The organism is Paenibacillus graminis (assembly GCF_000758705.1).
Lineage (GTDB): Bacteria > Bacillota > Bacilli > Paenibacillales > Paenibacillaceae > Paenibacillus_AQ > Paenibacillus_AQ graminis.
Genome location: NZ_CP009287.1, coordinates 5,528,070 through 5,643,412 on the forward strand (window position 1 = coordinate 5,528,070; position 115,343 = coordinate 5,643,412).

Below are 115,343 nucleotides of genomic sequence, written 5' to 3' on the forward strand. Positions count from 1 at the left end.
TCAGTCCGTTGCACATCGCCGCATTCCCCCGATGAAGATAACAATCAATCTGGGAATCGGTACACCTGAAGTGTGATCTCCCCACGCCTTCAACCGGCGGAGTTGTGCTCCAACTCCGCCATTTAGAGTCTGATGCTCTACTAGATACAGCTTTCAATCTGTATCACCCATATTATTTTCCAAATATTTCACATCCCTAATTAATGTCACCTTTTATGACTTAAGTCGCAATTAATTTGTGATATTTTGCTTTTTCCGCCCCCAAAATGTCCTATATAGTATTTATATGTCATATTTTGCTTCATAAAAAAGAGCACTTTCTAAAAACTTTATAAATTTAATGTAGATTTTACATTTTACCGGTGGTAAAATCTTCTTAATATTTTTCCTAGTATATTAGGCGGAAATAAAACTGGATTAATAGAAAAGGAGAATCCGAACTGCTGTCTGATCCAGGAGAGATGTAGCCAGAACCAACAACATAACATGGAGGGGATTACATTTGGAGTGGACAAAACTACCTCGTAAGCTGTCCGTATTGGCGTTGTCACTAGGTGTGACAGCCGGTATGATTCCTGGAGCGGCATTCGCTGCCAGCAGCTTGCAGACACCATCATCCAGCAATCATCTTACATCTTTGAATCAGTCAAACCAGACTTTTATTTCTCCACAGATCAACACCAAATCCTCAAGTAATGTACGTGTCATTGTCCAATTAAGCAGCCAGCCTGCAGCTGTGGGCAAATATGCCGCCAAGCAGGGAATCTCGGCTCTGGCCAAAACAGCTACTGAAGCCGAAGTGAAGAGCCAACAGGCCGATGTGCTTGACCAGGCAGAAGCCAAAGGCATTGACCTGACCGTCAACTACAAGTATGACACCATATTGAACGGTTTCGAAGTCACTGTTCCGGCGGACAAGATTCCGGAGCTGGCTAAGATTCCCGGTGTTACTTCCATTTATCCAAACAGCACCTGGTATGCACTCCCTGATCAGACAGTAACGGAAACCACTTACAGAAACGACAACGCTCCACTGAAACAGATTCATGCCGACTGGGCTGCAGCTAAGGGATTTAACGGTGCCGGGCTGAAGGTCGGTGTTATCGATACCGGTGTAGACTATAAGCATCCGGATATCGCAGCGGCATACAAAGGCGGCTATGACTCCTTCTATCAGGACAATGATCCTTATGAAGAGGTTCCGCTGACCCCTGAGCAGGATGAATACGGCGTAGGTTATGCCGGTACCTATCACGGCACGCATGTATCCGGTACAATTATCGGACAATATGCAGCCAAAGGCGATGTTGCCCAAAAAGGTGTGGCTCCAGGAGCCGAACTTTATGTGTACAAGGTATTGGGACGAAATCTTGAGAAACCGAGCACTTCCTCCGGATCATCCGCCCAAGTGATTGACGGCATCGAGCATGCGGTAAAGGATGGCATGGATGTGATCAACCTGTCCCTGGGTTCTGATTCCGAAAAAGATGTAAACTCCCCGGATTCCATAGCCATTAATAATGCCGTACTTTCAGGCGTAACAGCAGTTATTGCCAACGGCAACAACGGAGAAGCCGGATATTTTTCAATGGGTTCCCCGGCGGTTTCCCAGCTGGCAATTTCTGTAGGTTCGGTAACCAGTCCTATTGATGCTTACTCCGGCGAATTCAAGGCGGAAATCGCAAACTCGGTAACGTCCGTTACTTATGATACCTATTTTCCATTCCACATGATGGCGTATGAGCTGGCAAACGATGATTTCACCAATATCATTGGCACAGAGCCTGTTCGCGTTGTGTATGCTGACCTCGGGGCAGATGAAGATTATCCTGATGAAGACATCAGCGGTTCCATCGTGTTGGTATCCCGCGGCGATCTGGGCTTTGTAGACAAAATTGCGAATGCAAAGGCGCATAATGCCAAAGCAATTGTAATCTTCAACGGCAATGCCAAGAAGGTGAACGGTAAGAGTGAAGCCATCCTAGACGAAAGCTACACCGAGCGCTCCGGCTTCATCGGTGTGAATCTGGGCAACGGATACGACAATATTCCTACGTTCGACATTGAAGGCTCGAAAGGCCGCAAGTTAGCCAGAGCGATTATTGCCAATAAAGACAACCCTACGTATTTCACTTTTGGTTCAGAATATAACCATGAAATGACAACAGGCGATACAATGAGCAGCTTCTCCTCCTGGGGTCCAAATGTCGATGGGAATCTGAGCATCAAACCGGACATTGTTGCTCCTGGTGACGGAGTGCTGTCTACATGGCCAGCGTATGGCGGAGATTATTCCAAAGCTTACAGCCGAATCAGCGGTACAAGTATGGCTACTCCGCATGTCGCAGGTTTGTCGCTGCTGATTAAGCAGGCACATCCGGAATATTCACCGTTTGACATTCGTGCCGTTCTGGCAAACACTGCAGATCCTATCTTGTACGATAAAGCTCCGGAAGACCTATATATTCAAGGTCCTGGACGGGCTAATGTTGAGAATGCGATTTTGACGCCAGCTCTGCTCGAAGCTGTTGAACCAATTACCATTCTGGACAAGAATTATGTTGCCCAAAATGTCACTAATTACAACCCTTCAACAGGTTTTGGGGTGTTGGTTCCAGGCTCGAAGAGCAGCAAAACACTGCAGTTAAAGAACCTCAGCAGCAGCGATGTCGCTTACACCGCCTCCATTAAATGGAACTATGGAGATGGGAAGGTTACTGCTGCATTGGATAAAACAACCGTGACAGCTTCAGCACACGGTACAACCGGATTTAATTTGAATGTCTCTGTTGCACCTGACGCTAATCCAAAACAGGCTTATCAAGGTAATGTCATTCTTACAGCCGAAGGACAACCGACGCTGCATCTGCCATTTACCATCCATGTAAATGATAAGGTTGAACAACCGGATTGGGGCACAGGCATACAGGAGGCAGTAATCAGCCAGCCGATCGTCTACTCCAATTCAAGTGCAGTTCTGAATTACAAGCTGAAAGCTAAAGATATTAACTACTATGAAGTGAATCTGGTGGGAATGGATGATGTCAAGAAAGGTTCCTTCCAGGTATCCACTACGGGTTCACCGGATAAATTCTTTGAACCCGGCAGCTACAGCACGGTTATAGGAGCCACCTACCATCCATATGACCACAATGGTGATCCTATCGTTGACGCCAACGGCAATCCTGCCGTAGCAAACATTACCGACGGGGTCTATAAGCTTGAAATTCTGGGGATTACCGCAGAAGACAACACGAAGACGCCGGTTAAAATTGATTTAAACAATGATACTTACTACAGCACCTACACCTCATTCCGCTTTATAACCGTCTCCAGTGGCGGCAGCGGTGGAAGTGGCGGTGGAGGCGGCGGTGGTGCAGTTGTTGTAACGCCGAGCGCACCTGCGGTCCCAAGCACAGTTAAATCCCTTGTAGAAGAAGGGGCTCAACAGGTGACTGTAACGCCTGTAACTTCCTCGAAGAATGGCGTGACAACAGTAACCGTTAGCGACAGCGATCTGAAGACAGCGCTGGCAAAAGCTGCTGCCTCCAAGACAGCCGTTGTGATATCCGTGGGCACGATCACTGACAAAGCTGCTGAACTGAGCCTGACTGCAGATCAAGTGAAATTGCTGGCCGGTATTCAGGCTAGCAGCTCAGTCATTGTCAACATTGGCGGTTCTGCTGTATCCTTGCCGGTATCTCTGCTGGCAGCTTCTCCTGCCGGCCAAAGCTTGAAGCTCATTATTAAGCAGGAGCCAGACGCCGCAAGCAAGCTGACGGCAAATACTGCCGGCTCAAAAGTAATTGGAACACCAGTATCCTTTGAAGCTTCATGGACTACAGCTACAAGCAGCACTTACTTGAACGTTCCAAATAATGTTTTCATCAAGAGATCCTTTACAGTACCTGGTGCCATTCAAACCAACACAGCCGGTGTGCTATTTGAGGAAAATGGACTGGTTACCCCGGTTGGTTCCGTGTTCACTCCTCAGACTGATGGAACCACAATCGTTACTGTAAGCCGTCCTGGCTTCTCAGTATACGCTGCAGTAAGCAAGCCGGCTGCTGCCTTTACGGATATCGCTTCTTCCAAATCGGCAGATGCCATTAAGACCCTGGCCGACAAGCTGATTATCCAAGGCACTTCGGCCACAATGTTCTCACCGCTGAGCAATCTGACACGTGCGGAGTTTACAGCGCTGTTGACCCGTGCACTCGGTCTGCGCACCGATGCCAGTGCTACCTTCTCCGATGTGAAATCATCTGACTGGTACGCCAAAGACGTTGCCGCTGCTTCCAAAGCAGGCCTGATCCTGGGCGTTGGCAAGGGTAAATTTGCTCCAACGCAAAAAGTAACCCGTCAAGAGCTTGCTGTCATTCTGGACAGAGCACTTAAATTGACAGGAAAAGAATTGAAGGCCGTTAATCCTTCATTCACAACGTACACCGACAGTGCCAAAGTAGCACCTTATGCAAAGGACAGCCTGCAAACCCTGTCCCAAGCTGGCGTCATCGGCAGTGATGCAGGGAACTCCTTCAATCCTACTGCTCCAGCAACACGCGAGACGGCAGCTGCCGCTCTCTTCACATTGCTGAGCAAAGTTGGCTTGATCTAGTAGTTTGGAATAAGTGCCAGGGTTTCTCCAGGCTGAACCGGGGAAACCCTGGCACTATAAAACTGCCAAAAGATCGTGTAGGGCTAAGCCCTGCACGATCTTTTGGTTATGCATACAATATATCTATAGTCCTGAAGCGCATCCTGAAGGCTTACAAGACCTATGGTGAATCATTATCATCAAGCCAAAAGGCTGTGCGCCCTGAAAAAGGATGCACAGCCTTTTGGCTATAATTCTATACTTATTGCCGTAAGCCAATCCTCAACCCTCAGTCTCCGCGGAACGCACGCTTCACGCGGTCAAAGAAGGATTGCTCCTGCTCATGTGTATTCTCTCCGTCATAAGAGGCAAACTGGCGGAGCAGTTCTTTCTGCTCGTCACTGAGCTTGCTTGGCGTCACGACGATTACCCGCACATGCTGATCGCCTGTTCCGGAGCCGCGCAGGTGAGGAACACCTTTGCCTTTCAGCCGGAAAAAGGTGCCTGTTTGGGTGCCTGCCGGAATCTTGAGCTTCACTTTTTCCGTCAGGGTCGGAATCTCGATTTCATCGCCAAGTGCCGCTTGGGCAAAGGTCAGAGGAACCTCGCACATAATATCATCGTTCTCGCGGACGAAGAAATCATGCGTCTTCACACGGATCACAATGTACAGATCCCCAGGAGGGCCGCCGCGTGTACCGCCTTCGCCTTCGCCGGTCATGCGCAGCTGTGCGCCGTCATCGACTCCGCCCGGAATACGCACATGGATCTTGCGCTGCTTCTTGACTTTCCCTTGTCCGCCGCAAGTTGTGCATTTCTCCTTGATGATCTTGCCTGTGCCGGAGCAATGGGAGCAAGGTCTGCGGTTCCGCATCTGTCCAAGCGGTGTATTCTGCACGAATTCCTGTTGGCCGCTGCCGCGGCATACGGAACAGGTTTCCGGTTTGGTTCCAGGTTTGGCACCGGAGCCGAAGCAGGTGTCGCAGGTTTCGGTACGCGGAATGGTGATGTCGGTTTCTTTGCCGAATACCGCTTCCTTGAACTCAATGGTCATGGTGTACTGCAAATCGCCGCCGCGCTGCGGAGCATTTGGATCACGGCGCCCGCCGCCGCCGAAGAACATATCGAAAATATCGCCAAGCCCGCCGAAGTCTCCGCCACCGCCAAAGCCGCCGCCCATTCCCTGGTTAGGATCAATATGTCCATACTGGTCGTACCGCGCGCGCTGCTGGCCGTCGCTGAGCACATCGTAGGCTTCCTTCACTTCCTTGAATTTCTCCTCCGCATCGCTGGCCTTATTGACGTCCGGATGGTACTGGCGCGCCAGCTTGCGGTATGCCTTCTTCACTTCGTCTTCTGATGCATCTCTGCTAAGCCCTAGAACTTCATAATAATCGCGTTTATCTGCCACTGCTTTCACCTCCGTACATCAATACTCTAATACTCAGGTTTCCCTGTAACATGTTAAAAGGAAAGTCAAAACACGGGATGCCCCGGTCTTGACCTTCCCTTTGTACAGAATAAACTTATCGTTTAAGGTTACCCTTGATTCTTCTCGTCGTCAACCACTTCGTAGTCAGCGTCTACGACATTGTCTTTCTTCGCACCTTCAGAGGCTCCCTGTCCGCCGTCTGCGCCTTGTTCTGCCTGTGCAGCCTGTTCATACAGCTTCACGGACAATTGCTGTACAATCTCGGTCAGCGCTTCTGTTGCTGCGTTGATTTCTTCCAGATTGTCAGTTTCCAGGGCTGCTTTCAGCTTATCCTTGGCAGCGTTCGCCTTGTCTACTTCGGAAGCGTCGGCTTTGTCGCCCAGGTCTTTGATTACTTTGTCTGTAGAATACACAAGTTGGTCCGCAGAGTTTTTCGCTTCTACCAGTTCTTTGCGCTTGCGGTCTTCCTCAGCGTGCAGCTCGGCATCCTTCATCATCTGTTCTACTTCCGCGTCGCTCAGGCCGCTGGAGGAAGTGATGGTGATCTTCTGGCTCTTGTTGGTGCCTTTATCGGTTGCCGATACATTTACGATACCATTGGCATCAATATCGAAAGTTACTTCGATTTGCGGTACGCCGCGCGGTGCCGGTGGAATCTCGTTCAGCATGAAACGTCCCAGGGTTTTGTTGCCGTTCGCCATCTGGCGTTCACCCTGCAGCACGTGAATTTCCACGCTTGGCTGGTTGTCGGCAAAGGTCGAGAATACCTGTGATTTGCTTGTAGGGATCGTAGTGTTGCGTTCGATCATCTTCGTGAACACGCCGCCTGCAGTTTCAATACCCAGGGACAGCGGAGTTACGTCCAGCAATACCACGTCTTTTACGTCACCAGTCAATACACCCGCTTGTACGGCTGCACCAAGGGCTACCACTTCATCCGGGTTAACGCCTTTGTGAGGCTCTTTGCCCGTAAGCTTCTTAATTGCATCCTGTACAGCAGGAATACGTGTGGAACCGCCAACGAGCACGATTCTGTTCAGATCAGCCGGAGTCATGCCTGCATCGCTCAGCGCTTGTCGGGTAGGTCCCAGTGTGCGTTCAACCAGGCCTGCAGTCAGCTCGTCGAATTTGGCGCGGGTCAGGTTGACTTCCAAGTGCTGAGGCACGCCGTCAACAACGGTAATGAACGGAAGGGATACTGTAGTTGTCAGTACGCCGGACAGTTCTTTTTTCGCTTTTTCCGCAGCATCCTTCAGACGTTGTACTGCTGCTTTATCTTTGCTCAGGTCGATGCCCTGCTCTTTTTTGAATTCGGCTACAAGGTAATCCATAACTACCTGGTCAAAGTCGTCGCCGCCAAGACGGTTATCGCCGCTTGTAGCTTTTACTTCGAAGAAGCCGTCGCCCAGCTCAAGGATGGATACGTCGAATGTACCGCCGCCAAGGTCATAGACAAGGATGGTTTGGTCTTCGGATTTCTCCAGACCGTAAGCAAGCGCCGCTGCGGTTGGTTCGTTGACGATACGCAGAACCTCCAGACCGGCAATCTTACCTGCATCCTTGGTAGCTTGACGCTGGCTGTCATTGAAATATGCAGGAACTGTGATAACCGCTTGAGTCACCGGTTGTCCCAGATATGCTTCGGCATCGGATTTCAGCTTTTGCAGAATCATGGCCGAGATCTCTTGTGCAGAGTAATCTTTGCCGTCAATGCTTTCTTTGTGGTTCGTGCCCATATGGCGTTTAATAGAAGCGATGGTGCGGTCAGGGTTCGTAATCGCCTGGCGTTTGGCAGTTTCGCCGACAATACGTTCGCCGTCCTTCTTGAAGCCTACAACCGATGGGGTTGTGCGTGCGCCTTCCGGATTCGGGATAACGACAGCTTCGCCGCCTTCCATTACGGCAACGCAAGAGTTGGTGGTTCCTAAGTCAATACCGATAACTTTACTCACTGTAAGTGCCTCCTCAACATGATATGGAGCCTTAGCTCCAGTTGGATTTTGAATTAAGTAATTTGTTCATTTCATTACATCCGGCATATATAGACAGGACTACATGCTGACTTTGACCATAGCGGGACGAAGCACCTTATCCTTCAGGAGATAGCCCTTTTGGACCTCTTCCGTCACGATGCCTTCCTCGTGCTCCTCGCTCTCCACCTGCATGATGGCCTGATGATATTCAGGGTTAAAAGGCTGTCCTACCGTTTCCATAGCTGCAAGTCCTTCAGACTTCAACACCCCTTCCAGCTGTTGGAAAATCATATTCACGCCTTTGTTAAAAGCTTCGAATTCCGGAGTAGCCGGAGCTGTGGCAATGGCCCGTTCGAAGTTGTCCAGTACCGGAAGCAGTTCACCTACGAGCTTGGAGGTGGCATACTGCGCCAGTTCCTCTTTTTCCTTCTGGGTACGGCGGCGGAAGTTGTCAAAATCAGCCTGCACACGCAGCGCACGCCCTTGATATTCATCCGCCAGCTCCTGCAGGCGTTTGGCCTCTTCACCGCTGCCTGAAGCCTCCCCGAAGGCCTCTTCCGAAGCTGGTGCACCGCTCTCGCGGACTGTTTCAGCCTCATCGGCTGCCTGATTCTCATGTATTGCCTGATCGTTCATTTCATTGGAATTCTGAATCTCTTCCTCTTTCAAGTTGTCTTCACCTCCTTATAATCAGTCACAGCATCAATTACGCTCTGTTCACTTATACCAGTGTGCCAGCATCGCTGTCAAATCCCGGGACAGAATCCCCAGTATGCCCATTACGCGTGCATATTCCATCCGGGTCGGACCCAGGATGCCGATGCTTCCGAGCGCCTTGCCGTCCAGGGAATATGTGGCTGTAATCAGACTGCAGTTGGCAAAAGCCTCATGCTTATTCTCCATGCCGATACGCACCTGCATGCCGGTTCCTCCGGATGCGGGAGCAAGCATTTTGAGCAAAGTCGGTGTTTCTTCCAGCAAATCGAGAATATCCTTCACCTTGTCGACGTCCTTGAACTCCGGCTGGGTAAGCATATTGGTCGCTCCGCTGAGATAGATGCGCTGTTCATGGTCACTTTCCAGTGCTGTGTCCAGCACCTTCATTAACTCTTCATAGTGGGAGATATGGCGCTGCATTTCCTCCCCAAGCTCGGAATACAGCTGGCTCTTCAGCTTATAAAGCGGTACATTCACCAGCTTGCTGTTCAGCAGATTAACCACTTTCTCCATCTCGGACAGAGAAATCTCCGGCGGAATACTCACGGTCTTATTCTCTACCTGGCCGGTACTGGTAACAATAATCGCCACAGCGGTTCTGTCATCCAGCGGCAGCAGCTGGAAATGGCGCAATGAAGTATGAAAAACCTCCGGCCCCAAAAGGATGGAAGTGTAATTCGTCATATTGGAAAGAATCATCGCCGCATGCTGGATAACCTGCTCCGTTGCATTAAGCTTCTCGGCAAAAAAGGCGCGGATCGTGTCCAATTCAGCCGATTCAGCGGAATTCCACGGGACCAGATGATCTACATAGTAGCGGTAGCCCTTATGGGAAGGAATTCGGCCTGCTGAAGTGTGCGGCTGTTCCAGATAGCCCAAATCCTCCAAGTCGGCCATTTCGTTGCGGATCGTTGCAGGACTGTAGCCCACATCTCCCCGTTTGGAAATGCTTCGCGAACCAACCGGCTCGGCAGAAGTAATGTAATCATCTACGATGGCGTTCAATATCATTCTCTGGCGTTCGGTTAACATGCAAATTCCCCTCCTGTCGGCTGCGGCTTTCCATTTCGTTAGCACTCTGGTTAGATGAGTGCTAACCACTAATACAAAAATACCAAACTGACCTTGACATTGTCAAGTCAGTTCAGTATCTTGGCTGCGCCCATTTCAGCCTAGCCGGGCTTCCCGTGTTGTACGGCACACCAGCCGCATCACTTTGCGGTGCAGAAAAGGAAAAAGAGTAAACACAATATCCATTGTCCGGCGCAGCGGCATCGGATTGACTAGGACTTCATTTCTTTCCACTCCTGTGCAAGCGAGGGCGGCAAAATGACCCGGAGACATGAGCTTTTGCTTTTTCACCTGGGCGAGCACAATCCTTTTATCCATATGTATGGCCTCACTACTGGCAAAGATCGGAGTGTCAACAAACGCCGGACACAAGCAGCTTACGTTGACCCCGTAGGCCTCAGCCTCATAATGCAGAGAGGTTGTCAGCCCCACCACGGCATGCTTTGAAGCTGAATAAGCACCACTTCCCGGAGCAGGCCCAAGACCCGCTGCCGACGCTGTATTCGCTATATAACCGAAACCTTGCTCCTTCATTAAAGGATAAGCTGCCTGCACCCCATGGATTACTCCCCATAGATTGACATCCAGAATCCTGTGCCAGTTCTGCTGCGTCATATCACCTATCTCGCCGTACATCGCAATCCCCGCATTGTTGAACATATAATCCAAACGCCCAAACTCCCGGTAAATGCCATTGACCAGTTCCCCCACCGCCGGGCCATCCGAGACATTCACCTGAACAAAGCGGCACTCTCCGCCCAAGCTCTCAAGCTTAGCTACCGTCCTATACCCTTCCTCTGCATTAAGATCAGCAATAACAATATACACTTGTCTGTTCAGGAGCTCCTTGCACAAGGCCTTTCCAATTCCCGAAGCACCGCCGGTAACGATTCCAACCTTCTTAATCGCTTCCATTCCTCATCTCTCCCTAATATTTTGTAAACGGGTTAAGCTTATAGCACTTTGGAACAGAATAGTACGATCGTTCTAATTAAATCAAGCAGAAGGGTGCGTGCCTCCTTCTACGCTTTCCTGTGAATCCCGTTTATAAAAACAGTCACACTGCGCTGAAACAGCGCCTTTAGCGGCTCATTCTCCATCGTGTACAGATATTGACACAGCCCGCCCAGCAACGTTCCGAACAAGAACCCCGTGGACTCCAGTTCTTCTTCTCTGAGGCCGAATTCTCCGGTCTCCATTCCCAGCTTGAAAATTTCATAATATGCCTGCATGGGTGTTGAAGCGAGTCCTTTCAGCTGTGCCACAGTCTCCGGTGAAGTAGCCGGAATGCTGCCTAGTTCCTGTCCAGCCTGCAAAAGCGGCGTTTTATAGTTGTTCTGTACGAAATGAGCCATGGCGTACAGCTTCTCTACAGCCGTACCGTAATTTACGGAAACCGCCTCCCACCGCTCCTTCCAGGAACGCATCGTTTCAAGCGCCAGATAGACAAAAAGCTTCTCTTTATTCTCAAAATGATAATAAATGTGCCCTTTGCTGCAGCCGGACTCTCTGGAAATATCCGCGATTGAGGTGCTGGCAAAACCCTTTTGCGCAAAAAGCCGTGCCGCCTTATCCGCAATGAGTGACCTGGTCTCCTCACTGTCATAATGCCTTTTATTCATAAGCGCTACCATCCTTGATAAAATTGAACGATCGTACTAATTAATAGAATACTGTGTCATTACATTTTATTCAAGACAAATCATTTTTGTGGATGGATAATGCAACCAATCTCCCGCTTCTTCGTCTGTTCCTTTAGGGGGGATGTACAATGAAGTCACCAAGACAATGGTTCTTGGCTGCATTCAGTATAATGATGACCGTGCTTACGCTGTCTGGCTGTATGCCGGGTGGGATGCCGGAAAAAATAGGTCCATATAAGTGCTATTACGGGGACGTTGATTATGTCTCTGTCCTCCGGTGGAACGGCATTACCTATATGGACAATAGCGATGGAGACATCAGCGGGTTGAACACAGGGGAGAAGATCGGCAAGATCCGCTACCGGAAAGCAGACCATACTTGTCCGCGTGACCCCATGCAGGATGGGGATGCCACGCTGCTGGAAGTGGGTACACAGCTCAATGAGGTGAAGGGCTACAAAGCCACAGCCCGGCTGGTGGCAGGGGACAGGCTGTATGAAGCTACCGAAAATCCCTCTGCCCGAACCCTTAACGATCTGCTTGATATCGAAGGCAAGATCAAAAGCGTACGCTTTGTCAGCGGTATGGACGGGAGTCCTTTGAAGGATTTTACACCAGAAGCCTCTGCCGTATTCATCCGGGAATATCCCAAGCTGAAATATGTTCCTTTTAACCAGCTGGCCAAAGAAACCAAACAATGGGTTGGGAATAAATATTGGCTGGAAATTGAACTGAACGACGGTTCGAGCAGAAGAATTGTCTACAATGCGATGTTTGCAGCGTTCCACCCTTCCGGCTATGCCACACCTGAGCTGGCCCGGCTGGTGGAAGAGCAGCGCAAGCTAATTTATGCAAAGTAATCCATGACAAACCTATTGAACGCACACACTATGGCCGCTAACTTTTCCTCATAAAGCATTCGATAGTTATCCCAGCAAGTGGAAACGGCTGCGCCGCCCTTCGCTGGACAGAGTAGCAGTTGTGGATTTTTTGGATTTGGGTTGCTGGATGTCCTTATTAGATTCGGCGTCACATCCAAGTGGAAAAAGTGAATTTAATACTTTCCCATCCCGCTTCTCCGCAAGCTCTAATTGGAAAAAGTATATCTACTCCGACCGATTCCCACCTTTTCGGGTGAATTCGCTTGAATTAGGTTTACTTTTTCCCACTGTTCCCTCCACAGTAAGCTTTTTCGTGAATTTAAATGTACTAATTCCACTTCACTTCCTGCCTGCTCCCCACGAGCTGCGCTTTTGTCTTCTGAATCCGCAGCCCCTCCTGTACAGCTAAAGCCACAGGTTCAAAACACTTGTACCCCATAATAACTATCCTAACTTTATACACGTCTTATCCATGACAGAAGGTAATCATCATTTCCTAAAAACCAAAAAACCACTCTTCCGCAAAGGGCTTACGCCCTGCTGAAAAGTGGTTGCTGTATTTCTTATAAAAATAATAATCCCACAGGACAGAGGCTTACCCCGGTTCTTAATCCAGCTTCTTCAGCACGGCGATCTCATCGCAGGCATGCTGTTTCATGCAGTTCACGCAATCAGTCCAGACCTTCTCAGGGAATATCTCCTTCTCCACGACGGTAAAGCCGTTTCTAAGGAAGAAATCCACTGCATAGGTCAACGCCATGATCTTGGGAATCTTCTGGCGTCTGGCCTCTTCCGTCAGCTTCTCCAGAATCATCGAGCCTACGCCTTTGCCTTTGCCCTCATCACGTAGTCCAATGGAACGCACCTCTACAAGATCAGCGCCCAGTCTGAACAGCGAACCGCAGCCGATGAATTTGCCGTCCAACTCCGCAATTACGAACTGGTCGATCTGGCGGGTCAGTGCTTGCCTGGAACGGGGAAGCATAATACCGCGCTGGGCGTATTCCTCTATCATTAAATACAGCGGCTCCACATCCTCCACCGTAGCATTTCTGCATATCACCTTAGGGTCTCCCGCAGGAGCCGGCTGGCGGATCATATCCGTTTTGACAAGCACTTTGACTCACCCCTTGTTGTTAATATGAATAAATATACAACATGGTGAATTACAATTCAAGGGGTATTTTAAAATTAAACTTCTGTCAAAACGCCGACAAACTCACCGAACACATCATTCCCGAACAGGATGCCTTGCTTGCTTAAACGATAGGTATCCCCATCCTGCTCAATCAGGCCGGCGGCCAGCATTTTCTTCAGCGATCCCGCAAAAATATCCTGCAAAGACTTCCCGAACTGGGCCCGGAACGCCTGATCCGACACGCCCTCGCGCATCCGCAGCCCAACCATCATGAAGTCCTCCATCGCCTCCTGCGCGGAAATCTGGAAGGTGTCCAGACGCGGCAGTCCGCTGTGCGAAGCTTCAATATACGGGTTGACCCCCTTGATATTCATATGCCGCTGCCGCTTCACGTATCCATGTGCCCCCGCACCGAGGCCATAATAATCCTCATTGCGCCAGTACGTAATATTGTGACGGCTCTCCATCCCCGGCTTGGCAAAATTGCTGATCTCGTATTGTCCATAGCCTGCAGCCTCCATCGTAGACATCAGCAAGAGATACATTTCGAGTTCATCCTCTTCACTGGGCAGTGGAAGCTTGTTCTTGTTGAACAGGGTGTGGAACAGCGTATTTTCCTCAACCTTAAGGCTATAGATGGAATAGTGCGGCAGATCAAGCTCCAGCGCTTTGCCGATGCTCTCTCTCAGCATATCTACGGTCTGGTTTGGCAGACCGAACATCAGATCCACCGACAGATTATGCAGACCGGCACTGCGCGCGTTCTCCAGGCTGCGGTAGACATCATCCACGTTATGGATACGTCCGATACCGCTCAGCAGCTCATTCTGGAATGCCTGCACGCCAAAGCTTACCCGGTTGACGCCGCCCTCTTTCATGACTGCGAGCTTATCCTTATCTGTGGTGCCGGGATTGGCCTCCATAGAGAACTCTATATTCTCATCCCACTGAGGGAAGTGCGTGCGGATCGATTCCAGAAAATAAGCCATCTCATCCGGCTTAAGCACAGTAGGTGTTCCCCCGCCGACAAAAATCGTCTTGATCACACCGGGCGGTGTGTGCTTCACCGTCAATTCCATCTCCCGGTCCAGCGCACGCAGGTAATCCATGACGGGCTGGTCCTTCAGGACATAGGAGTTGAAATCACAATAGAAGCATTTATTCGTGCAGAAAGGGATATGAATGTACACGGCCTCAGGGGGACGGCCATTAATAGGGTTTGTCATAGCTGTCTCCTTTGTTCTATATAAATCAAACTTTAGATAATTTCTAAAGTCATCTTATATTTTCATATTTTGAGATTCAATTTAGCCAGAAAAGGGAAGCCGTCAGGCTTCCCTTCAGAACACACTAGCGAGTATCGCTCCACACAAGCTGCCGCTTACCCTCAGCTACTCATCAATCTTAAGCACCGCCATGAAGGCTTCCTGCGGCACCTCAACGCTGCCGACCTGCTTCATGCGCTTCTTGCCTTCCTTCTGCTTCTCCAGCAGCTTCCGTTTACGCGAGATATCACCGCCGTAGCATTTGGCCAGCACGTTCTTGCGCATCGCCTTCACGGTCTCACGGGCAACGACCTTGGTGCCGACAGAAGCCTGAATCGGCACCTCGAACATTTGCCGCGGAATGATGCCCCGCAGCTTCTCGCAGATGATGCGGCCGCGGTTATAGGCGCGGTCACGGTGGACGATGAACGACAGCGCATCGACCTGCTCGCCGTTAAGGAGAATATCCATCTTCACCAGATTGGACTGGCGGTAGCCTGATATTTCATAGTCAAAGGACGCATAGCCCTTCGTACCCGATTTCAGCTGGTCAAAGAAATCATACACGATTTCTGACAGCGGAATCTGATAAGTGATCGTCACCCGGTTGGAATCCAGATACTCCATATTGACGAATTCGCCACGTTTGTTCTGGCACAGCTCCATTACCGTTCCCACGTAGTCATTCGGGACAATAATCCCGGCTTTGACATAGGGCTCTTCCACATAATCAATGGTGCCAATCTCCGGATAGTGCGACGGATTGTCAATCTGAAGCATTTCCCCATTGGTCAGCATGATGCGGTAAATAACGCTTGGTGCCGTAGTGATCAGCGGCAGATTGAACTCCCGCTCAATACGCTCCTGAATAATCTCCATGTGCAGCAGTCCCAGGAAGCCGCAGCGGAAGCCGAAGCCCAGTGCGCTTGAGCTTTCCGGTTCAAAGCTGAGCGACGCATCATTAAGCTGCAGCTTCTCCAGCGCTTCACGCAGATCATTGTAATCCGAGGTTTCAATCGGATACAGCCCGCAGTACACCATCGGGTTAATCTTGCGGTAGCCCGGGAGCGGTTCAGGTGTCGGATTCTTGGCATCCGTTACCGTATCCCCGACACGCGTGTCGCCGACATGCTTGATGCCGGCGACGATGAAGCCGACATCACCGATGTTCAGCTCATCCACGATGCTCATGCGCGGCATAAATGCGCCCACCTCAATAACTTCAAATACCTTATCAGTAGCCATCATCTTAATCTTCGAACCGGCACGGATCTTGCCGTCTATGACGCGGACATAGACAATAACACCTTTGTAAGGATCATAGTGGGAGTCAAAAATCAGCGCCTTCAGCGGAGCATCGGAGGTGCCGGTAGGTGCTGGAACCTGCTTGACCACCTGTTCCAGAATCTCCTTAATTCCGATGCCGGCTTTGGCAGAAGCCAGCACAGCTTCACTGGCATCCAGTCCGATCACATCCTCAATCTCCTGCTTCACCCGTTCGGGATCGGCGCTCGGCAGATCAATTTTGTTGATCACCGGAAGAATTTCCAGATTGTTATCCAAGGCCAGATATACGTTGGCCAGTGTCTGCGCTTCGATCCCCTGCGCCGCATCCACTACGAGCAGTGCGCCTTCACAGGCGGCAAGGCTGCGGGAAACCTCATAGGTAAAATCGACGTGCCCCGGTGTATCAATCAGGTTCAGCAAGTACTCCTGTCCGTCGTCAGCACGATAAGTCAGGCGCACAGCCTGAAGCTTGATGGTGATGCCGCGTTCACGTTCCAGGTCCATCTGGTCAAGCACCTGTTCTTGCATTTCGCGCGAAGTTAGCGCACCAGTGTATTCCAAAATGCGGTCGGCCAGTGTCGATTTGCCATGGTCTATATGTGCAATAATCGAGAAATTGCGGATTTGTTGTTGTCTTTTCTGAACGTCAGTCATTCCTTACCCCCACAGACAGCCTAATGTTAATCCACTTATTATAACAGTACGCGCTTCACCCATCAATCCCGCCGGCCCCGGACCCTCAAAGAAAAGGAACGGAACACAGAAAAAAGCGGACTTGCTGCCTCCAGGGAGAGACACCAGCCGCCAACTGTTTTCTGAAAATCACGGACACCCACCGCTAATCTTCGATAAAATGAGCTAAATCATGGGCTGCATTACGCAGTCGAACCTGCGCAGTACGGTGTAAGCAAGCTTATTCTGCAGCCGAGTCGAACAGCGAAACCACCCAGCGGATACTCTTCTGCGAGGCTTCTTGCAGCAGCCCTGCTGTTTTGTCAGCCAGCTTGTCTACTGTCGGCTTTTGCTCTTCAGGGATAAGAATCTGCTCCGGACTCATTCTGCTGTAGTCCGGAACCTCCTGCTGCGGCAAATTCCCGCCCGCAGAAGGTCCTGCAGTGGTTTGCGGCTGCACCGGGACAACTGTATATTCGCCTGTTACAGGATCTACAGACACAGGAACATATACATAAGCCTGCCCGCTTTGTGCCGCACCCGCCGGGGGAACGGTGCGGGAACCTGCCGCCCCCCCGGCGGGTGCGGTTTGGGCCGTCCCGGTTGCACCGCTCCAGCCCGGCAAAACTGTAGAGGCCCCGGCGCTCCCGCTGCCACTGCTGCCGAACTGCATGCCTATCAATATGCCGATGCCGGCCCACAAGCCGACCATAACCAGATTTTTACCGAACCGCGACATTTCATATTCCTCCTTTCCTTGTATGATCAGTTACTCTGCTTTACAGTGTCTACACCAGAGTCAGGCGCAGCCGCTTTTTCCGCATCATGGCTGTTCCAGTAGACATCGGCAATGGCATCGGCCAAGATATCCGCTGTCCGTTTCAGCTCATCCTCTGAATTATCGATTCCGCCTACTTCAATTAATACACTGTTAGGGGAAAGAGTCTGATTGTACTCTCCATTGTTGCCGTTGCCGGAAGATTTCCCCCAAATGCCGCGGGAAACTCCGGGATAGCTTTTTTCCAGCAGCTGATGTATTTTATTGGCGAACGCCTCATTCTTCTTCCAGTTTTTATTCGCATGGCCGAGGATAAAATACACCTGGGCATAACTTTTCCCGTTAATGACGGCAGTAGTTTTGCCATGCCGCTGTGAATCACGGTGAATATCAATCATTTCAGTCATCTCCTGATTGGCGCTCATCGCTGCCTTGACAGTCATTCGCGAATATTTATAAGAAAAGTTCCAATTATAATCCGGCACGGTCGTAGCGTAATCCTGTTGCGCATGAACCGTCCCAATTCCGCGCTGCTCCAGTCTTTTGGCAATATATGAGCCTACCAGCATTACATTTTTGGAAGGAACCGCTGAACTTGGGTTGTCACTCTCTACGCCCAGCAGCGGATTATAGGCCTCGCGGGGGTGGGAATGATAGATTAAAATCCGTTTGACCGAATCCTCCCGGCTGCTGCCGGGTGTAGAACTGCCGTTACTGCCTGCCGCGTCCGGTGCTGCTGTAGGTTCAGGCTGCATTTCGTTCTCTCCTCCTCCAGGCTCGTCCACTCCATCTCCGTGTGCCGGTTCTGTTCCGCTTGTCCCCGACTCCCCACCCGTCCCATCACCGGTAACATTAGCCTCAGGATTCCCGCCAGCCAGTTCATCCGTTCCCGGATGATAGTCCGCAGGAGCATCTTTGGCACCGCCCGACCCCAGCCGCAGCAGAAAAGGATCATCCGCGGCCAGCCCCGGAACCTCGCGGGAGAGCAGGCTCTTGGGGTCCCCCGGGTCCACACTGGTCAGCATCCGAAAGACGAAGGACGTTACGTTAGGGCCTGAAAATGCAGACGGTTCATCACTTTTCGGCAGATGCGGAACCTCCATGCCCAGCAGCTCCATAAAAAAACCGCTTGATAAGGAAGCCGCCAAACCTTTCATTGAGGGAATGGGCGAAGAGTTCAGCTTCTGTCCGGCCAATCCGCCGGCTCCAAGCAGCATAAAAAATACAAGTGAACCTCCGGCCAGCAGCAGCATCGTTCTCCCCAGCGACAGAACATCCAGCAGCTTGCTCCGCAGCCGGCCGATATTCCATAGCTGAAACCATTTTTTGTTCATTATTGTTATGTCCTCCTCCAGCCCTCTGTAATCTCTTATACTCCCAATCTATGAGCGGAGGAGGAATGCTAGAACCTGAAATGAGAGACAAAAAGAAGAGCCGCTCTCTCTATGTGATGGCGTACATTGTCTAACACTTAATAGAAGCAGCATCAAAAAAAGCCTGCCTCAATCTGCGGGCATGCAGACTGGGGCAGACAGAAAGCAGACTGAAAGCAGGTGTATAGCCAGACTGGGAGCAGGCGGATTTGAACAGCGGGCATGGACGGACAGATTAGATCAGCAGAACGGTTCCGCCACGGCTGAACCCTAAGCAGATCAGTGGGTGTACGCCCCTACATTGCCCGGATCAACAGCCTCATGCAGTGCAGCATTCAGTCCGCTGGCTACGATGTTGGCAATTTCTTCAATAAACTCATCAATTTCCTTGGGCGTCACAATGAGATCATGTCCGAGCGGCTCCAGCACCTCTTTGACCAGCGACAGCCGTTCGTGCTCAGAGATGTCGTCCAGCATGCCCATAATTTCTTTGGTTTGGGTGGCCCCGGCTCCAGCCTGCCCAAAATGCCTGCTCATCATCTCCAGGACGTTGTTCACAATGGTTGAAGCATAGCAGACGGTAGGAACACCGATAGCGATGCAGGGAATGCCCAGTATCTCTTTAGTCAATCCCCGGCGTTTATTGCCAATTCCTGATCCGGGATGGATGCCGATGTCAGCGATTTGAATCGTCGTATTGATCCGTTCCAGTGAGCGGGATGCCAGTGCATCTATGGCAATAATCACATCCGGTTTGGTACGGTCAATGATCCCCTGAACCACTTCACTGGATTCAATACCGGTGAGACCCAGCACGCCCGGAGCAATCGCACTTACATTGCGGTAGCCCGGGGAGACCTGATCAGGAACCAACTCGTAGAACTGGCGGGTAATCAGCGAATTCTCCACAACGAGCGGCCCCAGTGAATCGGGAGTCACGTTCCAGTTGCCTAGACCAACTATCAGAACAGAAGAGTTGCGGTCAATGCCGATTCGGTCCATGAAATGCTCAAATTCACGGGCAAACACCACGGATACCTTCTGCTGCAGTCCGGTATCACCGCCGCGAAGCGCGGGAACCTCCAGGGTTACGTAATTTCCGATCGCACGCCCAATGGCCTGAGAACCCGCATTATTAGCCACGGCAAGACGGGTAACCTTAATGCCATCCGCCTCTTCCACCTCTTCGTTCACACCGGGAATCGGCGTTTTTTGCGGTCCCTGAGCCATTTCCTTTGCTTCCAGCGCCAAATCTGTGCGTACCGAATACAGCTGAAGATCCAGTTCCATTATAAGTTCAGCCTCCTTTTGCATATTGGTGATAGTGTGCGAGAGAAAGCCATGGTTTATACAGGCCGGAAAGGTTAAATTTCAAAGCTTTAGTCTTGCATTTTGTGAGAGGTCATGCTAAACTATTTTAAGTTGTGAATCATTTGATGATTTCGAATGTCTTTCAGGAGGTGAATGCAATGCCAAATATCAAATCCGCGGTAAAACGCGTCAAGACGACCGAAAAACGCCGTGCACTGAACGCTTCCCAGAAATCCGCGCTTCGTACAGCTGTGAAAACTGCTGATGTAGCTCTGACTGGTACAGAAGTGGAAACTGCTCAGGCTGCTTTCCAAGCTGCTTCCAAAAAGCTGGACAAGGCTGTAACCAAAGGCCTGGTTCATAAAAATGCGGCTGCCCGCAAAAAATCCCGCTTGGCGAAGAAATTGAACGCTCTTAAGGCGGAAGCCTAAGCCAAGGGCTACATTCATAATGAGCACTTTAAGAACCTGACCGGTATGCTGCATACGGTTAGGTTTTTTTGTGCACATTGTTTACCTCTCCTCAACCAAACTGCCCGATGGACCTTCAACAACGGCATTTCCGCCGTTGTTTCGCTGCAGACTGCCTGGGGGTCCTTCAACAACGGCATTTCTGCCGTTGTTTCGCCGCAGACTGCCCGATGGGCCTCCAACAACGGCATTTCTGCCGTTGTTTCGCCGCAGACTGCCTGGGGGTCCTCCAACAACGGCATTTCTGCCGTTGTTTCGCTGCAGACTGCCTGATGGGCCTCCAACAACGGCATTTCTGCCGTTGTTTCGCTGCAGACTGCCTGATGGACCTTCAACAACGGCATTTCCGCCGTTGTTTCGCTGCAGACTGCCTGATGGACCTTCAACAACGGCATTTCCGCCGTTGTTTCGCCGCAGGCATCTTTCGGACAACTCAAACCAAAGCTATTGCTCCTAAGTTTTTTATATACATTTTACCTATTTATCTATAATAGAAAAATCAATAAACCTAAACAAACAAGGACAAATAACATAAAACTAACAACAACAACCAACGACCAATAACCAATAACATCAACAACCAACGACCAATAACATCAACAGCAAAAAGCCTGCCCAAAACGCATATCAGCGCTGCGGACAGGCTCTTTGCTGTTCACTTAAACCAAACGACTAGCTAGGCCCCCAAACGAAGCATGAACATCTCCAGGCCCAGCACCTTGTCGATGGCACCGGTCTTCATCTGGTAATCCAGATCGGCCAGGAAGCTGAGGATCTGCCGCAGGCGCTGGCTCTCGAACTTGTGGGCCTGTTCACCCGCCAGCTTGACGGCATACGGATGCAGCCCCAGCCCGGAAGCGATCTGGCCTTGCGAGTAGCTCTGGGCAGATAAATCCTTAACCTGTAAAATAATCCGGAACTGCCTGGCAATCAGCGAGGCAATCTTGATGGGCTCCTCCCGCTGCTTCAGCAGCTCATAGAGCGTATTGAGCGCCTTGTCGAGGCGCAGATTAGCGATATCCTCCACCAGTGTGAACACATTCTGTTCCGTCCCGCGGTGCACCAGACTCTCAATGGCTACCGCGTCCACAATTCCGCCTTTGCCGGCGAACAGGCACAGCTTGTCCATCTCTGCCGACAGCCCCTGCAGCCCTGTTCCGGCATTCGCTACAAGAACCGCAGCGGCTCCCGGTGCCGCCTCACAGCCCCGGTCACGCACACCCTTTTCGACCCAGCGCAGCAGCTCCTCTGCTCCCAGCGGATTGAATGCCAGCACCGCACCTGCAGATTTGACCGTCTTGACGATTTTTTTGCGTTCATCCAGCTTGTCATTGTTGACCATGAAGACGATCACGCTGAACTCCGCCGGATGCTGCATATAATCGCTGAGAACCTCCACTCGGTGTTCTATCTTGGCACTATCCTTTCCTGCGGTGAACAGAGAGGCATCGCGCACCAGCAGCAGCTTCCGCTCCACCATGAACGGCACAGTCTCCGCTTCCTCCACAACCGCCTGCACCGGCGTCTCGGAAAGATCAAAGGGAATGACTGCAAAATCCCGGTCCTCTTTGGCTATCAGGTGCTCCTCCAGAAAGGCTGCAAATTCATTCATCCGGAATTTCTCGCTCCCGTACAGCACATAGAGCGGCGAAATTTTCCCTTGTCTGATGTCTTTAGCCGCCGCTTTGGCATCCATCACGCCACTTCCTTCTCTTTTCAGTCTCTGATTATTGTAACAAAAAGCGTGGAGCATACAAAGTCTTATATCTGCGCAAAAACGGAGCAACTCCGGCAGCCAAGGCCAAAGTTGCTCCGTTTCCGCGGCGCATCTATATAAACGACGGAAGGAAAAGCTCTAGAAACTTTCCGACCGGCGGTCATACCGATGGTTCTCACGATCCTTGTATCTCCTGTTCTCTTACCTTAGCATATTCTAATGCCACATAAAAAGTTCCACTCTGCGATTATTTTGTAGACGCTGCCGGGTCTGGAGTAGGCGCAGGTGCTGTAGTTGCAGCAGGAGAAACCGTCTGCGAAGCAGAAGGAACCTCAGGCGCAGCCGAATCAGGCACTGTATAGGTCTTGGTAATTTCACTGCCGTTTTGGGTCGTCACATAGGTGAATTCACGGCTGTCCTCCGACCACCCGCCGGAAACCCATTCCCCCTCCAGGGGAAGGGAGGTCAGCGCCGTCCTGTCGTCTCTGGAAGCACCTGCCGGTATGGAATAGATTACAAGCTGCTGTCCCGCAAGCTCGGCGTCAAAACGTCCATCCGGCGATGTTGAAGGTGAAGCCGCAACCATTGCGGGCATCATGTTCATAATACCCAACTCTGAAGGAGAAGGCTGGATATCATTGCTGGAGTTCGTTTCACCGGCCTCCATTTTCCCTTTCTTGGGCGCGCTGTCCTGTGCACTGGTATCTCCGCTGGTATCTGGACTGCTATTATTTGCATTTTCCCGCGCAGCAGGTGTCGCAGCAGCCTTGTCAGGCTTCTCCGTCTGTCTCTTCATGGTGTCCGGCTTCTTGGTTGTGCTAGGCGCCACAGCCGGAGCATCCTGAACCGGTGCCTTTGATGGAGCGACCCGTTCCTCCGCCCCGCCGGAAGGATTATTGCCGCTGGCTGAAAACATATTATCCTGCCCTGTATTGTCCTGTCCTGTGGTGCCTGCCGCACCATCTGCGCTGTCCGCTCTGCCTTCCTGGCCCGCCTCCTGGGAAGGTTCAGTGGACACTATACTTTTTTGCAAAGAAGAACCTGTATCTGCACTCTGATTGAGCGCCTGGTCGACATCCGCCGCCGGCATGCTCTCAGGCATATTGAAAATAGCAATCAGCAGGATAATTGCCGCAGCCACTGCGCCAATGCCTGTCCGTGCCGCCATTGAAGATCCCTTGGGAGGTTTGCCATGGCTGCTTTTGCGAGAGAGCGGAACGACATTGGATTCATCGGTGCTCGTCATGACCGGCTCCTGAACGCCGCGGTCCAGTTCATCAAGCCGTGGCATGATCGAGTCAACCAGACTGAAAGGGGGCTTCACGTCCGGCAACTGCTCCAGCTGCCGGGAGAGCGTGCTCAGACGGTCATAGACATCCGCGCACGAAGGACAATTGTCGATATGACGGAACATTTCAATCATTTCTTCTTGGCTCAAATCATGATCCAGATAGCGGTGCATCCATTCCATCACCTCCGCGCATTTCATCCTGATACACCACCTTTCTGATACTCCTGAAGTCTGTTCTGCAGCTGCTGCCTGGCTCGGAACAAGTACGATTTCACCGTGTTCAGGGGCAGATCCAGCGAGTCTGCAATCTCGTTGTAAGAAAAATCCTGCAAATACCGCAGAACGATTACTGTCCGGTGATGTTCCGGAAGCTGGTCAATCGCCTCACGTATATCCTCCGCCAGGTAACCGGACAATACTTCACGTTCCACATCATGTTTATCCGGAAACACCATTTCATGTTCGTCAATGGAAACTGTAGGTTTTGTTCTTCTGAACTTGTCAATGCATATGTTGGTCACAATCCGCTGTACCCATGTCTTGAACTGGGCCTTTTCCTCGTAGGAACCGATTTTGGTATACACGCGGATAAGCGCCTCCTGTGAAGCATCCAAAGCATCCTGCTCATTATGAAGAATGTAGAAGGCCGTCTTATATACATGTCCTTCAATTTCTCGCAATAGGGTGATTAGAGCGTCGCGATCGCCCGCTTGAGCGGCTCTGATGAGTCCCTGCTCCACCACGAAGGTTCCCCCTCTCTATGCAATCTTACTGACGCGCAAGACTGCGAAATTGTTGCAAGCCTATAATCATTATTTTTGTTAATGCATAATCCTTACTAAGCATACAGGGGAAGCTCGAATCATTCAAATACTCTTTTAGTGAAGATCGTTACAATAATGAAATCAGAAAACATGCAAAACAGCCGGTTGCACCTTCTTCAGGTGAAAACCGGCTGTTGTTCAACCAAACATTTTAGAATTTTTGTCACTTAAGCTGAATTTTAAGCGCCTTTGATTTCCTTGAACTTCGCCACATATTTGGCGGCCAGCTCGGTGATCTGGTCGTAGCGTCCTTCCTTGGCCGGAGCGGTCAGGTTGCCGCCGATGCCTACAGCGATACAGCCGTTCGCGATCCATTTCTCCATATTGTTGAGATCCACACCGCCGGTAGGCATAATGTTCACATGCGGCATTGGCCCTTTGACAGCCTTCACGTAATCCGGCCCGAAGGCGCTGCCCGGGAACAGCTTCAGCACATCCACGCCCAGCTTCAGTGCTTCTTTCATTTCATTTAATGTCATACAGCCCGGCATATAAGGGATACCGTAGAGATTGCACATTTTGGCGGTTTCTTCTTCAAAAGAAGGGCTGACCACAAATTCCGAACCGGCCAGAATGGCGATTCTTGCGGTAAGCGGATCAAGCACTGTACCTGCGCCGATTACCGCACGGCTACCGTATTCAGCTACCAGGCGTTTGATCGCCACGTCGGCATCCGGAGTTGTAAAGGTAACTTCAATGTTGTTGAGTCCACCTTCAATACAGGCAGCGGACATTTTAACAGCATCATCGGCATTGTCGGCACGGATTACAGCTACTACACCAACGGCTGTAATGTTCTGCAATACTTTTATTTTTTTCATCATAAACTCCCTTTCTTGGTCAATTCTCGGCATAAGAATATTTATTTAGATAAATAATTTTATCTAATTTACTAACCACAAGCCAAAACCTTCTAATAAAATAGTAATAATAATGTCTACTGGCGTCAATATATATTTATATGAGCACGTCCAAAAAGAATCACAAAAACAAAAATACCCTTATAAAATAAGACTTAACGCATTCTATGCGATTTCATAACGTTAATTTATTTCGCTGAAATGAGGGATGTCTTATTGTAGAAAACCGATTTATGTGATAATTTCAAATTACTAATCATAATTCATTTATACAGGGGTTGCATGTTTACCCTGAGGAGGAACTATTCATGAGCAAACAGCTGGATGCAGTTACATTCGGGGAACCGATGGCGATGTTTTATGCCAATGAGGCGGGCCCGCTGCACGAGGTTACTTCTTTTTCCAAGGCTCTGGCCGGGGCGGAGAGCAATGTGGCAACCGGATTATCCCGCCTGGAGCACAAGACCGGATATGTAACCAAGCTTGGTGAAGATAACTTCGGCCAATTTATCGCCGGTGCGCTGAACAAAGAACAGATTAACACCGACAGCATCACTTATACCAAGGAATTCCCAACAGGTATGCTGATCAAATCCAAGGTGCTTACCGGTGATCCCAAGGTTGAATATTTCCGTAAAAATTCTGCTGCCTCCACGCTGAGCCTGGCCGATTTTGATGAGTCCTATTTCGCTTCCGCCGGGCATCTGCATGTGACCAGTATTTCTGCAGCACTGTCAAAGACCTGCCATGAATTTTCCCTGCATGCTATGGAATTTATGAAAAAAAGCGGCAAAACCGTCTCTCTCGATCCGAATCTGCGCCCGGTACTCTGGCCGGATACAGAAACCATGGTGAACACCATCAACGATCTGGCAACACGCTGCGACTGGTTCCTGCCGGGCCACAGCGAAGGCAAAATCCTTACCGGCTTAGATACACCAGAAGAAATTGCCGGCTATTATCTGGAACGCGGCGTATCCCTGGTGGTTATCAAGCTCGGACCTGAAGGCGCTTATTACAAAAGCTCCTCCGGTGAAGAAGGGTATGTCGGCGGGTTCAAGGTTAAGTCTGTAGTCGATACTGTAGGAGCCGGAGACGGATTCGCAGTCGGCGTAATCAGCGCTATGCTGGAGAAGCTGACTGTAGCGGAAGCCGTCAAGCGCGGCAACGCCATCGGCGCACTCGCCGTGATGTCTCCTGGGGATATGGATGGACTGCCTACACGGGAAGGCCTGGAAAAGTTTATGAAAGCCAGCTTATAAGCAAGCTAAACCTCCCTCATGGTTAATGTGATTAAAGCCCTTCACAGTCTTGATCAGGCTGTAAAGGGCTTTTTGTTGTGGTGAACACTGTGAACCTTTGAGAAAAATGCTCTACTTGGTCCCTGGCGGAGCCTGCACGGATTGACCCTGCTGCAGCGCAGGCGGAAACCGGTAGGTAATCGGTACAGCAGATTCCTTATCCTCGATCAAGGAGAGCATAATTTTGGCCGCCTGCATCCCCATCTCGTAGGCTGGCTGTCGGATCGTTGTGATCGCTGGGTTGTAGATCCGGGCAAACTCGGCATCATCAATCCCGATCACGGACAACTGGCCGGGAATCGTTATCGAATGGCGGTTCGCATATTTGAGGATTTCCCCCAGCACCAGATCATTGGCTGCAAGCAGCGCCGTCGGCGGCTGCGGCAGGTTCAGCAGCCCGTCCAGCGCGGAAGCAATCGCCTCTCTGGGCACACTGCACACGTACAGGTCATTCATCGCGAGGCCCGCTTCCTCTATGGCCTTTTTGTAGCCGCTCATCCGCTCCTTGCGGGGGGTGATCGCATGTTCGCCGAGGGGCAGGGACAAAAAAGCAATCGCCTCATGCCCCTTCCCCGTCAGCTCTTTAATGGCTGTTTTGACGGCCATTTCGTTGTCGAGCAGCAGACTCTGGGTGGTGATCCCCTCCACCAGCCGGTCCATAAAAACAAGGGGATACTCCGCTTCGATCAGACGGGCGTAGGGAGACGGCTTGCCCCCGGCCGGAAAAATGATCAACCCGTCCACCTGGCGGGCTACAAGTGCCTCTACGTGGGTATTCTCCTTGTCCGCATTCTCGTCGCTATTGCAGATAATTACCTGTATGCCATGGCGCTGCAGCTCATTCTCAATCGCCCGGATACACTGGATCGACAGCGAATAATCGATATTCGCCACGATAATGCCAACCATATGCGTGCGGTTCTGCTTGAGGCTGCGTGCGAGGCCGTTCGGCTGATAATTCAGCTCTTCAATGACCTCGGCGATACGGTTTTTGGTCGCTTCGCTCATATATTTGAACCGTTTATTCAGAAATTGTGAGACTGTGCTTTTCGACACTCCCGCCTTTTGGGCGACATCCTCAATCGTCAGCTTCTTCATCTTTTCCGCTCCGCTCTATATAGAAAAACACCGGCTTCCAGAACAAAACGGCTAGGCCGTCCAGGACTGGATCGTTTTCAGTTTAGCGTTGCCTGCAGAATCCTTCGGAGTCCTTAGGCAATTCCAAGTGGAAAAAGGGTAACTAATTTGCCCGATTCCCCTGTTCTCCGCAAGTGAAGTGGAAAAAGGGTATCTAATTCCCCTCATTTCGCCCCTGCCAGAGAAATGTTGCCCAATTAAGTTTCCTTTTTCCACTTAAATCTCACGATTGTTGATTTCTAAGTGAAATAAGTTCCCTTTTTCCAACTAGCACCGCTCATCTGCTTCTTCATAAGTATTAGGTGAAAAAAAGCGGCGAATCCGGCTTATTTCTCCCCATTTGGGTCGTATTCGCTGAATTCACGCCAACTTATTCTCAACTTTATACAAATCCTATCCATAATAATAGAAAATCATAGTTGCCTATACAGTCTAAAAAGCCATACTTTTTGAACTCATCAAAAAGTATAGCTTTTTTTTAGTAAATTATCTAGTAATCATTAGTGAACTATGCGGAAGGGTTATTACTTAGGGTGTTGCGGACGGATTGATCTTCTCACCGTATTCCTGATTCCACCAGTCGTAATACCATTGCTTTCCGGTTGGCATATTAATCTCCACTGAACGCCGCTCCCCCTTTACTTCATAATGTGCCACGAAATAATCCTCTTTGGTATCTGTAGTGATTGCGCCATAATGACTCTTCGCAGGTCGTTTTTTCTTCTCCGTGGTGATGGTCCCTGTGAGCACCTGTGACTTACCGGTTGCAATGTCCAGCAGCTTGCTGTGCTTGGTGTAGCCCCCTTTTCCATCCTCAGTATAATTAACCAGCAGCACTTCCCGGCTGCGGGTCAGAAAAAAAGCATAATGCCACACATCCGACCCGTAAGTCTCCATCATTTCCCGCAGCGTCATGGTCGGCGCATAAGCCACGGCATAGGGCAGATCTTTGCTCTGCATCTCTCTCACCTCTCGCCCAATAAGACTCTTCAGGAGGCAAATGGTTCCCTCTGATTTCAGAGAAAAACTACGAAATTTTCAGCGTAAATAATACGAGAGTTATATGTACACAAGTCAAACTGCGGAGAATTGAATCTAAAATTATTTTGAAAAAATCCGGTTCTAATGGGCTAAACGAAGTCCTGTTCTCGTAACATATATAATTCCGGTGCAAATTAACGTAAATTATAATATTTTTATCTCTATTTTTATCGTTTTCTTTCGTTGATTCATGTTTAACACTGGATTATAATAACAACCGTTAAGCATTAGATGCTGTATGACACAGCAAAGCGGGGGATTGTTCTGAAAACGAAAAAAGTAACGATTACTCACATCGCCAAGGCCATGGGCCTCTCACCGGTATCTATCAGCAGGGCGCTGGCGAACCAGGCGGGAATCAGCGATGAGCTGAAAGCGAAGATTGTGGAAAAGGCCGCGGAGATGGGCTATATCAAGCCGAGGAAGCACACGCCTGCCCGTATTCTGGTGCTGCACCGGAAGCCCTATCAGCATGATAACAGCAATTTTAGTTATATGGTACAAGGTATTGAGAAGGCATTGCAGCAAGCCGATACCGACTACAGCATAGAATTTCTGGATAAAGAAAATCAGAGCCGGCTGATTCTGCCCTACCGCTTAAGCAAAGGCTTCAAGTTCGATGGTGTGATTTTTATCGGCAGGTTCAATCCGGAGTATGTCTCCTTTATTCAGCAGGAAATTCCCAATCTAATCTTCTATGTGGGCTATTCGCCTGCGTATGATTACGACAGTGTATGGTTCAGCTTCCTGAACGCCGGCTACAAGCAGTGCAAATACCTGATCGACCGGGGGCACACCCGCATTGGGTTCCTCGGTGACATCAGTGCATACCGGAACAAGGAAAAGAAAACAGGCATCACCTCCGCCCTGGAGGAGCATGGCCTGTCTGTAGAAGAATCTCTTTTTTTCGGGCGCAATGAAGCTTTCCCCGCAAGGCTGGCCGGGTTGATCTCGGAACGCCTGCTGCCGACCGCCTTTATTTGTGAGCATGATTTCACTGCTGTAGAGCTGATTCGGCTGCTTCAGAAGCACGGTCTTAAGGTGCCGGGGGATGTCTCCATTCTCAGCAGCGGTAATACGGAGGTGTCGGCTTATTCACTGCCCGCACTGACCACAATGGATCTGAATATTGAATACTCCTGCCGCACGGTCGTATCTACGCTGCTGAAGCGGATTGCCGAACCGGGGAAGCCTGCGGAAAATATCGCAATCTTAAGCACACTTGTGGAGAGAGAGTCTGTACGAACACTTTAATGAGCACTTTTTAAAGGTGGGGGATTTATGGATTATTCAGTATTGCTGCGTTTTTTCAAGGCCCGTAAATTCAGCTATATGACAGGGTTTGCGTTCATGTTCGCCGCCTCTTTTATCCAGACCCTGTTTCCCAAGGTGCTCGGCAGTGCGGTGGATCTGATGAAAGACAGCGGATTTGCGATCCGCCAGGTCATGTTCCTGGTCCTGTGGATGACACTGATCGCCGCAGCCGTCTTCGCCTGCACTTTTTTATGGAGAAATATCATCATCGCCAACGCGCGCAATCTGGAATGCTATATCCGGGAAGAGCTCGTCCGGCACTTTCTGAAGCTGCCGCCCTCCTTCTACAACACCCGCAAGACCGGCGACCTGATCGCCTATGCCATCAACGACATTTCTGCGGTGCGCATGACCTTCGGTCCGGCAACAGCCATGTCTTTTAACGGAATTGTTATCTGCTTCTCCTCGATCTACTTCATGTTCGCCACCGTCGATGCCCGCCTTACGCTGATCACATTATCCCCGCTGCCCTTCATTATTCTGCTCATGCTGTTCACTGGCCGCAAGGTCCAGACCAGGTTCCGTACCGTACAAAATCAATTCGGCGCCGTGTCTGACCGCGTGCAGGAGAATATTTCCGGAATCCGCGTCATTAAGGCTTACGTACAGGAACGTTCCGAAATGGAACGGTTCAGCGCACTGAGCAGCCGCATGAAGCAGGCCAATCTGGATCTGATCCGCGTCTCCGCTGCACTTCCGGCCATGATCGAATTCGGGTTTGCCATCTGCTTTGTGCTGGGTTTGGTCTTAGGCAGCCGTATGGTGCTGCGGGGACAGATCAGTGTCGGTGATTTTGTCGCCTTCAACGGCTACCTGAGTCTGATCGTAAATCCCATTGTGTCGATTGGGCGGATTGTGACGATTTTTCAACGCGGCATGGCTTCCCTTGGGCGGTTGCATGACATTCTGCGGATACAGCCGGAAATTCATGACCTCCCGCAAGCCGTGGACATTCAACCCGACGGTCCCGTGGAGCTGCGGCATTTGACCTTCCATTACGATGAAGCTGGGGCACCTGCCCTTCAGGACCTCTCGCTTATGCTGCCAAAAGGGCATACCCTCGGCATTATTGGCCACACCGGGTCCGGCAAAAGCACGCTCGCCAGCCTCCTCTTCCGTTTCTTCAATGTAGAACCCGGGAGGATATTGCTGAACGGGAGGGATATTAACGGCTACACCTTGGAGACGCTGCGGGGAGGTCTCGGGTATGTGCCGCAGGATACTTTTATATTCGCTGCTTCCGTGAGAGAGAATATTGTTTTTTTCAAAGACGGTTACAGCGATGAAGAGGTGCGCGAAGCCGCAACGCTCTCCATGATTGCGGATAGTATCGGCAGCCTGCCTGAAGGCTATGACACGATTCTGGGGGAACGCGGCGTCAATCTGTCGGGTGGTCAAAAGCAGCGGCTCGCTATCGCCCGCGCGTTGATCCGCAATCCCGCCATTCTCATCCTGGATGACGCGCTGTCTGCGGTCGATGCCGTCACCGAAGGGCTGATTCTGGAACGGCTGCGGCTGACCCGCCAAGGCAAAACCAATATTCTGATCTCGCACCGCGTATCCGCCGTGATGCAAGCCGATGAGATTATCGTACTGGACAAAGGCAGGATCGTTGAACGAGGAACGCATGGGCAGCTGCTCAAGGAAGGAGGCCTGTATAATGCTATCTACACCGAACAGCATGAAGACGGCCAGACAGCGTAGCCGAAAAAAACCTGAGGCTGGCGCAGTCAAGCTGCTGCTGCGTTTGTCTGCCCCTTACACCTTCCAGCTCATTCTCGCCTGTCTGTGCGTAGTCATTGTCAATGGTGCTTTGCTGATTCAGCCGCTGCTGCTGCAGCGCGTAATCGACTATTTTCTGATCGGCGGGGCCGTGGAGCGCGGCCTTAATTCCATCGGAGGGCTGGCCCTGCTCTACCTGCTGGTGTCGGCGGCAAGTGCAATTTTCTCCTATCTCCAGGCGCTGATTGTCAGCAAAGCCGGGCAGAGCCTGACTCATGAGCTGCGGGTCCGGGTCTTTTCGATTATCGAACGGCTTCCGCTGACTTACCTGGACCGCACCTCCTCCGGCAGGCTTATAACCAGGGCAACGAACGATACTTCTGAAATCAGTGATCTCTACACCGACGTAGTTATTTCTTTGGTTAAGGATGTGCTGCTGCTGGCGGGCATTGTATATGCCATGCTGATCCTCAGCCCCGGGCTTACGCTGGTCTCATTCACCGTAATTCCGGTGATTGTGTTCCTCGTTTTTTTTATCAAAAACAAAATCAAAAAGAACTTCTTCCACATGAAGCATTACATAGGACAGATCAACGGCTTCATTGCCGAAAGTATCTCCGGGATGCGGGTCATTCAGATCTTCCGCGCCGAACAGGAAAAAGAGCAGCAGTTCCTCAAACTCAACAGGGAGTATTTCAGCACGACCTTGATTCAGGTCCGCCTGAACAGCATCCTGAAGCCGGCATCAGACATGTTCCAGAGCCTGGCAATTGCAATTCTGGTCTGGTACAGTGTAGGCCGGATTGCCGGGGGGACCCTGCAGATTGGGGTGCTGTATGCGTTTACGACGTATATTAGGCAATTCTTTGCGCCGGTTTCCGACCTGGCCGACAAGTATACCTCCATCCAATCGGCACTCGTGTCTACGGAACGTATCTTTGAGCTGATCCGTGAGGAGGAGCGCCTGGAGGAGCCGGATGCCGGTCTGCCGATGCAGCGCCTGGACGGAAGGATCGAGTTCCGTCACGTGTGGTTCTCCTATAACGGGGCCGGCTGGGTGCTGAAGGATGTAAGCTTTGTAATAGAAAAAGGGCAGACTGCCGCTTTTATCGGGGAAACCGGGGCCGGCAAAACGACGATCATCAGCTTGATCAACGGCTTTTACAAGGTGCAGAAGGGGGAAATCCTCATCGACGGCGTCAATGTGAACGATATCCGGCTGGATGATCTGCGGCGCAATATTTCCGTTGTGCTTCAGGATGTATTCCTGTTCTCGGGTACGATCCGCGACAACATCACACTTGGGGACGATATTGACGACGATACTGTACAGGACGCACTGCGCGCTTCCTGCGCTGAGGCGTTTGTCCAGGGCGCTCCCGAAGGAATCGGCGAACCGGTCACCGAACGGGGAAGCACCTTATCCGCCGGCCAGAGGCAGTTAATTTCCTTCGCCCGTGCCATCGCCCATGATCCGGCCATCTTCGTTCTCGACGAAGCCACCGCCAACATCGATACCCACACCGAAAAGCTGATCCAGCAGGCCATCGACAATGCCGCGAGCGGGAGAACGACCTTAATTATCGCGCACCGGCTGTCTACGATCACAGGCGCAGACTTGATCATAGCGATGAAAGCGGGCAGGATCGCCGAATCCGGCCATCCCCGTGAACTGCTGGAACGCGGCGGGTATTATGCGAAGCTGCTGCAGGAAAGCCGGGATCATGTGTATTCTTCGTGAATGAAGAAATTGCCTCCCCATAGATGGTCAATTTCCGGTCCGGAATCCGCATATTTTCCAGGCCGGAAGGGATGAATAAAGACGATGAATACAGCTGTAAGGACTCAGAAGCTGGGCCTTGGCAATTCATTGAACATATGAGGAGGATAAACATATGGAGCAGCCCCCACAAGAGGTTTTTGGTAATTGGCAGCATGCTTTTGAAGAAGATGCCCATGGCATTGCGGTCTACCGCCCGGCTGGCAATTCTTTTGCTTCGTCCGAAGGATGTGAAAAGTTGGAGATCAGACAGGACGGAACCTTCTCCAGAGTTGTCCCCGGCCCGAGTGAGGCTCCAGATATCATAAAGGGCGAATGGGAGCAAACGAAGGATAAACTGATCCATGTCTCCTATGAATCCCCCGGCCTCGCCCCGCAACAGCTGGAAATCATAGAAAGTAAACCGGATATTCTTAAGGTGCGGAAACTCTGAACTGTCTCCGGGACACAATAAGAACCAATATAACCAGGAGTATACTAGATCCGGGTCCCCCTCTAGCGGGCAGAAGAGGATTAGGGATTCTTTGCAATTCACCCTCAATCCCTCTCCTTCGCCCGTACCTCATCCACAATCCACTGCTGCTATATACTTTCTGGCTGTGTCATTCCACAGCTCTATTTCCCGGCTCCAGCTTATGACGCACCGCGATCCTCTCCCGCCGGACCTCCATCTGGATCTCCCCCTGCAGATCGGTCCGGTATACAGCTGTGCTGCTATCAGCCAGACGCTTCAACACATCACCATTCGGATGCCCATACAGATTATTGACACCTGCCGAAATTACGGCTGCGCCCGGGCTCCAGAATTCCAGCCAGTCTGCACCTGTTGCGGTTTTGCTGCCGTGATGGGCCACTTTCAGTACATCGATAGGTGCGCTGCTGCTGATTCCAGCCTGCATTCCCTCCAGCAGGATGGCCTCCTCCGCCGCTTTATCCATATCTCCCGTAAAAAGAAAACTCCGGCCGTTCATCTCCAGCCGGAAGGCTACCGACTTGTGATTCTGGTCCTCCACTGCCGGGAGCTCAGCCTCCCCGGCCTTATGCGGGTCAGGCCACAGGAACATCAGCTCCGTCTTATCGTCCGGAGTAAGCGCCTGTCCCTGCTGCACCGGATACAGCCGGACACCTGCGGCGAGCGCTGTGTTCATCAGCTTGCTGTAGGTATCCCCCTTGGCGAGCGTTCCATTGAACAACAGCGCCGACACGGGCATCCCCTCCAGGACTGCCTGAAGTCCTCCGGCGTGGTCCTGGTCGCCATGGGTCAGAATGATCGCGTCCAGCCGGTGAATGCCCCGCTGCTTCAATAGTGGCAGCAGGGTTTTAGCCCCAACCTCAAATGGACTGCGGCGGGCGCGCCACTCTTCCTTTTTGCCAAAGCTGACCGTGCCGCCGCCATCAACCAGAAGATGGGCTCCGCCGGGGGTGGTAATCAGAATACTGTCACCCTGCCCTACATCCAGGTAGCTGATGGCTCCGGCACCTCCAAGCTGTTCCGAGTGATACCCCCTGTACAGCAGCAGCGCTAATCCAACTGCACATAAGAGAGCTGACAGTCCGCTCCAGCCCATGGACTCCGGCATCTGGAAGGGGTTAGGCTGCAGGCTTTCCCCGGCTCCGCCCCATATCCCGGCAGCCCAGACTCTTTTCCCTCTGCCGTCTTGAGGTTGATCCGGCTCCGTCAACGGTTTGGTCTCATCCTCCATGACCTGCGGTGCCAGCCGGGCCTCGGCACGCCGCTTCATGGCATAGAGTATTCCATAGAGCAGCCCATAATACATCCCCATCCACAGCAAGGAAGGAGAACCCCAGATCAATACTCCCCCGGAAAAGCCGTTTGTCCACTCCACCGCGCGGAATGTAGCATCGTTCATCAGTTCCGCAGCATGTGCAATCACACCTGCAGCAGCCTCCCATAACCGGCCAAGCAGCAGCGCCAACGTCCCCAGCGGCAGCACCAGGAAGGTAATAAAGGGAACGAGTACCAGATTAGCGGCAAAGGAAAGCAGTGAGAACTGGTTGAAATAGTATATGGTCAGCGGAAAGGACACAAGCTGCGCAATCAGCGTGACTGAGACGGCACCGCCCAGCCAGCGGGGCAGCCTGCACAGCAGCGGGTTCACCAGGGGAACATACACCATGAGTCCAGCCGTCACCAGAAAAGACAGCTGAAAGCTTACGCTGAGCAGCAGATACGGATTCCAGACCAGCATCATCAGCGCTGCGGCTGCGAGGATATTCATTCCGTCCTTCAGCATGCCAAACCGCGCAGCGAGCAGAGCAATCATACTCATTATTCCCGCCCGTACAATGGACGGCCCGGCACCGGACAGCAGCACATAGACAGGTACCAGTAATATTGTCACAGTTAATGCTGTTTCTCTGGTCAAGCGGAGGCGTTGAAGCAAAAATAAAATCACACCGACAACCACCGCCACATGCATCCCGGAGATCGCCAGAATATGCGTCAGCCCCAGCTGTGAGAACTGCTTGAATGTTTCTTCATCTAAATCGTCCGGTATCCCCAGGACAAGCCCCTTCATATACCCCGCATGCGGCTCATGAAATAAACGGTCCATCTCGGCTCCAAGCGCGGTCCGCACCCCATCATTCCAGCGCAGAAGGCTGGAGGGACCCCAGGAATCCGGCGGAACCGCTTGTACGCTTGCCGTCCCCTCCCCCTTAAGCAGCCAGTGAATTCTCTGCGTCCGCAGATATGCACGATAATCAAACCCGCCGAAGTTCCGCGCTTCTCCCGGCTGCTTCAGTTCACCCTGAACGGCCACCCGGTCTCCCCTTTTCCACCCGCCGGCAACAGCGATTTCCGACTCAACCTGGAGCGTGATTTGTACAGCGATGAGTTCGCCCGCAACTTCTTCCTGGCCCAGCTCCATTTGCTGACCGGGATCATCGGCTTGCGTACCCGCATCTTGCTGCTGGCCCTCTCCTGTTTTCCGGGTATCCTTCAGCTTCCCGGCACTTCCCCGCTTATTCTCCTCTGCGCCAGTTGCAGACATTGCCGAATCCGCGCCCGTCCCGCCCAGCCCCATCCGCGACAGCTTCACAGTAAAATCCACCCGGTCCCCGTCCCGCTCCACAGGAGAGACGATTTGCCCTTCTACAGTTACATAGGTTTCGTTCAGCTCTGCCATGGATTGCCCGAGTACCAGCGGGAGCAGACTGGCATTTCTTCCTTCGTTCCATTCCCAGTACAGGGTGGCAGCAAAGAGTGACAGCCCCAGCACAACTGAGATTTTCCAGCCGCTTCTCCCGCGGACAGCACAGATTGCAAGCAGCAGCAGACAACCCGCTGTATAAATCAGCAGCTTATATCCGGAGAACAGACAGCCTGCAGCACTCCCGATGACCCAGCACACCGTAAAGCTTAACAGTGGCCTTTTTTTCATGCATAACCCTCCTTATTACATTTGAAATATATGAGTTGAACCGGTGAATGATAGCTTGGGAACGAAATGAAGCTCATAAGGAACCATAGTTAGTGGAAAAAGTAAATCTAATTCGCAGAAATCCTGGCTGCAGAAGGTTTTAGTGGAATTTGTACACCTAATTCATGCCTAATCATCCCATACAGCCACTTTTAGCCGGATTAGTGGTATCTTTTCCCACATTAGCTATTCCATCAGCGGAATGAACTGAATTAGTGGTACTTTTTCCACTATGAAATGACTGCTCTGTTCAATCCATATAGCCGCCGTAAGCTGCGCAGCATTCCGTTTCCGTTCCACTAAACTCCACCCATCCCACTCCTGATGCTTATAAGCTGAAGTGCGGATACAGTAAAAAGAACCCCTGCATACGCAAAAGTTGCGTCCGCAGAGGTTCTTCCCCTAAAAGCTTGAAGCTTATTCTTTCGGCTAGTGTCGCCTGCTGCTATTCCGATACGGTAATCATCGTTTCCTTCGGTGGTTCATAGTTCTCCAACTGACGGAAAACAATGCCTTTGGAGGCCAGCATGGCCTCCACTTTCTCCATGTCCTTGCGGTAAGGACGCAGATAGACGATCTCGACAATCCCGCTGTTGGCCAGCATATTGGCGCAGGTCCAGCAGGGTTCATCGGTGACATAGACGGTGCTGCCCTCGCGGTCGCTCCGGTCCGTGAACAGCAGCAGATTCTGCTCGGCGTGAATGGTGCGGATGCAGCGCTGCTTCTTCACCATCGTCTCCACACCGTTAACGACTTCGCGTTCATACTGCTCCGAAACCATACATCCCGCCTCGGAACAATCCGGCACGCCCATAGGTGCGCCATTATACGCCGTGCCCAGCAGCTTTTTGCCCTGTACGAGGACCGCACCAACATGGCGGCGGGGGCAGCGCGAGCGTGTGGAGACCATGCAGGCAATATCCATGAAATAAGTATCCCAATTCTTCCGGTAAGCTACAGTCATCAGCAATCTCCACTTTCTCTTCAATAGTTGTTCATTATTGTAGCATACTGCAGCAAGCTTTCACTAGGACATCCGATACGAAAAAAAACTGGCGGTAAACCTGCTTATGACGCTAATCCATTAGCATCCCCACATATAAATAGCTACCCTCCGGGTGCTGTTCCGTCCAGCTTAAAAACTCACCAGCGGCTCCAGCTTCTCCAGCATCTTCGGCCCGATCCCCTTCACCTCGCCCAAATCCGACAAGCTGCGAAAAGCCCCATTGCTGCTGCGGTAATCTATAATGGCCTGCGCCTTCTTCCCGCCAATGCCCGGGAGATTCATCAGCGCCGCAGCATCCGCTGTGTTGACGTTGATTCTGCCTTTTACAGACGCCTGGCTAGCGGGAGCTGAGTTAGCGGAAGCTGTGCTAATAGGAGCTAGGTTAGAGGAAGCTGTGCTACCGGGGACGGTTGCTGTAACGTCTCTGGCCCCCGCAGTGGGTGGTGCCGCATTCCCCGCTGCGGTTGCCACTGCTTCGCCACCCCCGGCGGCCCCGGCAGCGTTTCCGTTCACAGTCCCGCCCGCAGACCCTGCCTCTGCTGCTCCGGATGATCGTTTCAAATCGGCTCCTGCCTCCCCCGCGCCATTTGGAGCCTCCTTGTCCACGGCAGCTTCTTTCGGGTTCCTTGCCTTCCCCCCTTCACCCCCGGCGGATACTGCTGTATCCGGCTTGTCCGCCACCCCCAGCGCCTGAGCCATACTGACGTTCAATGACTCCCAGCCAGCAATTCCGTTATTCTCCTCCCGGTCGGCCGCCCAGATCAATCCGCCTCCGAGCAGTGCAGCAGCCAGCACAGAAGCTATCCTTCTTACGTTCATGAACCTGTCCTCCTATAACATACTGGAATTTTATACAAACATATGATTGAAACCTGTCATTTGTCCAAGACCCTAGCGCATACATTTAACGAAGAGTATTCCTGCAAGGCTACAGCCATACCAAGAAAGGAGGGTACCCTAGATGAAGGTGGGATTTATCGGAACAGGCAGCATGGGCAGTCTGCTCATTGACGCCTTTCTGTCTTCGGGTGCGCTTGAGCCATGTGATGTGCTGGCCAGCAACCGCAGCCCGAACAGGCTTCTGCAGCTTCAACAGCACCATCCTGGCATTTCCATCGGCAGCAACCGGGAAACTGCACAAGGAAGCGATATTGTCTTCATCTGTGTAAAACCACTGGAATTCAAAACGCTTACGGATGAAATCGCATCTTCCTTACGCAGCGAGCAGATTGTCGTTTCTATCACCAGCCCTGTAATGCTCTACCATCTGGAATCCACTCTGCCATCCAAAATAGCCAAAGTCATTCCCAGTATCACCCACCGTGTCAAAAGCGGGACTTCGCTTTGCATATTTGGCAGCAGGCTTAATAAAAAAGACAGGCTTTTGCTGCAGCGGCTGCTGTCTTTCATAGGCGTTCCACTGGAAATTCAGGAGAAGCATACCCGGATTGCCTCTGATTTCTCCAGCTGCGGTCCCGCATTCATCAGCTATTTCATCGAGCGGTGGATAGAAGCCGCAGTAGAAGCTACGGGCATTGATCAAGAGCTGATCACCCGGCTGGCCGGTGAAATGCTGCTGGGCACAGGCAAACTGCTGACCCAAGGAGAATTGACTCCCCAGGAGCTTCAGGAGCGTGTCGCCGTCCGCGGCGGCATTACAGCGGAAGCGCTGGGCCATTTGCGTACCAGTCTGGAGGGGGTTTTTGAACGGCTGATCCTCACAACACATGATAAATATGATGAGGATGTCGAGAAGCTAAACGCATTATTCGGCTGTCATGACATCGTTCAGGCTCCGCTGGACCGCTAAAAATCCACCTAAAAAGGGGGGGGATGAAGTACAACGCCCTAAACCAAGAAAGCCCGCAGCACGGATGACTCCGTTGCTGCGGGCAAAAATGCGTTCTTCGCTTAACCCACTACAATATTGACCAGCTTGCCGGGAACCGCAATAATTTTGCGTACGGTTTTGCCCTCTACAGCTGACTTCACATTCGGAAGCGACAGCGCATGGTTCTGCATATCCTCCTGACCCATGTCCTGCGGGATCAGCGCGCGCTGTACGATTTTTCCGTTCACCTGAACAACGATTTCCACTTCAGCATCCACTGTCCATGCTTCATCATAAACCGGCCAAGCCACATAGCTGATACTGCCTTCATGACCCAGCAGCTGCCACAGTTCCTCCGCAATATGCGGTGCGAGCGGCGACAGCATCTGCACGAAATGCTCTGCCGCTTCGGTGGACAAGGTCTCCTGCTTATATGCATCATTGATGAAGATCATCAGCTGGCTGATCGCCGTATTGAAGCGAAGCTGCTCGAAGTCCTCAGTAACCTTCTTAAGCGTCTTGTGCCAGGTCCGTTTGAACTCGTCGGTGCCGCCGCCTGGGGTAATCTTTGCGCTGATGCTGCCGTCCTCATTTACGAACAGGCGCCATACGCGGGAGAGGAAGCGGTGAATGCCTTCGACACCTTTTTCATTCCATGGTTTCGTTGCTTCCAATGGCCCCATGAACATCTCATAGACACGCAGCGTATCCGCGCCATAAGCTTCCACAATTTCGTCCGGGTTAATGACATTGCCGCGCGATTTACTCATCTTCTCATTGTTATTGCCCAGGATCATGCCCTGGTTCACCAGCTTGTGGAACGGCTCCTTCGTATCCACGACACCGATATCATACAGCACCTTGTGCCAGAAACGGGCATAGAGCAAATGCAATACCGCATGCTCAGCTCCGCCGATGTACAGATCAACAGGCAGCCATTCTTTCTGCAGCTCCGGCGAACACAGCTCCTTATCGTTCCGGGGATCAATATAACGCAGGTAATACCAGCAGCTGCCGGCCCATTGCGGCATAGTATTCGTCTCGCGGCGGGCTTTCATGCCGGTTTCCGGATCAATCGTTTCAACCCACTCCGTCACATTGGCCAGCGGGGATTCTCCCGTGCCTGAAGGCCGGATCGAATCTACTTCCGGCAGCAGCAGCGGAAGCTGATCTACAGGGACCGTCTTCATCGTGCCGTCTTCCAGGTGCAGAATCGGAATCGGCTCGCCCCAGTAGCGCTGGCGGCTGAACAGCCAGTCACGCAGGCGGTAGGTTACTTTGCCTTTGCCGCTGCCCTTTTCTTCGAGCCAGGTTATCATCTTCGCAATGGCCTTTTTGTTGTCCAGACCATTCAGGAAATCAGAATTCACATGCGGGCCGTCGCCGCTGTAGGCTTCCTCCTCAACATTGCCGCCCTGCACCACTTCAAGAATATTCAGGCCAAACTGCTTGGCGAATTCCCAGTCGCGGGAATCATGTCCCGGCACCGCCATAATAGCTCCCGTTCCATAACCGGCAAGTACATAATCCGCGATCCAGACCGGCACCTGAGCGCCGTTCACCGGATTAACCGCGTAGGCACCTGTGAAGACACCGGATTTCTCCTTGGCCAGATCCGTACGCTCAAGGTCACTCTTGCGTGAAGCCTTATCGCGGTATTCTGCCACTGCCGCCTTCTGCTCTTCAGTAGTGATGAGATCTACCAGCTTATGCTCGGGTGCCAGCACACAGTAGCTTGCGCCGAACAAGGTATCTGGGCGGGTAGTGAATACCTCCAGGCTGGCATCATGGCCTTCAATCGCAAAAATCACTTCAGCACCGGTTGATTTGCCGATCCAGTTGCGCTGCATATCCTTGATGCTTTCTTCCCAGTCCAGCTCTTCCAGATCCTCCAGCAGGCGTTCCGCATATTCTGTAATTTTCAGAATCCACTGGCGCATGGGTCTGCGGACCACGGGGTGGCCGCCGCGCTCGCTTTTGCCGTCGATAACCTCTTCATTCGCCAGCACCGTCCCCAGGGCTTCACACCAGTTGACCGACACCTCTGCCACATAAGCCAGTCCCCGGTTGTACAGCTGAATAAAAATCCACTGTGTCCATTTGTAGTACTCCGGATCGGTTGTGCTGATCTCGCGGTCCCAGTCATAAGAGAAGCCCAGCGATTTGATCTGTCGGCGGAAATTATCGATGTTCTTAAAAGTAATCTCGCGCGGATGCTGTCCGGTATCCATTGCATATTGCTCAGCCGGAAGTCCGAAGGCATCCCAGCCCATCGGGTGCAGCACGTTATAGCCGCGCATACGCTTGTAGCGGGAAACGATATCCGTTGCCGTGTAGCCTTCCGGGTGGCCTACATGCAGCCCTGCGCCCGAAGGATACGGGAACATATCCAGTGCATAAAATTTCGGTTTGCCTGCATCTTCACCTGTCTTAAAAGTTTTGTTCTCATCCCAGAACTTCTGCCATTTAGGCTCGATGGTTTGGGCGCGGTAGCCTGAGGCTGTGCTTGTTGTATTGTTGTCGCTCATCTTATGCTCCTCCTTGGAGTGTTGCTTACTTAGTTAAACCTGCTGCTTACATTAAAAAAGCAGGTTGTATTCGTCGCTCACAGAAATTTTGGGCTTCCGCCCGCTAATATCCTCTGATTTCTGATCTCATGCTAAGCGGTAGAAATCCGAGCATAGTGTATGCTTCCGATGCGAGCTTTCCTGCGGAAAGCTTTCAGACGGTCACTACGCTGCTCCAGCTCCAAAATTTCTTTTCGTTCCTCTTCCTTGCAAAATTCTAATGCAGAGCTGTTCCGTTTGCCTGCCGGCCAGCAAAGTCCAAGAATCAGCTCAGGACTCGCTGTTCCGCTGGGCAATGTCTGTCTTCAACCTTCCCAGGCAGACCATGCGATATCAGCCCCGGCAGGGGCAGGGCCTGGTCCAAACCTGCCTCTTCCGCTTCAACAACGGCTTTTCTGCTGGTGTTTCCGGACGATCCGCCTAGCCAGCCTCACAATTCACCCAGCTGGGCAGGCAGTAACTAATTCAATTGGAAAAAGTAAACTTAAATCCCTCCATCCCGCTTCCCCACTAATGATAAGTGGAAAAAGGACAACTAATTTGCCCCATTCGCACGCTTACCATGAATTTGATGATTTTAAGTTTACTTTTTCCCACTATTCCCTTTTTTAGGGGTTTTTTGTTTCATTTAAATGTACTAATTCCACTTCACCTTCCCTAGCTCTCCCACAATAGGAAACCTCAGTTTCCAATTAAATAAGGGGTACGCCTTCCTCCAAAACATATAAATTCTTGCAAAAAAACCTCCCATCCCTAGCGTATGATCGCTAGGGACGAGAGGTTTGAATTCCCGTGGTACCACCCTAGTTAGCGGCTGGATATGCTTTACCTGCCACTCACTTTGACACCCTGTAACGGGGGTGAGACGACGACGGTTCACACGCTGGCTTCTGCAGCAGCATCTGCCCTGCGAAACCTGCGGCTATCGCCGTTACTCGGAGGTGAGTTCATTCTTCTCCGTTAACCGGCTCGCACCTTGCGCCGGCTCTCTGCAATAACGGTCTCACGAATTAATGCTCCTCTTCAACGCACTATTATTAAATCAATAATATTCACCACATTATATACAAAAGAAGCACGTACAGTCAATGATTTCCCCGTATTCCCCCGTTTACACCGGCTTTCGCTTAATATAATAAGCCATGATGTGCTGAATTACGACTTTTCCGGCCGCAAAACAGGGCACAGCGAGGATCAGCCCAATCATTCCTGCCACCTCACCGCCTACCAGCAGCGCAAAAATAATCAGCAGCGGATGCAGATGCAGCCTGCGTCCCACCACCTGCGGCGAAATGACATTGCTCTCCAGCATCTGGCACAGGGTGTTTACGACGGCAACCAGCAGCACCAGGCGCAGAGATAAGGTGGTAGCCATCACAATCGCGGGTGCCGCCCCCAGAAACGGTCCCATATACGGAACGATATTGAACACCGCTACCACACAGGCGAACAGCAGTGCATAAGGCATACCGATGATCGCATAGCCGATGTAGGCCAGTACCCCGATGATGATGCAGACCAGAAACTGTCCGCGGATATAGTTGCCCAGTGCGTCATCGATATCCCTCAGCATCTTGACAATCGATTTACGGCGCGAGCGCGGCAGACAGGAGACCACGGTCCGTTCGAAGACATCAAAATCCTTCAAAATATAGAACACCAGAAAAGGCACGATAAAGGCGTCAAATAGCACGCCAATAGTCGAACCAATGTTATCGAGAAAATGGGATATCCCTCCGGCAAGGCGGTTTTCCAATTGAAAAAACCAGTTGGTCATGCCCATCTCAACTCCGGGTGGAATCAGCCTGGTATTCATTTTTCGCATCAGACCCTGGGCATGCAGCGTCATCTCCGGCAAATGCTCGTTCAATTCTTCAAGCTGCTCGATGAACATCGGAATCAGATTGATGACAATAACTGCCAAAGAGGTCAGGAATACGGCATAGATCAGCAGCACGGCCACACTGCGCGGCATTTTGCGTCCGGCAAGCATGCTCACCACCGGGTTCAGCACATACGAAATGATCATAGCTGCCAGAAACGGCGCAAGGATGGCTTTTAGAAACTGGAAGACACCCTGCAGCATTGGACGGAGCAGCCATACGAAATATAAAATGATCAGGGCGAGCAGGACGCCGATCATCCAGCGGAACCATTTACTGTGGGGCCATTGCTCCATGAGTATACACTCCCTAGCGGTAATTCTGGACTGGCTTTGTAGATAAGTATATGTATGCCCGCAGCAAAATAACCGCCGTTTTGGGTACCCTCATGTTTTTTCACGCAAAAAACGCCCAAAATTCTCAGCAGCATGCTGCTGCAAGGAACTTAGGGCGCATTAGGCAATATGTAATTCTGTTCCTGAGCAGTGGTCACTGACTTCAGGAGGATGCATGGATCTGCGGATAATCCTGGGCAATCTCTTCCCCGGAGAACAGATCATCAAGCGAGCTGAGTGTACCGTCTTCTTCCACCTGATACACCGACATTTTCTCGCCGTTGACCGTCAGTTCGATGAAGCAGCCCCAGCAATAGAACTGGTGGGAACCAATCTTGCCGATATCCTTGGAGTTGCAGTTTGGACACTTCATACAATACATTCCACCTATCCGTTAACAATATTAATGGCTTTTTGAAGCCGTTCTTCGCTCATCGCGGGAACCAGCACCGAATTCTCCCCAATGGACATTCCTTCAGAACAAGGCAGCCATTTGCGGCCTTCGATCAAATCAGTTACTAACCCGTCACTGATTTCCAGCGCTACTATTGTGTTTCCCAACTTCTGGTCAAAATAAACATCGGATACCCGGCCAAGTATCGTTCCAGATGCCGTAAGCACCTGAAGATCCTTTAATTTATTTTTCCCCAGAAGAAATGTATAGGGTATATGGTCAGTGTCGGCCTTTACAATCGACTCTTTACTGCGGATCATGACAGCATCCTCGCCATAAGCGACAATATCTTCCCATGCCACAACTTTCACATGACTGGAGAAAAAAGTTTTGCCTTCCAGTTCAATACCCGTAATATTCCAATTTGAATCCAGTAATATGTCGACAATTTTGCCGATTTCGTTACCTTCTTCAACCTCGTATACAGCCAAGCCGATCATTTCTTGAAGTTTCATGGCTGTTAATGTCCCCTCACTTTGAGTGTACTTACGGTTTCCCTTACAGTTGAAGAACACTCAAACCCAAAGACGGCAACATGGCTGCAAAATAGCCTAGTCTTACTTACGCAGCCGTTTCAGGATGGTTTCAACTTTTTGGGCCACGTACTCCATTTCTTCATTAGTATTACCCAAACCTGTGCTGAAACGAATCGCGGAATTCAAAAGTTCATCCGGAAGTTTCATCGCCTGCAGCACATGCGAGATTTCCAGGGAGCCTGAGGTGCAGGCCGAACCGCTGGCGGCAGCAATCCCCTCCATATCCAGATTCATCAACAGCACATCGGTGCCCGCTCCAGGAAAGCTCAGATTTAGAATCCCCGGCAAAAACTCCTGCTTGTCCCCGTTGATAACATAGCTCTCGCGGCCGATCCGGCGGTCCAGTTCCTGCAGAAGCACTGTCCTCAGCATTAAAGCCTTCTCCCGCCGCTGCTCCAGACCCGTAACCGCAAGCTCTACGGCCTTGGCAAATCCGGCAGCACCTGCAAGGCTTTCCGTCCCTGCCCGTCTTCCGCGCTCCTGCAGTCCGCCATGCTGCCTTGGCTGCAAGGGAGCCCCGCGCCGGACATAGAGACCGCCTATCCCTTGGGGGCCATTGATTTTGTGAGCGGTGAAGCTCATATAATCCACAGGAAGCTCGCGAAGAGTAATAGGCAGCATGCCAAGGACCTGTACAGCATCCACATGGAACAAGATGCCGCGCGCTGCGGCTAATCTGCCAATCTCTTCTATAGGTTCTACAGTTCCTACTTCATTATTCGCGAACATTACACTGATCAGCACCGTATCTTCCCGCAGAGCCGCTTCCACATCGGCAGCGGATACACGTCCTTCCGTATTGACCGGCAGATAAGTAACAGAAAAGCCCTGCTTCTCCAGCGCTTCGCAGGTGTGCAGGACCGCATGATGCTCTACAGCTGTCGTAATGATATGTTTCCCTTTATGGGCCGAAGCTGCCGCCGCACCAAAAAGCGCGAGATTATCGCTTTCGGTACCGCCGCTGGTGAACACCCATTCATCTGGCGCACAGCCCAAAAAGCCCGCAATAGTGTCGCGCGCGCCATTGATAATCTTTTTGGCAGAACGCCCGTATGTATGCACACTGGACGCATTGCCAAACTGCTCAAGCAGCATATTGTACATGACCTTTGCCACCTCCGGATGCACCGGGGTCGAGGCGGCATGGTCCAAATAGATCGGTTTCATGACGATGGTTCTCCGCTTCTTCTTTATTCAGGATTTTCATACAGGACTACTCGATTATAACGCTGAACCCGATCTTTTACCACCTGTCAATAAACACAATATTGTAACAAGTAGCCAGGGGCTGCCGGGAGCAATATCCTTAATAACTGTTGTGAACATACGGATATCCTGAAGCAGCCCTTTGGTGCGTATCCGGGCCGCCTATTTATCCAGAACTCCCAGTTGCGCCAATCTGGCAGGGAGCTGTTCTTCCGAAATCACCTCAATGCCGTTTCGTCTGAGCAGCGCAGAGGTCACACCCTGACCCGGAATTTTCTGCCCCGCAAATGCGCCATTGTAGATCATGGAACTGCCGCAGGAAGGGCTGTTTTCTTTGAGAACCACGATCGCCGCTCCTGCGTTCCGTGCCTGCTCCAGTGCTTTATAGGCTCCTTCGATATACATTTGGGAGACATCGTTTCCCAGCCGGTCCATCACCTTCGCCGTTCCGTCAAGCACAGCTCCCCCGTCTCCGCCTACAATTTCCGCCGGCTCTCTCGGGGTAGAGAACCCGCCAAGAAGCTCGGGGCATACCGCTACCGCCAGGTTATTATCCAGCAGCTTGTGAATGGTCTCATCCAGACAATCCGTACTATTGTACCTTACTTTCATGCCTGCCAGGCAGGAGCTTACGATAATCATGGAATTCATCTCCTTCGCATTTATTCCGTTACTTCATTTATAATAGAACATTATAACCTTCAGAGACACAAGGAGGGGACTGCAAAATGTGCGGAAGATATACCATTACCGTAAACATGGAAGAATTGATGCTGCGGTATTTAATTGAGGACACCACGATTGTCCATTATGCGCCGAAATACAACGCGGCCCCGATGCAGTCTATTCCGGCGGTCATCCATGACGGCAAACAGAACAGGCTCGGAGAGCTGCGCTGGGGGCTTGTGCCCGCCTGGGCCAAAGAGGATAAGAACGGCAGCAAAATGATCAATGCACGCGGAGAATCGCTTCAGGACAAGCCTGCCTTCAAAAACTTGATCAGCTCGCGCCGTTGCATCATCCCGGCAGACGGTTTCTATGAATGGAAACAGCAGAACGGGAGAAAGCAGCCGATGCGGATTACACTGAAGAGCAGAGAGCTATTTTCGCTGGCCGGCCTGTACGACATATGGATGGATGCCAGCGGCAAGAAGCTCAGCACCTGCACCATTATCACTACCGAGTCTAACAGTCTGATGGCGGACATCCATGACCGGATGCCGGTTATTCTCAGCCGCGAAGCAGAATCGGAGTGGCTTGACCGCAATAATCGTCAGGTCCCGGACCTTCTGAAACTGCTGCGGCCCTATGCCGCAGAGCAGATGCGCGCGTATCCCGTGTCGGCGGCGGTAGGCAATGTACGCAATGACTATAAGGAATTAGTTAACGAGGCGGAAGAAAGCGCAGGCTAGAAAATGGACATTTTCAATGATCAATGGTTCTTACCTGTATGGACAAATGAACAAGCGTAGCAATGTGTCATGCATATATTAACCTAAGTCCAATAAAGGGGAGCTGAAGAAAATGTCATTTTGTCCAAATTGCCCGACCCAAACTGTTGTAGACCCGCCTGAGACAGTTTATGAAAACTACTACCATCCTCAGATTGTTCAAGTGATTCACCCGGTTGAAATCATAAGACAACATCATTGTGTGCCAGTTCCTCAACACTGTTATGAGTACACTGTTAAAGATGTAATGTGTCATGTGTCGGGAATTAAAAAACGTAAAAAAAGAAAATAGTCACTGCTTATTGCTTCCTTCATGAGCCTTCGTTAATTCGGAGGCTTTTTCTTTAATCCCAAAATCTTTGAAATATAGGCATACGCCGTGTTCACTATAGGCTGAAGTCCATATACTGTGTCGAGATATTATTTGAGGAGGCTATCCATGGATACAAATTATCAACAACTCGCCTGGAACTGCATAAATAAGTATGTTGGCATGACTACTACTGATGGTCAGAATTTTGACGGGTTCATTGCTCATGTTGACCAGGATTACGTTACGCTGGCTGTACCTTCAAATGAAATGATTGGTCAAATGAACGGGATGCCTGCCAATGCATCTACTTACAGACAATTTGGATACTATCCGGGTTTCTATCCACGCCGCCGCTTTTATCCGAGACGTATACCCTTTGGCGCCATTGCCGCTTTGTACTTGCTTCCATTTTTCATTTGATGAGGGAGGGGGTCAATCCAGCCTGAAAAGTTTATCCTGAAGCAATAACAATCCCTAACCTCTGCTCGAAAAAAACAGGTCCTCCCCAATTTTTTGGGGGAAGGACCTGTTGAACTTCACGCCACATGTACTAGAAATTTCAAAGAGGCTATTCATACGATGAAAAATCAATTTCGATCCCTCCTGAACTAATTGCCCCCCTGCCCCAGTTCACTGTTTCTACTAGTCTGAAATATTGACCATTGGAATATTATAGAATATTATGTAGATCAATTGGCGCAGGAAATGTTTCGGTTAGCGACTCTTCGCTACAACCATCAGCGACATTCAAACCGTAAGCTGGACAACGAGAAAACACCTGAAAAACCGCTCTACTTCTACATCCTATATTCGCATCTGATACGTTCAAGCGTCTGCGAGGAGCATAGGGACTACAAGTCGGCACTGAAATTCGTTGCCCTCTACATGGGTGGTAGCTCGATACAAGAAGACGATGAAGTAAGCAAGCGGACTTTAGCTCAATTCCATGAGTGGGGTACCGCGAACTCTTTACTCTATCAATTATTGTCAGGGCAGCAGGAAGTACTACCTGAATATGTAGAATACATCGCTCCCAAAAGTAATGAGATATTTGTAGCTTTATATCATATAACCATAGCGGCAAACCGCTACGTTTGGAATATAGATCACATTCTGGAGAGGTTTGACGCCTATATCCCCTATCGAACAAATCTTACGGAGTTTGGCATTATCCACAACCAACAAATCATAGCCAATCAATATACCAGATTTCTCGCTGAATTGGCATCCTATTATTTACATAACAAGCGCAAGGAAGGGATTAACTTCATCCTGCAAAAGTTTGGAGTCATCTGCCAGAATCAATAACGAAGGTACGGTCATCAAATGTGTCGATCTGTTTGGGCAGCATCGGCACCAAGCAGATGAAAAAGAGAAAGAACAATACAAACTTCAAATTGGAGAGTACCTGTAGGTACTATTGACTCTATAGTAAACAGTCAAATGTTAATTCAAATCATGGGCCACGGCATAGGTAATGGCTAAACCTTATCATGAATCAATAGATTGATGCCAAGCGTTTCCCTTGCCCTTTGTCTTCACCGAAGTACACGGACCAACCAACCGACGTTCCCGGTATATCGGGAACGTTGTTCTATGTAATAAGAAAAGTAACGGCCCTCATGTGTCACCACGCAGGCCGTTTAACTTATTCAGGTTCGATCGGTCATAAGACACGATCTAAAGTCACTGAGCAAATATATCTTCATGTTGCTAAGCGTGTGGGTAACTCAAGTCCCCCAAACCGCCGCAAGCCCTTGTCCCTCAAGGGTTCCCGACAATCCCTCTAAATATAGAACATGTAATTATCCGCATGAGTCTCTTCCTTAAAGTTGATCAGGTCAGATAATGTGGTGGAATCCAGGACATCGGCGATGCTGTCGCGGATGCGCAGCCAGAGGTCGCGCTTCGCCGGATCATCCTCTTCGGTGAAATCCACAGGCGAAATTGGCCCTTCCAGCACGCGGATGATGTCTCCGGCGGTAATAGTACCGGCTTCACGCGATAAAATATAGCCGCCGTATGCTCCGCGGATACTCTTCACCAGTCCTGCATTGCGCAGCGGGGCGATCAGCTGCTCCAGGTAATGCTCGGACAGCCCGTTTTTCTCGGCAATACTCTTAAGTGATGTGGGACCTTCGCCAAATTTTAGGGCGAGCTCCATCATAATGGTTAATCCATAGCGTCCTTTTGTAGAAATTTTCAAAGGTGCACCTCTTTCGGTTTAGTTGCTGGTGTTAGTAAAGCATATCGTTGGATTGACATGAGGAATGTCATATCAACGTATTCCGATGTTTGCTCTCAGCTTATGTTATCATATCCTTGGGCACATTTGGAGCGCAAACTGTAACTTTTTGCAAGAATGTTCGCCAGTGGTGGACAAATTGTCAAACTTTCCGCCTGATCCGCTACAATTTGCTTCTGCTGTATGCAGTGAGGGGTAGACAGGTATGTTATAATACACAATGAGCCGGGTGTTCTGCAAGGATACCGGTATTTTTTGCATAGAAAATGGTGATTTCGATGACAAAGGCAAATCAGGATACACGTGTCGTTGTCGGCATGTCGGGAGGAGTCGATTCCTCTGTTACGGCGCTACTGCTTAAGCAGCAAGGCTATGACGTCATCGGCATCTTCATGAAGAACTGGGACGATACCGACGAGTTCGGCGTGTGCACAGCCGAGACCGACGCCGAGGATGTCCGCCGCGTATGCGAGCAGATTGATATTCCTTACTATACCGTTAATTTCGAGAAGGAATACTTTGATAAAGTCTTTTCCTATTTCCTCGATGAATATAAGGCCGGACGGACACCTAATCCGGATGTCATGTGCAACCGTGAGATCAAGTTCGGGGAATTCCTGAATAAGGCGCTGCAGCTTGGCGCAGATTATGTTGCTACCGGCCACTATGCAAGGGTTATCGAAGAAGACGGTGTCTTCAAGCTGCTGCGCGGAGTGGACAGCAATAAAGATCAGACCTATTTCCTCAATGCGCTGAATCAGTACCAGCTCTCCAAAGCGATGTTCCCGATCGGACATCTGCCGAAGCCTGAAGTGCGCCGGATCGCCGAAGAAGCCGGACTGTATACTGCCAAGAAAAAGGACAGCACCGGCGTCTGCTTCATCGGCGAGCGCAATTTCCGCGAATTCCTCAGCCAATACCTGCCGGCCCAATCCGGCGACATGGTAGATATCGCCACCGGCGAAGTCAAAGGACGGCATGAAGGCCTAATGTATTATACACTGGGTCAGCGCCAGGGCCTTGGCATCGGCGGCTCCGGCACCGGTGAGCCTTGGTTTGTGGCCGAAAAAGATCTGAACCGCAACATTCTCTATGTGGTTCAAGGCGACAAGCATCCAAGTCTGTACTCCACCAGTCTGACCGCCTCGGGCGTGAACTGGATTGAAGAAGGCCAGCTTGGGGCTGCCCCGCTGAAATGCACCGCGAAGTTCCGCTACCGCCAGCCGGATCAGGGCGTGACCTTGACTGCGCAGGAAGACGGAATGGTTCACGTCGCCTTCGATGCCCCGCAAAAGGCGATTACCCCAGGTCAGGCTGTAGTATTCTATCTGGACGAACAATGCCTGGGCGGCGGAACCATCGAGGCTGCCGAGAAAGTCGTCCCGCTGCCGCAGCTGTAAAAAATTCATTATACAGCATCCTTACGGTATAGAATAAACCAAAGAACCTTTAAACCCACAGGAGCAGTGGAGTCAAAGGTTCTTTTTTTTGCTTAGAGAGGTAGGATCTCTTAGTTTGAACCTGTATCAGACTTCCCGCTGAGTTTAAGGCTGGAGCCCTCATACCAGCACGCCATTCAAATACAAGGGCACCCGGCTCCAGTCGGTGTAGGCGGTTTTGGCTGGATCGTAAGAATAATCCCCTGTCTCATTGTAATTGCTCCAGTCCGTTTTGTTGATGCGCAGCTGGATCTCTCCGGTATTCGCACCTGGTGACAGGCTGCCTGCTGCCGGGCTGAATGAAATTTCCACGTAATAATCCGCTCCTGCGGCAGCAGGAACGAGCTTCACGAAGCTGCCCAGCACATTGCCGCTGCCCACTGTGGCATAATCCACATTGAACTGCTGCGCTTTGTCCCCGTCAACGGTGTAATAATAACGGAGCTTGAGCTTGCTGAGTTCTACCGCCGTGGCTCCATTATTAACAATCCGCAGCACTGGACGCAGCTGGGAGTCGCCGGGATCCGTATCCGTTGTGCGGTATTGAACCACTAAATCCCCCACAGCCGGTGTAGGCACCGCTGTTGGCTTGGCTGAGACTTCCGGTGAATCCGGGCTGGTCCCTGCTTTGTTGGCGGCACTTACGACATAATAGTAGGTCGTGTTATTGACCACGCTGGTGTCACTGTAGGTGGCCTGCGTGACATTCCCTAATGCAGTGTATGGCCCGCCGCTGGTTGTTGCCCGTTTAACTGTATAGCTGTCTGCACCTTTTACCTTATTCCAGCTTAGCGCAACGGCCTTATCTCCGGCGGTGGCGGCTGGTTTGGAAGGCGCTTTTGGGGCAACGGGTTCTTCGGTGCCGGTGTTGATCAGACGGTCATATTCAGCATATGCTGTTGCCATATCCACCTGCGACCAGAAACGGTGATAGGTAAATTCAGGTGCTCCCTTGTCCCAGGTTTGGGTGGCTTGGTTATATGAGCTGTTGTATTTTCCTTGCAGATCACTCCACTTCGGATCATTTTTGATCTTCGGGAGCACATCGGTATAACTTGCGTACACTCCGTTGCCGCCTTTTGCTGGATCTGAAGGCACCGTCGCGCTGCCCGGGATGGCATTCCCTTGACCGAAGGTGCCGGTCCAGCCTGCCGGGAAATACATTTCTTTGGTGAAATAGCGGGAATAATCCGCACGTTTCTCTACTGTGGTGATACCCACCCCGTCATTATAGCCCCATGCCGTATCCAGCAGTGATTTCGCCAGCTGCGAGGCCGTTCCGCCAAGCGCAGTGTAGCTGCCGTGCTCTGCCTTGTTCCCTGCAGCAAAGAACGTGAGCGCTTTAATATAGCTGCCCAGCACGCCTGTATCCTGGCCCGGATTCTTGGTAACAGCCTTCAGATTGCTGTTGCCGCTGAACGAACTGAAGCCGGTCCACGTATTAGGCTGTCCCTGCCACTCCACGTTGCCTGGAATCCAGAACTCGCCGGGTGCGGATACCGTTGCCACTTCGGGATCATCTCCGCCCAGAATCCGTTGTCCTTGCTTGTTCAGATAATAGCCTTCGGCGTCCGCAAGCGGACGGCTCCCGGCAAAGGCATAATCGGTGGACCAGTCCATCCAGTTCTCGATCACACGTTTGGCCATTTGGAAATTAGCCGAGGTGGTATCGCCGCCCGATGCCAGAATGTAATACAGCTCAGCTACCCGCTCCACACTCCATGCCTGCATGCCGAACCAGTTGTTGGACGGAGGATCACTGTAGACAGGAGCTTCATCGTAGGCCATGCCATAGAACGTGCTTGTACCGGCTGGATAAGCGCTGTATGACCCGTTATAGCTGTTCGTCGCTCCGCCTGCTATAGCGCCTTCGGAGGATTGCAGCCAGTTGTAGAATTCCAGCTGGCGGGTTAAGGATTTACTCCAATCCTGTCCGGCTGTTGCCGAAGCCGGAACCAGACCGCCGGCCGGATCAGAAAGAGCATAGGCTGTGACTACGTTCTGGTAGCCTTGATGCGCATGGCTGGTGCCGATTCTCCAGGCCCAGTTCCCGCTTGCCCCCAGTCCCCCGCCCCACGCGGTATACCAGGCCAGCAGATAATGGCTGGCATCCTTGCCCGTTCCGGCTTCCGGTGTGCCGTCTGCGGCACTGCCTATCTTTTGGAAATATTTATCATACATGCCGTACCGCAGATAATCGCCCATTTTCTTGGCTTTGTTCAGATATACAGTATTGTTGTAGCCAAGCTCCTTGGCCCAGTACATAGCTTGTACAGCACGCGCGTCAGCATCGGTAGCATCCGTATACCGCCACTGTGCCGCAGGGGCATTGCTTTCTTTGGTGAACAGGCTCATGAAGCCTTCATTGGTTTTGCCGAATGATTTGTCATCCTGTGAAGGATGCGGTACAGCCTCCCAGACTGATTCCTGGGTGCCCCGCTGGAAAGTATTCACGTAAGCAGCCGTATGCGCAGGATTGAGCAGGTTCCCGAAACCGTACCAGTTGTCGACGTCCACCAGCCAGTGCATCAGATAGGTCTGGTTGTTGCCGTAAGCGGACTTCAGCTCGGCATCCAGCGGGTCTTTTCCGGGACTGTATTTGCCGTTCAGCGGGCTCGGATACTGATCCGGCTGTCCGAACTCGGAGGCATAAGTCGCCGGACTGTTCGGGTTGTAATAGCTCATTGTCGGCTGCTCCTGCACACCGTCCCCTTCATTAACCGGGATAATGTACTTCTCCATGTTGTCCCAGGCGGACTCCAGCTTGCTCCAGTCTCCCGTATGATAGCCATACAGCACTTCCAGCCACATCCAATAGCTGTATGCCTCCGAGGTGGTCATATGTCCATAATTGGGCGCTTCGCTGAGCAGGGTCTCCACCGAATGATACGGAATGCCTTCAGCCGAGAAATAGCCGTTCGCCGGGTCTTTCAGCTGGCTGTACATTTGCAGAAACCTTGTCTGTTCGACTGAAGCGGCCTGTGCCGCTGCGGGTCTGAAATTAAAGATACCAGTTATAAGGGTGAGCGTCAGGACTGCAGCCATGGCTAAGGAAATAGGTTTTTGGATTGAACTTAGCTTCTTCATTTCGGCATGCTTCCTCTCTGGATTAAATTATGGTTCCAAGCCCCAAACCAAGGTTCCCTCACGGTGAAGTGTGACTTTGCCCCAATCTGTAAAAGCCTGCTGAGTTCTGCTGTAGGAATAGTCATTGCTCTCGTTGTAAGACGTCCAATCGGTTTTGTTGATGCGTACCTGGATTTCTCCTGTATCCGCGCCCGGAGCAAGATTTCCGGCACCTGGGGCAAAAGAAATCTCCACATAAGAATCCGCCAGTGCGGCCGGTGCAGCCAGCTTCACAAAGCTTCCGCTCAGATTCCCGCTGCCAAGAACCGCGTAGTCGCAATGAAATTCCTGCGGCTTGTCCCCGTCCACGGTGTAATAGTAACGGAGCTTCAGTCCGCTGAGCGCTACCGCTTCTGTTCCCGTATTCACAATCCGGAACTGGCTGCGGATCTGCGCGTCGCCGGGGCTTGGATCAATGGTGCGGTACTGCACACGCAAATCTCCCTTAGTGGGCGGGGCCGTCTCTTTTGGCCGGGCGCTGGCTTGTGCAGACGCCGTGCTTTCACCCACACTGTTTGAAGCGGTTACAACATAGTAATAGTCCACTCCGTTCACCAGCCCGCTGTCGCTGTAGGTCGTTCCTGTTGCCGTCCCAATGCCGGCATAAGGTCCTCCGCTTACCAGCGAGCGTTTGATAGTGTATCGTGCCGCACCGCTGACAGCATTCCAGGTCAATGAGACACTGGCATTCCCTGCGGCTGCCTGCAGTCCGGTCGGACGGCCCGGCACCTGGGGTTCACCGGGATTGCCGCCGGAAGGCAGTTCCCCATACACCTTAACGCCTGCATCGAACACAGGAATATATGGGTTCTTCACAGGAGAGGATGCACCAGAAGCCACACCCTTGAAGGAGAAGTCATTCGTGTTATCCCAGAAAGCCGTATTCAGCGGAGCACTGATCCGGAACTGAATCTCCTTGCGGTAGGCGGATTGCCCGCCGGGATAAATGGGTGTCCCGGTAAAGTCAATTTTCGTGTAATAAATATGGTTGGCTGCGTCAAAGGGAAGCAGCTGCGAGACCGTGCCACCCTGATTATAGCCTCCCGCTTTGACCGTGATATCCTCCGGCCCGTACCCGGCAGCGGCAGCTTCACTAAGGTCCACATAGTAATTAAAGGACATCTGGCTGCTGGAACGTGCCGGCCAGCCCGAGCGGTTATTGAGCAATGCGCGGACCTCCACGAAATTGCTGCCGCTCGCATTCACAGAAGTCTCGGTGAACATCTCATCCTCACGCGTTTCGGCCGGAGGGAAATTCTCCAGCGGCTGCTGGCCCTGCCCGTGCAAGAGCATCATTTTGGCCAACGCACCCGTAAAGGCTGAATTATAATCGGTTGCAACTTCGTTGGAGACATAATCGTTGATCGTATCCGTATAGCTGTCGGTCTTGGAAGGCCCTCCAACCAGCGCACCATACAGGATATGGCGGTGGTTGACAGGGGTTGTCTGGCTGTCGCTCCAGGAACCATGGGAGGTCCGGTGATGCGGATGCTCCGGCGCATTGCTGCCGAAGCCGATGACATAACTGCTGCTCCGCGGATTATCCCCCAGCATATACGTAATCTGCCGTTCGGCAAATGCCCGGGCCGTATTCTGCTTCACCGGGTCGGTTACCCAATCCGCATAGACAAAAGCCAGAAATGCCTGATTGGCCGCATAGCGCAATGCCCCCCACTGGTCCAAATGCGCAAGTCCCCCAGGGGTATAGGCAACCCTGTCGGTTGTCCCGTTCACTCCGGTTGTCCAAAACTGCATATTCCGTTCAGTGGATTGGATAAATTTGGGATCGCCTGTGATGCGCGACAGCAGCAGTTGGGCACCGTAATGCTTGTCATCCCAGGATTGCGTCCATTGATAACCCCATTGCCCGGACTGATTGGTGCTCCACGAATTGCTGGCGGTTACGGCTTTGTCCAAATAAGTCTGGTCACCGGTCGCCATATACAGCCAGACTCCGCCCCAGCTTAATTCGTCGGCATAGCCGCTCCATGAATTGTAATACTGTTTAACATCCGTGATACTTTCGGAGTATACCCCACGGTACGTATCGGCAAAATTGTATAATTGCTTGGCATGGAGCAGCAGCTTGTCTGCATATGCGGTATCCGAATCCCTGAAAATAATTGCCGCCGATGCCAATGCGGCGGCAGTTTCCGCCGCCAGATCAGAACCGGGATGAGACGCATCAATTTTGTACGATGGGCGCGCCATCGGCATAACCTCTGCGGCTCCCCACCAGTTATGATCGGCCGTTCCGTTGCCAACCTGTCCCCAAAGCTCATTGGGAGCAGTATGCGCTTTCATAAAATAGTCTGTGGCCCAGCGGATATTATCCAGAATCTCATCCAGCTGCCCCGATTGCACATAACCATCTTTGTACTCATATACCGACCAAGCCAGCATCGTCGCCGTGTACGCCATCGGAAATCCGAATTTGACGTGGTCTCCCGCATCATACCAGCCTCCGGTCAGATCATGGCCGGCATCTGCACCATCCTGCAGCCCGGAGTCGCCCCTCCATTCCACACGGTTGTTATCCGGCAAGTCGCCGGACCGTTGGGCTTCATAGAAATAGACAGATTTCTGCAGTGCTTCTGCATAATTGTATCCGCTTCCCTCCGCTTTGCTGACTGACGGGTGAAATGCTGTTCCTGAGATCATTGTGCACGTTAACATTAATGATAAAGATAAAATAAGACCTTGCTTCCGTTTTCTTGGATTCATACAAGCCCAGCTCCCTTCTCCTTCTGGTCTTCCTGCTTCCATTCCAGCTTCATCGACTTCCTCACGCACCGATACCTCCCCAGGTTCCAGGTTTGGACATCTTATGCCGCCAAATCCATCCTCCACCTCCCATAGCGATGTCAGGATAGGCTCATCCCATCTACACATATACCATAAACAGGTAAATAATTCTATATATTTACAACAAGAAATGTTAGAGATTCTGTTTATTTGTAAAATAATTTCCATTTTGATCACATATATAACCCCATCTGTCACTCATTCCACTGAAAAACCGTCCTTCCGCTGGAGGCTATGCTGCCTCACTTCGCAAAAGAACGGTTCATTTCAAAACGTTTTGTTGTTTCTTGAGTGCTACTCTCCACGCCGCAGGCCCTGATTATGGCGGATTTTGGCTTCATTCCCCTGCTCGGTAGCCTGATAGAAAACTCTCCGGCTAATCGCCTTCGGCAAATATTCCTGCTTCACATAATGGCCGGGAAAATTATGCGGATACTGGTATCCCTCATGGCCAAGCGCCGCCGAGCCTTTGTAGTGTGTATCGCGCAGATGCAGCGGCACCTCGGCTGATTTCAGCTCCTCAATACTGTCCATCGCCCTGGAAATCGCCATAACCACGGCATTCGACTTCGGACTCTCGACGGCAAACAGGATCGCCTGGGCAATGTTCAGCTTGGCCTCCGGCCAGCCATTGTTGCGGTAGGCCTCAAGTGCGCTGACCGCCTGCACCATCGCCTGCGGATTGGCCAGGCCGATATCTTCGCTGCTGGCCGCAATCAGGCGGCGGATGAAGGTCATCGGGTCCATGCCGAGCTTCTCTACGGCATAGAGAAACCAGAACAGGGCGGCATCGCTGGAGCCGCGGATGCTTTTGTGAAAAGCCGACAGAACGTCATACTGGGTCGACTCGTCGGCTTTGACAATCGGGCGGCGGATCGACTCTTCCGCCACCGCAAGCGTAATATGCACGCTGCCGTCAGGCTCCGGCGCTGTGGTCATCGCCGCCAGTTCCAGGGCGTTCAGCGCCCGCCGGATATCGCCGTTCGCCATATCCGCTATATGCTGCAGTGCTTCCTCATCGGCCTGCAGCTGCATGAATCCAAGCCCACGCTTCTCGTCGGCAAGTGCTCTCCGCATCGCAACCAGGCTGTGTTCACTGGTCAGTGACTCCAGCTGAAACAGCGTGGAGCGGCTCATAAGCGCCCCGTTCACATAGTGGAACGGATTTTCGGTGGTCGCTCCGATAAAGGTAATAGTGCCCTTTTCCACCGCAGGCAGCAGCGCATCCTGCCGGGAGCTGTTGAAACGGTGCACTTCGTCCAGGAACAGGATCGTCTTGGAGCCGTACAGAGCTTTATTGCTCTGGGCCCGCTCAATCACCTCACGCACATCCTTGACCGAGGCTTCCACCGCATTCAGCCGCACAAACTCGCCCTGTGTATGATGGGAAATGATATGGGCCAAGGTTGTCTTTCCGCAGCCGGGAGGGCCATAGAGCAGGATGGAAGACACCTGGTCGGCTTCAATCGCGCGGCGCAGCAGCTTGCCTGGGCCAATAATATGCTCCTGGCCGATATATTCATCTAGATTCTCCGGCCGCATCCGGTCTGCCAGCAGACGTCCGCCCGCCGTATCCTCACCGAAAGAAAATAAATCCATGAGTCCACTTCCTTGCTGTAATCTCGTAATCTTATAATCTAAACCAAACATTACTGCTCTCTATCATACCACATTAAAAAAGAGCATGACCTCGCCCTCCCGGCGGGTGCCATGCTCTTTGTTCAAAGTTTAGACTAGCGGTTCATCGCCAGCCGCATTTTTGAGATGATTTTGCGGATGCTTTCCTCAGATAAATGGTATCTCTTCTGCAGCTCGTTCACTGAGCAGCCGCTGCTGTGACTGCAGAAAATCTCCTCATTACGGCTGGCAATCTCTTGCCGGGAGCCGCTGTTTTCGCCCCATTTTACCCGTTGCTCAGTTTTCTTAGGGATGTAGAGCAGTTCACCCTGAATGTATCCCTGTAGCTCTTCGAGCAGGCCCGGGGGGAGCACATCCTTTCCATTTACATAACTCACGTAACGTTTCCTCCTTCAACAGGTGTGTTCCCTTAAGTCCGATCATTGCGCTGTTCATCAGCAACATGTCACCTGCCTCCTTTCTTCTCCTCAAATTTGGTAAAACCGTAATTTCATTATATAAAAACCTGCGGTTAGCGTCTACATTCAAAGTCATTCACGGCAGCGGCCCCCATTTGTCCGGTAACCAGCCCCGTGTCTGTGTTCATAAATGATAAGGAGGCCTCGCGGCCTCCTCATATGCAGGCTTCCGTACTAGACGGAAACCACCTCGTATTCTGAAATCATTGCAATCAGCCTCCTTCCAGAAGTAATCTTGCCCGGCCGGACACTTATTATTAAGCCATAGGCCAACCACAGTTACAAGTTCAAGAATAGTTATAATCGTTTTCCACCAAAATACAAAAGAATATTTTGACGAAATACTAAATAATAAGTCGATTAATGTCGAAATAAATAATAATTTAATCTCTTAATTTGAGATATGGGGGAAATTACTATGACAGCTATCCAGAGTGCCTTAACGCGTTTTTTCCACATCAAGAAACTCAGAACTGAGTTAATGCTGTTCATTATTACTGCCATTGTGCTTCCTTCTCTTGCCCTGGCTGTCATCTCCTCGGAAACCTCCAAAACAGAGCTGCGCTCCAAAATGGAGGACACCACAAACTCCAGCGTCCATATCCTCGATAAAACGCTGACCCAGCTTATTCAGTTGGAAAGCGCAAGTGTCAATGAGCTGGCTGACCAAATTTCTGCAGAAGATGTGACAAGCGGTTCCGCAAGGGTCCGCAAGCTGATTGATAAATTCAAAGCGGAGCATCCCGAAATTGACATTGTTGCCCTGGGTAACAGTGACGGCAAATTTATGCTGTCGCCCACATCCGATCCGAAGGACTATGATCCGAGGGTACGGGACTGGTACATTGCTGCACTAAAAACCCCTGAGTCCGCAACTGTGATTGACCCGATTTTTTCCAAAGTGGCGGGATCTTTTATTCTGCCGATCTCGCGGGCCTTTCCGGACGGTAAAGGAGCCGTTTCCATCAGTCTCAGCATGAACGGCCTGATGGATCTGGCCAAGACGGTAAGTCTCGGTTCGAGCGGCTACGTATATATCCTGGACAGCACGAACAAGGTTATCTACCATCCCTCGATGGAGGTTGCCACACCTGTTACCGGAGCTTTGCTGGATGCCCTGAGTGCTGCCCCTAAGGGCAAGGTTTCCTATAAAGATAATACGGCCGGTTCGCAAATGGACGGCTACTATGCGACTAATGAGCTTTCCGGCTTCAAAGTGGTCGGAGTCCTGCCCGCAGACGAATACACCCAAGCGGTGTACCCAATTCTGTACAAATCGGCAATTGTGCTGGCGGTTGCCTTAATTCTGGCAATTGCCGTTACCTTCTTCATTATCCGCCGGATCACTGCACCGCTGGAAGCGCTGAACGCTTCGGCCAAACGGGTAAGTGAGGGCCAGCTGGATGAATCCGTTACGACCCGCCGCAAGGATGAGATCGGCGAGCTTGCCGGGAATTATAACGCCATGGTGCAATCGCTCCGCACCATGGTGCAGGATGTCGCCGAGACATCCGGACATCTGGCGGCAGCCAGTGAACAGCTTACCGCCAGCACCGGGGAGAACAGCAAGGCCGTGGAATATGTCACCGAGCTGATAGAAGAGTCTACGCGGGGTGTAGAGACCCAGGCCTACGCGTCCGCTGAAGTTGCTACAACGATGGATGAAATGTCCGAAGCGATCCACAAGATCGCCTCAGCCTCCCAGTCCATTGTCAGCGCCGCCCTGCTGACAGAGAAGGATGTCAACAACGGCAGCGCCAAGGTCCAGCATGTCGGGAACCAGATGCAGACGATCCACCGCTCAGTACAGCACTCCGGCAGCCTGATCGCCGAGCTGAACGGGCTTAGCGCCAAGGTTGCGGAGACCAGCACGGCTATCGCGTCCATCGCCAAGCAGACCAATCTGCTGTCGTTGAATGCGGGGATTGAAGCCGCACGGGCCGGAGAGCATGGCAGAGGATTTGCCGTTGTGGCCGGAGAAGTGCGCAAGCTGTCCGAAGCTTCCAAGGTAAGCGCGGGACAAATCCAGGAAACCATTTCCGAGATGGTTGGTCTGATCGCGAGCGTCTATGATGTGATGAGGCATCAAGTGGCGGCAGATGTGGAGCAGGGTATGGCTCTGGCACTCGAAGCCGGTGAGGCCTTCACCCAGATTGAGCAGTCTACCCGCCACGTAGGGGAGCAGATTCATGAAGTCTCGGCGATTACCGAGCAAATGTCGGCCAGCTCCGCTGAGGTAGCCGTCTCGGTACAGGAAATGGCCAACATTGCCAAGGCGGCACTGGATTCCTTCCAGAGCGTTACGGCGGCAACGGAAGAGCAGCTTGCCTCCATGGAGGAGATCACCTCCTCTTCCGAAGCGCTGTCCGCGATGGCTTCCGATATGCAGCAGCAGGTGGAACGCTTCCAATTCACGGCACAGCACGAAGGCCGGTAATCAGCTTTATACAGCAAAACGGCTGCCGTCCTAGACTGGATAAGGTAGCCGTTTTGAATTTCAGTTAGCGTTGCCTGGAAAACCCAATATGAATCCTTCGGCAAATGCAAGTGGAAAAAGGGTAACTAATTCTGCTTGTTTTTCCCCTAGCGGGGTAATACTGCCCAATTAAGTTTCCTTTTTCCACTTCATTCTTACAATTGTTGATTTGCGGGAGAAATAAGTTCCCTTTTTCCAACTAGCACTGCTCACTAAAAGACCGCCCTCCATAATCCGGGGCGGTCTTTGTTTGGTAAAAGAGTATCTTTGGTTAATCCGGAAGCTTACTCCGGCCAGCCCTGCACGGTCCCTTCTCCATTCTGCAAATATGGGGGAAGACCTTCTCCGTGCAGCATCCACAGCTCGTGGAGGGCCCGGGTGCAGCCTACATACATCAGCTTCGCATCCCACGCTGCGCTGCCGTAATGGTCCGAATCAGCATCGGCGAGGATCACGGCGTCGAACTCCAGTCCCTTGGACAGATAAACCGGAAGCACCGACAGTCCTCCCCGGTATTCAGTCATGCTGCCGTCGATCAGATGAATATCTTCGAACTGTCCAGCAAGCTCTGTATACAGCTCAGCGGCTTCCCGCAGGCTGCGGGTTAATACGGCCACCGTGCGGTATTCCCGGCCCGAGAGGGACGCGAGCGCTGTTCTAACGGCCTGAAGCCGGCTGTCCCCGCCTGCAGCCGGCCCGGGCAGCGGCTGTCCGTAAGCAATCAGCCGCACGGGATTGCCGCTGCGGAAGACCGGAACGGCGAGCAGGCTGCTGCCGACTCCGGCAGACAGAATGCCGTTGGCGAATTCAATAATCTCCATCGTTGAACGGTAGCTTCGCGTCAGCGCGTGGTAAGCCGTCTGCTCCGGGGCGAACAGGGTCTGCATTTCTTCCCAGGCATGCACGCCTTTATAGGCATGAATCCCCTGTGACAAATCGCCCAGGATAGTGAATGAATGCCCTTTTACATACAGGTCCAGCACAGCAATTTGAAAAGGAGAGAAATCCTGGGCTTCATCAATCACAATATGATCAAAGCGGCTGCCGCCTTCACTGCCGTTCAGCAAATAATGAATATAAAGCAGCGGAGGCAGATCCTCTTCATGCAGAATGCCTTTTTTGAGGTCCTTGACAGTAGATACCAGCACTCCCTGCGGAATCCGCTCCGGGGCCTCTGCAGGCCAATCCTCAGGCACCTTCACCGCACGGAAGATCTGCTTGTATATCGTCAGCGGATCATATTTCGGCCATTTGGCACTGTAGGCCTTTTCACGCGCTGCGCTTTTCTTCTTCCGGTCCTTCAGGGCCGCTGCCGATGGACTTTTCTTCAGCTCCATTTCGATCCAGCGGTGAATCCGCGCCATCACCCGCTCCTTGCGCTTGGCAGGCGGATATGGGGCGTATTCCTCATTATGCCAGCGCAGAATCATGGAGCGGCGCAGTACCGAGCCGTCCCATGGACTGAAATCACCTTCCGGAACCGTCCCGTTTTCCAGCAGGCCTATGGCCGAATCAATAATTCCCATTAGTGCAGTCGATCCCTTGAAGCGGCCTGGTGTTTCTCCGGTGATCTCCGGCATGCCGCCTTCTCTTTCGAACCAGTGGCTCATGGTTTCTGCAGCATTCTGCTCAGGCAGCACAACCCCAAGCACATCGGCCGCCCAGTCGGGGAAGGTGCTCTGGGCAATATTGCCGACGCCAAGCTCAGGCAGCACGTCAGAAATATAATCCAGGAACATCCGGTTAGGGGCGAAAATAATCATTTTCTCCGCCGACACCTGCTCCTTGTATTGATACAGCAGGAAGGCCAGACGATGCAGCGCGACTGTAGTTTTCCCGCTGCCTGCCACACCCTGGATAATGAGCGCGGTGTTCTTCGCCGCCCGGATAATCTTGTCCTGCTCCTCCTGAATTGTCGAGACGATGTCACGAAGACGGTTGTCCTTGTTCTCCCCCAGCCGGTAGACGAGAAATTCATCCGAGACAGCCGGCCCATCACTGTCGCGGTTATATGTATCCGCCACCCTCTCCAGGATCTGCTTGCGGATCACCACGTTGCGCTTCAGGTATACCAGCCCTTCGATCAGCCCCTCCGGGGCTTCGTAGGAGGCCGGCTCTGTGCCGCCGGTAAACGAATAGAACAGGCTCGCCACCGGTGCCCGCCAGTCAATGACCAGCGGACGGTCGCTTACCTGTTCCCGGTCTACACCGATTTTGCCGATATAGAGCGCCTTGCGTTCCTCTTCATCCTTGCCCTGAAAATCAAGCCGTCCAAAGTAAGGCTCCTGCCGCAGCTTGGCAAGATCTTTGCGCCGCTGCTCTCTTGAGGCCTCCAGCGCCTGCTCCGTATAATCATGCCCTGTGTATACCGGAATGCCGCGCAGTCTCTCAAGAACCGTGTCAATCTCCGTAAGCGCGCTGTTCAGCCTGTCTTCTTCCTCTTGATAGGCACTTTGAAAGTTGTCTTCCAATTTCAGTTACCTCCTAAAAGTTATGCGGGCATACGCCTTCTGTTGCCAAGCGCACCCTGATTTGCCTCGTGCAAGACTGGCTTCAGTCACACAAAAAGGATATTCATCATATCACAACAGATTCTGGAATACCATACCATTGTGACGGAATGCCTATCCCATAAAAGCATGAAGCACAAAGTTGGCTATAAACAGTCCGGCAATGCCATACAGTGCGGGCGGAACCTCCTTGCCTTTGCCCATGGCCAGTTTAACAACCGGATAGGTAATGAAGCCAAATGCCATACCGTCCACGATGCTGTAGGTGAACGGAATCATCACCATGATCAGGAATGCCGGAAACAGCTCAGTCAAATCACTGAGGTCCATCTCGCGCACGTTCTGCACCATCAGGCCGCCGATGACGATCAGAATCGGCGCGATGGCGCTGTCCGGCACATAGGCCAGCAGCGGAATGAACAGGAACGTAGCCCCGAACAGCAGGCCGGTGATCAGCGAGGTCAGGCCGGAGCGCCCGCCTGCAGCGATCCCGGCTGTGGATTCGGCAGCCGCGACTACGGGGCTGCTGCCGAACAGCCCGGCTGCGATATTGGCAATGGAGAGCGCGCGCAGACTGCTTTTGAAGCGTTCCGGACGGCCCGCCATCAGCGTCTGGGATGAGATCAGGCCGATATTTTCAAAAACTACGATCAACAGCAGCAGAAATACGGCAATCCAGAAGACCAGGCTGATGCCTCTGCCCCAGTCCATGCCGGCAAACACATCGCTGTAACCCGCGAACACATGCCCCGAATCCGCATTCTCCGGTGCATGCGCCGCTCCCAGCAAGTAGGCCATTCCCGTGCCCGCCAGCATACTGATCAGCAATCCTCCGCGTGTGCCGCGCACGAACAGCACCAGCGCCAGAATCAGCGTTACACAGGAAGTGATAACTGCGGGGTCGCTGAAATGGCCAATAGCGACGAAGGTCGTGCGGTGGGCGATGACAATCCCGCTTTTTTGCAGTCCGATAAATGTCAGAAACAGGCCGATTCCGACCGTAATTGCATGCTGCAGATTATGCGGTATCGCGTCGCTCAAAATCCGGTACAGCGAGGTGAATGCCACAATGGCAAACAGCACACCTGTAACAACTACTACTGCAAGGGCTTCGCGCCAGTCCAGCTTCATGGAATGCACAAGCGTATATGTGAAAAAAGCATTAATCCCCATGCCCGGCACCACCACAATCGGTGTTTTGCCGCCAAAAGCCATCATTAGACACCCGGCTACTGCCGTCAGCAGCGTTGCCACCATTCCGGCCCGCAGCGGCATCCCCGCATCATGCAGAATCGCAGCATTGACCATCACAATATATACAGAAGCAAAATAGGACAGGATGCCTGCCGAGAGTTCCCGTTTCCAGCTGTCGCCCGGCTCCAGGCCTACGCTATTTCGCCAAACCTTCGAATTCATATAAAAAACCTCCACTGATGTTAAATCACAGGTAAAACACTCTGTACCCTAAGCCGCAATAAAAGGGCGTAAACCGCCGGATGGCGGCTGTACGCCCTTTGTTCACTTATATTTCCTGCTTATCTGATTGCTTCGTTCATCCGCTGATCCCGCCGGCCTCCATGAGGTCGCGTACGGCGACACTGACCATAATAAGTCCTACTACAGGCGGCACAAATGAATTGCTGGCCGGCGGTTGCTTGGCCTTGCGTCTGTCCGGAGCATTGGCAGGGACAATCTGCTCTGTAACATCCTCACGCGGCTTAACGGGCTCTTCGGTTGAGAAGACCACCTTCACGCCCTTCTTGATGCCTTCCTTGCGCAGCTTCTGACGGATGACACGGGCAATCGGGTCCATGCTGGTCTTGGAGATATCAGCGACCTGAAAGCGGGTCGGGTCCATTTTGTTAGCCGCACCCATGCTTGAAATCATGGGAATTCCCCGGGCCAGACACTCTTTGATAATATGAATTTTGTAGATAATAGTATCTGAAGCATCGATTACGAAATCCAGCTTGTACTTGAACAGCTCCTCATACGTCTCTTCCGTATAGAACATGTTCAGCGCGATTGCTTCGCATTCCGGATTAATCAGCTTGATGCGCTCGACCATCAGATCCGTTTTGTTCTGGCCGATGGTGGTGGTCAGCGCATGAATCTGGCGGTTGATATTGGTGATATCGACCGAATCTTTGTCAATCAGGATAATCCGGCCGATTCCGGTACGGGCCAGAGCTTCAACCGCCATGGCGCCCACACCGCCGATCCCGAGCACTGCTACGGTGCTGTTCTTCATTATCTCCAGACCTTCCGGTCCGATCGCCAGCTCCGTACGCGAGAACTGATGCAGCATGATATACAGCCTCCTAAAAGTTTTGTGAGCCTTAGCTTCCCGAATCGTCTTCGTACAAAACTCGCTTCGAAAGCATAGCTCATTGAAAAGCCTGCGCAGCGGCAGTCCGCTCCGCAGGACGGATATCATTTATTTCTTTTCTTTTTCCGGCTTAGGCGCCAGCTTGATGTGCAGCTGCTCCAGCTGTATTGCATCGACCGGTGCTGGAGCGTCCATCAGCAGGTCGGTTGCACTTGCTGTTTTGGGGAAGGCAATCGCTTCCCGCAGGTTCGTGCGGCCGGCAAGCAGCATAATCAGGCGGTCGAAGCCAAACGCGATTCCGCCGTGCGGCGGAGTGCCGTATTCAAAGGCATCCAGCAGATAGCCGAACTTCTCGTAGGCCACTTCAGTTGTGAACCCAAGCGCATCGAACATTTTCTCCTGTATTTCGCGTTTATAGATACGCTGGGAACCGCCGCCCACCTCATAGCCGTTAAGCACAATATCATAGGCTTGTGCACGGATGGCTCCAGGATCGCTCTCGAACAGGTGCAGGTCCTCGTCCATGGGACGGGTGAACGGATGATGTTCCGCCACATAACGTTTCTGGTCTTCGTCATAGCCGAGCAGCGGGAATTCAGTCACCCAGGCGAATTTGAAAACACTGTCGTCAATCAGACCAAGCTGGCGGCCGATCTTAAGGCGCAGCGCCCCAAGCACATCTGCCACTACCTTCTTTGTGTCAGCGGAGAAGAGCAAGAGGTCGCCTTCTTCGGCGCCGGTGCGCTCCTTCACAGCTGCAATCTCTTCCTCAGTAAAGAATTTGACGATTGGACCTTTGAACTCTCCGTCTTTCACTTGAATCCAGGCCAGGCCTTTCGCACCGTAACGTGCGGCGTAAGGTCCCAGATCATCAATTTCCTTGCGGGTCCATGTGCCGCAGCCTTTAGCGTTAAGGCATTTCACCTCTCCGCCCTTCTCGATGACGGAGGCGAACACCTTCACACCGCTTGCGGCCACGATATCGTTCATTTCCACCAGTTCCAGACCAAAGCGCAGGTCCGGTTTATCCGAGCCGTATTTACCCATGGCTTCGGCATAGGTCAGGCGCTGAAATGGAACAGCCACATCGACACCAACGGTTTCTTTCAATAGGCGCTGCATGAGGGTTTCCATCATGGACAGCAGGTCGTCCTGAGGCATGAACGAGGTCTCGATATCGAACTGGGTAAATTCCGGCTGGCGGTCAGCACGCAGGTCCTCGTCGCGGAAGCAGCGGGCCATCTGGTAATAGCGCTCAATGCCGCCGACCATCAGCAGCTGCTTGTAAATCTGCGGCGACTGCGGGAGCCCGAAGAATTCACCTTCATGCACACGGCTTGGCACCAGATAATCGCGTGCGCCTTCGGGAGAGCTTTTGGTCAGGATTGGAGTTTCAATTTCGATAAAGCCTTCGCTGTCCAGGAAGTCACGGAATATCTTGGCCGCTTTGGAACGGAGCAGCATCGTCTTGTACATTTCAGGCCGGCGCAAGTCGAGATAACGGTATTTCATACGCAGCGATTCATCGACTTCCACACCATCTTCAATGAAAAACGGAGGCGTCTTGGCTGCATTCAGCACTTCGATTTCTGTAATCTGCACTTCAATCTCACCGGTAGGCAGGTTGCGGTTAATGGTTTCTTCGTCTCGTTTTACAACTTTACCCGTAACGGACAATACATATTCACTGCGCACCTTGTCAGCAATCTGCAGGGCTTCACCGGAATAGTCCGGGTTGAACACGATTTGCACAATTCCGGTACGGTCGCGCAGGTCGATAAACAGCACGCCTCCCAGGTCGCGGCGGGTCTGGACCCACCCGTTCAGCGTTACTGTCTCGCCAATATGGCCCAGCGTCAATTGTCCACAGTTATGACTTCTACTCATTATTTATCCTACCCCTTTTTGGTTAAAATACATATTTTCTCATAAAAATGCTAATCCAGCGAAGCGGCCAGATCTTCCAGCTTCACCGTCTGCTGTTCGCCAGTCGCCATGGATTTCAGGGCAATAACGCCGCTGTTCAGCTCATCTTCGCCCAGAATTGCCGTGTACCGTGCATTCATCCGGTCCGCCGATTTCATCTGGGCCTTCATCTTGCGGCCGAGGTAATCGCGTTCCGCAGCGTACCCCAGACTGCGCAGTTTGAACAGCTGCTTCGTAATCTCCTTATCTGCAGCTTCGCCAAGGGCAACAAAATACACATCGAGCGGTTTGGCCGCCTCCAGCTCTACACCCTGATTCTCCAGAATCAGCAGAATCCGCTCCAGGCCAATTCCGAAACCAATGCCCGGCTGATCGGGTCCGCCGATTTCTTCCACCAGTCCATTGTAACGGCCGCCACCGCCAACCGTATCGATAGAGCCGATGCCTGCCGCTTTATATTCAAACGCTGTATGCGTGTAATAATCTAGTCCGCGTACAAGACGGGGGTTAATGATGTATTCCACACCCATAACATCCAGGTGGGCCTTGACCTGCTCAAAATGCGTGGTACATTCCTCATCCAGACTGTCCAGAATGGACGGCGCACCGCCAAATTTGTCCTGATCCACCTTGCAGTCCAGCACACGAAGCGGATTGCGTTCCATTCTGCGCTGGCAGTCGCTGCACAAGGTATCTCTCATCGGCCGCAGGAAATTCAGCAGTTTCTCCCGGTAAGCCGCGCGGCTGGGCGCATTCCCTACGGAATTCAGCTCTACCTTCACATCCTTAAGTCCCAGATCCTTGTAGAACTGATATCCCATCGATACCACTTCCGCATCAATGGCCGGATCTACCGCTCCAAAAGCTTCAATCCCGAACTGATGGAACTGGCGGTATCTTCCCGCCTGCGGGCGTTCATACCGGAACATCGGCCCAATATAATACAGCTTGCTGACATCGGGTTCACCATAAAGCTTGTTCTGAACGTAGGCGCGTACTACACCTGCTGTCCCTTCGGGACGAAGCGCCAAATCGCGGTCACCCTTATCCTTGAAGGTATACATTTCACCTTCCACGATATCTGTTGTTTCCCCAACGCCGCGTTCGAAGAGTCCTGTGTGCTCGAACATCGGTGTGCGGATCTCACGGTAGTTGAAACGCCGGCAGAGATCTCTCGCCTTGCTCTCCACCACCAGCCATTTCTCCACTGCACCCGGCAGCACATCCTGCGTGCCCGTAGGTTTCTCAAATCTTTCCTTTGCCACAGCCTATCCCTCCTGAAAATAACAAAAAATCCCCCGTCCCTGTTTGTACACAAACAGGGACGAGGGATTATCATAACCAATAATTCACCCGTGGTACCACCCACATTCCGGATTCAGGCAAACTGCCCTAAACCCGCTCTAAGCGGTTAACGCCCGCCTACGCGCTCCGGCTACTGACTGCAGCAATCCTGTGACTGCCTGCTTTCGCCGTGCGTTCTCGGGGAAGTCATTCATCCGTTCATGAACAGAATCCTTACAGCCTGGGCAGAAACGGTTCACGCATCCTGCTGGATGTGCAGCCGATTCTATGGGATTCCTCTCTGGGGTTATGGGTCACGGATTACTTGGTCCCGTCATCAAAACTCTATAACATATCGTATACTGTTAGATTCTACTGAACCACTGCGCTAAAGTCAAGGCATGAAAATAAAATAAAGCCGCAAACTTCGTTCTGAAGCTGCCATTCAAAAAAATGACCTGCAGCCGATTGCTGCAGGTCCATCATCATATATTATTAAAAAGGGGGTCATGCTTCTATTATAAACAGGCTATATTAAGGAATCATGAACGAATTATTACGGTTACATTACAGAAAAGAAAGCGTTTTATTTATTAGGACATTCCGCGGTTTCCTGCCCACAATCACTTTACACTACAACATTATTCTCTGTCCAGAAATTTAGTACAATTTTTAATTTTATATTTGAATAAGCTCCAGGCCAACCTGTACAGGTTGGCCTGGAGCTTATTATAGGAGATAACCAAATTCATTGTGAATTTGGAGCTTATATAAAGGCAAGATATTGGATTTTTTAATGAACTACCCTTCAAAAATCTCCACAAAAGCGTGTTTGCCGCGCAGAACCTCAACAACTTCATTGCGCTTCTCTTCTGGTGCTTTAAGGTCCATGACGTATCTTACATCGCTCAAGTCCCTATCATCCACATCCGTGGCACTGCGTACTTTTCCGGCATTGCGCGCGTCGGTGTTATCGTCAAGATCGTTGTCTATCCCGATACCCGGTACAATAGCTGCTCCCGGGAGAGTGCCTGTTACACCTGCGACGCCAGGAGCTCCGCCCGCCGTGGAAGAATTGTTGTAAGGAGCAAGCGGCAGCAGAATATTGCGGCTCCGGTGGTCGCCTTTCCTCAAAGGATCTGTTAATTCGGATACTTCAATGCCTTCCACACCGTAAGGAATCAAAGCCGTCTTCGCACCTTCTGCTTCACTTTCGGTCCTGAAATACGCCTGAATTCTTGTAGTCATGGTAGTTCCCTCCTTATGAATGGTTAGATCATTGAATCCTTAAACCTTGGGTTCATGAATACAACACCTGGAGCAGCTCACGCATGAATGCCGGCTCTGTTCTAGCTTCATTCTGTCTTCGTCATTCTATTACCCGCATTTACAGGCTTTCTAACGAGTTAAGAACAACTCTGATATTTGTTTAAGTAGGTGGCTATCCCCTGGATCTCAGGTGCGCGGCAGAAGGCTGCGGCTGTTCCCTTTTAACACTTGAAGCCCTCTATGGTCCTCGGCACCCTTCGCCGCCGTCACCGCTTCAGAACAGCAGCCTGCGTTATATGCCGGGATGCTGCTCCAGCACCGCGCTTTTTCTGATCGTCTCATACTCTGGCTCCCTGCTATTCGTAAATACCCGCTCCCCATAGTTTACCCACCCCGTGATGGCTCTATCCGCACAAATACGGAGAAGGGCCTTCACTTTCTGATCTCAGCTTATATAAAAGTCTTTTTATGAATTTTTCAACAAGTTCAACTTAATATACAGCAAAAAAAGAGTGCCTCTGCCGATCCCTTACGGAACCTCGCATGACACTCTTAACACAAATATGTTCTATGGAATTGTAAAGTCCGGGCTGGAGGCTACAGAGGTTAACCACGGCTGTCCAGCAAAAGCGTTACCGGCCCCCAGTTGGTCAGGGATACATCCATCATCGCTCCAAAAACACCGGTCTCCACCTGAAGCCCGCCGGCCCGCAATTCCTGATTAAAGTAATCGTACAGCCGCTCTGCTTCAGCCGGGCCAGCCGCAGCCATAAAGTTCGGCCGCCGTCCTTTGCGGCAGTCTCCATACAGCGTAAACTGTGACACGGACAATATCGCGCCCCCTGTATCAGTGACGCTGAAATTCATCTTGCCGGCTTCATCCTCAAAAATACGGAGTCCGGCAATTTTACCGGCCAAATACTTAGCGTCCTGCTCTGTATCCTCGTGGGTAACACCGACCAGCAGCATCAATCCTTTTCCGATCGCTCCGGTCACAGTATCCTCCACGCTTACCCTGGCTTCCTTGCAGCGCTGCACTACTACTCTCATTACTTCATTCAGCTCCTTGCTTTACTGCATAATGCGGTTAACTGTATATACATCCTTGACCCGTTTCACCCGATCGACCACAGATTGCAGATGATCGGTGTTGCGGATCAGAATCGTCATATGAATCATCGCCATTTTATTCTTATCGCTTCGTCCGGTGACGGCCGATATATTGGTCTTGCTCTCCGATACTGCCTGCAGCACCTCATTGAGCAGCCCGTTGCGGTCATGGCCGGTAATCTCAATGTCCACGCTGTAGTTAGCCTCCATGCTGCCTTCCCATTCCACTTCGATCACCCGTGCCGACTCCTCGCCGTCCCCGTCTGTGGGAATATTCGGACAGTCATCACGATGGACAGAAACGCCGCGGCCGCGGGTCACATAGCCGATAATATCGTCGCCGGGCACCGGATTACAACATCGTGCAAAGCGGACTAGCAGATTATCGATACCTTTTACACGGACCCCGTTGGTCGGCTGATTGCGCTTCTCCCCGCTGGACTTGATTTCCTTCATTTCGGTGGTAAGCTCCAGATGTCCAGCCGCTTCTTCCTGTTCCTTGCGCAGCTTCTCTGTAAGCTTGGAAGCGATTTGCGCGGCGGTAATTCCGCCAAAGCCCACGGCCGAGAGCATATCTTCTACATCGTTGAAAGCAAATTTCTTGGCCGCCTCCGACAATTTATCTTCTGTCAGCCAATCCGAAACCTCCACGTTCTGACGCTTCAGCTCACGTTCGATTGCTTCCCGGCCTTTTTCAACATTCTCCTCACGCTTCTCTTTCTTGAACCACTGCTTGATCTTGCTGCGGGCATGGGAAGATTGGGCAATCTTCAGCCAGTCGCGGCTCGGGCCATACGAGTTCTTCGAGGTAAGAATCTCCACGATATCCCCGGTCTTCAGCTTATGATCCAGCGGCACAATCCGCCCGTTTACCTTGGAACCGATCGTCCGGTTCCCCACCTCTGTATGAATCCTGAAAGCAAAGTCGAGCGGTACAGAACCTGCCGGAAGCTCCACAACCTCACCTTTGGGCGTAAAAACAAAGACAAGATCGGAGAAAAAGTCCATCTTCAGCGATTCTACAAATTCCTCAGCATCTTTGGCTTCATGCTGCAGCTCCAGAATCTCACGGAAAAACGGCATCCGGTTCTCCGGATTAGCATTATTGCTGCTGCCTTCCTTATATGCCCAGTGAGCCGCAATCCCGAACTCGGCAGTCCGGTGCATCTCCCACGTGCGGATCTGCACTTCTGTAGGCTCTCCGCCCGGACCCACCACGGTGGTGTGCAATGACTGGTACATGTTCGCTTTGGGCATGGCAATATAATCCTTGAAACGGCCAGGCATTGGCTTCCAAAGAGTATGAATAATCCCGAGTGTGGCATAACAATCCTTAATATTGTCGACGATAATGCGTATCGCAAGCAGATCATAAATTTCATTGAACTGCTTATTCTTGGTATTCATCTTATTATAGACACTGTAAATATGCTTCGGACGGCCCGAAAGATCCCCTTCGATGCCCATTTCGTCCAGCTTGGCACGGATGCGGCCGATGACACTGTCGATGAACTGCTCCCGTTCCGCCCGCTTCTTGTGGACCAGATTGGCTATGCGGTAATACTGCTGGGGGTTCAAATAACGGAGGGCAATATCCTCCATCTCCCATTTGATTGCCGAAATCCCCAGCCGGTCCGCAATGGGACAAAAAATCTCCAGCGTTTCATAAGAAATACGGCGCTGGCTTTCTTCAGATTGATATTTAAGGGTACGCATATTATGCAAACGGTCCGCCAGCTTAATCACAATCACCCGGATATCCTGAGCCATGGCGATGAACATTTTGCGGTAGTTCTCGTTCTGCTGCTCTTCCTTGGAGCGGAAGCGAATGCGTTCCAGCTTGGTTAGACCGTCCACCAGCATCGCGCAGGTATCGCCAAATTTCTCGCGGATCTGCTCCAGGGAGACGGTGGTATCCTCTACGACATCATGCAGCAGCGCTGCAATAATGGAGATGACATCCATTTGCATATTGACGACAATATCTGCGACCGCGAGCGGATGCAGAATGTATGGCTCCCCCGATTTCCGAACCTGCCCGTGATGAGCCTGATCGGCAAATTCATAAGCTTCCCGGATGCGGAGAAGATCTTTTTCTTTTATATAGGCGCCGGCCTTTTCGGTTAATTGCTCTATGCCCATTCTCGTCGTATCCGTTTCCTTTCTATAATAAAATGAACCCGCAAGCATTGCAGAATTTGCAGGTTCCATATGTTCCAAATCTGCGCTGCGCACAGTTAAAGTTGTTTATAATTATGACGCTTGCGATGGATTACGTCAACACTTGCCATAGCATGGCACCGGGGTAAGCGAATGTGTCAAGAATAGACAATTTCGTGGCACTTGAAAAATGTTGTTGTAAAAAGACGCCGTTCTATTTAATCTAGTAAAGGCGGTTTTTTGGAACCTCACCTAAAATAGAGACGAAAGAGAAGTGAACACCATTGCAACGCGAAATTCAAGTTAACGAGAAACTCTCTTGGGGCCCGGGCTTTCTGCTGAGTCTTCAGCATTTGTTCGCCATGTTCGGCAGCACGGTGCTTGTCCCTAACCTGTTCGGAGTAGACCCCGGTATGATCCTGTTGATGAACGGTATCGGCACACTGCTCTATATCCTGATCTGCCGCGGCAAGATCCCGGCATATCTCGGTTCAAGCTTTGCCTTTATCTCTCCGGTGCTCACCGTCCTGGACAAGCATCAGGGTGATCATCAGCATGGATATTCGCTTGCGCTGGGTGCTTTTATCGTGACTGGCGTTATCTTCATTCTTGTCGCATTGATTGTGCGTTATGCCGGAACCGGCTGGATTGATGTTGTTTTTCCTCCGGCGGTTATGGGCGCTATCGTAGCGACCATCGGACTGGAGCTGGTGCCGGTGGCAGCCCGCATGTCGGGGCTGATTGCTCCAGAAGGTGCTGCCGACTGGACGCCGGATCCCAAAGCGATCACCCTCTCCCTGGTAACACTGGGCGTGACCGTTATTGGTGCAGTACTCTTCCGCGGCTTCCCCAAAATCATTCATATCCTCATCGGTATCGTAACCGGTTATGTACTGGCTTATATTATGCAGGTGGTGAACACGGATGCGATCTCCAGCGCGCATTTCTTTTCACATCCCACTATTATAACTCCTTCCTTCGACTGGCAGGTTATCTTCACCATTATTCCGGTATCGCTTGTAGTTATTGTAGAACATATAGGCCATCTGCTGGTTACGAGCAACATTGTCGGCAAAGACCTGACCAAAGATCCGGGATTGGACCGCTCGCTGATGGGCAACGGGATTTCCACCATTCTTTCCGGATTTTTCGGTTCTACACCCAATACCACTTATGGTGAAAATATCGGCGTTATGGCGCTGACCAAAGTCTATTCGGTCTATGTCATTGGAGGTGCGGCAGTAATTGCGATTCTGCTCTCATTCTCCGGCACGTTCTCCTCTATTATCGCCAATATTCCCCAGCCGGTGATGGGCGGTGTGTCGCTGCTGCTCTTCGGTGTAATTGCCGCATCCGGTCTGCGCATCTTTGTCGAGCAAAAGGTTGATTTCTCCAAGGCGACCAACATGATCCTGGCTACTTTGGTTCTGGTGGTCGGCATCAGCGGGATCTCACTCACTATTTACGGTGTTCAGCTTAAGGGTATGGCTCTGGCGACCATTGTCGGAATGGTTCTGTCCCTGCTTTTCAAATTAATCGAAGTTCTTGGCTTGTCCAACGAGCAGGACAGCGGGAAATCTGCACATTAACCCTTAATACTTCAACAAGCGAATTTGATTTATAAGCTCCAATATAAAAAGCGGACAGCTGTCAACAATCGACAGCTGTCCGCTTTTTATTTCCCGGGAAAAGGTAACCGGGTCTGCTTAGTCTTCGTAAGTAAGGAGCGAATGAACCTCGATACCGGAAAGCTTGTTCCGTCCGGCAAGCTGGGTCAATTCGATGAGGAAGGCTGCTCCGACCACATTGCCGCCAAGCTGTTCCACCAGGCTGACCGAAGTGGCGATGGTTCCTCCCGTTGCCAGCAAATCATCGGCAATAAGTACGTTCTGTCCTGGCTTGACAGCATCTGTGTGGACAGCCAGTGTGTCCTTGCCGTATTCCAGATCATAACCCACCTCAATCGTATCATACGGCAGCTTGCCGCTTTTGCGGATCGGCACAAAACCGACGCCCAGCGCATAAGCCAGGGGAGCGCCTATCACAAATCCACGGGCCTCCGGTCCAGCAATCACATCGATCTGCAGATGTGCTACCAAAGCCTTTAGCTCATCAATGGCTGCGCGGTATGCTTCGCCATCCTTCAGCAAAGTTGTAATATCTTTGAAGCTGATGCCCGGCTGCGGGAAATCCGGAATCACACGAATACTGTCTTTAAAATCCATATTGTCATCTCCTAAGAGTTTTGTTAGCATAGCTTCTCTGCAGTATCTTCGTACAAAACTAGCTGCGTAAGCTTATGCTTAGTTTGTGAGCGTTGCCTCACTGAATATTCCTCGAACAAACTTACACCGGAAGCATACACTTAGTTTTGTTAGCATAGCTTCTCTGCAGTATCTTCGTTCAAAACTAGCTGCGTAAGCTTATGCTTAGTTTGTGAGTATAAGCTTCATTGGATTCGCTCCGGCGCAACTGGCTGCGTAAGCAATAATATTATCCCACCTGGGATACATCCAGGCGGCGGGACAACATCCATTCCTGCAGCTCACTGCGGCTGCTCTCCATGAAATACTGCTCCATTTCGGCAGTTTTGCCCAGCCTCACAAAATGCTGCGAAGCTGTAAGGCTTTTAGCAGAGGGCTGAGGAATAAACGTAATAGTCCCCCGGCTGCGATCTATAAACTCAAGCTCCTCGAACACATCGAGCATTCTGGCCAGCATCCGCATCCCCATAGAAGACTGCCGGGTAAGCCGCAGCAGCAGTTCATGCTCAGGAACCGGAGCCGCGGCTAGAGCGGCTATTGATTTATACAGCATTTTGAAATGGTCTCGTGTCGGCATCTGCAGCCGGTCGCGGCCATCCCGGATCGAATGCAGCAGGGCAATATTATTCGCCTGCGGGAACGCAGCAAGCAGCGCATCAAGCTGCTCCGGCGTTTCGGGCATATCAAGCAGACAGAGTAAAGATACCTGTGCATCTTCTGAATCCGCCGGTTGTTGCCGAACCGGGGAAATTCCAGCATCTTCATCGTATACCCAAAGGGACATGCCTTGAAGAGCGCTCATAGGGGATATCCGGCTGTTCTGGAAAACGGCCGCTGTTCTAAGCGGGTTAACACCGCTATAGGGCTTGAGCAGCTCATGAAGCTGTGCGGCTTGCTTCACCGCATCCGCTGCGCCGCGTAGATCAAAGAGCTGTGGTTTCGGCACGGCCAAATCCTGCAGCATGAGCTGCGGCTTCCGCGAGCCGTTCCATTCATTCACTGACAGCTCTGCCAGAATATCAATCAGCGTTCCGCCCGGAAGCAATTCGGCAAGCCCCCCTTTGCCGAAGGCTACCACTTCAATCGAATGGCTGCCCTGTTGGAGGACAAGCTTCAAATGCTTGCCGTCCTGGCCCATTTTGCGGGTTTCTTTGACAACTGCACCACGGATAATGAATTTCGGTACCGGATTAGCCATTCCGAATGGAGCCAGCCTATCCAGTTCGAGCGCAGCCTGCAGCGTCAAATCGGCAATGGCCGCCTCTTCGTCAGCATCCATCACCGGGAGAAAATGCTCCGGAGTCAGTACCTTAGCGGCATAGTCATTTAATGCCGCTGCAAATTGTTCCAGCATGTCCTGATGCAGGCTCATGCCGGCAGCAGCCGGGTGACCGCCGAAATGATCCATTAAATCTGCGCATGAGGATAAAGCCTCATAGATATCCAAGCCCGGAATGGAGCGGGCCGACCCTTTGCACATGCCTGTCTCCGGGTGAATATCCAGAATAATCACCGGCCGGTAATAACGTTCCAGCAGCTTGGAGGCGACAATGCCCACTACCCCGACGTTCCAGCCCTGATGGGCAAGCACAATGATATCCGGCAGCTTGTCCTGCTGAATCTGCAATTCCAGCATGGCGGCAGCTTCGGTTACAATTCTTTCGACGACCAGTTGGCGTTCTTTGTTCAGCAAATCCAGCTCTCCGGCAAGCTCCTCAGCTTCCTCCGGATTCTCCGTAGTCAGCAGAGTAACAGCCCGCCCGGCATGATCCAGCCGGCCGCTGGCATTGATGCGCGGTGCCATCCCAAAAGCAATATTCACCGCACCTACGGTCTCCATCGTGATTCCGCTCACCCCAAGCAGGGCCCGGATACCAGGGAAGGGGGAGTTCCGCATGCTTGAGAGGCCTTTGCGCACAATACTCCGGTTCTCATCCAGGAGCGGCATCAAGTCAGCAATCGTGCCGATGGCAGCGATTTCGTTCCACTCCACCGGCACTTCATCCCCAAGCAGCGCCTGAGCCAGCTTGTACGCCACCCCTACTCCAGCCAAACCCTTGAACGGGTAAGGACAATCCGGCAGCTTAGGATTGATCAGGGCATACGCTTCAGGCAGATGCTCCGGCGGTTCATGGTGATCTGTCACGATCACATCCATCCCCAGCTCACTTGCATAAGCAATCTGATGGTATGCACTGATTCCGGTATCTACAGTGATGACAAGCGATACGCCTTGCTGCTTCGCCCAATCCAGAGCATGATTATGCAGCCCGTAGCCTTCATTTGAGCGGTGTGGAATATAAATATCAAAAGAAGCGCCCAGGTAGCGCAGCAGATAGATCATCAGCGCAGTACTGGACACTCCGTCCGCATCATAATCGCCATATACCAGAATATGTTCTTCATCCTGCAGCGCCTTTCTGATCCGGGGAACCGCTTCCGCCATCCCTTTAAGCAGGAAGGGGTCATGCCCTTCCTGGTCCCCGCCCTCCATAAACATAAGCGCCTTGTCCGGCGTGTTCATGCCTCTCTTGACAAGCAGCGACGACAAGAGCGGAGAAACCGAAAGGCTCTGGGCCAGATCCCGGACTTCTTCAGGATCGGCTTCCGGAGATTGCCATCTTGTTTTTGAATGGAGCAATTGATTTCACCTTTCTCTCCCTAAGCGGGCTACTGAAGCAGCGTAGGGATTTCATTATCAACCAGCTCATGGTTGCTTTTGTAAGGATAACCCGGATCATACGGCACAACATCCATATGAACCTCACCTACATGGACAAAACGGTGCTGCAGAAGCTTTCTGGCACATTCCGCAATGTCCTGGGCCTCCATCACTGTAATGCGCGGGTTCACACTGATTTTGACCTGCAGATTTACATAACGTCCTTGCTCCAGAGCCTGCAAATATTCTACACGGATCACACCGTGTACGCGCTGTACCGTTTCAATAAAGCTCGCGGCCTCCTCGGACGGAAGCTCCTGAAGCTTCTTGCCATACACAGAAGCTCCGATGAGCGAATAGCCTTTACGGATAATGAGGCATCCGGTCAACAGTGCTGCAATGGGGTCCATATACAGCAGCGGATGCAAGTTGAATGACCCTCCGGCCATGGCCAGTGATATCCCGATAAATACAGTGATAGAAGTATATAGACTGAAGCGGTGGTTATCTGCATATGCGGCATGACTGCCATCGCCCAATTTTTTGAAATAACGGTACTGGTACTGAAAAACTGCCTCTTTCACAACAATAGAGATGAGAACAGTGACAAGTGCAGCCTGCCCTGGTGCGGACAGATGTCCTCTGGTCAGATCCCGAATTGCCGAGAAGGCAATTTGCAATCCCCCCATCAAAATCAGCACGGAAAAAAGTATGGCAATAATCGGTCCCTTGTTATTCTGGAGGTTGTGTGGTGTTACCCTCTTCTTCTTCTCTGGTTCCCTGCGCCACGGAAGCGGAAGAATCTCTGCCAGCTTGGCCGCTGCATCCGATCCCGAATATAACGCATCACCCATTAATGCCTTACTGTCTGAAAGATAACCAAAGGTTCCTTTGGCTGCTGCCAATGCAAGATCACCGGCAACACCAGTCCAGACCATTTTATCACTCTGCGGTAATTGTTTGTCATTCATTACGAGGCCCTCCTTACCACTAGCAAGTATCTCATGATGACCGCTCCGCCTGACATTCCGCTCCAAAGATTTCGAAAAGCCGCGTCGTCTTTGACGCGGCTTTTCGGGTGTGACGGCATTAGACTTTAGTCGGATTGCTCTTCACGGTCTGCTTCTGGCGTTTCTTCAGCAGCAGCCAGAGCGGACTTGCGATAAAGATCGATGAGTAGGCTCCGAAGAGCAAACCGATAACCATAGCAAGCGAGAACATTTTGATCGATTCTCCACCCATGACAAGCAGAAAGAACGCGGCGATAAATACCGTAAACGCTGTGTACAGAGAGCGCATAAGCGTCTGGGCCACACTTTTATTGACCAGTGCCTTAAGATCCTCATAGGTCTTCTGCTTGCCAAAACGCAGATTCTCGCGGATCCGGTCAAAGATAACAATGGTATCGTTGATGGAATAACCGATGATCGTCAGCACCGCGACAATGAAGGTCAGGTCAACCTCCAGGCGGAAGATCGAAAAGACGGCTACCACGATAAAAGCATCATGCACAAGGGCCACAATCGCAGCCAAGGCAAACCGCCATTCAAAGCGGATACTTACATAAATGATAATCCCGAGACAAGAGATGAGAACCGAATAGATGGCATTGCGCGCCAGCTCTTTGGCCATTTCCGTATCGACGGTGTTGATCTCGAAGGAAGCCTTGTCATCCAGCTTGGTTATCGCAGCTTTCAAAGCCTCATCCTGATTACTGTCAAGTTCCTTATCATAACGGATGTTCACCCGGTTCTCACCTAAGGTAATGTCTGGCTCATGGGAGATGCCCAGATCCTTCAGCGCCGGCTTAAGCTGCTCCAGCGTGATGTTCTTCGACAGCGCCACGTCAACATTGGAGCCTGCTTTGAAATCAACGCTGTAGTTCAGACCCATGGTTGCCAGAAAGATCAGGCCGGCTACCGTAATGGCAATGGAGAAAATATAGAAAAATCTGCTCAGATGTACAAAATCAAGCTCTTTCTTAAAGCGCACGGATGTCACTCTCCTTTACCCCAAATTGCTTCGGCTTTTTCAGAGCGCCGGCTTTGACCAGCACGGTAAGCAGCCAATGGGCAAAATAAAGGTTCGTCACGATACTAAGCACAATTTCCACAATCAGGATCAGTGCAAATCCTTTAACTGCACCTGTACCAAAAGCAAACATTACAGCCGCCACGATAATCGTAGTTACGTTCGCGTCCATAACTGTGCGGAAAGAGGTTTTGTTCCCTGCTTTGACAGAAGACAAAATACTTTTGCCGCTGCGCATTTCTTCCCTTATCCGTTCATTGGTAATGATATTGGCATCAACCGCCATCCCTATACCGAGAATAAATGCGGCGATACCGGGGAGAGTCAAGGTGAAGTCGGCAACGACGAATACTGCAATCAGCAGCCAGGTATGAAGGATCAGCGCGAAGCTGGCCAGAAGACCCGGCAACCGGTACATGCCGATCATGAATATCAGAATAATTACAGAGCCTACAAGTCCGGCTTTGATGGTTTGGTCAAGAGACTGTTTACCGAGGGTTGCGCCTACGCTTTGGGAGTATTTCTCCGTCAGCTTCAGCGGCAAAGCACCAAGGTTAATGGTGTCAGCCAGTTCCCGTGCTCCATCAATAGTATAATGACCGGAGATGGAAGCAGTGCCGTCTGTCAATACCGCTCTAACGACTGGCGGATTACCTAACAGCTGATCATCGAGATAGATAGCCATTTCTTTACCAAGCAAACGCTTGGTAATTTCCGCAAACTTGTCTTTATCTTTGATCTTGATGCTGATCTCAGGCTGATTCAAATTGTTGCGTTGAACCTCCGCCGCTCCCTCAACAAAGTCGCTTCCTACAAGCTCAATCTTGCTGTACGTACCTTGCGGATCCCCCTCAGCAGCACTGCGGAAGGTTAAAACTGCGGGTTCTTTCATCTTCTTGCGGACTTCGGCCTCATCGGTAACGCCCGCGATCTTCAGACGGATGCGGTCCGTTCCTTCTGTAGTGACCTCAGGCTCGCTAGTTCCGAGTGCGTTCGCCCGTTTTTCCAGGCTCTCTGCAGTCTTCTGCAGCGAAGCACGGGATAATTCTGCTCCCGCCTCCATTGGCTCGGCGTGGTACAGAATCTCGAAGCCGCCCTTCAGATCAAGCCCCAGACGGACCTTGTCCAGCAGCCCGGGAGTTGTAAATGCCATGACCCCGGTTAATACGAGCACGGTAATAATAAAGCTCAACATTCTCTTCATGCTCTTGCTAGTTCCCCTTTCATTACTCAATATTCCTATTATAGCTACGTGCGAAATCACCGTCAATTCAAGCAGAAATGACGGTACGGTTCTCACACAAAGAAACGGCCGGCCCTGCTCAAGCGGCATGCCATCCGTTTTTTCATAGGAAATGCTGAATGCTCTTCTCTTACTTTAACGCTTCCTGAACCTGTTTGCAAAAGTAAATCGTTCCTTTTTATACATTCAAACCGCGATAAGCGGCAATAGTCAAATAGTTCATATAACTATTAGCCTTGAGTGAATAGATATCATTCACCAGCTTATGCAGGGCGGGTCTGCCTTCCTTGTAATAGTTGCGGCTGACGCAGTCCCAGATATCCTTGCCCGTTACATATTCATAGCCGAGGAGCCGAAATTCCTCCGCTTTGCTGCGGCACATGGCTTCGATTTCATCACTAAGCTGTTCATAACTCCATTCTTCCGATTCCACGTGTTGACACCTCCAAAGATACCTCGCTTATGCATGTTCACAAATAGTATTCGACCAGGCTTCCCTAGTTTCCTTCTTCCGGCTGAAAAGTTGTCATGCATAAAGCTTGTCATGGAAAAGCCTATCATCCCATATCAATGTAAGAGAGACTACTTGTGGGAAGAAGGAGTGCCCTTTGAGGAAACAGAGCTTTATCCAAGGAACCTTGATACTGCTGGCCGCAGGCATCATTAACCGGATGCTCGGCTTTATTCCGCGAATTATTTTACCGCGTGTGATCGGCGCCGAGGGTGTAGGCCTGTATCAGCTCGGTTATCCGTTTTTCATTGTGCTGATTACGATCATTACCGGCGGGATTCCGCTGGCTATTGCCAAAATGGTCGCTGAAGCCGAAGGAGAAGGGCGCCCTGAGGAATCCCGGCGGATTCTGCACAGCGGACTGGCCCTTAGTCTCGGACTTGGTGTTTTTTTCACGCTGCTCGCATTAGCCGGCGCTTCCTGGGTCTCCAATGTGATTCTGACCGACAGCCGGGTCTATTACACCTTCGTCAGCATGACACCGATGATTGCTATTGTTGCCGTTTCTGCGATCTACAGGGGGTATTTTCAAGGCAGACAGAACATGATTCCTTCGGCGCTGTCCTCGGTCCTGGAATCGGTCATCCGGATTGTTTTTATGCTGTGGTTCTCCTGGCTGCTGCTTCCCAGAGGGGTTGCTTATGCGGCGGCAGGAGCCATGCTGGGTGTGACGGTTGGAGAGATTGCCGGCATGCTGGCCATCTTATGGCAATATTATTTTATCGTAAAAAGGGACAAGAAAGCAGACTTATCTCCCATAGCAACACCGCCAATCCCAGTGCCGGAAAATCCCCAAAAAACGGCCTCTTCCGCTAAAAATCATTCCATATTCAAGCGGCTGATCCGGATTTCTGTGCCCGTCACTGCCGGACGGCTGGTGGGTTCGTTCTCTTATCTGCTGGAATCCATTATCACTGCCCGCAGTCTCGCTCTCGCCGGTATCGCTACGGCAGCTGCTACCGCACAGTATGGGTCACTGCAGGGGATGGTAATTCCTTTGCTGCTGCTGCCGGGGGTGCTCAGCTCTTCGCTTGCGGTATCGCTTGTGCCTTCCCTGTCGGAAGCTTCAGCGCGCCGTGACCTGCCCACGATTCACAAAAGAATGCATCAGGCGCTGCGCCTGGCCATGGTGACCGGTGCCCCGTTTGCTGCGGTTATGTACATTTTTGCCGTACCGCTCTGTACGCTGATGTACGGCAATGCCGACACCGCCCCGATGCTGCGGATGATGGCCCCTTTTGCATTGTTTCTATATGTCCAAGCACCGCTGCAGGCTGCCTTACAGGCTATGGAGCGCCCAGGCAGGGCACTGGTCAACACGCTGATTGGAGCGGTTGTTAAAATCGCACTTATTCTCCTGCTCGCCTCACAGCCCGAGTACGGTATCTACGGGGCGATCATCGCAATAATCGTCAACAGTATTCTGGTGACTCTGCTTCATGGGTTCAGCCTGGTCCGGCTGATCTCATTGTCACTCAGGCTGGCTGATCCGCTCAAAACCCTTGCAGCGATGATTATCATGGCTGCCGGGATGTCTTATATCTATACCTCTGTGCCAATCGCCACTGCGCAGTGGGCCCAATTCTTGTTCGCCTCCGCCAGCGGGATGGCGCTCTATTTCGGAATCTGCCTGTTATCGGGCCTAATCTCCATTCGTGATCTGGACCGGGTGCCTTTTATCAAAAAATGGCGCTGAAGCTTCAACGCAGATCCAGACGGTCTACATAAATTTCTCCCTTGTGGTTTATGGAGCAGAGAAAAACATCCCTGAAGTCCGAGACGCCTTTTTGGCGAATCTGGGTCCTCAGCCAGAATCGCGTCTTGCCGATCATTTCCAGATTGTGGTCCTGGACCTTACCGTCCATGATAAGCGGAATCGGCAGGCCTTCATATCTGATTTTATGGCTCGGAAGCTTAACGCTGCCAGCAATGGTCCCTTCGGAAGGCTCGTTCTTGTTTCTGGCATCGGCAGTTGAGCTGCTGTTGCCGCTTTGATTGCTGGAGGATATTCCCTTGTTCTTTTCAATAACTGTAAGCTGGCCGCTGGTTTCCAGAATTGCAAACTCCACATCGGCGGGACTGTCGATATTTTGTCCGCGAAGCTGAAGCAGCAGATCATCAATATTATACCGCTGCTTGCGCATTTCCCCGCGATGCAGCTTGCCGTTTGAGATTAGAATGCTGGGTTTGCCGTCGATCAGAAGCCTCAGCTTTCTGCTCTTCAGGCTGAATTGGGCTACCAGGACCTGAATCAGCACCAAGGTTGCCATCGGCACCAATCCATCATAAATCGGACGTTCAATATCTTCTATGGAAAATATGGCAATCTCGGCAATCATGATGGAGATCGTCAAATCAAATACCGAGAGCTTGCCGATTTCCCGTTTGCCCATAATCCGCATGCACAGGAAAATGAAGATATACATCAGCACAGTCATCAAGATACGGCCAGAAATATGCTGGAACATATTCTCTTCGCTCCCCTTCCATTGGTCACCCGCCGCCATCGCGCCGGGCAAATTAATGTACCCCTATTCTGGCCCCTCAACCTAGGGAACATTCGGAAGACGGCTTATTAATTAATGGTAAAAAGGGCTTTAAGCTCCTTTCATGTACTATTGGGGCAAGCCCCCCCATACAATAGTTAGTAATCATATCTTGTGTACTGTATCGCTAAAAAAAATTCTAGGAGGTCGTACCATGTATTTAATCCGGCGTCTATTCTCGTGGAGAATATCGAGTCCAGTGTTATCAGGTTTATGCCGCGCTTTTCTGTGGATGCTGCTGGGGGCGATGGTTCTCTCCCTTTTGCTCTGGGGAAGCGGACTCGAAGAGCAGGACCTTACTATGTACACTTATATCGTACACGGTATTGCTGCCGCGTTCGGCGGACTGACTGCAGGACGGAGAGCATCGGGCAAAGGCTGGTATCATGGTGGAATTACGGGAGCGTTCTACGGCATTATTGTTCTGCTGATTGGATTTCTGGCGCTGGACAGTGCTCCTGCCGGCATCGATTGCCTGTGGGTTCTGGCAGCCGCGGGTATCGCTGCATTCGGTGGAATATTCGGGGTTAATTTACATAAATCCTAAAATTTCAATATAATCGAATCCTGCTCCTGAAAATATGGTAAACTGAATTCATCTGACTTTACATGCGGGATCAAGGAGGCTTCGATTGTTTTGCTTTACCAATCTATGAACTATATAATGCTGTATACCGTTATAATTGTAACTGTATTGATGTGGCTCGGTGCCCGCCGCAATCCTCTGCTGGCTTTTGTGGAGATCGGAAGAGAACTTGTCCGCTCTTATAAATTTCTGCTGCTCGTTGCGGGAATGTTTGGTGTGCTGGCCGTGAATAAATACGAACTGCAAATTGAGAAGAAGCTTCATATTACTTCCGATTACACGTCTTTCGTTTTTGGGCTTGAAGGTCATTTTGTCAGGGATCTGCAGCATTTGTTCTTTGCTCCCTGGTTGACGCCAATCATTGTATTCTTCTACATTTTCATGCTTCAAGCCGTATTGGCCGCTTCTCTGGGTGTATACCTGCTGGATAAGAACCGTGTTATGCTCTACGCAACCTGCTATGCGATTATCCTCAACTATGCCATTGCCATTCCGTTCTATTTGTATTTCCCGGTGAATGAAGTATGGTCCTATGTACCGGCAGGCGTCCGTTTTACCATGCTGGATGTCTTCCCGAGATTTGAGCAGGAATACAGGCCGCTTTCAGGTCTGGACAATTGCTTCCCGAGCCTTCACACCGCAATCTCTGTATCCACCGCCCTGCTCGCCTTCCGCTCCGGCAACCGCCGCTGGATGGCGATCACCACCGTGTCCGCAGTTACCATAGTGTTCGGTATCTTCTATCTGGGCATTCACTGGCTGACTGACATGCTCGGCGGCACCCTGCTGGCCGTACTGTCAACCACGGTTGCCGTTCAACTCGCCAAACTGACTCTGCGCAGTGGCGAGGGACGGCTCACCCTTCGCAGCCGTGCAACCGATACGCACTGATAGTAATAGGAAAAGGCCGGAGCCCTTAACTGGGTTCCCGGCCTTTTTCTTCCCATTTTTCATTTGTGATTCTAAGCAGCAAGCTTTAACTCGTTAATACTTTCCGTAAAGATTTATAAGTGGTTCTAACGTCTTTGCTTAGTGTCTTGTGATCTAGATATATCGAAACATCCATAAGTTCCTCTTGTGGATTGTAATCATATACAAAATGTTTTTTATTCGAATAATTTCTTTCCAACAGATTAATGGTAATATCAAACGGGTAATCTCCAAAGCCGTCCGAATCAGATGCTTCACTTACAAAAATAATTACGTCACATTTGTATTTTTGGTGAATGAATCCGAAAAACGCTAAGAAACCGGTCTCTTCAGGCAAGTATTCGAAACCATCAAAGATATCGGAAGAATGGTCAGAAATCCTCACCGGGTAGAATTTATCCTTATGGAAAAAATGATCCAGTGCAATGGAGAATTCCTTCCTTAAGAACCCCCTAATTAATATTACAGGAACAGGAGGGTCCACTGTTTTCATCTTTTTCAGCAGCTCACGGATATAACTTCCATAAAATTCACTGCTCCATATCTTAACTTTGTGTTCGTTCATATTCCCTTGCGGGAGCATTCCTATTTCATAAACACCATCTTTTAGATTAGATATAGTGTATTCCTTTTCTTTTATCATCCAATCTGTATTTATCATTAAACAGGGGTTATAACTGCTCTCATTTGATATTGAATTATTATTAAGTTCTGTTTTTATATCATCTAATGTAAAAAAAGGATGCTTAGTGAGGATCTCATGGACTCTGCCGGTTATAAAAGGAGCAGCAAAACTGTTCGAACTGTTCGTCTCAAAAACTTCACCTTGTTCTGATGGAATAGAATGTTTGCCACTTGTAATCACATCTATTCCATCATAAGGATAAGGATCAAATACATATTGATTGGAGTGCAGGTCGCCGGAACTCTTTACTCCTATTACATTTGTTAGACTGGCCGGCAACGTAAAGAGACCGTTATTATTAGAGGCGGCTACCATAATGATGCCCTGTTCTGCTACATCATTTACACAATCCCGGATTGCAGCAAAATCCAAAAAATAGGTTGACCCTAAACTGAGATTGACGATTTTGATATGGTTGTCCAGACACCAATATAATGCTGTGATCAATTGTTTCGTTGTGCCTTTACGATTATTTTTATCATTTAAGATCTTAACGCTCGAAAGTCTGGCGGCGGGTGCATATTTTTTTATGATTCCCGCACAGACCGTACCGTGGCTTTTTTGATGTTGATCATAATGATTCCGATTGATTATTTTTAGATTATCTTTTATTTCTTTATTATATTTTAGAGTGCCAATATCAAAGGGATATTCATTTACACCGTCATCAATGAGGCAAACATCTATTGGATTGTGGCCTTTCATTCTACTACCACTACCTAGTAGTTTTATTTTTGATTTCCCTCAGAATAATTGCAGATATGTTGGATATCGTGTTAAATTCGCCTGAAACAATATCTTTTTCGGGAATTGAAATGCCGAAATTTTCTTCAATTTCGAAATATAATTTAAGCAGATGCCTTGCTTTCATATTCACGTCCCGTTCAAGAAAATTCCGGTTATATTTGTCCTGCCCCCATAAATCGGTATCTATCAGCAATTTGTTCTTTAATATCTCATCCAGCGACTCTGCGATTTCTATAGCATTGATTTCCTGGCTTATAATACCCAAATTCACCATCCCTTTCAGTAACTCTATTTGCTATTCCTGATTTAAGCTCCTAGAAATTGACCGCCATTTCAGTTTCCGATAATTTGTCTACAATCAAATTAGCAATTTTCACCGTGTCACCTTTATCCAAAGCGTTAAAAACAGGTACTGAAGATAAAACGCCACATTCCTCGATGCTATTTTGCATGAAATCTTGATTAAGCGTTAATGTGTTTACAGAACTTGGCTTAGAGTTAGTCATTTCGACCCAATCAATTTGCCTATTGGTTATATTCAAGGCATCAATATCCAAGCCGAATTTATATTTGACAGATTTCATTATTCCATCCAGATATTCTGCTGTATATTTCTCATGGAACAGGCTTACTACTACAGCATCGGGTACAACCGCCTGAAAAATTTCATATGCCGTAATTCCAAAGTCATTGGTGATCTTGTTGTTATAGCGCATAAAGCCGCCAGGCACCGCTACGATAATTAAGTCCGGCTCCTCAGTGGATTCAATTTGCTTGATGTACCTGTTATAGCACAAGATCTTATCTGATTCACTTATTAATTCTTTCATAAACCCTGGAAACGAATGGAACCCCAAAAATTCACAATATGATCGGGTACCAACTACACTCACTTTATAACCCATGCTTTCAAAAGTGGACTTTAAATCCAATTGCATTTGAAACTTATGAGTGTTCTCGGCTATCCCAACGACGGCGAGGATCGGGGTAGTACAATCTATAATTTCTTTCTGTCCAGACGACAGATCATTTAAGAAATCTGTATGATTCAAATTATTTTCTCCATAATTAATAAAATAGCTGCCCTTCTTCTCGCACTTGCCTTGTATTTCTTCTAACTTTTCATTCAATGGAAGGAGGGTAATAATATTTTTCCCAGCTTCGACTGCACTTAAGAGTTTGGGGTAGATATTCTTGTCCAGCGTATATGAATTGTCGGCTTCAGCAAATATTACAGTATCAATCCCACTCAAAAGCTGTTCAAATTCCTGACTGACAGTAAGGCCAAGGAATCCGCCGCCATCGGCATAACTGGCATCCTTACCGCATAACCCCCATCCGGGTAAAGAGGATAGCTGGATGTTGCCATAATGGTCAACAAAACCTTTGTCTCTTAACAAGGGAGTAAAATGGGAGTCGTAAGGGTAGATTAATACACTTTCTTTATTCAAAATACTTCCCTCCAAATCATTATCCTGTAATCTTCTGAACCATTTCTTTTCTCAATCCGCATTCTTTTAAGGTACACACATCCTTCAGCATTTCGTCAAAATTGTAACGGACATCCTGACAGGCTTTTAGTTTTGCTTCCTTGCTCAGTTGATTTCCATCATCCGACAGTGAAGCACAAACTCTGCAGTTCCGGAACGCGTAGCACTCCTTACAGTTCTCTTCCGTAAGTTTTCCTACATTCAATAATTTCTCTATTTTGTCAAAAAAGAAACCCTCTTCAATATTGCCGATTCTCATGATATCCGATGTTTCACTAACCCTTTCACATGGATAAAAGTGGGCATCTGTACTCATAAATAACCGGATTTGTCCCGGTACGCAAGGTCCGGAATGATGATCCTGTTTCGCTAATGGGGCAATATTCCGGTGCGAGTTACTGATATACTCAAAATGCTCCCGATAGGCGGCTCTGATTAATTGTGAATTGTTTGCTTTGGAAACCTTGCCCAATACAAACAACAAGTATTTAAATTTGCTGTATTCCCATTCTCCTACAAAATTTTCGCTGAATTGAACACGGTCATTGCGGTAATTATTGGATACAAAACTTCCGATCACCGCTGATTCATTAAAAAATTCTTCTTCACTGGCGATAAATTCATCCAGACAATTAAATTGTGCTGTTGGGTCCATAACCATAGAAAAGGAGAGATTTTTTTTGATGGCCGGGTACTTTTCCACAATTCTTTTGATGTTATCATAGACAGCATTAAAAGTTCCGCAACCATTTGAGGCAAAGGTACGGTGTTTATCATGAATTTCTTGAGGCCCGTCCATACTCACGGTAATTCTCAAATTGTAGCCTAGTAATCTCTTCACATTAGCTTCAGTGAGCAGGCTGCCGTTCGTGGTCAGACTAAAAGAAACGTTTTTCCCTTCTGCCGCTTTTATCGCGTAGTCCATGCACTGAATAATCAGGTTCATCTCCAGCAAAGGCTCGCCGCCATAAAAACTGATATCGATGTCCTTGGCATCCTTAGAATGCTCGATCAGAAAATCTATTCCTTTTTTAGCAGTAGCAAAATCCATTCGTTTATTGCTATGTACCCGATTTACATAAGACCCGGAATACACACAATAATTGCATCTGAAATTACAATTTTGAGTGACTTGAAGAATTATTTTTTTTAGATTATAACCTAATAGCTCATCAAGCATTCTTCCATTGTTATGTTTTATTTCTTCTACACGATTGTTTGACAGATATCCTTGATCCATTAATTTTTGGATAACCGGATGCTCGCTTGAACGTATCGCTTCAGGATCATTGATAATTTGATAAGTTTCCTCATCCACATTGATTATTTTATTTTTATTCACGTCGAAAAAATAATACTTGTCCATATTTTCGAACGAATATATCAACGGATTTTCTTTGGTCAACAATGGACTGTCTCCTTTACCGTTTTGTAGTCTTGCTTCTGCATAAGGAAAAAAGACTAGGGCTCTAATGACAGGTAACGTTGTCTTTAGAACCCTAGCATTTCGGTTAACCTCTTACTTGAGCGGTTGCAGTCGGAGTATAGTTTTGCGATCCGCTATCCGCGCTAGTATTGCTAACATGCAAGAAATCAGGACCCCAGCAGCTGCAAGTGGCGCAATAACATGCACAAGAAAGATGGCAATCTGCGTATGCCTCAACGGTATGCATTTGTGAAAAATTCTTTTTAGTTAATTTTCTCATTTCATTTCGCCTCCCTTCGTATGTAATAGATTAAAATATATAAATTCCAGAGTGGCGGGCACTCCGAAAAGTATATCAACTAATCAATGCTCTGCACTCCAGTTCGCTTTCATATAACTTTTTATAGGTAAAATTGTTATTCAGAAGATTTCTATGGCTTCCTTGGCCTACCAGCTTGCCGGCATCAATAACTAGAATTTCATCTGAATCAATAATGCTTGATAGCCTATGGGCAATCACGACAACAGTATGATCATGAGAAATTGAACTTATTAATTCCTTGACCATTTGCTGGGTTTCATTATCCAGTGATGAGGTTGCTTCATCGAATAATATTATTTTCGATTTTTTCAACATCGCTCTAGCGATGGCTATCCGTTGTTTTTGGCCGCCTGACAGGTTGGAGCCATTCTCTTCAATCACGGTTTTATATCCATGCGGAAGACTCATGATGTAATCATGAATCTTTATCTTTTTGCAAATGGTTATCATGTCTTCTTCTGTTGCCTCTTGGTTTGCGATCAACATATTTTCAGCAAAAGTTGCATTAAATAAGTAGGGAGTTTGGTGTACAACCGATATATGCCGGCGCAGTGTTTCTTCATTAAAATGTTTGATATCCGTTCCATCTATCAGAATGGCTCCTGTATCAGCCTCGTAAAAATGCAGCAGTAAATTGAAGATTGTAGTTTTCCCGCCGCCGCTGCTGCCTACTATTGCAGTTGTATTATTCTTTGCGATTGAAAAACTCAAGTCATCCACAACCCGCAAATCGTCCCCGTAACCAAAAGAAATATTACAAAATTTAATTTCCCCTTCAATATATTGCTTTTCTATATCGCCAAACTTTTCTCTTTTGTAACCAAATTCATCCAGTAAGTTAAATATTCTTTCCAGTGAAGTAAGCGCCTTCTGGATGTTGCTGCTGATTTGGGTAATGTTCATTAATGAACCCGTCAGCTGGCTGGAGTAAGAGGTAAACGCAATAAAGTATTCAATGTTCAGCTGCCCTTTATATATTAGAAATCCTGCTATAGCCATGACACTAAGCTGGGAGAGAAATGAAGTGAATTGGGATAATGACCGGGCCACAGTGCTTATAATATTTATATTTATATTTTTTTCTTTAAGCAGGATGGCCAGATCCAGAAATTGATTTATTTTTATCTTCTTAATGCCCAAACTCTTGATCTCTCTGATCCCGGTTATGGACTGCTGGAGATTACTGAAATAGCTGTCGTTTAGCTTAGCCAGCTCTTCACTTCGCTTCCTTATTTTTTTCCCGGAGAAGGTGAATATAAGGAATGTAACCGGAAAGCTTAGTACAATCACCAAAGATAGTGGAATACTAATTTGAAACACAACAATGCTTATGATGACAACTCGAAGAATATCGATTGCAGTATTAATCAACTGGTTTGTAAGGATGCCCGCTACAGTCGCAGTATCCCCTTGCAAACGGGATATAAATTCGCCCACCTTCATTTGGTCAAAAGCCTTTACAGGAAGTTCAATGATCTTTTGAAACATATCTCTTTTCAAGTCATAAATAATATTTTCGCTTAATGAGGAAAATAAATAGGATTGAAAGAAACTTAAAATGGTTACAAAAAGCTCTGTTACAAACAGGTACATTAGCATTACACTCAGCTTTTCAAATTCCTTAGAGAACAATAAAGCTATGACCTTACCTAATATTAATGGTTCAATAATTTGCAGAATCAGACAAAACACAATACAAAAAAAGGTAGTAATTACACGCAATTTGTAAGGAAAGAGATACATCAAACATCTTTTTAACAAACCAATATCCTTTTTATCAACTATCGATTTCATAAGTCGTACCTCTGATGGTAAAATTTAATCGGTATATTATTTATTTCATAATCTTACACTTTGTAATAATTTTCACTTGCAAGCCAATTCTACATCTTTCGATATAATTTGTAAACATATTTTTACTTTATTTCAATTTTTAGTATATTTATTTGTGAAAACTAAACTATAATTGTTGAACATTTAAATTTATACCTCTTTTATCCAATTAATTAATATACTACTGCATTTTTGGTTTTGCAAATCTGTAAAATATCGGATTATAAATAGCGAAAAAGCTCTTTACACATTGGGTTTGGGGGGGCGGGCCGATGCGCAAAAACAGCAGATTTTTCTCGTAGAAAAACAGGCCAACCAGAAGTTTCTGGCTGACCTGATCCTGTGAAAAAAAAGCACCGTCTCTCTTACGAGAAACGGCGCTTTTTATGTAGGGCTGTACAAAAAGCTATTCCTTGTCTTCAACTTCCACAACCGAATGGCTGATGGAACCCCGGTCAAAGGTCAGCTTGGTCACATCGTTTACCCGCAGGACTACGATGTCATCGGAAATTTCCATGATCGTCCCGTGAAGGCCCCCAATGGTCACTACCTTATCGCCTTTTTTCAGAGCTTTCAACATTGCGTTGCGTGTCTTGGTCTTCTTCTGCTGCGGACGGATAAGCAGGAAATAGAACACCACAAACATTAGCACAAATGGGCCTACAAGACCCAGAATGCTTCCGCCCCCTGAGGCTGCTGCATATTGAAACTGTAACATAATTCTCCCCCCCTTCAAAAGACAATGAAACACTGCCCCTTACCTAAAAACCTTTTAGATTATCATATAATCCGTATTGTGCAAAAAACTCATCGCGAAAATCAAGCAGCCGATCTTCCCTGATGGCTTCACGCACTTTACGCATCAATTCCAGCAGGAAGTATAAATTATGGTATGTCGTTAACCGCAGGCCGAAGGTTTCATCGGCTTTGATCAGATGGCGCAAATAAGCACGGGAATAATTCCGGCAGGTATAGCAGCCGCATTCCGGATCAAGCGGCCCGAAATCGCGTGCATACTGCGCGTTGCGGACTACAAGTCTTCCCTGACTGGTCATCGTTGTCCCATTGCGGGCAATACGTGTAGGCAGAACACAGTCGAACATGTCTACTCCACGGATTGATCCTTCCAGCAGCGCATCGGGTGAACCCACGCCCATTAAATAACGCGGTTTCCCTTGCGGCAGCAGCGGAACCGTATAATCCAGCACTTCATACATAAGCTGCTTGGACTCTCCGACGCTGAGTCCCCCAATAGCATACCCCGGGAAATCCATGGAAGTCAAATCAGCCGCGCTCTGGCGCCGCAAATCCTCATGCATCCCCCCCTGAACGATAGCGAACAGCCCCTGGTCTTCAGGACGGGCATGGCTTTTGAGACATCTTTCGGCCCAGCGTGTAGTGCGTTCCAGCGATTTTTTGACGTAATCATATTCTGCCGGATACGGCGGGCATTCATCAAAAGCCATCATGATATCAGAACCTAGCGCATTCTGGACCTCCATCGCTACTTCGGGCGAGAGAAACTTCTTATCCCCATTCAGGTGGGAACGGAAGTGCACGCCTTCTTCAGTGATTTTGCGCATGTCACTCAGCGAGAAAACCTGAAAGCCGCCGCTGTCAGTTAAGATAGGCCGGTCCCAGTTCATGAATTTGTGCAGGCCTCCGGCTTCGCGGATAATATCATGACCCGGACGGAGAAACAGATGGTACGTATTGCTTAAAATAATATGCGCATCCATCTGTTTCAATTCTTCAGGACTCATTGTTTTGACGGTGGCAAGTGTACCTACAGGCATAAAAGCGGGCGTCTCAATTATGCCATGCGGGGTGTGCACCCGCCCGAGCCGGGCACCGGATTGCTTGCAGGTCTTGATGTGTTCATAAGTTATTGCTGCCATATGTTTAACCCTTCCTCTTGCTTAATAAATAAACATTGCATCGCCGAAGCTGAAAAAGCGGTATTGCTGCTGAATCGCGGCTTCATAGGCGGCCAGAATATTCTCCCGTCCGGCCAAGGCGCTCACCAGCATCACCAATGTGGATTTGGGCAGATGAAAATTGGTAATCAGTGCGTTTACAACGGTGAATTTGTAGCCCGGATAGATAAAAATATCCGTCCAGCCGCTGCATTCTTGAATCGGACCGCCTTCGGCCTGTCTGCCAACCGTTTCCAGTGTCCGGCAGGACGTTGTGCCCACAGCTATGATCCTTCCGCCCCGGGCTCTGGCAGCATTGAGCACATCCGCTGTCTCCTGGGACAAGACGAAATACTCGGCATGCATTACATGCTCTTCTACCTTCTCTACCGACATGGGACGGAAGGTTCCAAGTCCGACATGAAGCGTAATATAGGCAATCGTCACACCTTTAGCCTTGATTTGCTCCAGCAGCTCACGGGTGAAATGCAGGCCTGCGGTCGGCGCAGCCGCCGAACCCTCATGCTTGGCATACACCGTCTGGTAACGCTCGCGGTCATCCAGGGTCTCCTTGATATACGGCGGAAGCGGCATGCTTCCCAGCCTGTCCAGAATTTCCTGGAATATTCCTGTATAGATGAAGCGGAGTGTCCGTCCACCCATGTCAGCCTCATCTTCAATAATTGCCCGAAGTTCCTCGCTGAAGATGATCACAGCTCCGGTCTTCAACTTCTTGCCGGGCTTCACCAGCGCTTCCCAGCGGTCTTCGCCCAGATTCTTCAGCAGCAGGACCTCCGCCTTCGCACCGGTGTCTTCCTTAACGCCGAAGAGCCGGGCGGGAATCACCCGTGTATCATTCAGAACCAGCGTATCTCCCGGCTGAAATTGTTCCAGTATATCCGTAAAATGCCGATGCTCCAGTTGGCCATTCTCCTTGTTCACGAGCAGCAGCCGCGATGCACTGCGGTCGGACAGCGGAGTCTGGGCGATGAGCTCCTCCGGCAAATGGAAGTCATAATCGTCAACATTCATGGTCAGTCTTCATTCCTTAACTATAGTAACGTTATTAAAATAGTGTTGCAATATTTGCTTATAATCATACCCTTTGTCCGCCATGCCCTTCACACCCCATTGGGACATGCCAAGCCCATGGCCGTTCCCCCAGCCGATAAAATAAAATCCGGGGCTGGTCGTGACTACTCTGGACGAAGCATCTGCGCCCATAACTACCGTACCGCTGCCATTCGCAGTCACTTTGCCCGACGCAGAGAGTACTCCGGCGCTCTGGGAGCTGTCAACCGTTGACGTTGAGCCGTCAGCGCCTAATACAGTATAACTGCCGGCAGGTACAATATCAAACAAAGTACTCGGCAATCCGCCGAACGCCGAACGGAACAGATCGGGATATTTCACCTGCAGAATCTCCCCGTTGGCTTTTACTTGTGTGACTCTTCCCGAAGGACCGCGCTGCGAAACCTGCAGACTGCTGATGGAAGAGGGCAGTGAACTGCTGACCTTGCCCGACAGGCTTTTTAGCAGCTCCGCAGAAGTGTAGGGCCCCTTAACCCAGCTGTAGCTTCCGTTCTCATAGAACTGATCCAGAACTACGGCATTTTCGCCGGGGTTCAGCTTGCCGAGCGGACTTGCACCGCTCTCAACGACAGGCAGCGGGCGGATATTCACATCTTTGGTGCTCGCAGTAGCTATAACCAGGCCTGACGCTGTCTTGCTGCCGGTTAATTGGATATTGTCCTCCCGGGCGTAACCCGAGACGCCGCTGTCCAGCAGCAAGTAATACCATTTCTTCGATGCCGCTGCTGCAGCGGAGTCTTCGGCACTGGCAACACTGACAAAGGTGGTGCCTCCGTTGCCCCATACCTCGGAAGGGTCGGCGGTCACACCGCCGCTATTGGAGGAAAATACGGCCTCCACAATCTTGCTGCCGCTCATCAGCACCTCCCCGGCAGTAGCATCTACTGACTTAGTAATTACCGGTGCTTCAGCACCAATGCCGTTGTATACCTGGCTGAGGGTGGTATCCACCACATTCGCCACGTCAAAGCGGTTGCCCTGCGACAGCGCATAGCTCCGTGCAGCCACGGCCTGGGCTTTAAGCGCTTCTTCGGGCCAGCCCGATGAAACTTCTCCGCCGACTACCGCATACAAATACTGCTCCAGCGGAACTTCGTTAATGACAGCAAGGGATCCCGCAAGCCCGCTGAGTTCCAGATTCCCGCGGTAAATACGTTTGGAACGCTCGGCGATTTGAATCCCTGCGGAATTGCCCGAGGCCATGAACTTGGCTCCTGTGCCGGATACCTGATAGTGGAATGCCTGGCTCTCGCTGCTCCAGTCCAATCCTGCATCCGTGCGGATCATCATCCCCGGTGTGGTCGTTGCCCCGGCGGATACGGCAAGCTGCGGAAGCGCAGCTGTAACTGCAGTCCGCAGCGCGGCCAGATCACTGTCGCTTGCCGCTTCTCCGACCCATACTTCTACTTGCGCGCTGCCGGCTGGTCCGCTTGTCAGCGTCTTCCAGGCATCAAAGCCGGCCGCAGTAATCGTACTGACCACAGCATCCGCTTCTTCAAGAGTAGCAAAGGAGCCAGCAGACAGATGTTTGCTTCCAGCCAAGGCAGGAGTCTGCCCTTCAGCAAGGGACAGGCCTGCTTTGCTTACCCGGTTCAGCCCTTCCCTGGCAGCACTTTCACTGGTGTACGGGCCGGTGTACAGCTGGTAGACTGTCGCACCATTGCGTGAAGCCACAAATAACATCGGCTTATCAGAGGTCGATTGAAGCTTCTTGGCAGCTTCTGCAGCTGCCTGCCATGTAGGACTGTCCATCACCTTGACCTTGTATCCGTCGAGACTGATGCGGATTCTGTTATTGGCCGGAATGGGCAGCAGCGGCGTACTGCCGGACATCAGGCTAAAGCCCACAGTCGAGCTCAGCGTCACGAAAGGGACGGTAGATTTGTATTTGCTGCCAATATCGGCATATAGCGCAACCCGGATAGTTGCGTTCGGATCGGCATGGCTGTCAGCGGCAGGAAGCAGGAGGCCGCCTGTCATCAGGGCACCTGCAAGCAGGCTCATTCCTGTCTTTTTCCACTTGGCAAGATTCATCTTGATGCCTCCTATAATAGAAATGATAGCAAAATCCAGGATTATTGCGGCTGCGGAGGAAGCGGAAGGCCCAAATGCTGATAAGCGGCAGGAGTCACAACTCTCCCCCGCGGCGTCCGCTGCAGAAATCCAATCTGCAGCAGGTAAGGCTCATATACATCCTCAATGGTCTGGCTCTCTTCTCCGATCGTCGCAGCTATGGTATCCAGTCCCACAGGTCCGCCGCGGAAGGAACTGATCATGGAATGAAGCATCTTGTGATCGATGCTGTCCAGTCCGCGCGGGTCCACCTGGAGCATCTTCAGCGATTCTCCGGCAATCTCCGGCGTAATGATCCCGTCGCCGCGCACCTGCGCGAAATCGCGGACCCGCTTCAGCAGGCGGTTGGCAATCCGCGGAGTTCCCCGGGACCGCAAAGCGATCTCTTCTGCAGCATCGCCCAGAATCTCAATGCCGAGCAGTTCGGCATTGCGGGAAACAATGAAGCTCAGCTCGTCAATCGTATAATACTCCAGCCGGCTGACCACACCGAAGCGGTCACGCAGCGGCGCAGACAGCAGCCCGGCGCGGGTAGTGGCGCCGATTAGCGTAAAGGGCGGCAGGTCCAGTCGTACCGAGCGGGCGCTCGGACCCTTGCCGATCATAATATCCAGCGCGAAATCCTCCATCGCCGGATACATCACCTCTTCCACCGTCCGGTGCAGCCGGTGGATCTCATCAATGAACAGGACATCGCCCTGCTGAAGATTGGTCAGCAGCGCGGCCAGATCGCCGGGCCGCTCAATGGCAGGCCCGGATGTTGTCCTGAGGTTCACACCAAGCTCATTGGCGATAATATTCGCGAGTGTCGTTTTACCCAGCCCGGGAGGCCCGTACAGCAGCACATGGTCCAGCGCTTCGCTGCGCATTTTGGCAGCTTCTATATAAATTTTCAGATTCTCTTTAACCTGGTTCTGTCCGATATACTCTCCCAGATAGCGGGGGCGCAGACTTAATTCCACCGCCTGCTCGTCCATCATCAGGTTAGCCGATATAATCCGGTCATCCATTTATCCATCACTCCGTTCTGTCAAGCAGCCTATTTGGCTATATACAGCAGCCCCAGCGCCTTCTTCATCAGCACATCAACGGGACCTGTATCGGCGCCTTCCTTCTTCATGGTCAGCCATACCCGGTCCAGCTCGGCTTCGGTATATCCAAGAGCCCTCAGGCCGTCCCGCGCTTCCTCCCAAGGCATTGCTTCTTCGGCCGCCTGGGCTTCTGCCGCTACAGCAAACAATCCTGTCTGCATGGATACCGCGCTCAACCCGTCCAGCTTGTCCCGCAGATCCAGAATCATCCGCTGGGCGGTCTTCTTGCCGATCCCCGGGAGCTTGGTCAGGAAGGTGATATTCTCCTGGTAAATCGCGGAGATCAGCTGATCCGGTGTTCCGCCGGTCAGAATCCCCAGGGCTACGCGCGGGCCAATGCCGGATACCTCAATCAGCTTGCGGAACAGCTTCTGCTCTTCTCTTGTCGGGAACCCGAAGAGCAGGGTAGCATCCTCGCGTGTCTGGTAATGAATGTAGACCGTCACCGGCCCCTCCAACTTGGCAAAAGCATACGGATTCGGGCAGAACACCCGGTATCCTATGCCCTGGACATCCACCACCACATATTCCGGCTCCAAATGGACAACCGGACCTCTTAAGTAATCTATCATTTTCGCAATACCTCATTTAATTTGGAATTAAGACTCACCGAATGGGCGTGGCATACCGCCACCGCCAGCGCATCCGCCACATCATCAGGCTTCGGTACAGCCGCCAGCTTCAGCAGCAGCTTGACCATTTCCTGCACCTGCTTCTTCTCGGCCTTGCCATAGCCCACCACAGCCTGCTTCACCATCATCGGAGTATACTCCGCGACAGGAAGCCCGCGCTGGACAGCGGCCAGGATCAGCACACCTCTTGCTTGCGCCACCGGCAGAGCCGTCGTCACATTGCGGCTGAAAAACAGCTTCTCCACCGCGACCGCATCAGGCTGGTATTTATCAATAAGCTGCACCATACCCTCGTATACATGCAGCAGACGTTCCTCCTCCGGCGTATGCGCCTCCGTCTGGATGCACCCGTACTGCACCGGCGTTAATTTGTTACCTGCCTTATCTACGAAGCCGAAGCCGACAATCGCCAGCCCCGGGTCAATGCCCAGGATGCGCAAATCCAATCTCTCCTCTTAAGCAGGCCGTCTATTCCTGCGGTTTCATCCATTTCGTTGCCTTGAAGCGAACATATGTATTCCTTCTAATCATTATAGCAAAAAACCTTCTTCCGGGAGAATAAAAGTTTGCCGGGATTCCTGCCGGCTTCCGCAAGCGAAAAAAAGAGGGAGTGTCCGGGCACTCCCTGCAGCAAAAAAAAGCCGCCCCATGCATAGAGGCGGCCTTCTTACCCTATAGTTATTCTTCGCTTTGCATCACCTGTTCCGATGAGTCCCGCGCATAATCGCTGAAGGTGGACAGCACGCTGTTGTACTCTTCTACATCCTGCACACGGATGCCTTCATGCAGCTGCTCTAAGATATCATCCGGCAGCGAAGACTTCATCGAGCCCATGTCCATCTGAAAAAAAGTTTTCAGCACCTTCTCCTCCGCAGGAGGACCTTTGAACAGGGTCAGATTCCCGTGCTCGTCTACGCCGATAAAAGCGTCTTTCTTAATCTGAGGCGACAAATCGTTGACCATATGCTCCAACCACAGATCCCCGTCCGCGCTGATCCAGCCGTTCCAGTCCGGATGTGCAGCAATGACCTGTTTGAGCTGGACGAGAGACTTGTCCCCGGGAAGGGTTACGATCTCCTCACCGGAAATATAGGTTGTCTTCAAGTGAACCGTTCGGCTGACCGGTTCCTGGCTAAGGGTTTCCAGCAGCTGCTCACGATCCGGGGCTGAAGTCCCTTCAGTCCCTTCTTCTCCAGCATGGCTGTACACAGCCGCTGCAGCCGGCACGCTTCCGCCCGGATCACCGGATGAGCCCTGTTCCTGCAGCCCGCTCAGTTTGTCAGGCATATTCCATGCCGTATCACTCAGCAAGCCGCTGAGCTCTTCCGGGACCTGCATTCCACGCCAGGCAAGCAGCGTCAAGGCTATACAGGCCGCTCCCACCCAGGGTGCTTTTTTCCAACGTCTCCAACGCCGCCACAATTGTTTCTTTAAGCGAAAAGCATTCACGTTGATCCCTTCATTCTGCTTTTTTCCTATTGTGACCTGCAAAGGGAGCAATTATGCGCTTAGCCCCGGAAATTTGACGAACTCCCCGTTTTTAATGGGACAACAACGGATTTTCAATCGCACCGAGGAACAGCCAGACTCCGGTCTGCCGGTCTTCGATCACAAAAAGAAAGGGCCGGTCTACTGTCATTTGAAAGGGTGCTCCCACAGAAGGAGCAGCTCCCATACGCATTTCAACAAGCGTGGAGGCTGAAGCTTCGGTCCCTTTTTCGTTCACATCGACATAGGTTTTATGAATGATCTTGCTGATATAGATGGGATCGGGAATATCGGCCAGCTTGGAGAAATCGCCTTTTGCCGGATCAAAAGCCTGCTTCACGCCCAGCGCCTGTACTGCATCTTTCAGGTCCGTTCCATAGCTGGCCGTGAAACGCGGCAACCCTACCGTCCCCTGCTGGTTCTCAAAATCCTCCCCGGCCGGAAAGCCCCCTTCCGCAAGCCTGGCCTCCAGGTCCTCTAATGAAGAGTGCTTACCAGGCACAATAACCAGCATATCCATCTGCTCTGCTCCATAGGGAATACGTATGGCTTGCCAGTCTTCCTGCGCTGCGTACGAATAATATCCGTTACGGCTCATCATTGGCACTTGTACCGCCTCATCCGCCGAGAGATGAAATGCTGCCTGCCGGGTATTTTCTTCGGGAAAAGCATCCTTCCAGCCGCCCTTGAAATACAGGGCGTTCACAAGTACACCCAGGGCGTCAGGACCGGGAGGCTGATCCAGCATTTTCGTAATCGTATGCTCTGTATGCTTGGATACCCATCCGTTAATTTCAGTGACCGAACGCGGTGCGGCAAGGTCTGTCGTACGGATCTCCGCCTCATAGTAAGCTTTTCCGGTCTTCAGATAATCTTTGCGCAGCGGTAATTGGGAGGTGCCCCAGACGGAATTGGCCAGCTTCAGCTTAATCCCCGGCCCGGCGTCCTGCATCACCGCCAGCAGCGCCTGCTGACTTGCGTTCAGCTTTTGGAGCTCACCCGGAGAATAACCGAGCAGCTGTCCCAGTTCTTCCGCCGTCTCACCGGCGCTGCCATTATAAGCAAGTGCCAGGGCGGTGGCGATACTGTAAGGCGATATCGTCAGATTGCCTCCGCTCTTGTCCCTCAGCTGGCTGAACAGCTTCAGCCCGAGCAGGTTGCTCTGCTGCGCCAGCCGGAAATCCAGCTTGGACGCAGCAGCTTGCCTTTCGGAATAGCTCATCACAGTCCCTCCTTGGCTGCAGCCTGCCAGCAGAAAAATAACCAGCAGGAGCATGGGTATTCTTTTCACCATATCGGTACCCCTCTCCCTTCATCTCCTGCTCAGAATTACATGCACAGAACATTACGTACTGTAACTGACGCAGAGATCTGGAATAAGTTTCAAATAACTGCATATGCTCCAGCCCGTGCTGCTACTTGGCCTCAAACATAAAAAATACATTCATACTTATCTTTCTAAGCCATCATTTGCTATACTCTATATTAGTGAAAAAGGTTAAAAACTAAAACAAAGGGGTAATCCTTGATGATCATTCAGCCAAAAACACGCGGCTTCATTTGCACAACCGCCCATCCGGAAGGGTGCGCCAGACAAATACAGGAACAAATTGATTTCGTAAAAGCTCAAAAGAAGCTGACTGGCCCCGTGAACGTGCTTGTTATCGGTGCTTCCACCGGATACGGGCTGGCTTCACGGATTACTGCCGCTTTCGGTGCAGGAGCGAATACCATCGGCGTCTTCTTCGATAAAGCCGCTGAAGGCGCCCGTACGGCTTCGGCAGGCTGGTATAACTCGGCCGCATTCGAGCAGGCCGCAGCACAGCAGGGCCTCAAATCCCACAGCATTGTTGGAGATGCCTTCTCCGATGCCATCAAGACCAAAACGATTGACCTGATCAAAGCCGAATACGGCACCGTCGACCTTGTGGTCTACAGCGTTGCATCTCCACGCCGTACCCATCCTGTAACGGGAGAAACCTTCTCCTCCGTGATTAAGCCGGTTGGCACCGCCTACACGAATAAGACAATGAACTTCCATACCGGAGAGGTATCCACGGTCACCATTGAACCGGCAACGGAGGATGAAGTCCGCCAGACGATCGCCGTAATGGGCGGGGAAGACTGGGGAATGTGGATTGACCAGCTGCAGGAAGCCGGTGTGCTGGCAGACGGCGCAACAACCGTAGCTTACTCCTATATTGGACCGAAGATCACCCATCCGATCTACCGGGACGGAACGATTGGCCAGGCCAAAAACGACTTGGAGCAGACAGCCATCGCACTGAATGAGAAGCTGAATGCCAAGGGCGGACGCGCTTTTGTCTCAGTCAACAAAGCACTTGTCACCCAGTCCAGTTCCGCGATTCCGGTGGTTCCACTGTACATTTCCGCTCTGTATAAAGTGATGAAGGAAAAGGAATTGCACGAAAACTGCATTCAGCAAATGTACCGCTTGTTCTCGGATCATTTATATAACGGCGGTGAAGCGGCCGCAGACGGCAGCCACCTGATCCGTATCGATGATTGGGAAATGCGCGAGGATGTGCAGATCGAAGTCATGAGACGCTGGAGCGAGCTCGAAACCGGCAATGTTCCGGAGCTTGCCGATCTGGAAGGCTACCGTGAGGATTTCTTCCACCTGTTCGGCTTCCAGACCGAAGGTGTGGATTACGAAGCCGATACCGATCCTGCGGTCGAGATTCCGAATCAGGTGTAACTATATAAGATGAACTTTAGTTTACATTGTGGGGTATGGTCGTAACTGCGGGAAATGTTTGGACTTCCAGCCGCTGTTGTCCCCAGATTTCTTGATATGAACCGCTTTTAGCGGTTGAAATCCGGTGACTGATTATGCTTCCGATGCTAGCTTTCCTACGGAAAGCTTTCAGGCGGTCGCATTCGCTCTTCCAGTTCCAAACTCCCCTCCGCACTTTACCCTTTTATGAATTTTTTAAGTTCATCTTAAATAGCTAAAGGGGGTGCCCCAAAAGCCGGAATTGCGGCTTGGGGCACCCCCTCGTTTTTTGATTAATATCTTCCCTTAGGATCCGGCCAGCGCCGATCGGATCTGTCTGGTGTAGAACAGGCGGACAATGAAGAAGTAGATGACCTGGATGAAGAAGAACAGGCCAAGCACCAGCAGGGATTCTCTGAACATGGAATACTGGAACATGTGTGACAACGCTGTAAGGGCCACGGCTCCGTGCACAAGCGCAACAACGATAGGGGCGAAGAAGAGCAGGCCGATCTGGCGGTTCAATATTTTGCCAAGCTCTTTGTCACTCAGCCCCAGCTTGGAAATGGCCTTGAACTTTTGTTTATCCTCATCCAGATCGCTGTACAGCCGGAAATAGAGAAAGCTGCCGGCGGAGACAAAAAATACGATCCCGATAAAGAACCCCATGAACATCAGCGGCCCAAAGCTATCATTAATCTTCGAGGTCTGATACTCCAGCGCATAGAATTTATTGTTCTCATCATAGGGAAGCACATACGTCAGTTTTCCGCCCACCCTCTGTACTCCCGGCTGTCCAATCGCCCCGTGCCAAGCGTAATAACGGCTCACTTTCAGCGGCTGTGCAAGCCGGCCCATCCACTCATCGGAGACGACGTAATAACCGCTGAACCCCCGTACCGCCGGAGAAACGACGGCCTGATTCGCCTCGATGACCAACCCAGACTGCAGCTTCACCTGCTGGTGGAGCATCTCTTCCCCCTTGCGCGACAGCCCGAAATCTACAATTGCGGCTTTTCCTGCGGCAAGCTGGATGGGCTTGAGCCCCATTAACTTTGCTACGTTGTTATATTCGGATTGCTTCACCAGAATGACTGTCTGGCTGCCATCCGCAGCCTTGTAATATTTAAGCTCCAAACCCGTTTTTTCGGCGGCAATTCCGGCTTTGCTTAGGCTCTGGTCAATAAGCTGTATATGGGTTCGTGCCTTGCTGTCCCCATCCGCAGACATATAGGTGAATAGATAGGGAGTTTTCTGCGTAAGCGCTCCGTTCAGCATGGACTGAAATCCGTATAATGCCCCGATAGCACTGAAGGAAACGGTAGAGATGATGGCGACCAGAAAAAAGGAACGCGCATTGTCCTTCATCCGGTAGGAAAGATCAGAGAGCAGCAGCATATTGGTTCTGCGCCAGAAAAAACGCTCCCGTCCCTTCAGCTTGCGGATCAGATACACGCTGAGCTGTGTGAACAGCAGAAAGGTACCGACCGAGACCATAATGACAACAGGCGCGAGCAGCATCACTACTTCCAAACCGCTGGCCCGAAGAGAAAGAAAGTAGCTGGTCCCCAGCAGCAATACCACCAGCAAGGACAGCAGAAGTGAAGCCTTCGGCTCCTGTTTGGGCTGACGGTCCGCCTTGATGAGCGTGATTAGTTTACCGCTGCGCAGCACCGCCGAAATAAACAAGGAGATCAGGACGAAGAGCAGCAGAAAGGAAATCAGTGTCAGCAAGATCGCTTTGAATGGAAAATAGAATAGCAGCGGCTCTTTCAGCGCAAGCGCATTTGTCCCCGCAAGCAGAATCCCCTTCGCGAATACAATCCCGAGACCGATGCCGCCGGCGGTGGCGCTTAACCCGATCAGCATATTCTCCATAAAAATCATCCGCCGCAGCTGCCGGGTAGTCATTCCCTGCATCATCATCAGCCCGAACTCCCTTTTCCGCGATTGCAGAAATGCACTCATGGAATAGAGTACGAAGAAGAAGGAGAACACATAGATGATCCACTTGGAGACCGAAAGCCCAATAACCGCAGTCGATTGTAAGTTCTCCGCGCTAAGCACCGGATGATAGGCAAAAATAGCAAAGGTAAAGAAGACCATCACCGTAAACATGCTGCTGAGGAAATAGGCGGTATACAGCCTTTTGTTCCGGGTGACGTTACGGAATGCGAACTGGCGGAACGTCATTGCTGTATCCCCCTAACAGCGAAAGTGTATCGATAATCTTCTGAAAAAAACTCTGGCGGTTGTTCCCGCTGTGAATCTCTGTATAGAATCTTCCATCCTTAATGAACACCACACGGTGACAATAGCTGGCCGCTACAGCATCGTGTGTAACGAGCATCATCGTCGTTGACTGCTCCCGGTTGATCGCTTCCAGCAGATCCATCACATCTTTAGCAGCTTTGGAATCCAGATTGCCGGTAGGTTCATCCGCAAGCAGCAGCTTCGGAGAATGGATCATTGCTCTGGCGATCGCTGTCCGCTGGGCTTGTCCCCCGGAAATTTCATAGGTGCGTTTTTTCATAATGGCGCTGATTCCCAGCTTCCCGGCAATCTCCTGGGCCTTCTGCTTCATTTCACTCACCTGGGTTCCATCAAGCGTCAAGGGCAGGACTATATTCTCCTCCACAGTCAGGGTATTCAGCAGATTGAAATCCTGAAAGACAAATCCCAGCTCCCGCCGGCGAAACACCGCCAATTCGTTTCTATCAAGCTTGCCGGTGTCCTTGCCATCGATCATAATGCTTCCGGTAGTCGGGCCATCAACCGTGGCAATCATATTCAGAAGGGTGGTTTTACCGCTGCCGGACGGCCCCATAATGCCCACGAATTCTCCGGCTTCAATGGTTAGATCAATATCGGTCAAAGCCCGGTAAGCCACGTTCCCTTCATATATTTTACTGACCTGCCTTACCTCTAGCATATGGCTTTACGCCCCTCTCTTTGTATGCACAGTAGTGGTTCTTTAACCAATATACCGGAGACGGCAGCACATCAACCATCGATTTAGGTTTCACTTTTATTACACGCTTGTAAGCAAAGGATTCGCCGCCAAAATAATCCGCATCACCGTTCCTTCACCAACCGCCGATTCCAGCTCAAGCCGGTGCCCGAGACGGTCTGCTGACTCCTTCGTCAAATACAGCCCCATTCCCGTAGACTCCCTCAGTCCGCGCCCGTTGTCGCCGGTGAAAAAAGGGTCGAATACCCGTTTGAGATCAGACTTCTGAATGCCGATCCCCTGATCCTTAACCTCAATGACTGCATCCACTCCCCGGATATAGCAGGATACCGTAATCTTCTGGCCGTCCCCCGTCTTTTTTGCTGCTGAATATTTGATGGCATTGTTCATAATTTGCGACAGCATAAAGAACAGCCACTTCTCATCGGTCTGCGCGGTAATTCCGGGTGAGGCAGCCTTCACCTCGGGAAATATATGATTGCGGATAAAGAGCCGTTTGTGATCATGGACAACCTCGCTTACTAGCTTCGGCAGGACGACAGGTTTGATGTGAAAATCCTTTTCAAAAGCCCGCAGCCTGGCCATATACAGAACGGTATGCAGACCGCTGCGCATACGTTCCAGCTCCTCCCGGATGCTGGCAAACTCGGGTTCGTCCATATTCTGTACAGTCAGCTCAATCACCGACAGCGGTGTTTTCATCTGATGCACCCATTGGTCAATAAAGGTTAAGTGCTGCTCCTGCTGCAGCTTTACCGCAGTCAGCTGCTGCTGATAGTGGCGGTATTGTGTGTGCAGCAACTGCTCCAGTGCTTTGGAAGCAGGGCTATTCTCAATCTTCTGAAAAGATTCGTCCAGCGTCTCAAGAGGTCTGCTAAGGCGGAGATAATAGCGGCGTCTGCTAATATATTGATATATCAAGTAGCAGCTGAGAAAGAAGAAACCAATAAAGACGGAATAAAGCGCGGTCGGAAGATTGCGGTAGCCGTCAAACCAGTAAATAGAGAACATTGCGCCAAATTGCACCAGCTGAACGGCTAACAGCAGCGCATGCTCCCGGATAAACAGCTTCATGGCTCAACCCTCTGCCCAGCTGATGTTCAGCCGGTATCCCGAACCTCTGACGGTAAGCACGGCATCTTCAATCTCAAGCTCCTGAAATTTCTTCCGGACCCGTGCGATGTTCACATTAAGCGTGTTCTCATCCACAAAAGCCTGTGGGTCCCACAGCTTCTCCAGCAGGGCTTCCCGGCTGGCCACCCTCGGATAACGCTCCATAAGACTCTCGATGAGATCTGATTCCTTTCTGGTGAGGGTCACGACCGACTGCCCATACTGCAGTTCGAGCCTTTCAGGATACAGAATCAGCCCTTCCTTCTCCAGCATCAGCTCCTCACGCTTGGCCGCATACTCCCCGTAAGCCCGGCGGAGATGGCTGTGTATTTTGGCGAGCACAATCCCGGAATGGAACGGCTTGGTGATATAATCATCCCCCCCGTTTTCCAGCGCCATGATCTGGTCCATTTCACCTTCCCGCGCCGAAATGAACAGCACAGGGCAAGTAGAGACACTGCGGATTTGCCGGCACCAGTAATAACCGTCATAACTGGGCAGGTTCACATCAAGCAGAACCAGCTCCGGTCTTACCCGTTCAAATTCCTGCAGCACCTGATGGAAATCCTCGACCTTTACCACATCATATCCATACTTTGTAATCGCTGACAGCAGGAGGTCCGCAATTTTCGGATCATCTTCCACAATCATGATTCTGAACATATTCACGCTCTCCTTGTCTCGTTTATCTATGTAAATATATAAGAAACTATAACATACCTAAGCTTACCGGCGGCAGGTCCATGGGAAGATGCTTACGGCATACATCCAGAAGGGCATGATAGCTGTCCATGAAATCAAGCTGCTGCAGAATGGCCAAATAGCTGCCTAATTTTGACGTGTCCTGACTTTGCTTCAGGCAGATTACAGTGATTTCATATAACACCAAGGTCACGATCTTGTCGTAGAGCAGATTGGTTTTATCCGCCAAAGGCAAAGCCTTTGTCAGAAAAAACAGGCTTTTCTCATAATTCCGCTCCCCCAGACAAATATTGGAGATATTCTGGAGCAAATGCTGCTGGATGGTTCTGCTCTCGGCAAAGGAATGATATTTATTAAATTCTTGCACAGCTCTCAGGCCAAAAAAAATCGCATCGTCACTGTTCAGTGTGAACAAAAAGTTGTTAAGCAGCTTGAATTCATACAAATACCAGGTATCCACCCCAAGCAGATAGGGCTTAATGTAATTGGCAATCTCGCTCAGTTGACTGATTTGGTCCTCATGGCCATACTGAATCAGCAGTCCCTGTCCGAGCAAGTACAGATGGTAGAAAGCTTCCGTCCGCGTAGTCTTATACAACAGATGGCATTCATAGCTGACGTCCCGGACCTTCTCGAATTCGTAACGGTTCCCCGCTTCAACTAAGGTCAGGTGGAGTGTCCGTTTGACCGGCTGGGCATAGTCATGATGCAAAAACAACAGCTCCTCCAGCGACATTTCCAGCTTGTCCAGAATCAGAATCAGCTTGTCGTACCCGGGGAAATACTTCCCCCCCTCAAAACGTGACAGATTCGAGCGGCTCATGATGCCCTCTGCGAGGTCGGACTGATTCATCCCTCTGGATTTACGAATCCGCTTCGTGGTCTCCCCCAGGAACCTTCCCATTTCACTTCACTCCCGTAAATGTGAGTATACAGCACAATCTCCCTGCTTATTTTTCATTGTATGCTACATTCGAGCCAATGAAAAATACATTGCAGGAAGAGGGATCGGTATGAACCATCCGGCAAACCGGAAACTGAACAGCAAAATATGGAATATCCTGATTGGAACGCTTTTCACCAGAACGGCACTCTTTATGAGCACTCCTTTTCTTGCCATATTCCTGACGGCGCAAAAGGACATTTCGCTCCTCCACACCGGCTATATTCTCAGTATTAACCCACTCATCAATGTATTGTTCGGCAGTTTTGGCGGAAGGCTGGCTGATCAGTTCTCCTTGAAAAAAATAATAGGCGGAATCCCGCTGGTCTGGGGCTCCGCCTTCATTTTGTTTTATTTTGCCGATAGCTTCTGGCATTTTCTTCTGCTTAGCGGCCTTAACGGTTTGTGCTATTCTATCTTTGAGCCTGCCAGCAAAAAAGTGCTGTCTGCCCAAACCACTCCGGACAACCGGCTGCTTGTATTCAACCTGAGGTATTCCGCAATTAACCTGGGAGCTTTTATCGGCCCCCTCCTAAGTTTGCTGTTCCATATGAAACTGACTCTGTTTCCCTACGTGATCCTAGGCATCCTGTACATTCTATATGGGGGATCTATCCGGTTTTTCTTCCGGGACACACCAGCCGGAGCTCCAGCTTCGCCGCCCGCACCGCTACGCCATCCGCGAGCCTTCTCGGTAATCCGCAAAGATTATGTTTTCCTTCTGCTGCTGGCCGGCATGAGCTTCTCTTTCTTCGGTTATTCACAGCTGAATGCAACCGTCTCGCAGTATCTGGCTAACACCAGCTCTTTAACGAATGGCGTTCAACTGTACTCCACCCTTCTGTCTGCCAATGCCCTGATCATTCTTGTTGCCCAATTTGTGCTGCTGCGCTGGATCACCAGATGGAACCCCTTTACCGTAGTTCTTGTCAGCAATTTGCTGATCGGCCTAAGCTTTTTGCCTTTTATTTTGTCGCCTGCTTTGCTGCCGCTATTTGCCTTTATTGTCCTCTTCAGCGTGGGAGAGCTGCTGATCGGCGCCCGCTTCGACGCCTTGGTGGATGAGCTGGCAGCAGCAGAGGTCAAAGGCTTATATTTCGGCTGCTCGGAATTGGTCAAGGCAGGGACCATTGCCGGTCCATTAGCAGGAAGCCGCCTGCTGGGCCATTTCGGAGTACAGGCCGGATTCCCCGTCTTTGCCCTGTTATGTGCCATCACCGTCACCGGTGCAGGGCTGATTGGCATAGCCAAGTCTAAGCACGGCAGCATTACTCATGCGCAGCAGCCTCAGGAAGAGTATCCCGCTTGATGTGAGGATCGTAGTTGGCGACAATCAGAATGTCCATATGCCTTGCGGTACGCAGCAGTTTTTTGATGATTGTGCCTTCCCATAACCGTTTCCATGGCGGGCGGTCACATTGGCCGATAATAAGCTGGGTGGCATGGTGTTCATCAGCTTTCGCCTGAATGACCTCCGCAAGCCTCGATGAAGGCCCTGACGAGGAGATCATTTCGAATTTCCCGCCCAGCCGAATGGTCAGGTTTTCAATGCTTGCCTTCATTTTCTCCTCGTCCCCGGTCAGTTCTTTCGCTGAATGTACATAAGCAACAATCCAATCCGCCTTCAACCGGAAAGCCGTCCTGAACCCCCTGCGGATTAGTTTCCCGGCACTCTGGCTAAGCTTCACACAGACAAAAATAACCTCCTGCTTATTCCATGGCCCGCGCAGTGAGCTGACACGCTCCCCTGCCTCCAGCCGTTCATCTACGTCATCGGCGATTTCCCGGAGCGACAGCTCTCTCAAGGCAATCAGGTTTCCCATTTTAAAAAAGTTGTCCAGCGCCTGATCGATTTTTTCCCGGGCATAAATCTTCCCGTCCTTCATGCGGGCTTGCAGCGCCTGTGGTGCCACATCGATGAGTTCCACCTCGTCCGCCAGGCGGAGAATAGAATCCGGGACGGTTTCCCTCACACGAACCCCGGTGATTTGGGCTACGGCATCATTCAAGCTTTCCAGATGCTGCACGTTAACGGTTGAAATCACCGAAATGCCCGCGTTCAGAATTTCCATCACGTCTTCGTAGCGTTTTTTGTACTTGCTTCCGGGAACGTTCGTGTGAGCCAGCTCGTCGACCAGCACCAATTCAGGGTTGCGCCTGAGGATGGCCCCGGTATCCATTTCCTCCAGCACAGTTTCTGAGTATTTGATTTTTGCCCGTTCGATAAGCGGCAGCTCAGCAACCTGCTGGCCCGTTTCCTGCCGGCCATGGGTTTCCAGAAGACCGATCACAACATCTACTCCCTTCTTGAGCAGATGATTGCCTTCCCGCAGCATAGTATAGGTTTTGCCAACTCCGGGTGCCGCACCAATAAAAACCTTGAACCGCCCCCGCTTAATCCGCCCGATTTTTTCGTCAACTTCCCGTGAGCTTAACCGGTGATACAGCGGGTTATCCGCAGGAACGGCTAATTTAGCGGGCAAAATCCGCTCTCCATGATGCTCCGCCCGGTCCGCAACCATGAAGATATCCATATTCCTCGACTTTCGGAGGATATCATTGACAACAGAGCCTTGCCAGAACTCCTGCCACCTCGACTGCCGGGAATGGCCCAGCATAATCCGGGTAACATTATGTTCAAGCGCATACTGGATCAGCCGATCCGGTAGTCTTCTCCGGGAATGGAAAGGCAGTTCTTCGAACTCTGCCCCAACCTTCTGGACAAGCTTAACGAGCGACTCTTTAAAAGCTGCCTGCTCTTTCGTAAGCGGACGTTTTTGGTTCGTAAAGGTAATGATAATGAGTTCACCATTCAGCCGTTTCGCTACCTGCTGGCCGCGCCGGACATAAATTGAGCCATTCCAGTGATATTGGGTGGAGACCAGGATGCGTTCAGCTGCGCCGGACGGACCGAGCATGCCCATCTGCTCACGATGCTTCTCCAGCGAGTCGTTCACCCCTTCCGCCACCAGCCGCAGAGCCAGCTCGCGCAGCACACCCAGCGTTCCCCGCCGAAACAGAGTGGCGGTTTTGCTGTTGCGTACATGCCCTTCCGAGACACGCTGAAGCAGCGTTTCCGGCGTTACATCAATCAGGCGGATTTCATCTGCAAGCTCCAGTGTATGCGCAGAGACGGTCTCCTCCACCTCAATCCCCATGTATTTCTGGGCCAGTTCCCTTACCCCTTCCAGCTCGTACACGTTTACCGTAGTCATTACACTGATTCCGTGACCGAGCAGGAAGTGGATATCTTCCAGTCTGGTCTTGTGCTCGGCACCTGGACGGTTCCGGTGCGCCAGACCATCCACCAGAACCACCTCCGGATTCCTCAGGATCAGTGCCTCCATGTTCAGATCCTTTTTTTCTGTGCCGTCTTGAACCCAATGAATGCTCGGGATCCGTTCCAGCTCCCCGATTTGTTCAATCGTTTCCGGACGCTGGAGCGTGGATACCGCACAGATGACGACATCAATTCCCTGCTGCTGAAGCGCCGTCCCTTCCCGCAGCATATGATAGGTTTTGCCCGACCCGCTTACTGCACCAATAAAAATTTTTAACCGCCCACGATGCAGCTTGGAGATGGATAACAAGATTTCCTCCGGACTTTTCCGCTTGAAGTTTTCCATCTTGTCCGTCCCTCACGTTTCGAATTATTTTCCATTCACCGTCTTCTGCACATCGATATTGAGAAGGAGCACATTGACAGCCCGCTCTCCCAAGACCCCAAGCTCTCTTTCTTGGGTATGCTTGGCCACCAATTCCTTCAATTGTTCTTCCGGTATGCCAGTGCTTTTGCTGATGCGCGGGATTTGAACCTGAGCCGCCTCCACACTGATGTGCGGATCTAATCCGGAGCCGGAATTGGTGATCAGATCTACGGGCAGTTCAGACACGGGGACCCCGGGGTTCTCCGA

91 protein-coding genes and 1 other annotated feature (1 of these 92 only partly in view) are annotated in these 115,343 nt (G+C 50.8%); of the genes, 20 read left to right on the top strand and 71 right to left on the bottom strand.

Translation table 11 applies throughout. The annotated features are described in order from the left end of the window. The first annotated feature begins 502 nt into the window (after positions 1-502). Entirely contained in the window at positions 503-4,618 is a 4,116-nt protein-coding gene (locus tag PGRAT_RS34705) for a S8 family serine peptidase (protein WP_042267310.1), read from the top strand. A 268-nt stretch (positions 4,619-4,886) separates the two neighbouring features. Here the strand turns inward: PGRAT_RS34705 and dnaJ are convergent, their stop codons facing one another. The 6 genes from dnaJ to PGRAT_RS23945 form a co-directional block, all read right to left on the bottom strand. Next, positions 4,887-6,008 (bottom strand): molecular chaperone DnaJ, encoded by a 1,122-nt coding sequence (gene dnaJ, locus PGRAT_RS23920; protein WP_025704099.1) that lies wholly within the window; start codon positions 6,006-6,008, stop codon positions 4,887-4,889. Between the two features lie 128 nt (positions 6,009-6,136). Next, positions 6,137-7,981 carry a molecular chaperone DnaK gene (gene dnaK / locus PGRAT_RS23925; protein WP_025704100.1) on the bottom strand — a complete coding sequence of 615 codons (1,845 nt, stop codon included), beginning with the start codon at positions 7,979-7,981 and terminating at the stop codon, positions 6,137-6,139. A 99-nt stretch (positions 7,982-8,080) separates the two neighbouring features. Beyond that, a complete protein-coding gene (grpE, locus tag PGRAT_RS23930; protein ID WP_025704101.1) occupies positions 8,081-8,671 on the bottom strand; it encodes a nucleotide exchange factor GrpE in 591 nt (196 codons plus the stop codon). A 48-nt stretch (positions 8,672-8,719) separates the two neighbouring features. After that, positions 8,720-9,751, bottom strand: coding sequence for a heat-inducible transcriptional repressor HrcA (hrcA, locus tag PGRAT_RS23935; RefSeq protein WP_025704102.1), 1,032 nt, complete (start codon positions 9,749-9,751; stop codon positions 8,720-8,722). A gap of 135 nt (positions 9,752-9,886) precedes the next feature. Then, positions 9,887-10,705, bottom strand: a complete 819-nt coding sequence (locus PGRAT_RS23940; RefSeq protein ID WP_025704103.1) for an SDR family NAD(P)-dependent oxidoreductase — start codon at positions 10,703-10,705, stop codon at positions 9,887-9,889. A 107-nt stretch (positions 10,706-10,812) separates the two neighbouring features. After that, positions 10,813-11,412, bottom strand: a complete 600-nt coding sequence (locus PGRAT_RS23945; RefSeq protein ID WP_025704104.1) for a TetR family transcriptional regulator C-terminal domain-containing protein — start codon at positions 11,410-11,412, stop codon at positions 10,813-10,815. A gap of 149 nt (positions 11,413-11,561) precedes the next feature. Between PGRAT_RS23945 and PGRAT_RS31840 the strand changes: the two genes are divergently transcribed. Further along, positions 11,562-12,293: a hypothetical protein gene (locus tag PGRAT_RS31840; protein WP_025704105.1), complete on the top strand. Its 732-nt coding sequence runs from the start codon at positions 11,562-11,564 to the stop codon at positions 12,291-12,293. 628 nt (positions 12,294-12,921) lie between these two features. Here PGRAT_RS31840 and PGRAT_RS23955 read toward each other — a convergent pair. From PGRAT_RS23955 to gpr, 6 genes are all read right to left on the bottom strand, one after another. Further along, positions 12,922-13,413 (bottom strand): N-acetyltransferase, encoded by a 492-nt coding sequence (locus PGRAT_RS23955; protein WP_042268314.1) that lies wholly within the window; start codon positions 13,411-13,413, stop codon positions 12,922-12,924. A 92-nt stretch (positions 13,414-13,505) separates the two neighbouring features. Continuing rightward, positions 13,506-14,678, bottom strand: a complete 1,173-nt coding sequence (hemW, locus tag PGRAT_RS23960; RefSeq protein WP_025704107.1) for a radical SAM family heme chaperone HemW — start codon at positions 14,676-14,678, stop codon at positions 13,506-13,508. 165 nt (positions 14,679-14,843) lie between these two features. Further along, positions 14,844-16,658, bottom strand: a complete 1,815-nt coding sequence (gene lepA / locus PGRAT_RS23965) for a translation elongation factor 4 (protein WP_025704108.1) — start codon at positions 16,656-16,658, stop codon at positions 14,844-14,846. 259 nt (positions 16,659-16,917) lie between these two features. Then, positions 16,918-17,415 carry a hypothetical protein gene (locus tag PGRAT_RS23970; RefSeq protein ID WP_025704109.1) on the bottom strand — a complete coding sequence of 166 codons (498 nt, stop codon included), beginning with the start codon at positions 17,413-17,415 and terminating at the stop codon, positions 16,918-16,920. Positions 17,416-17,441: 26 nt separating this feature from the next. Then, complete coding sequence (locus tag PGRAT_RS23975; protein WP_025704110.1) at positions 17,442-18,788, bottom strand: stage II sporulation protein P; 1,347 nt, start codon at positions 18,786-18,788, stop codon at positions 17,442-17,444. Positions 18,789-19,106: 318 nt separating this feature from the next. After that, on the bottom strand, positions 19,107-20,117 hold the full coding sequence (gene gpr / locus PGRAT_RS23980) for a GPR endopeptidase (RefSeq protein ID WP_025704111.1): 1,011 nt from the start codon (positions 20,115-20,117) through the stop codon (positions 19,107-19,109). 179 nt (positions 20,118-20,296) lie between these two features. Here gpr and rpsT point away from each other — a divergent pair, with 179 nt between their 5' ends. Next, positions 20,297-20,569 carry a 30S ribosomal protein S20 gene (rpsT, locus tag PGRAT_RS23985; protein ID WP_025704112.1) on the top strand — a complete coding sequence of 91 codons (273 nt, stop codon included), beginning with the start codon at positions 20,297-20,299 and terminating at the stop codon, positions 20,567-20,569. Between the two features lie 14 nt (positions 20,570-20,583). Here the strand turns inward: rpsT and PGRAT_RS33485 are convergent, their stop codons facing one another. The 5 genes from PGRAT_RS33485 to PGRAT_RS24010 form a co-directional block, all read right to left on the bottom strand. Beyond that, positions 20,584-21,045, bottom strand: a complete 462-nt coding sequence (locus tag PGRAT_RS33485; RefSeq protein ID WP_042267312.1) for a hypothetical protein — start codon at positions 21,043-21,045, stop codon at positions 20,584-20,586. A 239-nt stretch (positions 21,046-21,284) separates the two neighbouring features. Continuing rightward, positions 21,285-22,304, bottom strand: a complete 1,020-nt coding sequence (gene holA / locus PGRAT_RS23995) for a DNA polymerase III subunit delta (RefSeq protein WP_042267314.1) — start codon at positions 22,302-22,304, stop codon at positions 21,285-21,287. A gap of 268 nt (positions 22,305-22,572) precedes the next feature. Continuing rightward, positions 22,573-23,814: an anti-sigma factor family protein gene (locus tag PGRAT_RS24000; protein WP_025707658.1), complete on the bottom strand. Its 1,242-nt coding sequence runs from the start codon at positions 23,812-23,814 to the stop codon at positions 22,573-22,575. After that, positions 23,811-24,359: an RNA polymerase sigma factor gene (locus tag PGRAT_RS24005; RefSeq protein ID WP_025707659.1), complete on the bottom strand. Its 549-nt coding sequence runs from the start codon at positions 24,357-24,359 to the stop codon at positions 23,811-23,813. Before PGRAT_RS24005 ends, PGRAT_RS24000 begins: the two co-directional genes overlap by 4 nt. Before the next feature lie 260 nt (positions 24,360-24,619). Then, a complete protein-coding gene (locus PGRAT_RS24010; protein WP_025707660.1) occupies positions 24,620-25,261 on the bottom strand; it encodes a bifunctional 2-keto-4-hydroxyglutarate aldolase/2-keto-3-deoxy-6-phosphogluconate aldolase in 642 nt (213 codons plus the stop codon). A 347-nt stretch (positions 25,262-25,608) separates the two neighbouring features. Here PGRAT_RS24010 and PGRAT_RS24015 point away from each other — a divergent pair, with 347 nt between their 5' ends. Next, entirely contained in the window at positions 25,609-26,562 is a 954-nt protein-coding gene (locus tag PGRAT_RS24015; RefSeq protein WP_025707661.1) for a sugar kinase, read from the top strand. Positions 26,563-26,673: 111 nt separating this feature from the next. On the opposite strand, the gene PGRAT_RS24020 is transcribed toward PGRAT_RS24015, so the two are convergent. Continuing rightward, positions 26,674-27,699 (bottom strand): LacI family DNA-binding transcriptional regulator, encoded by a 1,026-nt coding sequence (locus tag PGRAT_RS24020; RefSeq protein ID WP_025707662.1) that lies wholly within the window; start codon positions 27,697-27,699, stop codon positions 26,674-26,676. 567 nt (positions 27,700-28,266) lie between these two features. Then, positions 28,267-28,698, bottom strand: a complete 432-nt coding sequence (locus tag PGRAT_RS33895; RefSeq protein ID WP_025707663.1) for a hypothetical protein — start codon at positions 28,696-28,698, stop codon at positions 28,267-28,269. 312 nt (positions 28,699-29,010) lie between these two features. Between PGRAT_RS33895 and PGRAT_RS24030 the strand changes: the two genes are divergently transcribed. From PGRAT_RS24030 to PGRAT_RS24045, 4 genes are all read left to right on the top strand, one after another. Next, entirely contained in the window at positions 29,011-30,033 is a 1,023-nt protein-coding gene (locus tag PGRAT_RS24030) for a LacI family DNA-binding transcriptional regulator (protein WP_202903656.1), read from the top strand. 27 nt (positions 30,034-30,060) lie between these two features. Further along, complete coding sequence (locus PGRAT_RS24035) at positions 30,061-31,797, top strand: ABC transporter ATP-binding protein (RefSeq protein WP_042267316.1); 1,737 nt, start codon at positions 30,061-30,063, stop codon at positions 31,795-31,797. Next, positions 31,754-33,556: an ABC transporter ATP-binding protein gene (locus PGRAT_RS24040; protein WP_081954766.1), complete on the top strand. Its 1,803-nt coding sequence runs from the start codon at positions 31,754-31,756 to the stop codon at positions 33,554-33,556. Before PGRAT_RS24035 ends, PGRAT_RS24040 begins: the two co-directional genes overlap by 44 nt. A gap of 154 nt (positions 33,557-33,710) precedes the next feature. Further along, entirely contained in the window at positions 33,711-34,028 is a 318-nt protein-coding gene (locus PGRAT_RS24045; RefSeq protein WP_025703960.1) for a hypothetical protein, read from the top strand. A 169-nt stretch (positions 34,029-34,197) separates the two neighbouring features. Here the strand turns inward: PGRAT_RS24045 and PGRAT_RS24050 are convergent, their stop codons facing one another. The 3 genes from PGRAT_RS24050 to PGRAT_RS31845 form a co-directional block, all read right to left on the bottom strand. Beyond that, positions 34,198-36,999, bottom strand: a complete 2,802-nt coding sequence (locus PGRAT_RS24050; protein WP_025703961.1) for a ComEC/Rec2 family competence protein — start codon at positions 36,997-36,999, stop codon at positions 34,198-34,200. 484 nt (positions 37,000-37,483) lie between these two features. After that, positions 37,484-38,002 carry a deoxycytidylate deaminase gene (locus PGRAT_RS24055; RefSeq protein ID WP_025703962.1) on the bottom strand — a complete coding sequence of 173 codons (519 nt, stop codon included), beginning with the start codon at positions 38,000-38,002 and terminating at the stop codon, positions 37,484-37,486. 171 nt (positions 38,003-38,173) lie between these two features. After that, complete coding sequence (locus tag PGRAT_RS31845) at positions 38,174-38,863, bottom strand: ComEA family DNA-binding protein (protein ID WP_025703963.1); 690 nt, start codon at positions 38,861-38,863, stop codon at positions 38,174-38,176. A gap of 142 nt (positions 38,864-39,005) precedes the next feature. Here PGRAT_RS31845 and comER point away from each other — a divergent pair, with 142 nt between their 5' ends. Next, positions 39,006-39,854, top strand: a complete 849-nt coding sequence (gene comER / locus PGRAT_RS24065; protein ID WP_025703964.1) for a late competence protein ComER — start codon at positions 39,006-39,008, stop codon at positions 39,852-39,854. 101 nt (positions 39,855-39,955) lie between these two features. On the opposite strand, the gene leuS is transcribed toward comER, so the two are convergent. From leuS to PGRAT_RS24100, 6 genes are all read right to left on the bottom strand, one after another. Beyond that, positions 39,956-42,403 (bottom strand): leucine--tRNA ligase, encoded by a 2,448-nt coding sequence (gene leuS / locus PGRAT_RS24070; RefSeq protein ID WP_042267319.1) that lies wholly within the window; start codon positions 42,401-42,403, stop codon positions 39,956-39,958. A gap of 805 nt (positions 42,404-43,208) precedes the next feature. Then, positions 43,209-43,478, bottom strand: a binding site (T-box leader). Between the two features lie 75 nt (positions 43,479-43,553). Further along, positions 43,554-44,621, bottom strand: coding sequence for an AI-2E family transporter (locus tag PGRAT_RS24080; RefSeq protein ID WP_025704617.1), 1,068 nt, complete (start codon positions 44,619-44,621; stop codon positions 43,554-43,556). Between the two features lie 202 nt (positions 44,622-44,823). After that, complete coding sequence (locus tag PGRAT_RS24085; RefSeq protein ID WP_020428077.1) at positions 44,824-45,033, bottom strand: hypothetical protein; 210 nt, start codon at positions 45,031-45,033, stop codon at positions 44,824-44,826. Between the two features lie 14 nt (positions 45,034-45,047). Next, positions 45,048-45,569, bottom strand: coding sequence for a PRC-barrel domain-containing protein (locus tag PGRAT_RS24090; RefSeq protein ID WP_025704618.1), 522 nt, complete (start codon positions 45,567-45,569; stop codon positions 45,048-45,050). Positions 45,570-45,671: 102 nt separating this feature from the next. Further along, the gene (locus PGRAT_RS24095; protein WP_025704619.1) at positions 45,672-46,817 is read right to left on the bottom strand and encodes a cysteine desulfurase family protein; all 1,146 of its coding nucleotides are present in this window, start codon (positions 46,815-46,817) and stop codon (positions 45,672-45,674) included. 201 nt (positions 46,818-47,018) lie between these two features. Continuing rightward, a complete protein-coding gene (locus PGRAT_RS24100) occupies positions 47,019-47,498 on the bottom strand; it encodes a 2-thiouracil desulfurase family protein (RefSeq protein WP_025704620.1) in 480 nt (159 codons plus the stop codon). A gap of 86 nt (positions 47,499-47,584) precedes the next feature. Between PGRAT_RS24100 and PGRAT_RS24105 the strand changes: the two genes are divergently transcribed. From PGRAT_RS24105 to PGRAT_RS31280, 3 genes are all read left to right on the top strand, one after another. Beyond that, entirely contained in the window at positions 47,585-48,268 is a 684-nt protein-coding gene (locus PGRAT_RS24105; RefSeq protein ID WP_042267322.1) for an SOS response-associated peptidase, read from the top strand. Positions 48,269-48,746: 478 nt separating this feature from the next. Continuing rightward, positions 48,747-49,040 carry a hypothetical protein gene (locus tag PGRAT_RS24110; protein ID WP_025705219.1) on the top strand — a complete coding sequence of 98 codons (294 nt, stop codon included), beginning with the start codon at positions 48,747-48,749 and terminating at the stop codon, positions 49,038-49,040. Between the two features lie 273 nt (positions 49,041-49,313). Further along, positions 49,314-49,928: a hypothetical protein gene (locus PGRAT_RS31280; protein ID WP_238326785.1), complete on the top strand. Its 615-nt coding sequence runs from the start codon at positions 49,314-49,316 to the stop codon at positions 49,926-49,928. Positions 49,929-50,406: 478 nt separating this feature from the next. On the opposite strand, the gene cymR is transcribed toward PGRAT_RS31280, so the two are convergent. Next, positions 50,407-50,826, bottom strand: coding sequence for a cysteine metabolism transcriptional regulator CymR (cymR, locus tag PGRAT_RS24120; RefSeq protein WP_025705220.1), 420 nt, complete (start codon positions 50,824-50,826; stop codon positions 50,407-50,409). A gap of 317 nt (positions 50,827-51,143) precedes the next feature. On the opposite strand from cymR, the gene mnmA reads away from it, so the two are divergent. After that, positions 51,144-52,265: a tRNA 2-thiouridine(34) synthase MnmA gene (gene mnmA / locus PGRAT_RS24125; protein ID WP_025705221.1), complete on the top strand. Its 1,122-nt coding sequence runs from the start codon at positions 51,144-51,146 to the stop codon at positions 52,263-52,265. Between the two features lie 159 nt (positions 52,266-52,424). Here mnmA and PGRAT_RS24130 read toward each other — a convergent pair whose 3' ends face one another. The 4 genes from PGRAT_RS24130 to PGRAT_RS24145 form a co-directional block, all read right to left on the bottom strand. Next, complete coding sequence (locus tag PGRAT_RS24130; protein ID WP_036704584.1) at positions 52,425-55,391, bottom strand: glycoside hydrolase family 48 protein; 2,967 nt, start codon at positions 55,389-55,391, stop codon at positions 52,425-52,427. Positions 55,392-55,418: 27 nt separating this feature from the next. Further along, a complete protein-coding gene (locus PGRAT_RS24135) occupies positions 55,419-58,154 on the bottom strand; it encodes a glycoside hydrolase family 9 protein (RefSeq protein ID WP_081954797.1) in 2,736 nt (911 codons plus the stop codon). A 375-nt stretch (positions 58,155-58,529) separates the two neighbouring features. Continuing rightward, complete coding sequence (locus PGRAT_RS24140; RefSeq protein ID WP_025709547.1) at positions 58,530-59,834, bottom strand: replication-associated recombination protein A; 1,305 nt, start codon at positions 59,832-59,834, stop codon at positions 58,530-58,532. A 134-nt stretch (positions 59,835-59,968) separates the two neighbouring features. Then, a complete protein-coding gene (locus tag PGRAT_RS24145; protein WP_020427765.1) occupies positions 59,969-60,250 on the bottom strand; it encodes a CD3324 family protein in 282 nt (93 codons plus the stop codon). Between the two features lie 499 nt (positions 60,251-60,749). On the opposite strand from PGRAT_RS24145, the gene PGRAT_RS24150 reads away from it, so the two are divergent. Next, positions 60,750-62,768, top strand: coding sequence for a methyl-accepting chemotaxis protein (locus PGRAT_RS24150; RefSeq protein WP_025709548.1), 2,019 nt, complete (start codon positions 60,750-60,752; stop codon positions 62,766-62,768). 323 nt (positions 62,769-63,091) lie between these two features. On the opposite strand, the gene PGRAT_RS24155 is transcribed toward PGRAT_RS24150, so the two are convergent. The 9 genes from PGRAT_RS24155 to PGRAT_RS24190 form a co-directional block, all read right to left on the bottom strand. After that, entirely contained in the window at positions 63,092-65,278 is a 2,187-nt protein-coding gene (locus tag PGRAT_RS24155) for a HelD family protein (protein ID WP_042267325.1), read from the bottom strand. A 153-nt stretch (positions 65,279-65,431) separates the two neighbouring features. Continuing rightward, a complete protein-coding gene (locus PGRAT_RS24160) occupies positions 65,432-66,733 on the bottom strand; it encodes an NCS2 family permease (protein WP_042267327.1) in 1,302 nt (433 codons plus the stop codon). A gap of 136 nt (positions 66,734-66,869) precedes the next feature. Continuing rightward, the gene (locus PGRAT_RS24165; RefSeq protein ID WP_025704871.1) at positions 66,870-67,625 is read right to left on the bottom strand and encodes a tRNA threonylcarbamoyladenosine dehydratase; all 756 of its coding nucleotides are present in this window, start codon (positions 67,623-67,625) and stop codon (positions 66,870-66,872) included. Between the two features lie 129 nt (positions 67,626-67,754). Beyond that, complete coding sequence (gene aspS / locus PGRAT_RS24170; RefSeq protein ID WP_025704872.1) at positions 67,755-69,533, bottom strand: aspartate--tRNA ligase; 1,779 nt, start codon at positions 69,531-69,533, stop codon at positions 67,755-67,757. Between the two features lie 50 nt (positions 69,534-69,583). Continuing rightward, positions 69,584-70,837 (bottom strand): histidine--tRNA ligase, encoded by a 1,254-nt coding sequence (gene hisS, locus PGRAT_RS24175; protein ID WP_025704873.1) that lies wholly within the window; start codon positions 70,835-70,837, stop codon positions 69,584-69,586. An 820-nt stretch (positions 70,838-71,657) separates the two neighbouring features. After that, positions 71,658-72,104: a hypothetical protein gene (locus tag PGRAT_RS24180; protein ID WP_025702957.1), complete on the bottom strand. Its 447-nt coding sequence runs from the start codon at positions 72,102-72,104 to the stop codon at positions 71,658-71,660. A gap of 207 nt (positions 72,105-72,311) precedes the next feature. Continuing rightward, a complete protein-coding gene (locus PGRAT_RS33490) occupies positions 72,312-72,467 on the bottom strand; it encodes a hypothetical protein (RefSeq protein WP_155990285.1) in 156 nt (51 codons plus the stop codon). 264 nt (positions 72,468-72,731) lie between these two features. After that, entirely contained in the window at positions 72,732-73,175 is a 444-nt protein-coding gene (dtd, locus tag PGRAT_RS24185) for a D-aminoacyl-tRNA deacylase (RefSeq protein WP_025702958.1), read from the bottom strand. A 21-nt stretch (positions 73,176-73,196) separates the two neighbouring features. Then, positions 73,197-75,377 carry a RelA/SpoT family protein gene (locus PGRAT_RS24190; protein ID WP_025702959.1) on the bottom strand — a complete coding sequence of 727 codons (2,181 nt, stop codon included), beginning with the start codon at positions 75,375-75,377 and terminating at the stop codon, positions 73,197-73,199. A 302-nt stretch (positions 75,378-75,679) separates the two neighbouring features. Here PGRAT_RS24190 and uraA point away from each other — a divergent pair, with 302 nt between their 5' ends. Beyond that, complete coding sequence (uraA, locus tag PGRAT_RS24195) at positions 75,680-76,984, top strand: uracil permease (protein WP_025702962.1); 1,305 nt, start codon at positions 75,680-75,682, stop codon at positions 76,982-76,984. Positions 76,985-77,101: 117 nt separating this feature from the next. On the opposite strand, the gene PGRAT_RS24200 is transcribed toward uraA, so the two are convergent. From PGRAT_RS24200 to PGRAT_RS24225, 6 genes are all read right to left on the bottom strand, one after another. Further along, the gene (locus PGRAT_RS24200) at positions 77,102-77,620 is read right to left on the bottom strand and encodes an adenine phosphoribosyltransferase (protein WP_025702964.1); all 519 of its coding nucleotides are present in this window, start codon (positions 77,618-77,620) and stop codon (positions 77,102-77,104) included. A gap of 268 nt (positions 77,621-77,888) precedes the next feature. Beyond that, positions 77,889-80,300 (bottom strand): single-stranded-DNA-specific exonuclease RecJ, encoded by a 2,412-nt coding sequence (recJ, locus tag PGRAT_RS24205; protein ID WP_025702966.1) that lies wholly within the window; start codon positions 80,298-80,300, stop codon positions 77,889-77,891. A gap of 29 nt (positions 80,301-80,329) precedes the next feature. Continuing rightward, complete coding sequence (locus PGRAT_RS24210) at positions 80,330-81,292, bottom strand: cation diffusion facilitator family transporter (RefSeq protein WP_025702968.1); 963 nt, start codon at positions 81,290-81,292, stop codon at positions 80,330-80,332. A 118-nt stretch (positions 81,293-81,410) separates the two neighbouring features. Further along, entirely contained in the window at positions 81,411-82,313 is a 903-nt protein-coding gene (secF, locus tag PGRAT_RS24215) for a protein translocase subunit SecF (protein ID WP_042267331.1), read from the bottom strand. Continuing rightward, on the bottom strand, positions 82,303-83,556 hold the full coding sequence (gene secD / locus PGRAT_RS24220; RefSeq protein ID WP_036702673.1) for a protein translocase subunit SecD: 1,254 nt from the start codon (positions 83,554-83,556) through the stop codon (positions 82,303-82,305). The genes secF and secD overlap by 11 nt, the downstream gene beginning before the upstream one ends. 217 nt (positions 83,557-83,773) lie before the next feature. Next, positions 83,774-84,028, bottom strand: a complete 255-nt coding sequence (locus tag PGRAT_RS24225; protein WP_025702970.1) for a post-transcriptional regulator — start codon at positions 84,026-84,028, stop codon at positions 83,774-83,776. Positions 84,029-84,203: 175 nt separating this feature from the next. Here PGRAT_RS24225 and spoVB point away from each other — a divergent pair, with 175 nt between their 5' ends. Next, a complete protein-coding gene (gene spoVB / locus PGRAT_RS24230; RefSeq protein WP_025702972.1) occupies positions 84,204-85,802 on the top strand; it encodes a stage V sporulation protein B in 1,599 nt (532 codons plus the stop codon). A gap of 4 nt (positions 85,803-85,806) precedes the next feature. Here the strand turns inward: spoVB and PGRAT_RS24235 are convergent, their stop codons facing one another. Continuing rightward, the gene (locus PGRAT_RS24235) at positions 85,807-86,574 is read right to left on the bottom strand and encodes a YetF domain-containing protein (RefSeq protein ID WP_025702974.1); all 768 of its coding nucleotides are present in this window, start codon (positions 86,572-86,574) and stop codon (positions 85,807-85,809) included. Positions 86,575-86,806: 232 nt separating this feature from the next. On the opposite strand from PGRAT_RS24235, the gene PGRAT_RS24240 reads away from it, so the two are divergent. Next, entirely contained in the window at positions 86,807-87,199 is a 393-nt protein-coding gene (locus tag PGRAT_RS24240; RefSeq protein ID WP_025702976.1) for a TIGR04086 family membrane protein, read from the top strand. Positions 87,200-87,289: 90 nt separating this feature from the next. Further along, the gene (locus PGRAT_RS24245) at positions 87,290-88,129 is read left to right on the top strand and encodes a phosphatase PAP2 family protein (protein WP_238326718.1); all 840 of its coding nucleotides are present in this window, start codon (positions 87,290-87,292) and stop codon (positions 88,127-88,129) included. Positions 88,130-88,214: 85 nt separating this feature from the next. On the opposite strand, the gene PGRAT_RS31850 is transcribed toward PGRAT_RS24245, so the two are convergent. The 15 genes from PGRAT_RS31850 to PGRAT_RS24315 all read right to left on the bottom strand — a co-directional run bounded on the left by PGRAT_RS31850 (position 88,215) and on the right by PGRAT_RS24315 (position 104,257). Beyond that, complete coding sequence (locus tag PGRAT_RS31850; RefSeq protein WP_025702979.1) at positions 88,215-89,558, bottom strand: S8 family serine peptidase; 1,344 nt, start codon at positions 89,556-89,558, stop codon at positions 88,215-88,217. 10 nt (positions 89,559-89,568) lie between these two features. Beyond that, positions 89,569-89,865: a peptide maturation system acyl carrier-related protein gene (locus PGRAT_RS24255; RefSeq protein WP_162165049.1), complete on the bottom strand. Its 297-nt coding sequence runs from the start codon at positions 89,863-89,865 to the stop codon at positions 89,569-89,571. 49 nt (positions 89,866-89,914) lie between these two features. Next, a complete protein-coding gene (locus PGRAT_RS24260) occupies positions 89,915-91,051 on the bottom strand; it encodes a TIGR04066 family peptide maturation system protein (RefSeq protein ID WP_025702983.1) in 1,137 nt (378 codons plus the stop codon). A 19-nt stretch (positions 91,052-91,070) separates the two neighbouring features. After that, positions 91,071-92,498, bottom strand: coding sequence for a Cys-rich peptide radical SAM maturase CcpM (gene ccpM, locus PGRAT_RS24265; protein WP_051424671.1), 1,428 nt, complete (start codon positions 92,496-92,498; stop codon positions 91,071-91,073). Between the two features lie 103 nt (positions 92,499-92,601). Further along, positions 92,602-92,796, bottom strand: coding sequence for a CLI_3235 family bacteriocin precursor (locus PGRAT_RS34985; protein ID WP_081758521.1), 195 nt, complete (start codon positions 92,794-92,796; stop codon positions 92,602-92,604). A 75-nt stretch (positions 92,797-92,871) separates the two neighbouring features. Beyond that, complete coding sequence (locus tag PGRAT_RS24270) at positions 92,872-94,632, bottom strand: ABC transporter ATP-binding protein (RefSeq protein ID WP_025702987.1); 1,761 nt, start codon at positions 94,630-94,632, stop codon at positions 92,872-92,874. Positions 94,633-95,077: 445 nt separating this feature from the next. After that, a complete protein-coding gene (gene yajC, locus PGRAT_RS24275) occupies positions 95,078-95,389 on the bottom strand; it encodes a preprotein translocase subunit YajC (protein ID WP_025702991.1) in 312 nt (103 codons plus the stop codon). A 43-nt stretch (positions 95,390-95,432) separates the two neighbouring features. Next, the gene (gene tgt / locus PGRAT_RS24280; protein WP_025702993.1) at positions 95,433-96,569 is read right to left on the bottom strand and encodes a tRNA guanosine(34) transglycosylase Tgt; all 1,137 of its coding nucleotides are present in this window, start codon (positions 96,567-96,569) and stop codon (positions 95,433-95,435) included. A gap of 21 nt (positions 96,570-96,590) precedes the next feature. Next, entirely contained in the window at positions 96,591-97,619 is a 1,029-nt protein-coding gene (queA, locus tag PGRAT_RS24285; RefSeq protein ID WP_025702995.1) for a tRNA preQ1(34) S-adenosylmethionine ribosyltransferase-isomerase QueA, read from the bottom strand. A gap of 9 nt (positions 97,620-97,628) precedes the next feature. Further along, positions 97,629-99,713 (bottom strand): SpoIID/LytB domain-containing protein, encoded by a 2,085-nt coding sequence (locus PGRAT_RS24290; RefSeq protein ID WP_025702997.1) that lies wholly within the window; start codon positions 99,711-99,713, stop codon positions 97,629-97,631. Positions 99,714-99,754: 41 nt separating this feature from the next. Beyond that, positions 99,755-100,762 carry a Holliday junction branch migration DNA helicase RuvB gene (gene ruvB, locus PGRAT_RS24295; RefSeq protein ID WP_020426618.1) on the bottom strand — a complete coding sequence of 336 codons (1,008 nt, stop codon included), beginning with the start codon at positions 100,760-100,762 and terminating at the stop codon, positions 99,755-99,757. A 29-nt stretch (positions 100,763-100,791) separates the two neighbouring features. Next, complete coding sequence (ruvA, locus tag PGRAT_RS24300) at positions 100,792-101,415, bottom strand: Holliday junction branch migration protein RuvA (RefSeq protein WP_025702998.1); 624 nt, start codon at positions 101,413-101,415, stop codon at positions 100,792-100,794. Next, positions 101,412-101,915, bottom strand: coding sequence for a crossover junction endodeoxyribonuclease RuvC (ruvC, locus tag PGRAT_RS24305; protein WP_025703000.1), 504 nt, complete (start codon positions 101,913-101,915; stop codon positions 101,412-101,414). Before ruvC ends, ruvA begins: the two co-directional genes overlap by 4 nt. A gap of 238 nt (positions 101,916-102,153) precedes the next feature. After that, positions 102,154-102,924 carry a BofC C-terminal domain-containing protein gene (locus tag PGRAT_RS24310; RefSeq protein ID WP_036702683.1) on the bottom strand — a complete coding sequence of 257 codons (771 nt, stop codon included), beginning with the start codon at positions 102,922-102,924 and terminating at the stop codon, positions 102,154-102,156. Positions 102,925-103,015: 91 nt separating this feature from the next. Then, entirely contained in the window at positions 103,016-104,257 is a 1,242-nt protein-coding gene (locus tag PGRAT_RS24315) for a serpin family protein (RefSeq protein ID WP_025703004.1), read from the bottom strand. Between the two features lie 234 nt (positions 104,258-104,491). Here PGRAT_RS24315 and fabV point away from each other — a divergent pair, with 234 nt between their 5' ends. Then, positions 104,492-105,682 carry an enoyl-ACP reductase FabV gene (fabV, locus tag PGRAT_RS24320; RefSeq protein WP_025703006.1) on the top strand — a complete coding sequence of 397 codons (1,191 nt, stop codon included), beginning with the start codon at positions 104,492-104,494 and terminating at the stop codon, positions 105,680-105,682. A gap of 324 nt (positions 105,683-106,006) precedes the next feature. Here the strand turns inward: fabV and PGRAT_RS24325 are convergent, their stop codons facing one another. The 5 genes from PGRAT_RS24325 to PGRAT_RS24345 form a co-directional block, all read right to left on the bottom strand. Further along, positions 106,007-107,893 (bottom strand): FtsX-like permease family protein, encoded by a 1,887-nt coding sequence (locus PGRAT_RS24325; protein ID WP_042267335.1) that lies wholly within the window; start codon positions 107,891-107,893, stop codon positions 106,007-106,009. Then, positions 107,865-108,632, bottom strand: a complete 768-nt coding sequence (locus PGRAT_RS24330) for an ABC transporter ATP-binding protein (RefSeq protein WP_025703708.1) — start codon at positions 108,630-108,632, stop codon at positions 107,865-107,867. Before PGRAT_RS24330 ends, PGRAT_RS24325 begins: the two co-directional genes overlap by 29 nt. Before the next feature lie 99 nt (positions 108,633-108,731). Next, positions 108,732-109,745: a sensor histidine kinase gene (locus PGRAT_RS24335; RefSeq protein WP_025703709.1), complete on the bottom strand. Its 1,014-nt coding sequence runs from the start codon at positions 109,743-109,745 to the stop codon at positions 108,732-108,734. Positions 109,746-109,748: 3 nt separating this feature from the next. Then, positions 109,749-110,447, bottom strand: coding sequence for a response regulator transcription factor (locus PGRAT_RS24340; protein WP_025703710.1), 699 nt, complete (start codon positions 110,445-110,447; stop codon positions 109,749-109,751). 46 nt (positions 110,448-110,493) lie between these two features. Beyond that, positions 110,494-111,390 (bottom strand): helix-turn-helix domain-containing protein, encoded by an 897-nt coding sequence (locus PGRAT_RS24345; protein ID WP_025703711.1) that lies wholly within the window; start codon positions 111,388-111,390, stop codon positions 110,494-110,496. 109 nt (positions 111,391-111,499) lie between these two features. Here PGRAT_RS24345 and PGRAT_RS24350 point away from each other — a divergent pair, with 109 nt between their 5' ends. Further along, entirely contained in the window at positions 111,500-112,738 is a 1,239-nt protein-coding gene (locus tag PGRAT_RS24350; protein ID WP_025703712.1) for an MDR family MFS transporter, read from the top strand. On the opposite strand, the gene PGRAT_RS24355 is transcribed toward PGRAT_RS24350, so the two are convergent. Then, a complete protein-coding gene (locus PGRAT_RS24355; protein ID WP_025703713.1) occupies positions 112,698-115,055 on the bottom strand; it encodes a histidine kinase in 2,358 nt (785 codons plus the stop codon). The genes PGRAT_RS24350 and PGRAT_RS24355 overlap by 41 nt on opposite strands. 24 nt (positions 115,056-115,079) lie before the next feature. After that, positions 115,080-115,343: the 3' end of a potassium-transporting ATPase subunit KdpC gene (gene kdpC, locus PGRAT_RS24360; RefSeq protein ID WP_025703714.1), read on the bottom strand. 309 nt of this gene lie beyond the right edge of the window; 264 of the gene's 573 nt are visible here — the last part of the coding sequence; its start codon lies off the right edge, out of view — the gene reads right to left on this strand; it ends in the stop codon at positions 115,080-115,082.

What these genes read in the sequence shown, in the direction of transcription:
- hrcA (WP_025704102.1), bottom strand. Translation starts at nt 9,751, where the DNA reads ATGTTAACCGAACGCCAGAGAATGATATTGAACGCCATCGTAGATGAT.
- PGRAT_RS23940 (WP_025704103.1), bottom strand. Translation starts at nt 10,705, where the DNA reads ATGGAAGCGATTAAGAAGGTTGGAATCGTTACCGGCGGTGCTTCGGGA.
- PGRAT_RS23945 (WP_025704104.1), bottom strand. Translation starts at nt 11,412, where the DNA reads ATGAATAAAAGGCATTATGACAGTGAGGAGACCAGGTCACTCATTGCG.
- PGRAT_RS31840 (WP_025704105.1), top strand. Translation starts at nt 11,562, where the DNA reads ATGAAGTCACCAAGACAATGGTTCTTGGCTGCATTCAGTATAATGATG.
- PGRAT_RS23955 (WP_042268314.1), bottom strand. Translation starts at nt 13,413, where the DNA reads ATGATCCGCCAGCCGGCTCCTGCGGGAGACCCTAAGGTGATATGCAGA.
- hemW (WP_025704107.1), bottom strand. Translation starts at nt 14,678, where the DNA reads ATGACAAACCCTATTAATGGCCGTCCCCCTGAGGCCGTGTACATTCAT.
- lepA (WP_025704108.1), bottom strand. Translation starts at nt 16,658, where the DNA reads ATGACTGACGTTCAGAAAAGACAACAACAAATCCGCAATTTCTCGATT.
- PGRAT_RS23970 (WP_025704109.1), bottom strand. Translation starts at nt 17,415, where the DNA reads ATGTCGCGGTTCGGTAAAAATCTGGTTATGGTCGGCTTGTGGGCCGGC.
- PGRAT_RS23975 (WP_025704110.1), bottom strand. Translation starts at nt 18,788, where the DNA reads ATGAACAAAAAATGGTTTCAGCTATGGAATATCGGCCGGCTGCGGAGC.
- gpr (WP_025704111.1), bottom strand. Translation starts at nt 20,117, where the DNA reads ATGGAACTGGATCTTCAGCTGTATTCGGTACGCACAGATTTGGCGCTG.
- rpsT (WP_025704112.1), top strand. Translation starts at nt 20,297, where the DNA reads ATGCCAAATATCAAATCCGCGGTAAAACGCGTCAAGACGACCGAAAAA.
- holA (WP_042267314.1), bottom strand. Translation starts at nt 22,304, where the DNA reads ATGGATGCCAAAGCGGCGGCTAAAGACATCAGACAAGGGAAAATTTCG.
- PGRAT_RS24000 (WP_025707658.1), bottom strand. Translation starts at nt 23,814, where the DNA reads ATGAAATGCGCGGAGGTGATGGAATGGATGCACCGCTATCTGGATCAT.
- PGRAT_RS24010 (WP_025707660.1), bottom strand. Translation starts at nt 25,261, where the DNA reads ATGAAAAAAATAAAAGTATTGCAGAACATTACAGCCGTTGGTGTAGTA.
- PGRAT_RS24015 (WP_025707661.1), top strand. Translation starts at nt 25,609, where the DNA reads ATGAGCAAACAGCTGGATGCAGTTACATTCGGGGAACCGATGGCGATG.
- PGRAT_RS24020 (WP_025707662.1), bottom strand. Translation starts at nt 27,699, where the DNA reads ATGAAGAAGCTGACGATTGAGGATGTCGCCCAAAAGGCGGGAGTGTCG.
- PGRAT_RS33895 (WP_025707663.1), bottom strand. Translation starts at nt 28,698, where the DNA reads ATGCAGAGCAAAGATCTGCCCTATGCCGTGGCTTATGCGCCGACCATG.
- PGRAT_RS24030 (WP_202903656.1), top strand. Translation starts at nt 29,011, where the DNA reads ATGCTGTATGACACAGCAAAGCGGGGGATTGTTCTGAAAACGAAAAAA.
- PGRAT_RS24035 (WP_042267316.1), top strand. Translation starts at nt 30,061, where the DNA reads ATGGATTATTCAGTATTGCTGCGTTTTTTCAAGGCCCGTAAATTCAGC.
- PGRAT_RS24040 (WP_081954766.1), top strand. Translation starts at nt 31,754, where the DNA reads ATGCTATCTACACCGAACAGCATGAAGACGGCCAGACAGCGTAGCCGA.
- PGRAT_RS24045 (WP_025703960.1), top strand. Translation starts at nt 33,711, where the DNA reads ATGGAGCAGCCCCCACAAGAGGTTTTTGGTAATTGGCAGCATGCTTTT.
- PGRAT_RS24050 (WP_025703961.1), bottom strand. Translation starts at nt 36,999, where the DNA reads ATGAAAAAAAGGCCACTGTTAAGCTTTACGGTGTGCTGGGTCATCGGG.
- PGRAT_RS24055 (WP_025703962.1), bottom strand. Translation starts at nt 38,002, where the DNA reads ATGACTGTAGCTTACCGGAAGAATTGGGATACTTATTTCATGGATATT.
- PGRAT_RS31845 (WP_025703963.1), bottom strand. Translation starts at nt 38,863, where the DNA reads ATGAACGTAAGAAGGATAGCTTCTGTGCTGGCTGCTGCACTGCTCGGA.
- comER (WP_025703964.1), top strand. Translation starts at nt 39,006, where the DNA reads ATGAAGGTGGGATTTATCGGAACAGGCAGCATGGGCAGTCTGCTCATT.
- leuS (WP_042267319.1), bottom strand. Translation starts at nt 42,403, where the DNA reads ATGAGCGACAACAATACAACAAGCACAGCCTCAGGCTACCGCGCCCAA.
- PGRAT_RS24080 (WP_025704617.1), bottom strand. Translation starts at nt 44,621, where the DNA reads ATGGAGCAATGGCCCCACAGTAAATGGTTCCGCTGGATGATCGGCGTC.
- PGRAT_RS24085 (WP_020428077.1), bottom strand. Translation starts at nt 45,033, where the DNA reads ATGAAGTGTCCAAACTGCAACTCCAAGGATATCGGCAAGATTGGTTCC.
- PGRAT_RS24090 (WP_025704618.1), bottom strand. Translation starts at nt 45,569, where the DNA reads ATGAAACTTCAAGAAATGATCGGCTTGGCTGTATACGAGGTTGAAGAA.
- PGRAT_RS24095 (WP_025704619.1), bottom strand. Translation starts at nt 46,817, where the DNA reads ATGAAACCGATCTATTTGGACCATGCCGCCTCGACCCCGGTGCATCCG.
- PGRAT_RS24100 (WP_025704620.1), bottom strand. Translation starts at nt 47,498, where the DNA reads ATGATTATCGTAAGCTCCTGCCTGGCAGGCATGAAAGTAAGGTACAAT.
- PGRAT_RS24105 (WP_042267322.1), top strand. Translation starts at nt 47,585, where the DNA reads ATGTGCGGAAGATATACCATTACCGTAAACATGGAAGAATTGATGCTG.
- PGRAT_RS24110 (WP_025705219.1), top strand. Translation starts at nt 48,747, where the DNA reads ATGGATACAAATTATCAACAACTCGCCTGGAACTGCATAAATAAGTAT.
- mnmA (WP_025705221.1), top strand. Translation starts at nt 51,144, where the DNA reads ATGACAAAGGCAAATCAGGATACACGTGTCGTTGTCGGCATGTCGGGA.
- PGRAT_RS24130 (WP_036704584.1), bottom strand. Translation starts at nt 55,391, where the DNA reads ATGAAGAAGCTAAGTTCAATCCAAAAACCTATTTCCTTAGCCATGGCT.
- PGRAT_RS24135 (WP_081954797.1), bottom strand. Translation starts at nt 58,154, where the DNA reads ATGAATCCAAGAAAACGGAAGCAAGGTCTTATTTTATCTTTATCATTA.
- PGRAT_RS24140 (WP_025709547.1), bottom strand. Translation starts at nt 59,834, where the DNA reads ATGGATTTATTTTCTTTCGGTGAGGATACGGCGGGCGGACGTCTGCTG.
- PGRAT_RS24150 (WP_025709548.1), top strand. Translation starts at nt 60,750, where the DNA reads ATGACAGCTATCCAGAGTGCCTTAACGCGTTTTTTCCACATCAAGAAA.
- PGRAT_RS24160 (WP_042267327.1), bottom strand. Translation starts at nt 66,733, where the DNA reads ATGAATTCGAAGGTTTGGCGAAATAGCGTAGGCCTGGAGCCGGGCGAC.
- PGRAT_RS24165 (WP_025704871.1), bottom strand. Translation starts at nt 67,625, where the DNA reads ATGCTGCATCAGTTCTCGCGTACGGAGCTGGCGATCGGACCGGAAGGT.
- aspS (WP_025704872.1), bottom strand. Translation starts at nt 69,533, where the DNA reads ATGAGTAGAAGTCATAACTGTGGACAATTGACGCTGGGCCATATTGGC.
- PGRAT_RS24180 (WP_025702957.1), bottom strand. Translation starts at nt 72,104, where the DNA reads ATGACTACAAGAATTCAGGCGTATTTCAGGACCGAAAGTGAAGCAGAA.
- PGRAT_RS33490 (WP_155990285.1), bottom strand. Translation starts at nt 72,467, where the DNA reads ATGAGACGATCAGAAAAAGCGCGGTGCTGGAGCAGCATCCCGGCATAT.
- dtd (WP_025702958.1), bottom strand. Translation starts at nt 73,175, where the DNA reads ATGAGAGTAGTAGTGCAGCGCTGCAAGGAAGCCAGGGTAAGCGTGGAG.
- PGRAT_RS24190 (WP_025702959.1), bottom strand. Translation starts at nt 75,377, where the DNA reads ATGGGCATAGAGCAATTAACCGAAAAGGCCGGCGCCTATATAAAAGAA.
- PGRAT_RS24200 (WP_025702964.1), bottom strand. Translation starts at nt 77,620, where the DNA reads ATGGATTTTAAAGACAGTATTCGTGTGATTCCGGATTTCCCGCAGCCG.
- PGRAT_RS24210 (WP_025702968.1), bottom strand. Translation starts at nt 81,292, where the DNA reads ATGAATGACAAACAATTACCGCAGAGTGATAAAATGGTCTGGACTGGT.
- secD (WP_036702673.1), bottom strand. Translation starts at nt 83,556, where the DNA reads ATGAAGAGAATGTTGAGCTTTATTATTACCGTGCTCGTATTAACCGGG.
- PGRAT_RS24235 (WP_025702974.1), bottom strand. Translation starts at nt 86,574, where the DNA reads ATGTTCCAGCATATTTCTGGCCGTATCTTGATGACTGTGCTGATGTAT.
- PGRAT_RS24240 (WP_025702976.1), top strand. Translation starts at nt 86,807, where the DNA reads ATGTATTTAATCCGGCGTCTATTCTCGTGGAGAATATCGAGTCCAGTG.
- PGRAT_RS31850 (WP_025702979.1), bottom strand. Translation starts at nt 89,558, where the DNA reads ATGAAAGGCCACAATCCAATAGATGTTTGCCTCATTGATGACGGTGTA.
- PGRAT_RS34985 (WP_081758521.1), bottom strand. Translation starts at nt 92,796, where the DNA reads ATGAGAAAATTAACTAAAAAGAATTTTTCACAAATGCATACCGTTGAG.
- PGRAT_RS24270 (WP_025702987.1), bottom strand. Translation starts at nt 94,632, where the DNA reads ATGAAATCGATAGTTGATAAAAAGGATATTGGTTTGTTAAAAAGATGT.
- yajC (WP_025702991.1), bottom strand. Translation starts at nt 95,389, where the DNA reads ATGTTACAGTTTCAATATGCAGCAGCCTCAGGGGGCGGAAGCATTCTG.
- tgt (WP_025702993.1), bottom strand. Translation starts at nt 96,569, where the DNA reads ATGGCAGCAATAACTTATGAACACATCAAGACCTGCAAGCAATCCGGT.
- queA (WP_025702995.1), bottom strand. Translation starts at nt 97,619, where the DNA reads ATGAATGTTGACGATTATGACTTCCATTTGCCGGAGGAGCTCATCGCC.
- PGRAT_RS24290 (WP_025702997.1), bottom strand. Translation starts at nt 99,713, where the DNA reads ATGAATCTTGCCAAGTGGAAAAAGACAGGAATGAGCCTGCTTGCAGGT.
- ruvB (WP_020426618.1), bottom strand. Translation starts at nt 100,762, where the DNA reads ATGGATGACCGGATTATATCGGCTAACCTGATGATGGACGAGCAGGCG.
- ruvA (WP_025702998.1), bottom strand. Translation starts at nt 101,415, where the DNA reads ATGATAGATTACTTAAGAGGTCCGGTTGTCCATTTGGAGCCGGAATAT.
- PGRAT_RS24315 (WP_025703004.1), bottom strand. Translation starts at nt 104,257, where the DNA reads ATGGTGAAAAGAATACCCATGCTCCTGCTGGTTATTTTTCTGCTGGCA.
- fabV (WP_025703006.1), top strand. Translation starts at nt 104,492, where the DNA reads ATGATCATTCAGCCAAAAACACGCGGCTTCATTTGCACAACCGCCCAT.
- PGRAT_RS24325 (WP_042267335.1), bottom strand. Translation starts at nt 107,893, where the DNA reads ATGACGTTCCGCCAGTTCGCATTCCGTAACGTCACCCGGAACAAAAGG.
- PGRAT_RS24330 (WP_025703708.1), bottom strand. Translation starts at nt 108,632, where the DNA reads ATGCTAGAGGTAAGGCAGGTCAGTAAAATATATGAAGGGAACGTGGCT.
- PGRAT_RS24335 (WP_025703709.1), bottom strand. Translation starts at nt 109,745, where the DNA reads ATGAAGCTGTTTATCCGGGAGCATGCGCTGCTGTTAGCCGTTCAGCTG.
- PGRAT_RS24340 (WP_025703710.1), bottom strand. Translation starts at nt 110,447, where the DNA reads ATGTTCAGAATCATGATTGTGGAAGATGATCCGAAAATTGCGGACCTC.
- PGRAT_RS24345 (WP_025703711.1), bottom strand. Translation starts at nt 111,390, where the DNA reads ATGGGAAGGTTCCTGGGGGAGACCACGAAGCGGATTCGTAAATCCAGA.
- PGRAT_RS24350 (WP_025703712.1), top strand. Translation starts at nt 111,500, where the DNA reads ATGAACCATCCGGCAAACCGGAAACTGAACAGCAAAATATGGAATATC.
- PGRAT_RS24355 (WP_025703713.1), bottom strand. Translation starts at nt 115,055, where the DNA reads ATGGAAAACTTCAAGCGGAAAAGTCCGGAGGAAATCTTGTTATCCATC.